Source organism: Ruegeria sp. HKCCD7181 (assembly GCF_057221055.1).
This window is the reverse complement of the sequence record NZ_JBWVBC010000002.1, coordinates 338,080-446,625: the sequence shown is the minus strand read 5'-3', so window position 1 is coordinate 446,625 and position 108,546 is coordinate 338,080. Positions and strand designations below refer to the sequence as shown.

Genomic DNA, 108,546 nt, shown 5'->3' with positions numbered 1-108,546 from the left:
CTGATACTTCGCGGCGCGGCGTTCAATGTCGCGCCACATATAGGCAGATTTCACAGGCTTACCGGCAAAGGGGATGTTTTTCTGAGCAGACATGATGGTTCGCACATTGAACGGCTTCCAATGAACTGTGGCGTTATGCTCGTCGCACCATTCATCCAATCGCATGATGGTCAAAAAGCTGTATGTGCTTCCTACAGAAAACCAAAAATCGATTTCTGGCATGGGCTGACCCTCCGTCTGGCCGGGTGCATTGCCCGACACAGGATAGCCGATTTTTGTCGATCTGGCGACTGGTCAGCAGTTTTTTGGTATTGGCAAAAGTAAAACCCCGCCACTTGGGCGGGGTTTCAATCTCAGTGTGCGGGGCTTAGTGCGCGTGGCCCTTGTCCCAGTCTTCCTGCTTGGGCAGCTGCTCGAACGTATGTTCAGGCGGCGGCGAGGGCAGGGTCCATTCCAGCGTATCCGCGTATTCATTCCAGTAGTTGTTCTGGGTGATACGTGCACCACGGAACAGGGCGTAGAACACGATGCCGAAAAACAGCAGGAACGAGGCGAACGAGATAAACGCGCCAATCGACGAGACGTAGTTCCACAGGGCGAATGCCTCAGGGTAGTCGATATAGCGGCGCGGCATGCCCTGACGGCCCAGGAAGTGCTGCGGGAAGAAGGTCAAGTTGGCGCCGATGAAGAACAGCCAGAAGTGAACTTTACCCCAGAATTCCGAGTACTGACGACCAGTCATCTTGCCGAAGTAGAAGTAAACTCCGGCAAAGATCGCGAACACAGCACCCAAGCTCATCACATAGTGGAAGTGTGCAACAACGTAGTAGGTGTCGTGATAGGCACGGTCCACACCAGCCTGCGACAGCACAACGCCGGTCACACCGCCAACGGTGAACAGGAACAGGAAGCCAAATGCGAACAGCATCGGTGTCTTGAACTCGATCGAGCCGCCCCACATGGTCGCGATCCACGAAAAGACCTTAACCCCGGTCGGCACCGCGATGACCATCGTGGCCAGCATGAAGTAAGCCTGCTGGCGCAGCGACATGCCCACGGTGTACATGTGGTGCGCCCACACGACGAAGCCCAGAACACCAATCGCGATGATCGCCCAGACCATCGGCAGGTAACCGAAGATCGGCTTGCGTGAGAAGGTCGCGATCACGTGGCTGATGATGCCGAACCCGGGCAGGATCACGATGTACACTTCCGGGTGGCCGAAGAACCACAGGATGTGCTGATACAGGATCGGATCGCCGCCACCGGCCGGATCAAAGAAGGTGAACCCAAAGTTACGGTCCATCAGCAACATGGTGATCGCGCCCGCCAGAACCGGCAGCGACAGCAGAATCAGCCATGAGGTGACGAATATCGACCAGCTGAACAGTGGCACCTTGAACAGGGTCATGCCCGGGGCGCGCATGTTCAGGAAGGTGGTGATCATGTTGATCGCGCCGAGGATCGAGGAGGCGCCTGATACGTGCACGGCAAAGATCGCAAGGTCCATGGACATGCCGCCTTCGGTCGTCGACAGCGGCGGGTACAGAACCCAGCCGACGCCCGAGCCGAGCTGGTCGTTACCGCCGGGGCTCAGCAGCGAAGCCACGCCCAGCGAAGTACCGGCGACATACAGCCAGAAGGACAGGTTGTTCATCCGCGGGAACGCCATATCCGGCGCACCGATCTGCAACGGCATGAAATAGTTACCAAATCCGCCAAATAGCGCTGGAATGACAACAAAGAACATCATCAGAACACCGTGATAGGTGATCATGACGTTCCACAGGTGTCCGTTTGGCGTGCATGGATCGGCCATGAAGCCTTCGAGGCACATGTACTGAACACCGGGGTGCATCAGCTCGAGCCGCATGTAGACGGTCATCAGAACCGAGATCAGACCGGCGATCGCCGAAACGACCAGGTAAAGAATCCCGATGTCCTTGTGGTTGGTCGACATGAACCAGCGGGTAAAGAATCCGCGATTGTCTTCATGCTCGTGACCATGAATGGCTGCGTCTGCCATTTAGGTGCCTCCTGTTGCAACTGCACCGCGCTGTCGGACCTCTCCAACGCGCGGGATTCCTGATGTTTTTAGATTGCGAGGGGGCGACCTTCAATGGCCGAGTTTGATCTGGATCAAGATTAATTGTCGCGGGGCAGGGGGTGCCCAGCGGGAAATCGATCTCAGATGCCGCTTATCTGGGTATTGCCCGCGATAAATCAAGAGATGCGTCGGCATACAATTTCAACCTTGACCCACAGGGGGTAGGGCCGCAGAAGAAAGGGTAATCTCAGGACCGGAGAGCCAAAATGACAGCCTATGATCCCGAAAACATCTTTGCCAAGATTTTGCGTGGGGAAATCCCGGCATCGCGCGTCTATGAAGATGATGAGACACTGGCCTTCATGGATATCATGCCGCGTTCAGACGGGCATCTGTTGGTCATTCCCAAGACGCCGTGCCGAAATATACTGGATGCCTCACCTGCGCAGCTGACCGCTGCAATGGCAACTGTCCAGAAACTTGCCGGAGCCGCCAAGGAAGCTTTTGACGCCGACGGTGTCACCATCCAACAGTTCAACGAAGAAGCTGGTGGGCAGGAGGTCTTTCACCTGCATTTCCACGTATTGCCCCGCTTTGACGGTGTTGCATTGCGCCCACCCGGCAAAATGGGTGATTTCGATCTGATTGCCGAACATGCAGAGAAAGTTCGAGCTGCTTTGACCTGATGCTACAATGCACTGGTTCAGACCTTTTGCACACGTCGTGGTTTCAAAACGGTTTTAACACGGCACAGACGTGATCGCGTTGCTCGTCGCATGATGCGTGGAAACTCGTTTTCAAGACGCCTTGACCTACTGATGAGGTCTGCCAATCAGCCGGCTGTCGTTCTGCAATGCCATGGGCGCAATTCAAGTCAGATCCTTGCGGGCCTTCCAACGTCGGCAATGCCTCGATATCGGGTGGCTCGTCAGATTTCTTACCCCGGACATGCAGGAACGCGAACCAGCCCTGACGGCCCATTTGGTCATTGCGGGTGAGTATTGGTCACGTGCAGGGGACGTTCAGGCCGGCGTCAGCCAGATTGCGCGATCAGTTTACAATTGGTCATACAACGCTGGAGTTGGAATGCGTGGATCGGGCCTGCGTTGGTCCCGCGCGTTTCGGACATCTGGAAAGTCAAAGGTCCTAAAAAGAGAATTGCCGTTCCGATATGGGGTCGGAACGGCAGACTCGTAACCAAACACTGAACGGATTTCCCGGGCATGGCCCGCGATTACCGGTTAACACACCACTCACTCTTGAACGGTCATTACATACTACGTGGTCCGCAGCCCTTTGTATTGGGGGGAAGTGAAGAAACCCTGAATTTTAAGCGAATTTAGGTTAACGCTGGGGAAGCTTAGCTGGAATTCAGAAACAGATCGTCAACTTTTAGAAGATTGTCGTATCCGGTGGTGTTAGTCAGCGATTCGCGCTGACGTTTCTGCAAGGCTGGGCACCGGGCCTGTCTGGCTAAAAATGTCTAGGAACGTCTTTTGCAGGGCTACATCGACATCAGCCATGGTGACCGGCAGTCCCAGATCGACCAGCGAGGTGACGCCATGTTCCTGAATGCCGCAAGGGACGATTCCGGTGAAGTGATCCAGTTCCGGTTCGACATTGATCGAAATCCCGTGAAAGCTGATCCATTTTCGCAGCCGGATACCAATTGCGGCGATCTTGTCTTCGGCGGTCTGCCCCGTCACCGTCAGCGGCTTGTCGTTGCGCTGGACCCAGACGCCAACACGGCCGTCGCGGATTTCACCGGTAACGTTGAATTCTGCCAGTGCCGCGATCACCCAATTTTCCAGTTGTTTGACAAAGCGGCGAACGTCATGCCCCCGTCTGCCCACATCCAGCATCACGTAAACTACGCGCTGCCCTGGTCCGTGATAGGTGTATTGCCCACCACGTTTGCTTTCATAAACGGGAAAACGATCAGGGTCGGTCAGGTCCTCTCGCTTGGCCGAAGTTCCAGCCGTATACAGCGGCGGGTGTTCCAGTAGCCAGATACACTCATCCGCGTCGCCCGCAGCAATGGCGGCCACGCGGGCCTCCATAAAAGCGATGGCTTCGTTGTAATCGGTTAGCCCGTCGGTCGTCTTCCATTCCATGTGATGTCCTTAGACCGTCTGTGAGGTGGGGGAAAGACCTCAGGCAGCCTCGGTCAGGCAGCGTTGCAGAACCTGAGCATAGGTGTCCGTGCCCTGTGCGCCGGTCAGCAGGTATTTGCCGCCAAATACCATCGAGGGAACGCCGGAAACACCCCGGCTGGTCCAGAACTGCTGTTTTTCTCTCACCGATCCCACATGGGCGCCTGAATCCAATGCCGTACGAGCGGCCTCAGGATCCAGCTCGGCGGCCATGACCGCATCAATGAGGACCTCAATATCCGAAACGTCACGCTGCCGGGTGAAGTAGGCATCAAACAGCGCCAGTTTGAGCGGATGCTGCCGCCCCTGACTTTCAGCCCAATCCAAGAGCTGATGCGCCGCGAAAGTGTTGTAGATTCGACTTTCGTCGTTGAAATTGAACGCAAAGCCAAGTTCAGCCCCCAAGGCAGTCAGGCGATCGCGTGCCTGCTGGCTCTGCTCCGGGGTCGAGCCGTATTTCTCGACAATATGTTCGCGCAGGTTCTGGCCTTCAGGCCCCATGTTCGGGTTCAGTTCGAACGGATGCCACCGTAACCGCGCAAGCACGTTTTCCTGTTGCAGGGCCAGATCAAGTTGACGAAATCCGACAACGCACCAGGGGCAGACAACATCCGAGACAACGTCGATCTGAACAACGGGACGGGGATCTGCGGTTGTCATAGGAGGCTCCCGACACTGGCCTGAGGGTTTCATCAAGGTTAAAGATATGAGCCGCCGAAGTGAAATCAATCCGCCCTTGTTTTTGCCTCTTCACATCCTGCGTCTGTCCGTCTATATGCGCGTCTACCAAGTCATTGGCAGTGCGGTCGTGGCGGAATTGGTAGACGCGCAGCGTTGAGGTCGCTGTGGGGTAACACCCGTGGAAGTTCGAGTCTTCTCGACCGCACCAGAAACAACATCCAAGTAATTGATTTTGTTGGCAATCGATTTCATCAAGAATTCTGGTCCCCCATTTGGTCCCCCATCGGGTCAATGATTTTGCGGACCTCGGACATCCTGACAAACGACATGCTGCCGTGTTTCAGGATCGTGATTTTGCCTTCTTTGGCCCAATTGTAGATCGTGGCGCGAGAGACGCCGACTACAGACTTGGAATCGGCTGGGCGGAAATATTCTGTGTTTGTCGTCATCCGTCCTTCTCCTCCTGCTCTACAAGAGCGGCTAGGATGCGGCGTTTGTGTTCTTCGTTGGCAGCAAATTGGGCTTCAGAAGGGTCGCCAAATTCACCTTCAAGTTCTCGCGCGTATATCGTGCAGTCGTCATCCTCGTGCACATGGAATTCAGCAAATATCCGTCCTGCTGAACTGTCCTCGTCGTAGCTGATCGTATAGTACCCAAAGGGCGATACTGCCTTGCAAATTGTGCCGTGCTCATTGATCCATCGCCACACCAACGGCTTCACCTCCCGCGCCGCTTCCAGCTTGGCTTGGAGGGCATCGCGTTCGGCCTTTAAACACATGATCCGATCACGGGCCGCCGTACAAATGATCTCGTGGTTCAGTTGATCTCGCATCAACATTCGAACAGCCCCGGCAATCTCGTAATCGCTGGCCTGTGGCTTACTGATTGGGTATTCACCGCCGTTCCATTTGTAGGTGCGCTTGCGGTTTTCACGCGTCAGGGCGGTCTCTGGTGCTTTTGTATCCGTCATGGCGTGGCTGTCCTTTCCGCTTTACCCCAATGCTTGTGAAAATACGGCACACGGCGAAGGCACTTAGCGCACCATTTCTGCGGCCACGGGTGGTCCCGGATGTGGTGAAATCTCACGTCCTCGGGTCCCATCTCACCCCTCCTTGTCTGATAGGGCGCGGAGGGCGGCGGATATGTCGTCAAACTTGACCCAATTTCCGTCCAGATTTGGCGACATGCCGTCTCCGACTAGCGAGTATGTGACAAGCTCGCCCTGCAAGCCCTCACCGTGTTCTTCCCATTTCGCTAACAGTTCCCGCGCCGCCTCCTGCACCGCGTCAGGCTGGTCGCCGGGGGCTGGGGGTAGGGGCATCCCCGGATTGCATGTCGGACAGTTGGCAGCCATTTCCGCAGTCATATGGAGGCAATTCGACACCGGTGCGGACGTGTCTTGCTCGCAAAATTCTGGATATATGCCAAGTTTTACGGCGACTGATCGAATAGCGCACTTTGCCCCGTGGGCCCCTTCAACTGTTTGCAAAGCCCATTCATCGACTCGCAGATACTCGTCCCACAGAGACTTGGCCGTTTCGTGCTTCCATCCGGCCACAGGCGCGGGGGTGAGGGATAGAACGGCGTCGGCTAGACTGTAGTCTAAGTCGTCAACCCACCACTCATCTTGACAGTTGTTTGAGTGACGTCGTTTGGCAATGGCTTCCGCAATATCTTCCCGGCTTGCAGATGCGGGGCGGGTGTTGGCGATGCGATCAAGTTCTACCTTTGCAGCGTTAAAGGCCGCGCGTGATTTATTGGAATGCTTCTCGCCTGCGCTGATCATTGAATACATCAGGTCCAAGGCGGTTTTTGTTTTCGGCGTGTCCGTCATGACTTACCTATTGTGCGTGTGTTTCTAAGATGGTGTTCAACTCGTCTCTGAGCTGTTCAGCTTCCGCCAAGGACATTGAAAAAGACGAGCGCCAAGGCGTGCCGCGTCTGTGGGACACATAGGCATCTGTTCCGACTACAACTGCGCTGTCATCCTTGCGGAACGTCGCGTGTGCGTTTGTTTTCTCTCTTTCCCTTGGTGCCATCCGCCTTGCTCCTGTTGCCCCCGGTGTGTTCACGCAGGCCCTTGCGTACCGGGGGTGGTTGATATGAGCCGGGGTGTTCATCCCGCCCCTTGGTCAATGTTCTGGTGGTGGACGGTGAAGGGGATGCAGCAGGACAGGCGGGTCATGTGTCACTCTCCGCCAGTGCGCAGAGGAAATCACAGACAGGTGCAATAGGGTTTAGCGTTGGCCAATCCTCTGGAATTTCGTCAATAAAAATACGCTCGTTGTTGATCCTGGTCAGCCGCGCGCCAAGAGAGCGGGAAAGCTCCGTGGTACGCTTGAAACGGTCGGGGAAATGCTTGCGAAACAGAGCCCAATAGTCTGGGCTAGTGGCCTTGCCGCACCCTGTTTGAAGGCAGTTCGCGCACGGGAAGCCCATGCCATAGGAGCGGGGTAGCGTGAGGCCATCACGCTCAACTATCGCCAACGTCCCCGCCTTCGTAACACCTGCTTCGATCAGAGGTGCCGAGACATTGAGTTCGAAGAACGTTGTTCTCAGGTTTTCGAAGCGCTGTAACTCGCGGCTGTCCGCTGTGTACCCGAACACATGCAAATCGTCCGGACGCTGAAACTCGATACGCGGAGCAATCTTCATCTCTCCGGTACACGTTGCCCCGTTCGGCCCAGCGATGAACCGGCGGCGTGTCCAAACATCCCACACGCTTTGGTACTCAGAGGACCGTAAAATAGTGATTTCTCGGTTCAATCGGCGCTGCACATCCCGCTCAAACCGATAGTTATCCTCATCCTCGTTGTTCGTTTCGCAGCGGACAATCAGAGCGTCTGGATGCTGGCGAAGGGCAAGTTTGGCCGCGACATAGCTTGCCGCACCTGTTGACCACCAAATGAGAACGCGCCCCGTCATCCTTCCCCTCCCAGAGCAGCGGGGAAGCCGTTGTGTTCGCGGCCATCCAGAAGGCGACCGGCGGCTTTCTTGCCGACGCGGTACAGGTGTGCATGCTCCAAAATCCGAGATGGAAAACGGGCGTATAAATCGTCTGCGTGATAGCCGTCTGGAAGGTTCTCAGCTTGACTGAGTGGCAGCCACTCGCCCCATTGCTTGAATAAGAACGCAGTTCCTGCCGCCTCGCACTGGTCCCGTAGGCTGCGAGCCCAATCAGGATGCATGGGGCGGGCGTTCGGGCCGCTCTCGCCGCCGCAGATGATCCAGTCGATGCCGGGTCCAGATTGCCCCATGCCTTTGGCTGGGTTGAACTTGTGAGATCCGGTCCAATAGGACTCGCGACCACAATCAGGGCATGTAGACAGGTATTTCCCAGCGAAATAGCCACGACAACCGGAACACTGCCAAGTGATCCGCAGCCAGCGGGACACTTCTACTGACCCCAACATCGGCTCCACGCTCAGCCCCACCCACGGAATGCCCAGCTTGGCTTTCAGGTCCAGCAGCTTGGGAATGTCCCGGTCTGCCTCGTCCTGATTGACGACGGTGATCATCAGGCCGACATGCGCGGGCCAGCCACCGTTGACCCATGCCGCTGGAACCATCTGAAACACGTTGCCGATGCGCTTGGTCAGTAGGATGGCGTTGATTTCGTCGGCTCGGTCGACCTCGGTCAACAACTCGCGTCGCCACTCGGGGTCTGCCATCTTGTCGAACACATCGCAGAGCGAAGAAAAGAACACGCTGGGCTTGCGGCCATGCTCTTCCAGAAAGGCGAAGCTTTCCCGCCGGATCTTGCGCAACTTGGCCGGTGCCCCCTTGACCTTCCGGCGTGGCGCACCTGGTCCCCAATGCTGACCACCCGAGAAACGGGCGTCTCTGGCTTCGGCATAGCAGTTGTCGCAACCGGGTCCGACCTTCTGGCAGCCTTCCCACCAGTTCAGGGTATAGTCGGCCCACTCGATCTTGGTTTGCTGGGTCATGCCCTGTCCCCAAGGAGCGCGTTGATGCGATCGATTTCACGCTCAATAAGAGCTTTCGGGGTGGCGTTTTCATCGGCCTTTGATCGCAGCTTGTAGGGCACCGACATTATTAGCTTGGGATGTTGGTACTCCTTCAAGCCGTCCAGCACGTCGCGCGCGGCCATCAGCTCGGCCTGACATTTAGTCAGTAGCGCATTAGCACTGTCGATGACGTCCGCGACCTTCTTGCATTCAGCGAAATGCTCTTTGACAGTGTTTTTGCTCATATCCGTCTCTCCTCGTTCCCCCCTCCCGTCACTCACTCAGCAACGGGAAGGGGCGCCCGGCACCATGCAGGGCGTTCAGTCCTCGTCTCGCAGAACGACACCACCGCCGACCTTGCGCTTGAATTTGGAATTGCGACCGCCGGGGAGCGGGCATTTTGACTGGTGCAGACCGAAGTGCTTCGCGCGCTTGCGAGCCTCGACTGACTTCTGCCCAACGTCCCTACATGTCTTCACTTTGTGGCAGCGGTGGCGCAGAGCTCTGATATTGGTCTCGCGGTTTTCTCCGCCCAACGTCAGGGCTTCGGTGTGATCGAACTCAATCGCTTCGCCAGACGCGCCAAGTTTCACCCCGCAACCGCAACCGCAAATTCCCTGCTGCGCCAGAATGATCCGCGCCTTGACCCTTTTTGGTATCTGGGTTTCCGGCGTTGCGCCTATCCATTCAGGAACTGAGCGCCCGGTCATTCCGTCACCCCGACAATCCCGCGGCAGAAGTCGAGAACATCGGCCTTCGACTTGTCGAACTGCTCCTTCCCCATGGCCTTTAAGCTCTGGCTGTGGGGGGTGATGCAGTGAACGATCGCGCCATCGATTTTGATGATCGCGTACCCGTGGGCCATCTTCGCCATGTACCCGATGCTGCGTAGTTTTCGGGTGGCTTCTTCCGCCGAATTGAAGGCGTAGGTTTCAACGTCACAGTGCCCTGTTTTGATTAGAGCGTGTTTACGGAACGCATCTGACGATCTGGCAAAAGGAACGTTGTCCAAGCTTTCTGGGATGCTGTCCCAGAGTTCCTTGATGGTAGCCATGAATCCACGCAGGGCGCTTTTATCGCGCATATCCGCGCGAAGAGCCTCTTCCAGGGTCGTGACGTAGCCGGCGGGATAGAACCGCTCACCGTAGATCTCGAGCGGGCGCGGCCGGGTATTGAGCAGGTGCACGGACATCAGGTTGCCTCCGCCTTGGCGGCATCCTCCGCTCGGATCGAGCAGAGGTCAGCCTTGATGGTGGAAACCTTCACATAGAGCCGTGTCGCGATTTCCTCGTGGCTTAACCCCCGGGCCTTCAATTGACGAACGGCAGCTTGCCTGCGAGCTACGGTGGGCGATTTACCCTTGTTCACGCCGTAGTTGGGCTTTTGGCCTACACCGGTAAATTGACCCATGCGCCTGTTGCAGGCGGAGGCGTCGGCTTTCATCCGTTCCAACGGTGTCATCAGGCAGCCTCCAAACGTTCCAGAAGCCGGGCAGTCATCTCATCAGCCTTTGCGAGGAAGGTGGTTACCGCCGCTTTGATCTCCTCGCACTTCTCGGCATCGCGCGGGATCCGCTGCACAAAAAGCCGCATAGGTTCGGGTACAAATGGGCAGAAGGACGCGAAGTCAGCCCATTCCCGATCAGTGCACTCCAATCCCCACTGCATCTGCAGCAAGTAGTCTTTCTGGATAGTGGTGCCGGCTAACGTTCCGATATGTGTATGGGGAGCCGGGCATTTCAGTTCAAAGTAACCATCAACCCCAATCAATCCGTCTGGGCTGCATCCAGCGTTCGCGAGTTTGGGGTGATTGATAAACCCGACCTGATCGACGTTGTTTCCACTCAGCAGAGTATAGTAAGCGCGCCCTTGGTCTTCATTGGCTTCGCCATTCCTCATAGCCAAGCCTGTGAAGGTCTCTTTGCGAGCGTCTGTGACGCGCTCGGCCACCACCTCCGCCAAATATTCCTGATATCCCTTGGTTGTCGGCTTCATCATCACAGTGGCGATTTTTGACCCTGTGACCTTGCCCATACGGGCGGCGAACCATTCCTCAGATCGCTGTTCCATTAGAGTTCAACGCCCCGCTTCTTTGCTGTGATGCGAAGGTTGGAGACAACCGCGCCGTAGCGATTGCTGGGTAGTTCAGTTAGGAGGTTCACATTCTCAGCGGTTAGTACGACCGACTCGTCCAGATCGGGGATCTTATCGATCATGTCGCGCAGCTCGATGTACTGCTCCTCCGTAATGGGTTCACCCGATCCAGAGGCGTTGCCATCGTCGTCCTCGGTGGCAATGTCGAAGATCATGCAGAACAGATACCGGCGCGCGTAGCTGACGGTTGAGCCAAAGGCATGAATGCCAGTCTTGTTTACCGAACCCTGAATGCCCTTGGCATCAAGCGGAAGGTCTGCCTTGCCGGATTCCGTATGTCCGGCGTCGTGGCGAACAATCCAGCGGATACCCACATGGTCAGGCTTCTCGCTTTCCTCTGGGTAGGTCGAGAACGACAGGCCGTACTTACCGGCAATCGGCTTGCAGTCGGCGTAGATAGCCGAGAGGTCCGCGTAATTGCTCTTGGTCTGCTTGTTCTCGCGATTGCGCGCGACTGGCTTCATCTCAGCCTGCGCAGCGGCCATAGCTTCGGCATACGCGCGGCGCTGGCTCTCTGCGTCCAATTGCTGTTTCATTTCCAGCATGCGCTCGAGCTTGTCCAGGTCAGCTTCCGGGTCACGCATGATGCGCTCAATCATCGAGATATAAGGGTCAGCTGATACCAGGTGGTTCTCAACGTCGTGCGCAGCCATTGGGGCGGGGTTTTCCATCTTGGCAAGTTCGCTCATTGCAATCGCCTCCTTTCAGGGTTGCGTGGGGAATTGGCCGACCCCGGCGGGGGATTGGGATAGGGTGTGACACCCGCCGGGGTATGCTCCGCCCGGTACGGACACAGGCGAAATCATGAACAGGTAAAGAAAGATTGCGGCGAAGAATCCGAGGTCAGCGGTCATAGCGAAACCCCCGTCATCCACTCAAAGAACGCCGAATAGAGCAGGTCAGCCGCCAGTAGGGCGAACAGGCAGGTTCCAGCAGCGATCAGCATCAGCCAGACGGACGGGAGAGCGCCGTAGCGGTCTTCGCGCATCTGTGGAGCATTCAGGCGTTCGAAAGCCTGAGAAATGGTGTGGGGGACTTCCACCCCCTGTGAGCCGAGCAAACGACCCTCTACGCTTTCGGCGCTGGTAGTGCCGGCACACCGCGCAAACCGATCGTCACCGGTTGCTGTGTCCCACGTGCACCCTTCGCTATGGGTGTCTTTTCCAGATTGCCGGACTGGCACATGGGTTCCCGGCGCTCTCGCTAACCGGGCTCCGCCACCTAACGTGGGGATCTCTGTGTTCGATGGAGGGCCTTCCACCCTCTGGGGCCGGGGAGTGGCCTCTGGCGCGCACTGGATACCTTCAACACTGGTAACTGCGCCGAATTGGTCCCGACAGGAACGGACCTTAGTTCCGTGAGCAGGAGTGGCCTTGGTTGGTCCTGCCGGGTTGTGCGCCTGCTCGACAGGAGTCGGCGCGGGATTATTGGAGGAGGCAATGCGGGTCATTGGTCTGCTCCTGCGCAAAGCTTGGTCTGCGCCATCAAAAGAAGAACGAAGAGTGTGAAGCAGGAGCCAGAAAGCGCCCCGAAGATGAACAGGCCCATCGGATCACTCCGCCGCCAGAACGTTGTCAGAAGCGTCTTCCTGCTCAGACAGGGCATCCAACTGGCGATTGATAAAACCGATGCTCTTGGAGGCGAGACTTACTTCCTCGTCCCAAGTGGACAGGCGTGTCTCCAACCACATGCCGTAAGCATAGTCCCAGCGCTTGTTCGCGCGGCCCAACTGCTCAAGAAGTTCGGCCTTCTGATCTGCTGTCTTGCTGATATTCATGTCCGGTCCCTCTCGTGTCACAAGAAGGAATATAGTACATAAAAAATGTACACACAAGGCAGAAAGTACAAAATTTATGTACCCTTTAAGCTTACCGATGTAAGCAGGAATAGAATCAGCGCTTACTTATCCTTGGAAAATTCCAGTAAAACTGGCGGGCAAAGGTGGGTGCAAGATTAGATAGCAGGGCAGGCGCGTTTAGATCAGAAATTTGAACAATATCTTGCGTGTAGGGAAAACACCTTTTGACTACTTCAGATTTTCTGGCAGTCTTATGTTCATAGATTTAGAAGATCGCATTGGAGAGAAGTATGGAAAATTACCCGCCTGTCTACATGTCTGTGGACGATGACTCTTTCATTAAGACTTATGGTCTCGAACCAAGCGCTCCAAAAGAAGTCAGTGTCGATATGAGCGTGGAGGACAACGATGTGCTCCGCATGGAGCTGCCCGAACTTAAATCTACACCCAGACTAGGGGCTGCAAGTAAAATCACGGGTATTCGAATTAGCCTGCGAAGCGAAACTGTTTTTGTCGACGCGATCTACTCAGACATAATGATGAACCTGACACGGGATTACTGCTGCGGCTCCGGGTGCTGCTGTACCGCGCACCGATGTCTTTGCGATCGACGTTAATCTAATTTTGGCGATTGAATCTGTCGTCATTTGAGGTGGGCACACAAACTGCCTCATTTGACGGCGTTGCTACCCTACATTTCGCGCGCTGCGTTGTAGAACCTCGACTTCATAGAAAACCCCGCCGGGACAGGGGCAGCAAGAATAGCTGTCCTTGCAAACTCAATTGTCAGGTAGAGTGACCGCGAACGCTAAGCGGGGGCGACATGAGTTTAGAAGACGAGATCCTCAAAGCACTGGACAACATTAGCCCGGAGGCCAAGGCGTGGTCCAGCAATAGGTATATGGCGGCGCTGATTTCCGCAGCAGACGGCCTGCAGGGACAGGAGCTGCGAGGCTACATAGAGATCCTGGTCCAGCTTTCCTACGATGAGGGGGCAGGGGCCGGTTAGCTCTTTTCTTTGCTGCAATCCTCGTGGCTGGGATCGACGTGCGAGCAAAAGTAGTCGTCAACGAGTTCGCCGATGTAGGGGGTATTCAGCAAATAAAGAAGTTCAAATGTTGCGATGAAGCTCAAGGTTAAGATCAGTGACTTTGCAAACCTGGGTAGCAGGCGTATTCCGATAATCAAAAAAGCTAGTGGCACAATCATCAAAAAAATCAGAACGACGTATATGAACACTCCAAGGCGTTCTAATTTTGTCCAAGCCTCGATATTCGAGCCGGGAGGCCCAATCCACATCAGTAGTGCTGGAGCGAAACAAACCGCTAGCGAAAAAGTATATGGTGTCGCAAGAAAAGCGTACCTGATCAACTTGGTGGATTTGGACATTTGGTTACGCAACCCAGGCAAATCACGTCGGAACTGCGATACGAAACCCACTACGGCGGGAATGCTGAAGCTTACTGTGAACAAAATGGCATTGACCGCACCAGGTGAGAGGTCTGGAACGAAGGGGATTTTCCCGATTATAGATCCTACCCAAGTGGCAAATTCGTTCCACCTCAGAACGAGGATGTGAAACCCCCTCAAGAACTGGATACGGGAAAGATCGACAAAGTTGGGAACTAGTGCGGTTAGGGTCATGGCAGCGATCACGCCACGTGCCCACCAAAAGGCACTCCACCACTTCCCAGCATATTCGCCTGAAATATCCATCAAACAACCCGAGCCAAATCAATGTGTTGGTCAAGTATGTCAGCCATCTTGGCGTAGGCAATATAAAATTGGACGGACTGGGCCGCGTAAAGAAAAACCCCGCCGGAGCGGGGTGAGGAAATGTAATACAAAAAACCAGACTTTATCTGTTGTCTTCCGTCCATTCACTAATTTCCAACCCTCCCAAAGTATGAAACTCTTCACCGTTAATAGACATTTGCAATTCCAAGTACCCTTCTGCCTCAATTTTTAGTAGAGCCGGGGGCAGGTAGAGGTTGGTTGGAAACTTTGTTCCATTAACTATTAGTTCGCCAGAAGTCCTTGGCATGTCCCCCTCGAGTGGACCCTTGTATCTGATATCTACAGCATAAGTTCCAATTGGAAGACCTTCGATTTTTACCCAGGCTGAGAGCCAAACCTCTGAAGGAATAGGGGTAGTGAGAGTTTCAGAGTAAACTCCGATCAGAAGTATCTTCCCGTTGTTCTCTTGCCGAATGTCATCACAGAGTACGGTATTGAAGCGCAACTCTTTGTCTGCAGTGGTCATGTTAAGCTGGCGCCTTAATAGAAAAATGTGAGGGTGAGCTTGAGTAGTTTCCAACCACTGTTTTTTCCACAACATTCAATTGGGTGGAGTGTAATTCGGAGGGCGTTTTGTTTCCCAGGTGCTCATCCGCATCCTTGATAATCAATTCTGGTATGACGCCAATAGCCCAGCAAATCTCAGCCAAGGTTCTTTCAGTGAGGTTGTTTCTACCGCTCAATGCCCTCGAAATTACTGACTTATTTACACCTATTTTGTCTGCAATTTGTTGTTGGGTAACGCCATGCTTTTTTTTGGCGCGAATTGCTGCAGCAACAAGAGCACGGTGATTTTTCCCCATGAAAATGGCGGCAGCTTCATCTTTAGGTTCAAGTTCAAAATCAAATTCCAGTGACATGTCGTAGGTCTCCGAATACCGTCTTGGGTTCGTCCAAATCGAGCAGATCGCGAAAGTTAATGCATGTTTCCACGTGTTCGTCGTACAACTCGGGGTTTGCTTCCAACTCTGCTTTGATGCCAGCAGTAACTAGAATGAAAATGCATGGTTTCCAGAACCAACCGTAAAGCCGCAGATCGGGTGTCCGAATAACCCAAATCCCTTCTTCTTCAGGATCCATGATGTGGGGCTCGAGCTCATCTTCAAGATCATCACCACTAACATAAGCATGTACGATACCCATTGCTTGTTCTCGGGGGGACCGAGCCTTGCCAAAAAAATCGTCGGAAACTGCATGTGGCAGGTTAGCCTTGAACCAAACAATCACCTCTTTTGAGGCATACATGGTCCTTTCCGGTACTTCATGAGGCCTAAGTCCCCCTCTCATTTTAACTAACTCGCCATTTGAGGCTAGTTCAATTGCTGTTGCCATTTATGTCAACTCAAATATTACTTCAAGGGTTAAAGCATGGTAATCGTACGCACGGTGGCAACACGATTTCTTGAACCTACACACCGCTTAGGATTCGGCAATCGTGTATCGAAAATGCGTTAGAGCTTCACCAGCGCCCTAACAGTTAAGCATACATATTCTATAATATGCACACGTTTGTAGACTTAACCCGGGTCGAGAGGGGTACGACTGTCAAGCCCAAAGTGGGCGTCATTGATTCGCGCTCGAGGAAGTTTTGATTGGCAGTTTGTCCAATAAAATCCTGAATTGTATGATAAAATAATGTGATAATCGTAATAGATTATGATTCTGCACAGTATAATGTGTAGCCAACTTGTTTTTCCTTGACCGGTCAAAGACAGAAGCCCACCGTTCTAGAAACTGGATAATTCCGTCGAGGAAACAAAGCCCCAAATGCTAGTAAACCACAACATCTGGTGTGCCAGGTGGCGAGATAGTCGTGCCTGCGGATCCAACTCACCATATCTCGCGGCTGGATGTTCTGCGAATGTTCCGGTAGGGCATAAGTGCAACGTGAGAGTCGAAAAGCTCGGATCTGTCCTTGAGCGCCTGTCACAGTCCCCTTTCCGCGCGAGCGGGTTTTTACTGCTGAATTTTCAAGAGTAGGGGGATTGTATGGAGAGGTTTGCCAATTTTCGTAGTGCTGTCGTTTTTGCCGTTGGTAACAAGCTCTCAAAGCTAGGCTTTGATCTTAACTGGGTGTTTGATCCCCTTCATTGCTTGCGGTCTCGAGATTTGCAAACAAACGATCCTGGACATCCTGAGGCAGTTGAACAAACTCGCCAACGATCAGAAAATTAAAATCAATCCGGTGCTCGCGATGCAAGAATAGCATCATATCCCGGCTAGGGAAGGATCTGGCTTTTTCGGCATTACTGATGGCCGCTTTGCCTTTCCCTATTGCACTGCCAAATTGCTCCAGGCTTAGGCCAATGGCTTGTCTGGCGGCTCGCAGGCGTATCCCAGCGGCCTCCATCGACGAATCCCGAGTTCGGGCAAGTCGTTCTTTTTCCTCAAAAGTCATTCTTAATTTCTATCTGAGGTACATAAAATGTGAACGTATCCGTTTTGTTTGGCTTGAAGGTACATAATATATGTACTACGTTCGGCGCCATGATGACGGTTGAGCAAATTTGTGACGAGGTGGGGCGGAAGCCTCTCGCTGACTCTCTAAACGTAACGAAGGCAGCGATTACGAATGCTATCGCTGCCGGAAAGTTTTCTCCTCGGTGGTATCGGGTAGTTTCGGACTTGTGCTCCGAGAAGGGTATTGAATGCCCGGACGAACTTTTTGGGTTCATCCAATCGGAAAAAGCCCCAACGGAGGCCGCCGAATGACGACGGCCCCCCGGAAAATTCATTCGTACTCAAAATACCACTCACTGACATGCGCTGAGAATGCGCCGTGTTCGCGGTGTGGCCAAGGAAAAGGCATTTCCCATGGGTGACTTGCGTCGACGTATTGCGTCTCAGATGGCCGCACTGATCAAAGGCCCGTCATTTGGGTGCAATGCCTCAGCTGCGGCTGCGATTTTTGCCGCCACCGGCCAATCGGTCAGCGAGGGAACCCTGACCAAGAGAAAGCAGGGCATGTGCGGCTGGCCGATCGATGAGGTTGCCGCGCTGGAAGACGCTTCCGGGATTTACGGCGTAACAAAACTGCTGAACCGGCGCATTGAAGCGGATGACGACACACCTGACGGTTCCATGCTCCAGTACGCAGGCGCGATTAGTAAAGAAACCGGTGAGGCTGTGAACGCCATTCTGGCCGCGCAGCAATCCGACTGCGACGAAGATCAGGCGCAGGCACTCGTTGAAATAGACGAGGCTATCGAAGCCCTGAAACGAGCCCGGTCGCGTCTGGGGGAGTTTTCATGACTTTACCAGCTACAAGCCTTTCGAAGAGGAGCAATAGCTTCTTCCAGCCCGGATGTTTTGAACTCAACCGTGGTTTTGGACTCGTTGAATGGGGTAAAGCGCATCAAGACTCGATCCGATCCGATCAGTTTCTTAACAAAGGGGATCGAGCTTCCGCCGCGCCAAAGCCCCAAGGCTCTGTTGTCTGTACTGGCTTCAAAATTTCGATCTCCGGACGGCTGGTCATCAATCCGATAGTCGACAATTCCATACCCACCGTGACCCGATGTCAGATGGCAATCGGTAGCAAGGTAAATGGAGGTCGTGTTCTCCATGCATCGTATCATCAGAGTTGCTTTTTGTGGCGTACCGAACCGACCGCACTGAGCTGGTTCGTTGGAATCTATAGATACGAACACGTCAGTTGTATCTTTAAAGTCGGACGTGTCCTTTCTTACGCGCCAGTCGCCCTCATTGGGCTGGCTAATATCGGTTTTAGGCGTGCGTCCCGATGCCTTGTCATAGCAGGCAAGCCGGTCGAGGTCGTTGTCGATCGTTGCGCATTCTCCGAGTGCGAAAGCGGAATTACAGGAAATGGTAAGCGCCAAAGTTGCGGCAGAAATCATCGTCTTCATAAGAACTTCCTTGGTCTCTATTCGGCAGGAATAGTCAATCTCGCCCGAATCTACTTGGATACAATCAAGAGAATTGTGGCCATTCAATGGTGCAATTTGAGGCTGCGACATCCCGCCCGCGCCGGGGTCTGCGCGGACACCCCCTGTCAACTGCTCGGCCTTCGGGCCGGGCCTTTCTGGGGGAGGGGTGATGGGCAAGCGACCTAAAATCCTGAACCAAGAGTTTTTCCGCCTCGGCCATGTGATCGTCCGCACAACGGACCACCGTGAGAATGGTCAAACCTTCGCTCTCTATCCAGACATAGACGGCGGGGAGAAAAAGCCTTTGTTCACCGGCCACATAGAGAAGGGCATGGGAACACAGCTGCGGCGGCTGGCGCATCACTTTGACGAGCTTGAGGCGAGTTTGCCAAGGGAAGCCGATGACCATCCGCCAATGGTGAACGTCGAGCATCGGGGGGTGATTGGGTGAGTCACAAGGCCACATACTGGCTGGCAACCATTGACCCAAAAGCAATCACAGCGGGTTCCTTTCGGGTGCTGTTTCACTTGTGCGATCACCACAATGACGAGCGCAACCCCGAGAAAGCCTGCTTCCCTTCTCAAGAGACACTGAGGGAGAAGACTGGGCTGTCGAATGGTGGTCTGAACAAGTGTCTCGATGCCCTTCAGGAGGCCGGTTTACTGGCTCGGAAGAGGTCAAATATTCCCGGAACCAGGAAACCAAGAACATACTACATTTTGGGGTGCGATCAGTGGCCAGATACAAAACAAACTCCACTTAGTGGAGACAGTACAAACTCCACCCCAGTGGAGACAGAGAAGGAACTAACTCCACTTTTGAGCGGAACTAACTCCACTTTTTGCCCGAACAAACTCCACCCCAGTGGAGACGAACCGGTAAAGGAACCGGTAAAGGAACTACCCCCCAACCCCCCAAGGGGGGCGAGGAGGGGTTTTTCGAAATCTGGTTTCTCAGCTTCCCAACAATCCCTGAAACGCATCCAGGCCCGATTGGCGGCTCAAACCGAAGAGGTGGACCAATGAAATTCGAAGAGCGCAGAGAAACCGCCCTTGTCGAAATCAGCAAGTTCCTTGAGCGGTACACTCCGCCTCGCGGCATGACGCAGGACGCGCAAGACGCCGCAATGCTGTCGATTGCCGAGGCGATGGCCAGACGGTTGCCAGTCACTGGTAAGGATGAGTTCTACGCAAATCTGGAAAAGGTGATGGAGAAAGTTGCCGACACCCACAGCAGCTATGCTTGGCCTCCTCAGGGTGTGTTTGTTGATAGCGTTCCGGCGGGGTCAGGAAGCAACCGCGCGCCGCTGCAAGCTTTTAAGTCGGATGAAGTCGAGTTGGCAGCACGCAAAATGGAGGCGGGATACGGCGTTTCTGAGAGGGTGGTTTGGGGTGACTTGGGAACCCGCGCTGTCAATGCAAACCTCGTTTCTCGGGAAACCCTTGATCGGTACCGTCAGGCCAGCGTCAGGCAATGGCAAGCTGCCTATGGGGATGATGCTTCGCACTTGATGGGAGAGCGTCTTGGATCGGTAGTCTTACCTTACCTGCCAGCGACGGAGGCAGCAGAATGATCGAGCCAATCACAGCCCAAGAAATGATCACCGGATTCACCGATATGCTGCATCGCCTTGGAGGTTTCAGGGGCCGGACATCGAAACGCATCATATCTAACATTTGCTTCGAGCAGGGATGTTCGGTCTCAGATGTATTGGGGTCAATCCGCACTCGGCCAGTCGTGTGGATCAGGCAGGATTGCATGCTGGAAATCTACGAGAAAACAGAACTCTCCCTGCCTCAGATCGGGCGTTTGTTTGATCGGGATCACACCACAGTTCTTTGGGGTATCAAGCGGGCGAAAGAGCGCCGTGAAGCGCAACGGGCAGGGGGCAGGCAGTGACAAACACCTACGCGATCAACACCACGCGAAATCAAGAATTCGCCGTAGAGCAAGATTTGCTGGACATGGGGTTGCAGCCTTGGGTTCCCCGTTTTCTTGCCAGCAAGTACGTCAAGGAAAAGCGCGAGACGGTTTGGTTCGACAAGGCGTATGTTCCCAAGCTTCTATTCTGCGTAGTTCCTGCGATCTATTGGAGAGATGTGGTTGAGTTGAAGCATGTCATTGGCAAGCCTCTGGAGTTCTCTCGCCGCGACATCGAGGGCGTGCCGGCGCACCGCAACAAAGCCACCGGGGATTGGGTGGCAGAGGTCTCTGGGTTTAAACAGTTCAAAGCCGGGGTGGAGGCCGAGTACGCCGATCGCGAACGTCTCAAGGCCAACAGCGAATATGAGTGCCAATACCAGTCGGGGCAGGCGCTGATCATGCTGTCCGGCGCTTTCGAAGGCTTCCAAGCGGTCTTCAAGGATACAATCAAGCGCGCCCACGACGACTACCACAAGCTACGTGTTTCGGTGGAGATGTTTGGCCGTCAGTCAGTAGTTGAGGTCGATCCGGACAAGGTAGGTGTTGTCGGGTGAAACAATATGTGGTACCCGGTACGAGATTGTGGATCCTCGGATTTCGGATCTGAGCATGATCTCAAGGGCATCGCCCGACAAGCGGAGATAGAGGCGATAGGTCGAAGGCTCTGCTGCGGCGGGGTTTAATGTGTTCCGATAAAATTTGGCAATCCGACTGCGGGATTTCGCTGGCTCATATGCCTAAAACCTACTCAGGCTCAATGAAGTCCACGTTTAGGAAGTACTGAGCTCGGTACGCGAACATTGACGCGCTGACTCTACTACCTTGGCCGAGTTCTTCAACGCTTCCCATTGCGTGAATTCCCACGGCAGCCCCACTTTCCGCTCTCCATAGCATCCCGCTGTCCCCATAATGCGTTCCGTCGCCGAGAACATCGATGATCAAGTCGATGTAGCGATCGTCAAATATCCCTTCGACCTTTCGAACGACGCCTTCGACTGTACCGCGATGGCTCTCGCCGGTTACAGCCTCACCGTCAAAAACGCGCTGTCTTACATTTAGTACGTCACCTTCCAAGGCTCTTGATCGATAGGGCTCTTCATCGATTGTAAAAAGGCCAAAATCAGCAAAACCAAAATCGCCGGCACCGCCGTGGCCGGGGCCTTGGAAGCAATAAGCAGACGACCCAACCATGATCTGATCACCTGTATCATGGCTGTACAGCGAGATCGTGTCCTTCGTATTCTCGTCTGCATCTGGTCCTGTGAGGCAATGAGCGCAGCTTACTCCAAACGCTTGTCCGTTTTTTCTGGCGAATGTTGTAACGGACCCTACTTGAGTACGGTCGTGGCATGAGTACGGTGGACTGAGTTGCTGCTCTTTCCACCCTGAGTGAATTACCACGTCGGTAGGGACTGAAGTTTGTCCAGTAAAGAGGTGGGACGGTATCTTTTCTAGATCGGACAGTTGGTTCTCTGGAACCTTACTCCTAACGTATATGACGACAGCGCGTTCTCCAGTAACAGCTCCATCTTTTTCCCTTTGCCCCAACGCCGTGCCTACGACGTTGGGAAGCATCATTAAGTCCGCATGGCACTTTTTTCGTGCCCTACGCAGGTTTCTTAGGGAAAGTTCTTTTGCCATTGATACGGCTAGTTTATTTTTACGCGACGCAGCTGTGTTCCCGTCGGAGTGCTTATTATCTCATACAGGGCAATTACAGGTGGTTGGACTGGGGTAACTTTGGGACGGCTTGCTTTGAGTTCGCCGATCACGCTAGCAAGATCACCGCTGAGTGACCGAATTGTACTCCATGCCTCTACTGCCTCTGGAGAGAGCTTTGCTTCACCTTCTTTCTGGGATTCTTTGAATACTTCGTCCAGCATAGTTGAGAGCTGTTTTTGTTGTCCCTCCAGGCTTTTGATAACTGGGCCGAGTTTTTCCTCTGTGTTCACCGTCTTCAATTGTTTCGAGTTTGAATCCAGTGAACGTGAAATTCTCATCAATTGGTCCTGCTTGTACTGCGTGATGATCTCGTGCTCAGGATCGTCGCTAACAACTTTTGTGATTTGTTGGGCGATAGCACTCAGGTCTTCCGAAGCCTTTGTATATTCGACTTTCAGCGATTGCCTAGCCAATTGATCACGCTCTTCACGCCTGAATTCTGCGTCGGCCAATTGCAACGGCAGACCTCCCAACGAGGATATTAATTCTGTGATTTTTGGATCTGTATGCTGTCCAAGGCTCGTAAGAACCCCATCCTCAAATTTAAGATCGAGCTTGGATGATCCGACGCCTGGAATTGCTTTCGCGTAGAGAGGGTTATTAAGATCTGGCAAATACACCACTTCAATCTCGATCGGTGCCGTTTTTGCGCCCGTTCGTTTGACTAGAACATACGGCTTGGGGCTATAGAACTTGATACCAGTTTCCGGACCTTCGAGCTCTGGATCAGAATATACCGCCACTCGACCACAACCTGTTGATGCTAGAAGCGCCGCTAAAAGGCAAATTACCGACCTCATCATTTCTTTCCCTATGTTGCCAGATCAATTTTTTTTGGGGGTAAGTCTCTCCCATGGAAAGATCTAACACGTTATGCGGTAGTACCCGCATTGGCACATTCATGTAGTTGGAGTGTGTGGCTAATTGGCCAATGATCTTTGGCTAATAGCAAAAACCTGACGGAAACGAGCGGGCAAACGGACGGAAAACTGGCGGCGCTCAATCCATTCCAAAGCCAAATCCTCCGGATAACTTCCCCCCTCGGGCTGTAGCTGGCTTTGGGCAGAGACGGGGGCACCAGTGGCAGCAGGTGTCTCCGTCTCAATATTCGACACCTCAGAGAAGAACGGTGCGTTCAACTATCCGATGAAATCAACAATGGTACTTGGTTGTATGCGCAGACAACATCGTTCAGCGCATCGTTGATCTTTCGTTGAGATTTGTACTTTGTCGCAATCAGCAAGTTGGGGCCGTTTGCGTTTGCCACAAAGACGTGGCTGACTCTTACCAGATTGTCGGACGTCAAGATGAAAGAGCCATCGAACTGACGTTTTCCTGACTGAAATCGCATCATGTTTGCATTGTTCTTTCGATCTAGAACCTGCTCGATGTTGATAGGGTGGCCGGATGCGATGCGAAACCGTTTTTCTGCTCTCCTACTTGATCTGTCTCGGGTCTCGTCGGTGAACGTAGCAACGATAGCGGCATCCGAGTCACCTGGAATGTGCAATGTAAACTGATGTGCCGACGGATCCATTATTGAGACAATTAGATTTGGCCAGGACTTTGCCGATATTTCACAGGCGTTTGTTGCAGTTGCCGTTGTTGCCGCAGCCGACACACAGACGAAGCAAGCCACGAGCTTCGATTTCAAATACGATTTTTGCATAAGTATTCCTGAACGCCTGAATCAAGTAATGGAGTAATGCTCTAATCTCGACCACAACTCCTGCGCGAAATCAAGGGAGCCGAAATTGAATGCCGCTCAAACCGTTCAAATACCAATCCAATCCAGGAATAGGTTGGGAACAAAATCGGGAGAAATCCATGACGCTCACGGCGAAACAGGAGGCTTTCGCCTTAGCGTATTTCGAGATCGGGAACGCAGCTGAGGCATATCGCAGGGCGTACGATGCCTCCGAAAACGCGCGGGATTCCTGGATTTACGTCGAGGCCTGCCAGCTTCTCGACAACCCTAAGATTGCCCTAAGGCTCGGAGAACTCAGAGCACAGGCTGAAAAGCTCTCGCTGTTCAATGTTCAGAAGGCAGCGGACGAGTATGAGGAGGCCCGTCAACTTGCTATCAAAGAGGGCAACCCAAGTGCTGCCGTAAGCGCCGTGACGGGCAAGGTTAAGCTATTCGGTTTGGAGCCACCAACGAAATCCAGACTAGAGCACGTCGGCAAGAACGGTGGCCCAATCCAAACAGAAGAGGTGAGCGCGCGTGACAAAGTCGCTGGCAAGCTCGCTCGCCTTGCAGCCGGAGCAAGAACGGCAGGCGATACTGGCGAGCCTGAGTGACGACGAACTTGAAGAGTTGCTCTGGGACTGGCGGTTCTGGGCAAGGCCAAACCAGATAGCCCCAGAAGGCGACTGGCTCACTTGGGTCATCAACGCCGGCCGCGGCTATGGTAAAACGAAGGCAGGGGCCGAATGGGTTCGCGAGCAGGTCGAGGCAGGCAAGCACCGCATTGCTCTGATCGGTGAGACATACAAAGACCTTGTGGAAGTCATGTGCTTCGGTGACAGCGGCCTAGCTTCGGTCTTTCCGCCTCATCAGAGGCCCAGAATTGTCGCCAACCCGAACGTGCAAGTCACGTTTCATACGGGTGCGGTTGCCCTTGGTTACAACGCCACCCAGCCTGACCAGCTACGAGGTCCCCAGTTTGACGCCGCTTGGTGTGATGAGTTGGCGAAATGGCGCTATGCGCGCGAAACGTGGGACATGCTTCAGTTCGGTCTGCGCCTTGGTGAACAACCTCGTGCGCTGATTACAACGACGCCTCGTCCTATTCCCGTACTCAAGGAGATCATTGAGGACAAGACAACCATCGTAACGTCCGGTTCAACCTTCGATAACGCTAGTAACTTGGCAGCATCGTTCTTGCAAAAGATAAGGGTCCGATACGAAGGCACCAGACTGGGTCGACAGGAGCTGAACGCCGAGATGCTGGACGACTTGCCGGGGGCTCTGTGGACCCGGGCCATGTTCGATAAGCAGCGGCGGAACGATGCCCCAGACCTTCAGCGCATTGTTGTTGCAGTTGACCCCAGCGGCACAGGTGGCAGCGATGATGATGGAGACAGCATCGGGATTGTTGTTGCTGGTCTCGGCATAGATGGCCGCGGCTATGTACTGGCAGATCGAACCTGCAAACTGAGCCCCGATGGATGGGGCCGCAGGGCGGTTCAGGCCTATCACGAATTCAATGCCGATCGGATCGTTGCAGAGCGCAACTTCGGCGGGGCCATGGTCGAACATGTGATCCGCACCGTCGACAAGATGGTCAGCTACAAGGAAGTCGTTGCCAGCCGCGGCAAGGTTGCAAGGGCAGAGCCAGTTGCAGCGCTCTACGAGCAAGGCCGTGTTTCTCATGTCGGAGCGCATCCAGAACTCGAGGACCAGTGCTGTCTAATCGGTCCTGATGGCTACATCGGCGAAGGTTCGCCAGACAGAGCCGACGCACTTGTCTGGACACTGACCGAGTTGATGTTGGGTGAGGGAACCTACAACCTAGGAGCACTTCTCTGATGGGAACTGTCATTAACATCCGAGATGGCTTGCGCAATCTCATGGCCAATCTGGGAACCTCGCGCGACAAGGCCTCGGGCAGCGAGTATTTCATCGACGAGTTGTCACTGGAGCAGGTTCGCAATGCCTACCGTTCATCCTGGTTAGCCAAGAAGATCGTTAATATTCCCGCTGATGATGCCACACGCAAATGGCGGTCATGGTCTGCGGAAAAGGAGCAAATTTTCGCACTGGAAACCGAAGAAAAGCGGCTGGGCCTGCAAATTAAGGTGCGCACTGCCATCCGATCTGCTCGCCTGTACGGTGGTTCAGCTATCTTGATCGGCACTGGTGAAGAGGATTTGGAACAACCCCTTTCGCCGGAAGCGGTGAAAAAAGGTGGGCTCAAATACCTGACGGTGCTGGACCGTCGCGATCTGGTCCCTGGTCAGATCGACTATGCTGTGGCGTCGGATGATTTCGGGCTACCCGAAGAGTACACCCTGACTACAAATGGCGGTCAAAACTATCGCATTCATCCTTCCAGGCTCGTGATCTTTTTGGGGGCTGAGCGACCGGACAGTGGCGCCGCACGTCATGAGCCTTGGGCCGACTCAGTATTGCAGGCGACCTTGGATGCACTGCATCAAGCTGACGGGACCAGCGCAAACATCGCTTCTCTCGTATTCGAGGCCAAAGTCGATACAATCGGCATCCCGGATCTGAGCCAAAAACTCAGTAGAGCCCAGGATGAAGCTGCGGTTTTGGAGCGGTTGCGCCTTGCAGAAACCGCCAAGAGCATCAACGGCACTCTGCTGCATGACAGCCAGGAAATTATTGGCCAGAAAACCCCCAGCTTTAACCAGTTACCCAATATCATGGATCGGTTTTTTCAGAACGTGTCCGGTGCGGCTGACATCCCGGTCACCCGCCTGTTTGGCATGTCGCCTGGTGGCCTAAATTCCACAGGCGAAGGTGATCTGAAAAACTACTATGACCATATTCAGTCGCTACAGGAACTGGATGTGGCGCCGTGCATGGGACTGCTGGATGAAGCGCTGATCCGCAGTGCTCTTGGTGGTCGACCAGATGAGGTACATTACAACTGGCGTCCGCTTTGGCAGATGTCTGAAAAAGAGCGTTCAGAAGTCGGCAATAAGACGGCACAGACCTTCAAAACGGTCTACGACATGGACGTCTTGCCGCCTGAGGTTCTGGGCAAAGCCGTCGTGAATGCCCTGACTGAGACAGGCGTTGCGCCCGGGCTCGAGTCGGAGGTTGAGGAATTTTATGCCGGATCTGACCGGGTCAACGAAGACGATCCGACAGACGCTGACCTGAACGACGCCATGCCGCGCACGTTGTACGTTCATCGCAAGGTCAAAAACGCTTTTGAGATCGTCGAATGGGCAAAAGCACAGGGCTTCGAAACTACGCTGCCCGGAGACGATCTGCACGTGACCATCGCGTTCAGCCGCCGTGCTGTAGATTGGATGGCAATGGGAGAGACCTGGCAATCCGAGATCGAAATACCGGAAGGCGGCGCCCGCCTAATGGAGCGGTTCGGTGATGCCTGTGTCTTGCTCTTCACTTCCTCCGAATTGTCTTGGCGACACGAGGAGATCAAACGGCGTGGTGCGACCTGGGATCACCCGCAATACCAACCGCACATCACGATTAGTTATGCACCCGATGCCCCTGATTTGGACGACATTGAGCCTTACACAGGTAAAATCGTCTTGGGTCCGGAAATCTTCCGGGAAGTGAAGGAAGACTGGTTGGAAGGGCTCGAGGAGGCCTGAGTAGGGCTAAGAGGACCAACAGACATGTTCAGATTTTCCGACGCGGTCACTGTCAGTGGCACGCGTAAGACCAATGACGGTTATTTGATTGCCGACGCCTTTGCTGTTCGCACCGGCATTCAAGTCTATCGAGGCGAAGAGGTGGGGTTGGCAGATCGCGACACGGTTCGTGTCTACCGTCCTGAGGACGAAGTGCGCGACCCGGCCAACGTCACGACATTCAGCCATGCGCCTATCACTCTTGGTCATCCGGAGAAGGTCACTGCGGACAACTGGAAGGACTTAGCGAGAGGTGAAGTCAGCACGGAAGCCACGTGGGACGGAAACAAGATCAAGCTGCCGTTGATCATCAAGGACGCAGAGGCTGTGGCTGCCGTAGAAGGCGGAATGCGCGAACTCTCCGCGGGATATACCTGCCAGATCGAGTTTGTGGACGGCGTGACCCCCGAGGGCGAGCCGTACGACGCGATTCAGCGCGACATACGAGTAAATCATCTCGCCATTGTGCCTAACGGCCGAGCGGGAGCTGAATGCCGTATCGGTGACGGTGCGGATAAATGGGGCGCGGCCCCAATCACCCCGAGCAGTAAAAAGGAGAACAAAATGTCCGATGCTCTCAAAACGGTGGTGCTGGGCGATGAGGCCGCGCAAGTCGCGGTCGCCGACGCTGCCAAGGTCGAAGATTTTAAGGCCAAAAAGGCCAAGGAGATTGCGGATCTCAAGTCGACCCACAAAGCCGACATCGAAGCAAAAGACGAAGAAATCGGCACTCTGAAGGCCGATCTGAAGAAAGCGCAAGACGCTGCCATGACACCGGAAAAACTCCGGGATGCAGCCAAGGCGCGTGCCGCGCTTGAAACTACTGCAAAGGCTGTAGCTGATGGCATCGACCTCAATCTGGGTGATGCAGATCTGCGCAAAGCAATTGTTGCGGCCAAGCTTGGCGATGATGCAGTCAAGGATGCCTCAGACGCTGAAATCACAGGCATGTATCGGGTCATTGCAGCGGACAGCGCCGGCGGTGGCCGAAGCGACCCCCTGAAACAGCCCATCCAGAAACGCACCGCCGATGGCGGCGCCGATCCCTGGGCAAAATTCAACAAGAAGGAGGCCTGATCCATGGCACCTATCACGATGGGCAAGCTTGCCGCCGAGTTTGTTGCCTCAGAAGCAAACAACTACCGCAGCCGCGACCAGGTCACAGTTGACGCCACTGGTGGCGCTCTGGAGCCCGGCACAATTCTTGGCAAGGTGACCGCAAGCGGGAAGTTTGTTCGCCATGCCGCCGGCGCTTCCGATGGCAGCGAGAACGAAGCCGGGATCCTGATGTTTGGTATTGGTACGGTCGAGGAAGAACGCACGATCATCGCGCGGGATGCAGAGGTTAGCCAAGCAGATCTCACCTACGAAATCGGTGCTGATGCCGCCCAGATCGCAGCGTCCAACGCTGCTCTGGCCGCGCTTGGCATCATTGTCCGCTGAAAGGAGGCCTGAGCAATGGCTACTATGGATGTATTTAACAACTCTGCCTTCTCGACCACATCGCTTACCGGCATGGTCAACAAGGTGGATTTCGTTCCTTCGCTGCTGGGCAGCCTGGGTATCTTCGATCCCATGCCCGTCCGGACCCGCAACGTGTTTGTGGACCGCCGCGATGGTCAGCAGGTTCTGATCGGAACTTCGGCTGATGGCGCGCCGCCTGAAGAACTGAAGAACGATGACCGTGACGCGGTTCCGCTTCGCACCACGCGTCTGGCAAAGAGCTTCACGCTCTACGCCCACGAGGTGGACGGTATTCGCGCGCACGGCTCTGAAACCGAGCTTGAATCGGTTCAGGCTGAGTACCGGACACGCACTGAACGCCTGATGGGCGACATGGACCTGACCCATGAAAACCATCGTCTTGGCGCGCTGCAGGGCATTGTTCTGGACGCGGATGGCTCCACGGTGATTTATGACTACTTCACCGAGTTTGCTGAAGCACAGGCCGCGGCGGTTTCGTTCGAACTCGATGTGGCGTCTACGGACGTGAACGGGATATGCAAAGGCATTGTCCGCGCAATGTCCCGTGCTGCCCGTGGGTCGTTTGTGCCTGGCACACAGGTGCACGCTCTGGCAGGCGATGCGTTCTACGACGCTCTGATCAGCCACGCGAATGTCGAGAAGTTCTACATGAACTGGCTTGCCGCTCAGCAACTGCGTGAGACCAACGCTTTCGAGGCCTTCCGCTTCGGCAACATCACGTTCCACAACTACCGGGGAACAGATGACAACTCGACTGTCGCGATTGCCGACGATGAGTGCAAGTTCTTCCCGGTTGGGGCGCGTGACGTGTTCAAAGTGGCTTATGCGCCGCTGGAGTCCATGGACTTCGTCAACACACCCGGCCGCGACCGGTACATGATGAATGTCGTGGATCGTGATCGTAACATGTGGACCAAAGGCGAGATTTACAGCTACCCCCTGTATATGTGCCAACAGCCCCGTGTTTTGCGTCGCGCGACGTTGACCTGACCTGGATAGCGGCGGGCTGGGCTCGCCGCATATTCACATTCGTGGAGAAAAGGCATGAAACTAAACACTGTGAAAATCACCAATCCGGGCACCAAGTCGGTCGCAGTTCGCGCTTATGGTGGACTGGAAGGCATTGCACCCAAGCGATCACGCGTTTGCAAACTGACCGATGAATCTGTGGCTGCGGCAGAGAAAGCTGGACTGGCGCTCAAGTCTGTCAAGGCTGACACTCCCTTGGGTTACATTGAGGATGCCGCTGAACCGAAAGCCAAGGCGTCTGAGAAACAGGCGAGCTAATGTACGGTTCGATTACTGGTTGGCGCGCATACGCGCTTGCGAGAGGCGACAATGCGCCAACCAGCGCAACGGACGCTGATGCAACAGCGGCATTGACCCGCGCGTCCGACTACATTCAATTCAACTACGTCCAGCACTTTGCTGCTGGATACAATGGCACGTTTCCCACTGTTGAAGGCGCCGCATACGAGGCTGCCAATCTTGAACTGGCAACGCCTGGGTTCTTCAATACCACCTTCACGCCAGACCAACAGAAGGTTCTGACAGAAGTGAAGGGCATCAAGTGGACGCCCGTTGGTGACGCTTCCGGTTCGGACGCAGCACGTCCGGTGTCAACGCTGGTGCATGCCATGCTAGAGCCGTACATGCTTGAAGGCATCACAAGGATTGCGACGGTATGAGCGTAGATTACCTTGCCATTGCCGCCGAGGTCGAAGCCGCTCTGACGGAGGTTGGTATAGCCTCCGTTCTGGTGCGCTGCGGCGATTGGTATGAATCTGAGCATTCACCGACGTTCGGTCCCGAGACCCGACACAACGTGACAGTGATGATCGACGAATTCACGCTGATGGAGCAGGCGCCGAGCCATGTTGAGATTGGCGACAAGAAAGTGATCATGAGCGCTGACGGGCTGGCAATCACACCAGGCACCGAAGACTGGCTCGAGATCAACGGCGAAGAATACGACATCGAAAACGTGGATTCCTTGGAACCAGGTGGTGTTTCGGTATTGTATGAAATTCAGGCGCGCAGGCGCATTGACGAGGGGTAGGGATGGCCAGAGACACCCGCCGCGCATTTCTTGAACTGCTGAAGCAGTTGGAGCCACAGGTTCAGAATGCTTTCATGGAGGCGTTCGATGATATCCGTTCGCCCGCGCGTCTGACGGCGTTGGAGGCGGCCATCGAGCGCGGGGATGCGCAAGGTGTCTTTGATGCGCTGAACCTACGGGATGAGTTCTTTGCGCCGCTGGATCGTCAAATCGAGAACGCATTTTACCAGGGAGGCGTCTATCAACTGTCGGGTTTGCCAAAAAAGCCCTCGACCGTTGGCGGGCCGCTTGTGGTCCGGTTCAGCCAGAGGAACCCTCGGGCGGAGAGCTGGGTACGCCTGAGAACAACAACACTGATCCGGGAAATCACAGAGGACCAGAGGGTCGGGATAGCCCGAGTGATCGAGCAAGGATTGGCAACAGGCCGAAATCCCCGTGGCATAGGCGTTGATCTGGTCGGACGGGTTAGCCGCGGCTCAAACAGGCGCACAGGCGGCCTGATCGGGCTGACATCGCACCAGATGGGCTATGTGGAAAGAGCGGCAGCCGAGTTACGCGATCCGGATCTGATGCTCGCTTACTTCATACGACAGCGCAGGGATCAGCGGTTTGACCGTACCGTCGCAAAGGCTCTGCGCGAAGGGCGTCCGGTAGCTGAGGCAGATATCCGAAAGATCACGGGTCGTTACTCCGACATCCTCTTGGCGTACCGGGGCGAAACCATTGCCCGGACAGAGACAATACAGGCGCTCAACGCTGGGCGAGACGAAGCGATCGAGCAGTTGATCGAAAGCGGTGAGGTGCCCCGTCAGGCGGTCAAGCACAAGTGGTCAGCCACTCTGGACGGTCGCACAAGGGACATTCACCGATCAATGCACGGGCAAGAAGTTATCCAGGGCCAACCCTTCACCAGCCCGACCGGGGCGCAGTTGCTGTTCCCGGGAGATACGTCACTCGGGGCAGGCGGCGGCGATGTGATCAATTGCCGTTGTTATGCGCAAGTTTCGGTGGACTGGTTGTCTCTGGCAATCTGATGGCAGGCACATTCACGGCGCAGATCAGGAACTGGTCCGAGAAAGCCAAGCGCAACATCGAACTGGTGGTCAAACAGTCCGTGCAGGACGTGTTCGAGATATCGCAGAGACCTGTCGCACAGGGCGGCAACATGCCCGTCGACACCGGGTTCCTGCGCAACAGCTTTGTTGCCACGCTGAACGGTTCAACAGCGCTGACCGGAGCCGACGCCTATGTTCTGGCACTTGCGGGGTTCGAGATTGGCGACGTGATCTTTGGTGGTTGGACCGCAGGATACGCCATCCATGTCGAATTTGGCGCGCAGGGCAGGGCACCACGGTTCTACATGCGCGGGGCTGCCCAGCAATGGCAGTCCATCGTCAACGCAAACGCAGCAAAGCTGAGGAATTGATATGACCGTTACAGCAGCCCAGAAAGCGGCCTTGGATTACATCGAGAGCCTGTCGGGGCGCCCTCAGACGATCTTTCCGAACCTGTCGGACAAAGGGAAAGTGCCACGCTGGGAGGTATTCGAGGGTCCAATATCTCAGTCGGTCAACACCCTGAAAGGCCAGGTGCAGGCTGATTTATTGCTACAGATCGATGTGGTGACCAAGGGTGGCAAAGGCAGCAAAGATCAGCGAGACCAGGTCCAAAAAGTGCTGGATGCTTTCCCTCTTCTGCGGAACTTCGGAACTTGCCAGGTCATTCTTCCTCCGTCCGTCGGTGGATACCGCAAGGATAAGTCGGGCAGCTATCGGGCGTCCGTTACGGTGTCATATCGGGTGCTGCGGGTCTGAGGAGGGATGACGTCAAAAGTGTACAGTTACGCGATATGTAAATGCACACTTTTCTACGCGGCCTCTAGTGGCTCGGAAGGGCCTATCCTTCGCGTTCGCCAACTCCGGGATGACAGACACCGTAGAGACTATGAAATCGCTGGATCTTATAGCGACCAAGCCATCCGTAGCTTGAGACAAGCCCCTTAACGAAGCGAATGTTGATCGCCTTTGCATCGTCCAGGAGTTCCCGCACTTGGTCAGAAGAGTCCATAAAGAGCGCATCACAGGCAAGTTTCAGGTCGACTTGTTCATAGGGAACGTTGGTTTCCCCCCGCCGACCGAAGGTAAAGGTTAGCTCGCCGTTGTCTGCCTTGTGGTACTGAATAGGCGACCAGCCTGCTAGTGGGCCGGGATAGCTCCAGTCGAAAATCAACTGGTCATCGAACACGCGGCAGGCACCATTCTGAACTTGAACTGAGTAAATATCCGACAACGTGCTGTCTTCAGTCTGAAAAAAACGAAAACCGACCCGGTAAATATCATCGCGTGTGACCCCTTCCGGGGGTGCCGGCAGTTTTGTCAGCACGGAGCCGCATAAAGAACGAAGCAGCGTTCCGTTTATCTGAATTTGAGTCTGGTCCGAGCCTCGAACCCGTTCGGGGTTCACTGTTACATCCAGCGCGCTTTCGCCTAACATGCTGGACCATTGTGGATTTATGCTCAGCCACGTGAGGTTGCCGCTGGTGTATCTCGGACCGACCTGAACATCAGCGTGTCTGTCCAGAAAAAAATGCTTGGCCAATACAGCCAAGATGGCCACCGCACCGCAGATAAGGGCGAGCTTGACGCGGGAGTTCTTTTTGGGTGGGTCTTTGGGAATATCTTCGAACGGCGACAAATTCTGAGTTCCATAATTCTTGGTTGGAAGAAAGCGATGAGAAGGAACCAATATGCTGATGCGCTGGTCGATGCTATTTGAGATGTTCGGCGAGATCTTGGTCTGTCATTGGGTAATCTTGTTCGGGCGCAAGGTGCGGATGGAGCACGGAGCCTGCGTGTATATGTGGCGGGGCAAGGAGTACTCGATCTAAGTCATCCCTTACTTACAAGTCAGTCGCCAGAAGAGGGCTTGCGGGTGGGTTTGCTGGGGAGTTCGGGAGTAGGGTTTTTGGTGTCGCCGCCGGAAAACTTCTTGTGGACGGGCTTAATTGCTTCAGACGTTGCCCTGTCTTTGACGAAGTTTGGCGCAAATTGCCTTAGACCCTCGGCGATCTCATCAACGGTGAATGGGCTGCCCTCTTCCTTTTCAGAGGTTTTTAATTCGTTCGCCACTTTCTCTAGGAGATCCGCCGTTTCTTTCCCGTCGAGTTTTCCGTGTTCGCTAAATACTTCCGCGAACTCATCTACAGCAGGACCTGTTTCATCCATCAGGGTGCGGATTATGCGGGCGATAAGGTGAGCCGGATCAACTTTAGGTGCGGGGTACTTATCTTCGAGCGCTGAGACGATTTCAGCAGAAACACTTCTTCGGTTCTCATGCGCAGCATCTTCGATGCGCTGCTTTAGGGAAGCCGGAATCATAAATTTGTATTGAACGCGTTCTTCTTGAGCCATGGTTTCTATCTGGACAAAAAATGTACTTGACGCAATGGGGACATTAAATGTACCTATGGTACATAACTTGTACCAAGGAGGTCAAATGAAAGGAAAACAGTTCAAATTGGTTCTTCCGGATGATGTGAAGGAATGGCTTGCCTCGCAGGCGGAGAAGAACCTTCGCAGCCAAAGTAACGAGGTCATTCTCGCGCTTCGAGAGAAGATGGAGGCCGAAGGTGGGGGAACCGCCAGAGGAAACGAGACATGAGACCTGAGAAAAGCGAAGGGCCACGCAGTTTGGCGACCCGTGACCCTTCTAATGAAATCTCTCTAGGAAAGAGGACTTTCGAAATGAATGTACTACCAAAAGTAGTGAAAAACAACCACCACGACTGTGGACTTGTCACGAACGACTTGAAGACGACTTCGCGCTTGATTGCTGAGAAGTTCGAGAAGCAGCACGGCCACGTGATGCGCGATATCCGTAAGCTGATCGAGCAAAATCCGGAGTGGGGTGTCTCCAATTTTGGAGAGACCCCGTATATTGACCAACAGAACGGTCAAACCTACCAGATGTTCGAAATGACACGCGACGGGTATTCGATGCTGGTCATGGGGTTTACCGGCAATAAGGCGATGGAATGGAAGATCAAGTTCCTCAATGCCTTCAACGTCATGGAAGAACAGATAAAGGCCTCTGGTGGCTTCTCTGTACCGCAGACATTCGGAGAGGCTCTGCAATTGGCTGCTGATCAGCACAGGCAGATCGAAACCATGCAGGCCGATGTGATTGCTCTTGATAGGATTGCGAATGCTGATGGAAGCCTGACCATCACCGAAGTAGCAAAGAACCTGGGGATTCGCCCCAAGGACGCTTTCACCTGGCTCGGTCAGAACGGCTGGATCTACAAGAGACCGGGCGGTTCGGCATGGCTTGGCTATCAGAGCAAATGCAACGTTGGCCTGTTGGAGCATAAGACCACCACGGTCTTGCGTCCGGATGGTTCGGAGAAAGTGACCGAACAGGTGCGCGTGACCGCCAAGGGTCTAACCCGTCTGGCAAAGCTGATCCCCGGTGTGGCGCGGGAGGTCATGGCATGAAACGGAGAGATGTACTTACCGCCGTCGCTCTGATCCCGGCATCAGCTGCAACAGCATTCGTGGCTCCGGTCAAAGAGCCACGAATGCCCGATCTACCGGACCAGTGGTGGAAGAAAACGACCACCCAGATCGATCCGCATGTCGATTGGTTGGAGCGCTGGAAGAATGAGGTTGCAAAGGATGAAGCCATCTGGGCGCGGGATGATCTGACCGACCGGCAGAAAGAAGACCTTGCCTTCGAAATTTCTGATGAGCGCATTCGTCTCGTTGAGTTAGCGGCTCAAACACCTGCGCAGACAAAGGAAAGCGCAGCCGCGCTGGCGACCATGCTGGATTATGAGTTCGGTACCAATTCAGACGGCCTGGATGAGCGCCTGACTCGCAACCTCGTGATGAGCCTCAAAGCAATGGCACGGGCAGGGGGGGCTAATGGCCGAGCACGGCCTTTTGTCTCGATCTCGAAGACGCAAACGATTGGTTCAGATATCTGGCTGATGCGTAAGGCAAAAGAGACGGCCCTTCGGGGCTGTCTCGTTCTACTGAGAGCCTGGGAGCCCGAGAGTTCTGAACACTTCTGCGCAAGCTGGGGTAGTTAACGCTCTAAATTCATCATCCTCGTACTCGCGATAACATGCGGAAACCAGTGCGCTAGAGTAATCTCTTGCTCTCTGTATTTGTAGGAGCCTGGCATCTTCCTTGGCCTGTGCCTGTTCCATAATCAGTTCTTCTGATTTGAATGCTCGATCTATGAAGAAGAACTCCGCGCCATAGGCAGCTTGTAGGCATCTGACGCCTCTGGCTTGGTTTTCAGCGCCAAGGTGAAAGTTACGACGACTAATGAGCTCTTCTGCCATTAGAGCAACGCTATCGTCATCGTTCGCTTCCAAGGATTCGACGCACTGCCTTACCAGTTCAGCGTGACTGATATCCGAATACTGGCCTGAGAGAGCAGGGCTTGAGAGGCAAACAGTGATGCAGATGGCGGCAACACTTCTATGCAAGATCAGATTCATAAAAAACTTCCTCAAATTTATGAAACCAGACTGATCACTTGTGGGCTGAAAATTCAACCCGCAGGCGAAACCGCCCATATCCCGGCCCTTGGGCAAGGCCGTGAACGAGCGCTTTGAAGCGCCCAAGCCCTTAGAAGGAGCCCAACCATGGCAACTGGCGACACATATGTCGAACTTGGAACGAAGCTGAAGATCGCACCCGGTAAGCCAGCGACCGAAGACCAGGCTGGCTATGCTGCTCTGTCCTGGACAGAAATCGAAGGCGTGATCAGCCTTCCGGAGCGCGGTGATACTATCAGCGATGTCAGCGAACCAACATTGAAGGATGGTCGCGTTGAGCATTTCAATGGGTCCAAAGACGGCGGCGTACTGACGATACCTATCAAGTACATCGAGGGCGATGCAGGGCAGGCGGCCTTGGTTGCGGCGGCGGGCACCAACTCGACGTACAGCCTCCAAGAGGTCGATGCCGATGGCACACAGGCGCACTTCTACTACGGTCGTGTTCAGTCGGTGATGCGCCGCGAAGCTACCCCGAACAGCTTCAAAGGATATTCATCCAACATCGCCGTGAATTCTGGCCGATTTACCGGAACCGAGGAAACCTGATGGATCTGAGCAAATATGACGTTCGATCGGCGGCAGAAGAAGGCGCTGACCTTCATTTGAAACACCCGGCAACAGGTGAGAAGCTGTTTGCAAAGGACGGGAAAACGCCGTTCACAATTCGTGTATTAGGGCGAGATGCACCTATTATCCAAGAAGCGGTCAAAAACGCAAACGAGCGGCGAGCCAAGGGCGACATTGATGAGCAAGAAGCTACTCGCATGGTTCTGGCATCTGCCGTGGTTGGATGGCATGAGGAAATGGAACTTGACGGTAAGCGACTGCCATACAACAGCAAAAACGTCATGACCCTGATCTCTGATCCGCGCTCTGACTGGATTGCGGAACAAGTCACGCCTTTTTCGCTGAGCCGCCGGAATTACGTGCAGAACATGAAGAGCGTCTGACGCTCTGGGCTAAGACCTTTGGGTTCTGGCATGCCAGACCTGGTAAGGAAAAGCGCACCCGGTGGCAGATACTTTCCGCCAATAACAAAACCGAGCCGCAGCTACCCCCGACAGAGGCAGTAGAATACCTTATTTTCGCTTTCGTTGAGGCTGGGATGGTGCAGGGCACTGGGTACGGACCCATTGCCCTCACCTGGCAAGAAATTCACGCGTATTCCCGTGCAACCAAGGCCATCACCGGCCCGTGGGAATGCAGAATGATCCGCAAAATGTCTTTATCTTATCTCGATGGTCAACACATCGGGGGCGATGAGTTTGGCATTCCACCATGGAGCCCCTGAAATGGACCTAGCCCGTCTGGGAATTGAAATAGATAGCAGTGACGCTCCCAGGACAGCCAAGGATCTGGATGGCGTCACTGCTTCCGGTGCTCGGGCAGAAAAGCAAAGCAATAAACTCGGCGCTTCAACAAAAGTTGCCAACGATACAGCTCGGCGCGGTCGCACGGATTGGAGGAATATTGGCCTGCAATTCAACCAAGTTTCCCAACAAACAGCAGCTACTGGCAATTTCATGCAAGCGTTGAGCATCCAATTACCGGATATTTTGCTTGGGTTTGGAGGCATTGGCATTGCGGCTGGTATCGCGGCACCAGCTATCGCAAATCTTGCGGCTTCATTCGTGGGAGCCAAATATGACGCTGAGCAGCTTGCAGAAATTCTCGATGACCTGAGTGGCGGCGTTCAGGCCTTTAAACGCGCAGCCCTGGATGGCGCTGATTTAGCCGACCACCTGGCTGAGGAATTTGGAGATGTCACCGCTGAGACGATAGAACTTGCAGAGCGCATCCAACAGCTTCGCATGGCCGAGATTCTTATCGACGCTGCCAATGCAACGGATCAGCTTTCGTCGAAGTTTGACACTCTTCTGAGTTCTGAATTGGCGAACCTTGAGCGGTTTTTCAACGAATTCGAATATACTGGCGAGCAGAGTGCCGCTGCTGCCAAGAAATTCGCTGACCAGTTGGAAAATATGCGAATAGCAGAAGGTCCCAAAGAACAGCTTGATGCAGTTCGGGGATTGTCGGACCAACTTCTGGAAGCTGCCGGAAGCGCGGACGAAATGACTAAAGAACAGCGGGACTATTACTCGCTTTTATTGCAAACTGAGAAGCGCTTAAGTTTGGTAGTTAGTTTGACCAGTGATGTTGCTGGAGAAACCGGAAGGGCGGCCGATGAAGCAGAGAAGCTTTCCAATAACCTCTTAGAAGCATTGAGCGCAAAGAACCGCCTGGACTCTGACTATGATCCCGGATCGCAGGGTGTCGAAGGTGGTAGGGGGCGCGTTATTCCAGGCACTACTGACGGAATGTTGGCGGGCCTGGGCGGCGAATTCATCGACCCTGACGCCAATCGCCGCAGTAGACGTGGTTCCGGTCGCTCCGGTGCAGAAAAAGAGCGCTTGCGTATGCTGCAGGAGGCCAAGAGCCTTTACGATGAAACACGCACTGAACTCGAAAGGTACAACATTGAGGTCGAGGCTCTGAATGACCTCCACGATTCCGGCGCTATCTCGACTGAAACGTTCAACCGCGCCATGGTCGATGCCAAAAAGAAGTATGAAGACGCTGCACGGTCAGCGAGCGACTTCTCTCTGGTCAACGAAGGGTTAGCCGACGGGCTGTCAGACATCATTTTCGAAAGTGAGTCGCTTTCGGATGTTCTGAGTGACCTTGCTAAGAGCTTGGCACGAGCAGCGCTTGAAGCGGCTGCGCTGGCTGCTTTCAACAGTCTGTTTGGGGCTATTTTGCCGGGGTTCACGCCAACTGGAACGGCAAAAGTACAAGTCCCGTCGGCCTACGGTGGTGGGTTCACTGGAAATGGCCCGCGCGTTGGCGGAATCGACGGAAAAGGTGGCTTTCCCGCGATCCTCCATCCAAATGAAACGATCATCGATCACACACAGGGGCAGAGCGTAGCCAATCGTTCTTTCAGTATTGTCATAAACAACGCGCCAGAGGGCAATCATCAGGTTCGCCAGTCGCCAGATGGCTTGGCGCTGGAAATAACGCTCGAGCGTAAGGTGGTAGATGTGATGGCCGGTCCACGTGGCGAGCGTGTCATGCGCGACAAATACGGCGTCAAGCCAACCGCCAGGGGAGGATAACTATGCCAACCTGGCCAACCTCGCTTTCTTTTTCGCCGCTTGTACCTAGTTATCAAGGACAGCCAACGGATGCCGTCTTGCGCACATCGATGGACGCAGGTCCGGATAAAACCCGCCGACGTTTCACGGCTGTACCAAAGAATATGAGATTCACATTGCCACTAATGACGGTGGCAGAGTTCGACCTGTTCGTAACATTCTTTGAAACGGATTTGGAGCATGGGGCGCTGTCTTTCACAGCCGATCATCCTCTGACCGGGATCCAAGGCAACTACCGGTTCACTGCGCCATACCAGGAAAGCCTGAAAGGGCAGGGTGTATCGGTTCAGGTTGAAGTGGAACTTCTGCCATGAGGTCCAATCTGACCACCCAAATGCTGACCGCCATGCACGCGCAAGAAACCGGCGAAGTGGTTTTGCCTCTGGTGACGTTGTCTCAGACCGGTTGGGCCTCGCCTATCCGCATTGTGCCCAACACGGTTGCGATCACGCATCTGGGCAATGACTTTCTGCCGCTGGCATTTGAAATCTCGTTGCCGGATGAAGAGGCCGAAGGCGTGCCAATCATCAACTGGCAGGCAGACAATGTGGATCGCAGTCTGGTTGCGGCGTTGCGAACTGTTCAGGGCGTGGTGCAGGCGTCAATTGTCTGGGTGCTAGCCTCTGATCCGGACACGGTTCAGATCGGGCCGCTGGATGCCGAAATGCGAGCCAGCCAATACAATGCGCAAACGATCCGGGGGACGATGGGAATTGAACCCATTCTGGACGCCCAATTCGGGTCAATGGTCATGAACCCCAAGAACACACCAGCCCTGTTCTAATGCACTGGTCCGATGCCTGGGTTGGCCTGCCTTACCAAGAGTTGGGGCGGGGACCGGACAGCTATGACTGTCTTGGGTTCTTCATGGCGCTTCAACGGCAGAGATACGGGCGCGTGCTGCAATACCCGATCTGTTCAATGAGCGAGGCCGCGCGATCCGGACTTGCTGCACAGGTGCGCCCGCAATGGCGACCGGTCGAGGTGGCGCACGAAGGCTGTGCCGTTCTGTGGAAAGTGCGCGGATTTTCAGTGCATGTCGGCTTCGCTCTGGACGCGCGGCGCATGCTGCATGTCTCGGGTGAAGTGGGGGAAAGCGTGATTGAGGATTTCACCGCTATGGGCTGGGGCGGAAGATTGGAGGGTATCTATGAATTCCGCGGCTGATTGTTTTGAGGTCGCGGCTTTCGACCATCCGTTTGTTGGCCGTCCGAAAACGTCGGAGGTCCATCAAGGCGCAACGATTGCCGAGATTGTCGCCGCGCAGGGCATAGAAAGTCATCTGTTGCCGACTGTTCAGGTTGTGTTGAGTCGTGGTGTCAATTCTTCCGTGGTTCCGCTGGACCAGTGGGCGCGCGTTCGTCCGAAAGCGGGTTGCCATGTTTTGATCGGGCCGCGTGTACATGGGCCTTTGGTGGGGGCGCTGGCGAGCTTGGCGCTTGCACCTGCTGCGGGGTATGTGGCCAGTACCGTGTTTGGCCTGTCAGGGCTGGCCTATGCCGGGGTTTATGCGGCTATAACTATCGTGGGATCGCTGCTGATCTCGGCGCTGATACCTCCGCCCAGCACGCCGGAGCGGGCGCAGGACAACCCCAACTACACGATTACCGGTTCGTCCAACGCGGAAAACCCTTATGGCGTCTATCCAACCGTTCTGGGGCGTCACCATATGTATCCGCCCAAAACCGCCAAAGGTTTCACCTCGGGCGAGGGCGACACGATCTACTACCATGGGCGCTATACATTCGGTTACGGGCCGGTTGCGTTGGAAAGCCTGCGCATCGGCACCACGCCCATCACCGAGTTTCAGGATGTAGAGCTGGAATTCCTGAATGTGAACCGCGCCGAAACCTTGGCAAAAATGCCTGAACTAGCATCTAAGGTCAGAGGTTGGCGGTATGGCTCGCAGGCTATGCAGCTATACCCCGATGATGTGGCCGAGGATGTCTATTCGGTACTGTTGAACCCGCGCGAAAACGTCGTTCGTCAGACGCAAGATCGGGCGATTTCGGCCACTGTCGATGTTACCTTTCAGGGGTTGATCTACATCGACAATAAAGGTCGGCGGCATGAATTTGGTGTGACGGTCGGCTTTCGGTATCGAAAGGTGGGCGCAACGAATTGGGTCAACATCGGGCACCGCAGGTACTACGGCAAAACCGATTCCACAAAAAGGTTCACTCAGAACATCACGTTCCCTGAAATGGGAACATATGAGATAGAGGTCACCCGGATTTCAGGCGACTCGCAGTGGTGGCGCGGCATCGTCAAGGAAGACGTGTATTTGACCGCTATACGCACGGTGCAGACGGGCAAGGTGCCCAGTCATCCGGATATCTCGGAAGTGGCTGTGCGTATTCGGGCAACCGAGCAGCTGAATGGACCGCTGGATAGCCTGAACGGTATCGTCCAGCAAATGGCGTCGGTCTGGACGGGAAGTGGCTGGACGGCGCTTCAACCTGTCAGGCATCCTGCGTGGGTCTATGCGCGTGCCCTGACCGGGCCGATGCTGGCCAATGCCGTTGCCCCGGCGCGGTTGCAGCCGGACGATCTGTTGGCGTGGGCAACGCAAGAGCCGCACTGGACCTGTGATGCAGTTATTGACCAAGCGACGACCTGCGCCGAAGTTCTGGACCTGATCTGTGCGGCCGGTCGGGCGCGGCGCACTCTGCGCGATCTGAAGTATTCCATTATCCGCGATGGTGGTGCGGGTCCGGTCGTGCAGCAATTCAGTCCACGCAACAGCTATGGTTTTGAAGCGTCGATCACCTTTCCGAAGGAAATCCATGGCTTCCGCATGCGGTTCATTTCAGAGGCGCTGGACTGGCAGCAAGACGAGCTGATTGTGTATGCCGATGGGTATCACGTGGGCAATGCCACCGAACTCGAAACGATGGACCTGCGCGGGGTTGTTCTGACCAAGGGTGAAAAGTCAGGCGGCAACGTTTGGCGTCTGGGTCGGTATCATCTGGCGCAGGCTAAGCTGCGACCGGAAGAATTTTCATGGTTCAGCGATCTTGACCACCTGCGCGTGCAGATGGGCGACAAGGTGCGACTGGTCCATGATGTCCCGATGATTGGCGTCGGGTCGGGCCGCATCAAGGCGATGACAGGAAGCGGCGTTCTGCTCGCTCTGACGCTGGATGAAGATATTTCGGTTGTCCCCGGAACGTATCGAATGATCATTCGGCGCGCGGATGGGTCCGAGTTGACTATTTCGGCGCAGCCGCCCAGCGGGGCTGGCGGGCAGTGGCTGGTTTCCGGAACACCTGACAGCGAAGGTGTGGCGGTTGGTGATCTGGTGTTGGTTGAGGAAACACAAGAAAGCCTTGAGGTGCTTGTCAGTTCGGTTCGCCACAAAGGCGATATGCAGGCGCAATTGACGGGTGTTCCAGCAGCGCCGGAAGTTCTGTTGGCTGATCAGGGGGCAATCCCTGACTATGTGCCCAATATCAGCAAGGTTGCCCCGCGTGAGAAATCTGCGCCCCCACCTCCGCAGCTCGTGGCCGAAGACTTCGAGTTTCAGGGCGATCCGGTACGCGCGACATGGGTTGGCGAAGTAGAGGCGCAGGATCAATTTGCCACGGCCAGTTTTGTTGCGGTGCTGACGGAAGTCTATTCTGGTGCGCGATTGGCGCGGGTGGAAACAGGCAATCCCAAGATTGAACTGCCCGTCCCAGATTTTGGTGAATACAAGGTTGAAGTGTATTCCAAGCGCTCAGGCGGGGAACTGTCTTCGCCGCTGGTGTTGGCGGTCACCTATGACACGTCATATGAAACTCCTGCGGATGTCGAAGGTTTCAAGATTCGCGTGCTTGGCGATCAGGCGTTTCTGGGTTGGGATATCGGCGCATCCAACGTTGCCTATTATCATGTTCGCCATTCACCTGATCCAACTGCTTCTTGGAATGAGGCGCTGGACGTTGAAACGGTGATCACTGGCAATTCGACAGTCGTGCCTGCGCTGGCTGGTGCGTACTTCATCAAAGCCGTTTCGGTGTTCGGTTTCTCGTCCACAAGCGCGATGATGGTGACGTCGAATACCCTGAACTTGGCGCATTTCAACGTTGTCCAGGCGGTTGCGGCTGAACCCGGTTTTGCTGGCACTTACGACCCGGCAATTACCCTTTGGCCGAACGGCCTGACGATGTATTCGGACTCTTCGGTTTACGACTGGCCCGACATCTTCGCAGTGGAGAATATCTTTACTGAAGGCGGCGTGCCCGAAGAAGCGTTCTATGAGTTTGGGCAAATCGTTGATCTGGGCGGGGTGTACACGTCCAGGGTATCAGGTGCGCTTCAGGGCTATGGCGACCTGACGATTGACTCAATCTTCAACTGGCCTGACCTGTTCGCTGTTTCGGATATCTTCGGCGGTATTGACGATCTGTGGCGTCTGACGTTGCAAATCGCGACGACAAATGACGATCCAAACGGATCGCCCACATGGTCCGGTTGGTCAGATTTGGTGATCGGGGATTATCAGGCGCGGGCTTATCGCTTCCGGGTGCGGTTTGCCACAGATGATCCGATGATCGCGGTCGTGCTGACTTCGGCCTCTGTCACCGTTGACATGCCGGATCGGGATGTAACCGGTGATGATATCGCATGTCCGGCAGGCGGTGTTCAGGTGGATTTCAATCCGCCCTTTATGGCAAAACCTGTTGTTCTGGCAAACGGGCAAAGCCTGCCGACCGGGGCTGTCACGCTTCAGACCAATGTGACCCAAAGCGGGTTTCATATCGCCTTTGAGGATTCCTTGGGAAATCCAATTGCGGCCACCTTCGACTATCACGCGGCAGGATATGGCCGCGATGTTTCCACACCTTAAGGAGTAGTTTATGGCGCGTTTAGATTCGCTGCCCATTGCAGCGCCATTCAGCGGCGCCAACTTGGCGCAGTATGTCAATGAACTGGTGGCGGCTGTTGTTTCTGGCCACCACGATGTGAACCTGCCGCAAGGCGCTGAAAAGGGTTTGATCCGGGCAAAGGACGATGGGTCGGGCGGCATTCAGATCACGCTCTATGACGGAACACTAGAGCATGAAATTGGCATATGGACAGCGGCGGCGGGTCTGAAGCTGACAGCTGCTCGGGGCGTGGCCATTGACGTGACCGCACCCGTCGGAATTTTGGCTTATGATGTGCCTGCCGGGGCTCGGGGATTTCGGCTTAAATTTGACACGTTCTTGCCTGTTATTGATGCCGCCACACTCAAGATACAGGTCGGCCAGAACGGTGCGAGCGGGGCCTTCATTACCAGCTCTGCTTATAGGTTTGTGGGCGTCAACTTCAATTCTTCAAGCACCAATAATTACGAGAATACCAGCACGTCCAGCATCCCGGTTTCCGGGGTGTCGTCCAATGCTGCCCCTGAACATAGAAAAGGGTACGGCGTATTGGAGGCTCAGGGTTTTAACAGCCCCGATGTGGCTCCCAACTTCATTGTGCACAGGTACTTCTACGATGAAGCGCTGCCCAACAGTGTGGGTAGCTCACTGTGGGCAAGAATGAACGGCGCATCTTTTGTGAACTGCAACGCTATCCGATTGTTCTGCGACACCGGCAACATCGCTGAACTCAAAGGAAACCTTGAGTGGGAGTATTAATATGGAAGCCCTTGTGAACGGCAAGTTGGTGACTTTGGACGCGCAGCAGGAACAGGAAATCCAAGACTTGTGGAATGAGAGCGCTGCGAATTCGTTGACGCTGAAACGAGCGGATGCGTCGTTGAGTCGTCGCGATTTCTGCAAAGGTCTAAAGGATGCCGGTATACTGCCGCCAGCAGAAGCCGCAGCAGCTGCACGGGGAGAGTGGCCCGCCACGTTTGCTTCCTTTACCAGCGGTATGACCGACGATCAGAAGGCCGACATAGAGATAGAATGGTCAGCGGCGACAACGATCCGATACAGCCACCAGACAATTCTAGATTTGGCGCTGATCGTAGCGGGTGGGGATCAGGCCCAAGCCACTGCTGTTCTTGATCAACTTTATGGAATTTCGTGATGATAAAATCACCGCCTTGGTGGGCGCATGCGGGGAATGTGAAGCGTTCCTGTGAAGACCTTGAGGCGGTCACAGATCCACATGAATACGAAACGGTTCTTGTGAATGCCAAGGCGCAAGCAATTGCTCTGGCCAGCAGCCTCGGGGTCACGGTAACGCCATGACCACCGCCATCATCGATCACGCGGATACTCTACTTGAGTTAGCGTCTGTCCCGTCGCGGCTCCTGAACGTACTGACCGGCGGCTCGGCTGACCTGACTTTTTCTGCTCGGTCCTACAAAGTTGACCTTTGGACGGTACCGGTCATCAACGCGATTTTCTTCTGGCAGGACAACCATTGCCAATGGGCATGAGAGAGAGAACTGGAGCGCTCGCGGGCCAACGTGGCGTGGGCTGAAAGGGTGAGGCGAAATGACAATGATTGAGAACAGCGAGCGCGGCATCACGATCACAAAGGGGCTTGCGTGGACTATAGTGAGCGGGTTGGTCGCGGCTGGTATTTGGCTGGGAATTCAGACCGCCACAGCAACAAGTGGCATCGCTCAGATACAAGACGGCTCTGACCGCAAGGAGGACAAGATCGAGAAGGTCGAAGCCCGGGTTCGCAGCCTCGAAATGGGTTCATCAGAGCGTAAGGCAGCCTTTGGGCACGTGACATCTGAGTTGAACGAAGTGCAGCAGCAGGTGCGCGAAAACAACCGCCTTCTGCGACAATTGCTGCAGCGTTCCCAGGCTGACTTCAACCGGTAACTGACACCCCAAAACTGAACCCAATCGCCCCGCCTGCGGGGTCTTTCACGTTGGAGATACAGCATGAAAACCGCATTTGATCTCGCAAAGAACGACCTTGGAACGTGGGAGTGGGGCAATGGCCACAACCCGAAGGTCCTGCAGTATTTCGAAGATGTGGGGCACAGATGGGTAAAAGACGATGAAACAGCGTGGTGCGCCGCTTTTGTTGGTTCAAAGCTGAAGCGGGCAGGGCTGCCCCATACCGGAAAGCTAAATGCGCGCTCCTATCTCGACTGGGGTAACCCGGTGGCTATGGAAGATGCGCGCCCTGGCGACGTTGTGGTTTTCTCTCGGGGCAATCCAAACGGTTGGCAGGGCCATGTCGCGTTCTTTGACAGGCAGACCAAAGACCACATTCACGTCCTTGGTGGCAACCAGCGGAATCAAGTGAACGTGACGGCTTATCCGAAATCTCGATTGCTGGGGATACGTCGCCTTCCGGACGTCCAACCTGTTCCAGAGCCTGAGTCCAAGAGCCTGGCGGCATTCTTCCAATCCATCTTTTCCGCTCTCTTCAAAAGGAGAACCTGACATGGGCCTGACAATCCGAATGGCACTTTACGCGATCTTTGCCGCGATGGCTGGCGAAGGTCTCATCTTGTTCGACGCAGAGGCTGGCACGATCACCATCAAGATTGATGATCTGGTCCTCTTTGGGTCCGGCGTTGTCGGCTACTTGGGGACTTTCGCAGTCGGTCGTTGGGCCAAGGCGCGTGGTGGCGCCACCTAATGCCTGCCTTCCTCGCAGCACTGCCTTTGCGCCGTCTCGCGCTTTGGGGTGGGGTTCTGGCTGCATTCGTCGCTCTGGTTCTCTGGCTGCGTCACGACGCGGTTGAAGATGAGCGCGCCAAGGCCAGCGAGCGGCGCATCGAGCACATCCTGAAAGCAAGGGAGAGACGTAATGAAGCCCGTGATCTTGGTGACGACGCTTTGCGCGATGAACTTCTTGACTTCGTGCGACCAGGTCCGAGGTAACGACGCGTTGTTCAAGGACGTGGCGCGCAAACCACCGCTGACAGAACACACCGTCAACTGGCTGGTCGACAACGACCGCTCGTTTGCCGAGTGGACTCTGGAAATGGCTCAGGCCTGCAAAGATCACGGGTGCCCGCAATGAGGGGTATTTTTACGCTTCTGTTGCTTCTCGGCGGCCCGGCTTTTGGGCAGATCTGCGCATTGCGGGATGAAGTGACCGCAAAATTGCAGAATGAGTATTCCGAAGAACTGCGATTCGGTGGCCTGCAAAAGACATGTGGTGCGCAAATGGTCATGGAGGTCTGGGCCTCGAAGGAAACCGGCACCTACACCGTCCTTGTCACGCACCCGAACGGGATCAGCTGCATCGTGGCTTCAGGCACTGACTTTTTCGAGGCCGCCGAGCGGACAGAGCCAGTAGGTGACCCTCTCTGAATTCCCCCGCGTCGGGGTGCGGCGCATTTCCACATAAAACGGAGCAGACAAATGGCTGCAAACCCTTGGTTCATGTACGACCAGGCTGCCCTAGCGCATGCAAACGGCAATATCGATTTCGACACCGACTCGTTCCGCATGGTTCTGGTCAGCGCGGTCTATACGCCCAATCAGGCTACAGACGACGCTTGGTCCGATATCTCGGCAAACGAAGTTGCTAACGGCAATGGCTATGCCACGCATGGCAAATCCCTGATCATGGCCACCAGCAACCCTTCGGCGCGTGTGACACAAATCGACTGTGATGACCAATCGTGGGCCGCTTCCACCATCACGGCCGCTTACGCCATCGTCGTCAAAGATGGCGATGCAAACGGCGCGCTGGCCGCGGGCGACATCCCGGTCTTCTGCTGTGAACTGGAAGACGGTGGGACCGTGTCGACCACCAACGGCACGTTGGCTGTGAACATCAACGCCAATGGCATTTATCGCATGACGCTCGCCGCAGCCGCCTAAGGCAGTGGCGTGACAAGACAGATGCAAGGGGGCGTGATCGATGCAGATTGACCTTCGCGCCCTCTTGCACGGCCATCGTTTGAGCATCCGGTCGTGAAATGACCATCACGCTTGAACAGGCCCTGCCAGTCGTAGCCGCCCGCACCAAGCGGCAAGAGATGGTGGACGCCCATTTCAACGGCGACCCAGAGGCGGCATTCACTGGCTTCACGGCAGCCGAGATCGCGGGGTTCACGACCCAGACCGCAACCAGCATGTCGGACTTGATGTCGAAGATTTCCGCTCTGGGAATCAACGATGAGGTCAAGATTGAACTGGCGTGGAACGGGACCAGCTCGACAGGCTCGACGGGTAATGGACCCGCGTCCGGATCACTGACGGCAAACGGCTCCGTTGATTGGGGATACAACCGGCCCGGTCAGAAGGTGTACATCACGCCTGCCAATGGGTTCTCGCCCATTTGTCAGGGCACGCAGGACACCGACAACGTCACCTTCATGGGCTTGAGCCGTCTGCATATCGACGGAGTGACGTTCCAGGATACGGAAGTGAAGATCGATCGGTCTGCCAGCTATCCCGCGCTGACGATGACGGCAGTGACAATCTGCACTTTCAACGGCTCCGGCCCTCAAGGTGGGTATGCGCTGAGGTCACTATCAGCCCGTCTCCTGCACGTTGCCGGAAACAAGTTCGACGGCTGTTCAGGCAACATCAACCAGCGCTGGAACTATGCCCGGATTTGGAACAACGAGTTCGTCAATTCCGAAGACAACGACATTGTCGGCAACCGGCAATACGACCAAAGCTATATGTCCGGCTGGAAAAGCAGCACATGGATCGCGGGCAACACCCTGCACAACGTCAGCGGCAACAATCCCGGTTCGGGAAACCACTGCGACTTCTTCCAGTTTGGACACCTGAATGATGGTCATGATGGATATTCGCAGCTCATCGAATTCAATGTGGTTCACTTCAACCGCCCAGCCGACGCCTACAAGTCCCAGGGTGTCGCCGCGTTTAGCTACGATGGTGACGGGGAATGGCTGGTTCACAACAACATCATTCTTGTCGCCGGATACTGGGGTATCCTAATCAGGGATGGGAACGACAACGCCGACAAGTTCATCATCAAGAACACTGTCAGCCGCACGGGGCACGGCGGAGACCAGAACACCTACCAGGCTGTTATCGGCGCAAAGGTATCGACTGGTTCTGGTTCTCTTCTCATCGAGGATAATTACTTTGCCATCGGGCACCTTCCGACTGGTGTATCGGAGTCCAGCAATACAAACAGCGGCACCATTGCCGACGATAACGTCGATTGTGATGCGCGCTCATCGGCACCGGCCGCAGACGCCCCCGAGACACTGTTCAAGGGGACGAACTGGAGCACGAACGGCTCTGGCTGGAACACCTTTGACACGGGCGAAACCGGGCTTGGCCTTGTCGCCGCAAAGCAAGCCATTGTGGACTTCTTCGAGCCCGAGGCAGGGTGGGGTGTAGACGCAGGGCCTGAAGACCCGGCGCAGTGGCCGACGGATTACCAGAACTTTTCCGGTGGAACGGGCGATGCAACAGCCGCACCAGCGGTTGCCAGCATTTCCGGACAGGGATTTGCCCCAACGATAACAGCGGATGCGAGCGGAGGAGGCGGCGGCGTGGCAACTCCAACACGTGTGGGCGGTGAGAAGATCCTAACCGGGATCGATGCCAACGAAGCGACGGTTCAATACAACGTTCAGGACACGGCTAACCTTATAGTTGCCCGGATTGCATTCGAAACCAACGGATCAATTCCGGCCGTCTTTGACGAAATTTCCTTTGGCGGCACGGCCATGGCTCAGCAGGCAGCGGCCAGCAACTCGCGGACGCAATCTGTCACCGCGTATCTCAAACCGACCGCGACAGGCTTGCAAACATTTGTGTTCAGGCTGGCAAACAGCGAGACCTTCCGGGGAATATCCGTCGAGCTGGAAGAGTATTCCACACCGGACAACACAACGCCTGTGGAGGCGGAACAGCCCAGCACCGGCGGGAATGGGTCCACATCGGCATCCGTTTCGGTGACGACACTGACCGATGAAGCCCTTGTACTTGGGGTAATGGCCTATCAGGGCGGCGATATCAGCAATGTTGTCGCAACATCCGGGACGCTTGACTTTCCAGCGCGATCATCAGGCGCCAGTGGGTTTCAGGATGTTTCCGCGGTGTTCATGTCAGATGTGCAGGCCACCGCAGGCGCAACAACGCTGGCCTTCGATTTTTCCCCATCCGGACGTTACACGTTTTCGGGCATCGCCCTGAAGCCTGGCGCAGCGGCCAGCGCGGACGCAACCGTCAATCCGGGTGCCGGGTCTGCCTCGGGGCTCGGGTTCGCCCCGGTGGTTGCCATCGATCACGCCGCCTTACCGGGTTCTGGTAGTGTGGCGGGTCAGGGGCTTGCTCCTACGATCACAGCGGCCGCCAACGCAACCGCAGCGCCGGGAACTGGTTCTGCAGCGTTGCAGGGCTCCATACCTACGGTTTCGGCTTCCGTGGCCACGAACCCCGCAAATGGTGCTGTAAACGGGCAGGGCAGCGCACCAGACGTCACAGCAAACGTGAACGCGGACCCAGCAACAGGATCACTCAGCGCGACCGGTTTCGCTCCGCAGGTATCAACCGATGCGAACGCGACGGCTCAACCGCAAACGGGTTCGGCATCCGCTGTTGGGTTTGCGCCGGCTGTCACGGGTGGATCGAGCGCAACGGCTCAACCAGGTGCTGGTGCGGCAACAGGGCAGGGCGCAGCACCTCAGGTCACCGCCAACGCCAACGCAGCCCCGGACACTGGTACAGGCACCGCACAGGGCTTTGCGCCAGACGTTTCCGCTGCAAACGGTGTGATTGCCTTTCCCGGCACAGGCTCGGCCAGCTCAACAGGGTTCGCACCTGATGTATCCGCAGGGGTGTCGGTTGCCATTTCTATCCCGGCGGGCAGCGCAGGCGCGCAAGGCGCAATTCCATCGATCGCCGCGTCTTGCGTCGTGTTGGTTCCTGCGGGCAGCGCCACGGCGGCTGGTTTTGCGCCATCGATCTCCCTGCTCGGTGCTGATTTCAGCACCCCGGCCGAGCGGACAATTTCCATCCCGGCAGAAGACAGAACACTAAGGATTGCACTATGAATAAACTGATCAAAGATCCGGTCGCCGTGCTGGACTACAAGTTCGACTGGTCGGATTGGCTGGCCACGAATGGCGACACACTCACGGATCATGAGATCACTTCCGGGCTGACAGTTGTGTCAGAGTCCCGAACAGCAACCGAAGTCATCGCATGGGTGTCTGGCGGGGTTGTTGGTGAAGAGTACGAAATTGATTGCCGGATCACGACCGCAGCGGGACGTCAGGACAGCCGTAAGATCATATTGCTTTGCATGGATCGGTAACCTGAATGGACGCTAGGTCAGACTTCGATAGGTTCTTCCGGTGGGTTCTTATCCTCGGTGTTATCTATTTGGTCTCGTATGCCGCCGGATGGTTCATCGGGGCTTTCCTCGGTCTCGGGTACTGGCTCATTTTTCTTTAGCCATTCGATTACTTCATAAACCGGATGATCTCCGCTAAGTTTCTCTATTAGATCGAGGACGCCATTCACGCCGTTTATGGTACCAAGTGTCAGTCCTCCGGCAACTGCTAGAAATCTAAAGTTGAGGACTTTTGCTAGCCAAGAAACGGCTTCCTTCGGGTTCTCTGTTTGATACGCTGCCTCAGCAAGTTCTTTGACTTTTGGGTCAATCTCTTCGGCCACCCGTAGAACGCTATCCTGGCCCTTCTTTTCGACGGTGCGTTCAAATCTTCTCGCCTGTTGTCTCGTAACGGGAATGTCAGCCAGTTGTTCCAACGAACGTCGCTGGAAAACGGCAAATGCCATTGTGGCCCTAGAACTATTCCCAGGAATCCTCTGGATCACACCGCTATGTGAGATCGTGTTTTGAGTTTCGGCGATGCCACCGCATTTCGGGCAGGATTCTGAATTGCCCTCCATGAGTAGTTCCGATCCGGTTGGAGGGTTAACGTGGGCGATGCCGACCATGACAGATTTGAAGACGTGTCCGCAATCGTGGCAATAAGCTATGGTCATAATCGGCTCTAAGGTACTTTCAGAAAATGGCTTTAGAATCGGTAGGATGCTCGCAATCTTGGCGGCCCTTCAGTTCGGAGTCCATCCATTTGCCAGATCACACTTCCCGGCGCCGGGGTACAGGCGCGTTTTCTCAATATGAAAGGGCCGCGATAGCCGAATATTGTTGCATCCCAAACATTCCGACCTTTTACTCAGCCCGGCCCGTGTGGTCGGGCTTTTTTCGTTTGATGGCTTCCAGATCATTGGGTCCGCGATCAGGTCATCAAGGCGACCGGATCAGGCACACGAAGGCCAAAATAGGAAGAGGCTAAAATTGACCGAAGAAACACGTGAACAGATCGAGCAAAGGATTACGGACGCTAGGTTGGCGCATCAAAAGAGGACTGAATTCCTTGATTTTGCCAATCAATCCGCTCTTGACCTAACCTCACATGCAATAAAGGCGTTTCTTCTCATAAACGGCGGTGCGGCAGTCGCAATGCTGGGGTTTGTCGCAACAGTTTCGGGAAACAGGGCGGCGATGCAGTTGGACGTACCAGAGATTGTACAAGCATTGGTCTGGTTTGCATGGGGCGTTGGCTCGGCCGCTCTGTGCGCAGGGCTGGCGTATTGCGTGATGTATATTCAGGCGATCGAGGCCAGCAAGGCTCAATACATATGGGAGCATCCATATGTCGTCGACAAGCCCTCTGCAAAGTGGTGGCTATTCTTGCACAGCTTTATCCATGTGGTCGCAGTAGCGGCAGCGGTCGGCTCTCTCGTTTGCTTTGCTTTGGGAGTTAGGAACGTGGCGAGTGCCATCCTGACAGTTGTGTAGATAACCAGTAGGAGTTTGATGTGACGAGACCTATAGATCCGAAGGACGCGCCGAAAGATGGGTCGCTAGTTCTTTTCTACGTGATCGACGGCGATAGAGAAAACATGGTGCCAGCTAGATTTGATGCTGAACTATCAGAGTGGACTACAAAGGACGGTCGTAACTTTGATGTGGGAACAGCTAACGCTGCGCAAGTCATCGAAGACGGTTCACAATAAGGAGTAAGACAGCAGTGGTTTGGGGTTTCGTGCTTGGAGTGATTGTCGCTTGGGCAGTTGATCCGTCAGACCATGTTAAGAGCATTTGCAGGGCGCTGTTTACGGCGCTCCTCCTGCTCACCGTACTTGATATGGCGTTGATGCGAGGAACCTTTATTTTCGGTCCGGCCACTAATATTTTGTTTTTTGGAGATCTAGACGGCACTTTTTGGAGGTGTGAAGATTGGCAGACAGAGCCCGAAGGGCACTACTGCGCTGATTAACAATAAGGAGTTCAATATGTTTGTTATTGCTGTGATTTTGAAAGATGACCAAGTGATCAAGCGAGTTCAGCTACCTGTATCGGGTGACGGAATTGACATCTCGTCTCTGCAAGATGAGATGAACCGCATTCGAAGAGAAGGTGTGGAAGTTTTTGACCGAATCTCTGCAACGTTCATTTCGTCGTTGGAGTGAAGTTGTCATGAGCTAAAGCGATGGTTCAACCTATTGCAGATTGAAGGATTTTACTAATGGGTTTTTTTGAACTTGCTGCGCGATGGAGGTTTGTATTTTTGGCTCTGACCATAGCGGCAATCGTGCTGCTCCTTTCTTTGTCATTTCTTCGTGGAGAGCAAATTGTTGCCCCATCAGGGCCGCCTTCGACAATTGAGATCATCACAGAGATTTCTGCAGCTCTTTTGCCTTTGCTGAGCGCTGCCCTTTCCGTGTTGGGTTTTGTATCCCAGTTCTACTTTAATAGACGAGCGGACAGGCGAGAGGAGAGAAAGCTTCAGATTGAAGAGGCTAAGTCGACTTTTAAATCAGTAGACGACGAATAGGAGGGACGGATGTCTGCTCTGCGGACTAAGCAGACCTTCACCCCAAACTCGATTTCCGGTTGCTGGGGCTCAAATGAGTTTGATCTAGGCTGGAAGCTTGAATACTCTCTTAAACCTCTTATCCGCATCCAAGTCCTCAACTTTCTTTGCGACATTCCGCCATTCTGACCATTCTTTACCAGCTGAATGATATTTTACCGCGATAGTTCGAAAATTCGCGTAAGCAGCAAGGTATCGCTTGTTTCTCTTGGAGAGCTCTGGCTCTAACTCCATGAACTCTTTAGCTGTTTCGTATTGGCTCAGGGCTTTTTCTAAGTCTCCAGAAAACAATTCGATGTCTGCGAGCAATAAGTTGAAGCCGACTGATTGGGGTGCGCGCGCAATCAATTGATTAACGATTACTTTCGCTTGGACGAAGTCACCTTTCCGAGCGAGTTCTTGCGCCCTGAACACTCTAAAACTGTTGAATAGTTTCATTCAGATTAGGTCTCACTGTTTCTCGACGTAGTTTAGCATCCAGCCTCGCTCCAATCAAAGCGGTTACACTTTGGGCTCGTAGCGGACATTCGAAGTTAACAATAAGGAGGTACGGATGTCTGCTCTGCGGACATAGCCGCCGTTCGAGGCGCTGAACTTATTGCGATGAGCAAACTAAGTCTGTTCGAATAACCACTCGGTCGCCCCAGTAAGTTATTTTGGGGGTTAGACAGATGTGCAACTCGAACCAGCAGTCCTCCAAACCTATCTCAGGCATCGCCCATGCGAATCCGGAGAACTTAAACTCGGGACCGTTCTGTTCTTTCACTTCGACAGGCCAAGACTCTGTTTTTTCACCATAAATCACATCAACGGAGTTTTGTCTTAATTGCTTCGCTGTTAGTGTGTAGTTGCCATTGGGGAAATCAAACTTCAAAGTATGATTTCCAATCTCAGCGATGTCATCATCGTCAAAACGGTGCCATTTCTTCATGTCGTGACTATGTTGAAGTGAGGTGCAATCAGCAAGCTCAATCCAGTACGAACTGGTTGAGTAAATTGGGCTCAGACCGGTCATCTGACGGTTTCAGTAGGTCATCAGGTCGGTTCAGACGGCATCAAGGTCGGCCTAGCGGACGAAGTCGCCTTTCGCAGTAGTGCGGTACGCCAAGAGAAAAGCAACGCTATAGTTTGCAGCGCATCGCAGCTCGCACTTCGCCGACAAAAAAGAAGTATGTCTGTTCAAAATGAAGCGAATAAGTCAAAATTTCTTCCGGTTTTCGAATCGCTGAACGCAAAACTCTACTGGCTTCTTTACTCGTCCTTCCATTTTCGAAAGAAATGATCTGAGCGTTTGGAAACAGATTGATTGCGTCGACAATGCCACTTTCTGTTACAATTGGTTGCGATCCAGATACGTTTATGACCTCACCATCAAAATCTAATTCTACGCATGACTCGTGGTTTGTTTTTATTATTGATGTGATCGGCGCTGAATATACTTGTCCAGGGTATTCCAATCCTACCAAAAGTTCATTGCCCGGTTCCAGATCATCAACAGCGCAGAGGCTGCCATCCGCACGAACCACCTTAGTTCCCGAAGCTAGACATTCATATCCCTGACCCGGGAGCGGAAACCAACTTTCTAAATCAAGTTCACATAGCCTTTGAGCGCGCGTCTGTGTGCTGGTACGGACGGTAAATGCTCGCTTGGCGCCACCTTTGGTGCACTCGAAATGATAATTCGAGTCTCCATTGATTCCGGTCATGTCCTTTTTCTGGAAAGCGCAAGGCATAGAAATCCTCCGAACTAAGCTGTAATAAGTTAACATTTACTTGTTTCAGATAAAGTGTTTCGGCGGTTCGGTCCACTAGTCTTATTAGAGTGATGCCGAGACAGTTAACACAACCAAAACAGAGCGCTAGGTTTGGGCTCAAAGCGGATAATTGAAGTTCAACAAAAAGGAGCCTTGTCGCGCGCACCTGACTGACCCTTATCGCGGCATGACCAACTGGCCCAACCGAATCCCCTTCGATCTCCACAAAGAACTAGAATCCCGCCCGGTGACGGACTGGGAAGCAGCTTTACGCGTCTGGGCTAAAGCCCACGGGCTGAAACTCAAGATCCAATGGTATCCGCAGCTACAACGGACAGTAGCCGATCTGCATTCACGTAGGTACACCGCCAAACCGCAAGACCATTGGGCGGCAATAAAGGAATGGCTGGAGCGCAAGGATGTACCGGCACCGGACAATCTCCCACGGTGGCCGGAGCAGGAATCAATGCATCGGCATTAAGGCTAAAAATCAGTTGTTTGTGCCGCGAAGTGGAACCACTTTGGCGTTTACGCCCGTCACAAAGTCCGCCCACTTCTGCATGGCAATCCGGCGCAGGTCGAGCAAGTCCGAACGCGCATAAGCGCGCTCCGTTTTCCCACCGATTTTGTGGTTCAGAATGGTTTCGGAGACTTCCCAAGAACAAGCCTCTGTCTCTTGAACCCATGTTTTGAAGCTGGCTCGGAATCCATGTGGGGTTCCGCCCGCTTTCATTTCTCGCAGACACTTTTCTACAGCGGCGTCAGTGATAGGTTTCTTCCCTGTTTTGCCTGGGAACAAGAAGTGCTGACCAAGTTCTTGAGCACTGACGATGAAATCGGCCGCCTGGATGGGTAGGGGGACGCGAAAGTCCGTCACTTTCCCCTCGAGACCTTTGATACGTTCACTCGGCACGGTCCATACATCCCCATCGAACTCTGGCAGTGCGGCCTGCTTCGCTGCATCGATCCGGACAAGGGTCAGAATAATCCATTGATTGCACCGGCCTGCCGTGGTGCCTCCGAGGGTATTATACAGCGCAGGGATATCTCGCCAGTGCACCGAAGGCATGGGTGTGGTTTCATGGTTCACTACACCCAGCATCTCTTGGGCCGCGTCCACCGTCTCTGTGTCTGTTGGGAAACCCATCAGGCGCGCAGACCTGAGAACGATTCGGATGCGTTGGATCGTCTTCTCGGCAGTTGGATGCTTGTCGCGCCATATCGGGCGAAGAGCGTCAACGATATCCCATTTACTCACCTTAGACCCGGCTTTCTTGCCGAATGCAGGGATTGCGTAAAGATCGATCGGACTCCGCCATCGCCCACGCGTCCCTTGACCGCGCAGGCTTTCTTTGCGCGCCTCGAACACTAGGTCGACAAGTTCAGCGAATGTCGGGTCATCCCGGTCTCGTTCCGCCACTTCTGCGGCCTGTTGTTGACGCCGGGTTTCAATAGGGTCGTTGCCAGCTGCAAGAACGGCGGCCCATTGGTCTCTTATCTTGCGAGCCTCGGACAAGGATACAACAGGCCACTGTCCCAACCCCATCTCCCTGCGCTTACCAAGGTGCGAATACCGATAGATCCACTTGCCGGACCCGTCTTTCTTTCTGAGGATCAGCCCCGCTCCGTCCTGTAGCTTTCCGTCGCCTGCATTCTTGATTTGGACTTGCGTGAGCGCGTTCTTCATCCTGGTCCCCCATCTGGTCCCCCACTTGGTCGCTTGCTGTCGATGATTGTCGTTAGACAGTATTAGACAGCCGACTCATAGGTTATTGGGAAAAAGAACGAATTTTTTAGCGTTGGTCAACGCTCATGGTCAGAAGTTTGGGGCGTCTCGACCGCACCAATATCCTGAAATTGTTGGAATCCCTCTTTTCTCAGCTAAGGCGCGCGCCTTTTGGGTCGAAGCGATACGTGCGGTCCGGGGTATATCCAAAGCGAATGGGTTGGCCTGTATTCACCTGATGCTGACCGAACAGCCGCGCCGTAATTTGATGGTCTTGCATCATCGCGACAACATTGGTGTCACCGCCCAGGTGTTCGACATGAGTGACATTCGCGGTGATGGGACCTTCATCTGACAAAAACAGATCCTCGGGGCGGATTCCCATTGTTGTGTCCGCTCCATCGCCCAGTAGGCTGGCAGGGAAGAAATTCATTGATGGCGCGCCAAGGAATCCGGCGACGAACTGATTGGCGGGGTTGTTGTAAAGTTCCATCGGGCTGCCGACTTGCTCGACGTGGCCGTCGCGCAAAACGACGATCTTGTCTGCCAGTGTCATTGCTTCGGTCTGGTCATGCGTTACGTAAATCATCGAGGCATCGAGTTGCTGGTGCAAATTGGCGATCTCGAGCCGGGTGTTCATGCGCAATGCCGCGTCGAGATTGGACAGCGGTTCGTCAAAGAGAAACAGCTTGGGTTCGCGCACGATGGCGCGACCGATTGCGACGCGCTGACGCTGGCCGCCGGACAGCTCGGACGGGTAGCGGTCGATGTAGGGTTCAAGGTTCAGCATCTTGCTGGCCTTGGTGACCCGTTCTTCGATCACCTGTTTGCTCTGACCTTCCTGCTTGAGCGCAAGTGACATATTCTTGCGCACGTTCAAATGGGGATAGAGCGCGTAGCTTTGGAACACCATCGCAATCCCGCGCTTGGAGGGCGGGGTGAGGTTCATTAGCTCGCCGCCAATACGCACCTCACCCGAGGTGACATCCTCGAGCCCGGCAATGACGCGGAGCAGGGTGGACTTGCCGCAGCCCGAAGGGCCTACAAAGACCACGAACTCTCCTTCATCCACTTCGATGTTAATGTCTTTGAGAACCTCAACGGTGCCAAAGGATTTACTCACGTTATGAAGGGTCAGGGCAGTCATAAGGTCGTCTCTTTCAGCGAAATGGGCTGGCCGGTACGGATACTCTCATCAGCGGCCAGACATATGGCAAGGGATTGGACGGCGTCATTCATGTGACGGGTCAGGTCGATATCTTCGGCAATGGCGCGCAGCATATAGGCCTGCTCGGCATCGCAGAGGTCTTGATGGCCGGGCTCGTCGGGCATGTCGATCAGCCGATCGCCATCAGGGCGGTGGACAAGGATGCCGCCGACCTTGGTGTGGCCATCGATATCCGCCGATGCGCCTTTGTTGCCGTCAGTGATAGAAACCGACCCGTTGGGTGATACGATATCTTTCACGAAGAACGCTGTTTCGGACATCATCGGGCCCCAGCCAGCCTCATACCAGCCGACTGATCCGTCCTCGAAAACAACCTGAAACTGGCCGTAATTATACATGTCCGAGGCAATCTCGTCGCTCAGGCGCAGGCCCATGCCGTGGACGCGCACCGGATCGGAATCGGTGATCTGGCACATCACGTCGACATAGTGGACGCCGCAATCGACGATGGGTGAGGTGGTCTGCATCAGCGCTTTGTGAGTCTCCCATTCGGCGCCGCTGCTTTGCTGGTTCAGGTTCAGACGGAAGACATAGGGGCCACCCAGATCGCGTGCCTCGGCTATCAGACGCATCCATGAGGGGTGGTGGCGCAGAATGTACCCGATAACCAATTTCCGGTTGGCCTCTTTGGCTTTTGCCGCGACGCGCTGGGCGTCTGCGACGGTGGTCGCCAGTGGCTTTTCCACGAAGACATGAGCGCCGGCCTCCATCGCCGCGCATGCATAGTCTGCATGGCTGTCGGAATAGGTTGCGACAACCACCAGATCGGGTTGAGTTTCAAGGCCTTCCTCAAAGGTCTTGAAGTATGGGTAAGCTTGTAGTTCGGGCGGCAAATCGATGACAGACCGATTGATCAGCCCGACGATCTCTGCATCCGGATTTCTGTGTAAAGCCAGCGCGTGGCTTAACCCCATGTTGCCGAGGCCTGCAATGATGACTCGGGTCATTTGACGGCTCCTGATGTGATGCCTCGGATCAGTTGACGCGAGAAGATGACATAAAGAACCAGCACCGGAAGGATCGCCATGCTGAGCGCCGACAGAACCGCGTTCCAGTCGGTAACGAACTGACCGATGAAAACCTGGCTGCCCAGCGTAAGTGTCTTGGTTTCCTCAGACGGGGCCAGTATCAGCGGGAACCACAGGTCGTTCCACATCGGGATCATGTTGAACACAGCCACTGTCGCCATGGCAGGGCGAACCAACGGCAGAACCAGACGAAAGAAGATCGTGTATTCAGACAAGCCGTCCACACGTCCGGCATTTTTCAGGTCGTCGGATACCTGGCGCATGAACTCCGACAGGATGAATACCGCCAACGGCAGACCTTGTGCCGTGTAAACGAGGATCAGAGCCCACAGCGTGTTGACCAACCCTGTCGCCACCATCAGCTCAAGAATGGCGACGGTGCCGATGCGGATCGGGATCATGATGCCAAGCGCCAGGTACAGCCCCATCAAGGTATTGCCCTTGAACCGATATTCGCTGAGGGCAAAGGCGGCCATTGCGCCGAACAACAGGATGAAGGTCAGCGACACGACGGTGACGATCAGCGAGTTCTGGAAATAGAGGAAGAAATCTCCCTGCTTCATAACGGTTTGGTATCCGATCAGAGAAAAGCTCTCGGCATCGGGCAGGGCGAGCGGTTCGCGAAAGATGGCGCGACGGGTCTTGAAACTGTTGATGATGATGACGAAGACCGGGAACAAAGCGATCAGCGTGTAGATGATCAGCGCCCCGTGCATCGCAGCGGTGTTTAGCGGGTTTGTACGAGCTTGGTTCATTTGCCGATCCTCACAATTGATACCGGCGCATCCGGGTCTGGATGCCGAACAGGTAGATACAAACACCCACGAGGATGATAGCGAACATGGCGCCGGCGATGGCCGAGCCCATATGCGGGTCGCCCAGTTGCAACTGGAAGCCAAAGAAGGTGCGGTACATGAATGTGCCTAGAATATCGGTCGAGAAATCTGGCCCCGCCAGCGCACCTTGCGACACATAGATCAGGTCGAACGCGTTGAAGTTACCTACGAAAGTCAGGATCGAGATGATGCCGATCGAAGGCAGGATCAGAGGCAGTTTGATTTTCCAGAAGGCCGAAGTTCCGGTGATGCCGTCGATTTCTCCGGCCTCAAGGATTTCTTCGGGGATCGATAAAAGGGCGGCATAGATCAGCATCATCGGGATGCCGACGAATTGCCAGACCGAGACCAGCGCCAGCGTGGTCAGCGCGTATTCTTCCTTGCCCAGCCACGGCGCAAACAGAGATTTCAAACCAACCGCGTCCAGCATCGAAGGCGCGATGCCCCAAAGAGGTGAAAGGATCAGTTTCCAGGCAAAGCCCACAATCACAAAGCTAAGGATCGTCGGGATAAATATTGCAGACCTATAAAGTGCTGCAAACCGCAGGCGAGGGTGCGACAGGATCGCGGCCAGAGCGACGCCGATGGGGTTCTGAACCAGCATGTGAACGAGAAAGAACCAGAAGTTGTTGCCCAGAGCATTCCAGAATTGCTCGGACCAGATCGGGTCGAAGAACAGCGTGCGGAAATTCTGCAGCCCGACATAGATGCGGGTCTGATCAATCTCTGTGAACAGTGCAAGGCGCAGGGTGTTAAAAAGGGGGAAGATCATCACCGCCGTGTAAACCAGCACAGCGGGTGCCAGGAATACGGCGATATGCCATCTGATGCGGCGGGTCTGCATGGGAAACTCCGGGGAAAGGTGCCGGACGCGACGCGGGCGCGCGTCCGGGAATTGTACAGTCAGATCTTACTGATGCGGCGCGTACCAGCTGGCCAGACCGTCCTGAAGCTGCTGACCCAGTGCTTCGGGTGTTTCGGCGCCCTTGATTGCGGCAACGGATGCGCCCCAGGTCTCGTTTTCCAGGTTCGGCGTGCCGCGTGACAGGATTTGGTAGGTCGACCGGATCGTGCTTTCACATTCATCACGCCAACCGACGATTTCCTTGGCCAGCGGATCTTCCAATTCGACCGGAGTGCTGGAGAGCGGGAAGAAGCCGGGCAGGGCGTTGCCAAAGATGCTGGCGAATTCCGGGCTTGCGACCCATGCCAGGAAAGTACGTGCGGCTTCCTGGTTTTCGCTGGCGGCATTCATGCCAATGCCAATATCGGTGTGGTCCGAAATGTAGCAGGTATCGCCAGCATTCTGAACCGGCGGCTTGAAAGCGCCCATTTCAAAATCGGCCTGCGTGTTGAAGCCTGATATTTCCCAGCTGCCCGCCGGATAAACTGCGGCGCGACCCAGCGTGAACAGGTTCTGGCTGTCTGGATAGGTTTGTGCCTCGTACCCGTCGCCCAGATAGGGCCCCCATTTAGCTAGCGTTGCATAAGGCGCAACCCACTGGGGATCGGTCAGTTTCTGTTCGCCCTTGATCAGCGCCAGACGGCCTTCCTCGCCCTTCCAGTAGTTCGGCCCGATGTTGTTATATCCCATGGTGGCGGCTTCCCACTGGTCGTTGGTGCCCATGGCCATCGGGATATAGGTGCCGTCTTCCTTGATCTTTTCCAGTGCAGCAAAGAACTCGGCCTCAGTAGTCGGGACTTCGATACCCAGCTCGTTGAACGCGTCCTTGTTGTAGATGAACCCGTGGATCACCGATGCCATAGGCACGCAGAAACTGGCCGAGGCATCATCGGTTTGCCACGCGGATTTGGCGACGTCCGAGAAATTGTTCATGGCGTCCAGATCGGACAGGTCGGTCAGGTGGCCCGCTTCATACAGTGCAAGCGAGGCGTCGAAGGGACGGCAGGTGATCAGATCGCCCGCCGATCCGGCCTCGAGCTTGGAGTTCAGTACGGCGTTGTATTCGGCCGGGGCCGAGGGGGAAAAGACCACCTTAATGCCGGGATGCTCGGCTTCGAAGGCCGGAATGATCTTGTCCTGCCACAGAGCCAGATCATCATTGCGCCAGCTTTCGATGGTCAGGGTGGCGTCTTGGGCATAGGCGCCACTGGCAACGAGCGCGGTGCTCAGCAAGGCCAGACTTAGAACTTTGCGTGTCATTTGGTTTCTCCCAGGTTGATAGTTTCAATGTTTTTATTCAGTCGTTCCAATGCGGGGCGAAGGTGGTTGTTGGACTCTCGCAGCAGTGTTTGTGCAGTTTCAAGCGACCCGGCGCCCGCAGCCAGCAGGGCGGCGCATTTGAGGTTGCCGTCGGCCTCGGCCAGCGCCGTTTCCGCGCGTTCGGGCGTGGAATCCGTCAGCCGACACACGATCCCGGTTGCGCGGGCTCGCAATTTGTCGTTGTCGGCGCGCAGGTTGATCATCATGCCGTCCTGAATATGACCCAGTTCCACTGCCATCAGTGTCGAGAGCATGTTCAGCGCAATTTTTTGCGCAGTCCCCGCACCCATGCGGGTCGAGCCGGAAATGAGTTCGGGCGGTGTCGACAACAGGACCGCGTGATCTGCCAGTTGCAGCAACTGCGATTCTGAATTGTTGGCAATCCCGATCACGGTCGCCCCCATGTTTCGAGCGATCTTGGCGGCAGCTATCGTATAAGGTGTTGTCCCGCTGGCCGAGACGGCAATCATTGTGTCCTTACGGGACAGGTCGGCCAGTTCCATCTCCAGTGTGTCCGAGGTATCTTCGGCATCGCCGGGCATCTCTGACCCTGTGGGCAGGCCACCAGCCATGTGAATGCGAATTTGGTTCGCCTGAATAGAGAATGTTCCGCCCAACTCCAGCGCGTCCGACGCTGCCATAAGGCCCGAAGATCCCGCTGCAAGGTAATGCAAAACACCGCCGGATCGAATTGTGCTGGCCATGGCCTGCGCGCCTGCGCAAATCTGATCGATCACGCCCAGCGGGGCTTTGGATGCCTCGGCCTGTGATTGCCCCAGCAGTGCGGCGACATCATGCAGAGGCCGGGCGTCCAGTCCGATGGCGTCCTGATGCAACTGTTCCGTCACTGGCGTGATCACGTGATTCTCCCTCCCTAGGCTTCTGGCATCATACCTTTTAGATACCATTAGTCTACCATTTTGTTTACGTCACAAAATTTTCACCTATTTTGCCCTATTTTTTGCATTTGGTCATATTTAGGTCTTCTAAAATGATCAAAGGTATTATAAAGGTACTTGTATGACTAAAGCCTCAGATACCATGTACCTCGCCGTCGATGGCGGCGGCACGCGGTGCCGCATCGCTCTGTTCGATGGCGCTGTGATCCGGCAGATCGAGGTGGGTGCGGCAAACGTTTCTACTGATTTCGACGCAGCATGTGCGGAATTGAAGCGCGGGCTGGGTATGCTGGCCGAGCATGTCGGGACTACCGTCGCCATACTTGCCCAAGCGCCGGCGTATCTGGGGTTGGCTGGAATAACCGGCGATGCGCTGGCCGATCAACTGGCTGCAGCGTTGCCGTTTCAAAGGGTTCGTATTGCCGATGACAGGGCGTCGGCCTTGCGCGGGGCCTTGGGGCCTGAAAGCGGTTTTGTTGCTCATTGCGGGACCGGTTCGTTCATTGCGGCCCAACGTGCTGGCGAAATGCACTTCGCCGGTGGGTGGGGGCCGGTTCTGGGGGATCAGGCGTCGGCCCAATGGGTTGGGCGGCTGGCATTGTCCAATACGTTAGAGTGTACGGACGGGCTGACTGAGCAGTCCGAAATGGCGGACAGGCTGTTAAAGCAGTTCGATGGAGCTGCAGGTGTTGTCCGGGCAGCCGCCGACATGTCCCCAACGGAGTTCGGCGCATTGGCGCCGACCGTCACGGAATTCGCCGCCAAGAGAGATCCAATAGCGGTGATGATCATGCAAGAAGCCGCCGAATACCTTTCAGATCGGATATCCAAAATGGGGTGGGTGCCTGGTATGCCAGTGTGTCTGACGGGGGGTATTGGCCCTCAATACGCGCCATATCTGCCGGTAGACATGCAATCCGACCTCGTTGAACCGCTTGGTGATCCAATGGCCGGTGCGCTGGCGCTGGCGCGCGCATTTCAAGAGGAGATTGAAAATGAGCGTTGCTGATTTTCTGCGCCCTGAAGGCTGGCTGGGCCGGACCGCCGGTCCTCGTTATGTGCAACTGCGCCAGCGCCTCGAGCAGGGGATCGAGGACGGTATTCTGCCCCCCAACAGCTCACTGCCGCCCGAACGCGAAATTGCCGAACTGACTGACCTGTCCCGCGTTACCGTGCGAAAGGCCATTCAAGAGCTGGTTCGCAAGGGCGCGATCGAACAACGTCAGGGGTCCGGTTCTTTTGTGCGCGAACCCGTGTCGCGCGTCGAGCAATCGCTGTCACACCTGACATCCTTTACCGAAGACATGGAAAGGCGCGGGCTCAAGACCACATCCACATGGCTGGAGCGCGGGATTTTCCTGCCGTCGCCCGAAGAAATGATGGCTCTTGGCTTGTCGGCTGGTGAGCAGGTCGCCCGCATTCACCGGCTGCGCGAGGCGGGTGGTCGCCCAATGGCGCTGGAACGCGCAGCCCTGCCTCTCGACATATTGCCCAATCCGACCGAGGTTTCGGGGTCGCTTTACGCAGTGCTGGAGCAATTGGGCCATCGCCCGGTTCGAGCAATACAGAAGATTTCAGCTATTAACCTTGAAGCGACGGAAGCCGAGCTTCTGGACTGCGCAGAAGGTACCGCGGGGCTGCGAATCCAGCGCACCTCATATCTCGAAAGCGGACGGGTCGCGGAACTGACCCGATCAATCTATCACGGCGAAGCCTACGATTTCGTAGCCGAACTGCGCCTGTCAAACTGAAAGGCCCGGACCATGTCCAGCGAAACCACTCAGATGCGCAAGGAAATAAATGAAATTCCCTGTGCTGTGGACCGATTACTTACCCACGACGCGGGTGCCATAGCAAAAGCTGCCGAGGAAATCCGGGCGCGCGATCCACGTTTTCTGATTTCGGTCGCGCGTGGTTCGTCAGATCACGCCTGCAGCTATCTGAAATACGTGTCCGAGTTGCTGTTGGGCTTGCCGATGGCGTCGGTCGGACCTTCGGTGAAATCCATCTATGGCGTCGACATGCGCTGTGAAGGCGCCTTGTGCATCGCGGTTTCGCAATCCGGGCAGAGTCCAGACATCGTTCAACTTACGAAGTCGCTGACAGATGGGGGCGCGTATTCCGTTGCCATCACAAACGACACCAGTTCCGCTTTGGCCGAGGCTGCGTGCTCTGCATTGTCGATCCATGCGGGACCGGAGCTGAGCGTTGCGGCGACCAAGACCTTTGTGACTTCACTAGTGACAGGTCTTTGGCTGCTGGCAGAAATCAAACGCGACGAGGCTCTGTTAGCCTCGATCCGCAGTCTGCCCACGGCCCTTGAAGGGGCCATCACTTGTGATTGGAGCGCGGTGGTCGATGCTGTCGATGGTCAGTCTCTGTTTACATTGGGGCGCGGAACCTCTTGGGCTATTTCCAATGAGGCGGCTCTCAAATTCAAGGAAACCTGCCAGATCCACGCCGAGAGCTATTCCTCGGCCGAAGTTCTGCATGGCCCGGTCTCAATTGTCGATCAGGGTTTTCCGGTGCTTGCTTTCTCTTCAGGCGATGCCGCCGAAGCCAATATTGCCGAGGTCGCCGATGCGCTGGCGGCCAAAGGGGCGCAAGTATTTGCGACCACTGATAGGGTGGCACAGGCGACACCTTTGCCGCATATACGCACATCGCATTGGATGACCGATCCGGTCACGTCCATTGCGTCCTTTTATGGTATGGTTGAAACCGTTGCCACGCGGCGCGGGATAAATCCGGACACACCGCGCCATCTGAAGAAAGTGACAGAAACAGTATGAGCGCCCAGCCGATAACCTTTGCGGGCGGGCCGATATTCGACGGCAAATCCGTACGTACCGGCCACGCAGCGCGGTTTGCAGAAGGAGTGCTGCAGGCGCTGATCCCCGAGGCAGAGATTGCATTGGGCGAAAATGTTGAAGACCTGACAGGCGATATCCTAAGCCCCGGATATGTCGATCTGCAGGTAAACGGCGGCGGCGGCGTCATGTTCAATGACGACCCTTCGGTCGCAACACTGGCGCGTATCTCATCGGCCCATCGCTCGCTGGGTGCGACCTCGATCCTGCCGACGCTGATTACGGATACGGCTGAAAAGACCTTTTCGGCGATTGACGCTGCAATTGAAGCCGTCAATACAGAAGCGCAAGGCATCGCTGGTTTGCATCTGGAAGGCCCGCACCTGTCGGAACGTCGCAAGGGGGCCCATGATGCAGCGTTGATACGGCCCATGGAGGAGGCCGATCTTGCCCGGATTTTGATGGCGGCGCAGGTTTTGCCAGCGCTCATGGTGACACTGGCCCCTGAAAACGCCACCGTCGATCAGGTGGAAGCAATGGCGAAGGCCGGTGTGATCGTGTCACTGGGCCACACGGATGCGCCCTTTGACACCTGCATGGCTTATGCTCGGGCCGGCGCGCGCTGTGCCACCCATCTGTTCAACGCCATGAGCCAACTGGGCAGCCGCGAGCCGGGATTGGTCGGGGCAGCATTGTCCAGCGGTCAGATGTCTGCGGGGATGATCGCGGATGCCGTCCATGTTCACCCTGAAACGATGCGTTCAGCTTGGGTGGCTAAACGTGGCCCGGGCAGGATATTTCTGGTGAGTGACGCCATGGCAGTGGCTGGAACGACCCAAAGCGAGTTCCGGCTCGAAGGTCGCCTGATCCGGCGCGAAAACGGTAGGTTGACGTTGCAGGACGGGACCTTGGCAGGGGCGGATCTCGATCTGACAACAGCTGTTAGAATTCTCGTGGCCGAGGTCGGCGTTTCGCTTCCTCAGGCCCTTGGTGCTGCCACCAGCGTTCCGGCCGAGTTCATTCAGAACAGCAAAAAAGGCCAGCTGCACAGATTGTCTGACGCGATCAGGATCGCGCCGGACCTGTCAGGGGCAACTCCTGCCATTTCTTTCTGAACGTTTGTTCGGATGTAGCCTTGCATCAGTCCCAGACGGGTTACGCGCTGGGCGCATTTCCCCGCTCGCCGCGACTATTCGGGTTGTGTAAGAAGGAAACTGAGTAAGTTTCCGGAATGCCATAGATGTCTCAGACCATTACCGTATTCACAACGATGAAGAATGAAGGCCCGTACATGTTGGAATGGGTGGCCTATCATCGCATGTTGGGCGTCGATCATTTTGTAATTTTTACGAATGATTGTGAAGACGGCACAGACGACATCGCGCGCAGGCTTGAGGAAATGGGATGGGCATCTCATGTCGACAACAAGGTGGCTGAGGGCGGCAACCCGCAACACCAAATGCTGCGGCGTGCACGGCGGCACCCAAAAGTGCAACAAGCGGTCTGGCTGATGTGTCTGGATGTGGATGAATTCTGGAATATCCGTTGTGGAGATAACAATTTCGCCGCTTTAATCGAAGCGGTTGAGGAAAAAGCAGCACAACCTGTGGACGCGATTTCCTTTGCCTGGAAGCTTTTTGGAAGTTCCGGGAATATAAGCTTGGAAGACAAGCCCGTAACACAGCTTTTCTCGATGTCCGATCTGGAGTTTCCACACCATTCCGGGCGGGCTTATGGGCTGAAAACCCTCTTCCGAAACAACGGCAAGTTCACGCGTTACGGTCCACACCGCCCTAAAGGCATGGAAGAGGGCAAGGAACACGAAGTTGCCTGGTCGGATGCCGGTGGGAACTTGTTTCCCGCCGCCGACATTGGTTGGCGCGCATGGCGCGGGTTCGACCATTCATTTGGCCGGCTGCATCATTATTCGGTACGATCATTGGACGGGTTCCTGATCAAGCGCGACCGCGGGCGGACCAATCACATCAAGGTGGATCAGGGCCAATCCTATTGGCGGGATATGAACGCCAACAAGGAAGAAGACCGCTCGATTCAGCCTGTGGCCGAGCGGGCCATCCCACTTTTGGCCGAGTTGAAGGCTGATCCCGATCTGGGGCGGCTGCACGCACAAGCCTGTGACTGGCACCGCAGCAAAGCCTCGGAAATCAAAATGCGGCCGGACTGGGTCGAATTCCGCTCCTGGTTGGCGGATAATCTTGTTTGAAACCCATGGTAGATGACCTTTCCAAAGATCAGCTCCAGCCCGAGCATCCCGACCGAAGGACGGGATATGAGCGTATCCTGACCGATCCGGCGCCGCCCTGGTTTGTCGAATTGTACCCGGGCGGCAGCGGATCCGGTTTCCTGCAAAAGCTGGACCGGCACGCGATCCTTTATCATCAACGCGACACGTCCCGGCTGGTGGTCAGCTTTGACAATATTGCCAACGTTAACGATCTGTCATTTGCCCGGGAACCATGGGGGTGGAAGTTCTTTCGCGATATAGGTTGGTCGCATCTTGGCGTTATTGCGCGAACCAAGGCCTGGTATCGCGACCCAGAAATCATCACTTATCTTCAGGCCAAGGCGACCGAGGGCTTTTTTGAACAGTTCGATCAGGTCGTGTTTGCCGGCGCGTCGATGGGTGGGTTTGGTGCGCTTGTGTTTTCTGCGATCGCACCGGGATCGATTGTGATCGCCTTCAATCCGCAAACCACCCTGGATGAGCGGTTGGTTCCCTGGGAAACCCGATATCGGTTTGGTCGTGTACAGGATTGGGATTTACCGCTGAGTGATGGGGCTGAAACACTAGGTTCCGCACGCAGGGCTTATGTTTTCTATGACCCGTTTTTTGATCTGGACCGGCGACATGCGGCTCGCTTGCAGGGATCAAACACGACTCTGTTAAAAACCTGGTCTTCGAACCATTTCGCGGCGCCTATGTTGCGGAAGCTCAACCTGTTGAAGCCTGTCATGCTTGGGGCAATGGACGGCACCTTGGAGCCGCCGGAATTCTACCGGATGATGCGGGCCCGGCGCACGCTGCCGATGTATATGCGCGGTGTTGAAGCGTACGGCAGCGAACGCCATCCAAAGCTGGTCAGCAAAGCACGCAAGAGGTTCCAGTCACTGCGCCGTCAATTGGCGGCAGAAACCGCCCGGAAGTCGCAATGACGTCGGAAACGGGCTTTTTTATAGGCCAGCGCAAGGACAGAATGGGCGCGCGGCTTCTTATGATGCTGACCTGCATTCGGCTAGCCGAGGACTTCAGTGCGGACTATCGGGTGAACTGGTTCCCACAGGGGGCGGATGCACCGGAACTTGACCACCCGCAGGAGTTGTTTTCGAAAGACTGGATGGACGGGCACTTTCTTGACCAGAAAGAGTTCGATTCACTCAGCAAAAACGCCTTGCCAGTTTGGGCTTTTCAAAGTGACCCGTCCCCTGAACGGCTTAAGGCGCACTTGGCATCGGGCCGCTCGGTATTGGTCGAGGAAGGGTTCGAGGTTCTGGCCTTTCCCTGGGAAGATATCGAAGCCATCCGCCCACGTTATCGGCAATTCATTCATCGGATCGGATTCACTGATCAGATACGCGCTATCATGGAGCGGGCCGATGACAAACTCTCAGGACAGGGCGTATCGGCCTATCACATCCGGCGCGGTGACATTCTGAACGGGTTGCCCTGGAAGCACACGACATGGCCAGCCAAGATTGAACCAGAGGAACTTTACGAAGCACATCTGGAAAAGACCAAGGGGCAGGCTGCAATCATGTTTTCGGATCAGCCGGAGCTGATCGCTCGATTTCAGCAACGCTTTCCAGAACTGATGCAAATGGCGGATATAGCTGACCTCTCCAGTCTTACACGTGCGCAGCGCGATTTTCTGGAACTCTACACGATGTCTCGGGCCGATCAGGTGATCGCGCCGTTTATCTCGGCCTTTTCGATGGCTGCCGCGCGGGTCTCCGGCCAACAGAGAAAGGTTTTCCGCGACGTCCTGTCCGAAGACGAACTGCAGATTGCCAATGCCCGCGTGATTGCGCGCGCAGCAAAAGGGCCGGGCGCATTTCTGAATACCTCTGAAGCTGCGCATGTCTATTCCAAGGCGGTGCAATACCTCATTGCGCAGGACTTGTGCCAAGAGGCCTACGAACTTGCCCAACCCATTCTTGATGCAGGTGCGGACAATGCGTTTCTACCACTGCTTCAGGCATTGAACTGTTTTTATCTGGGCCAGTGGCAGGAAAGTGAGGCTCTGGCGCGTCAGGGTCTTGAGAACCAACACCTCTGGCCCGAAGACCACGCGGTTCTAAGTGCATTGCGCGGGGCCATTCTGGGGGCTCAGAAAAAGCGTTGGGGGGCGAGCCTTCAGTTCGGAAAAGCGTTCTGGGCCAAACCCCTGCGGCCCGATGTTGTCGTGCTGGGTTCGCGAATGCTGTATCGTGATCAGCTGGCTTTCCGTTTGTTTCCTCCTGTGGACTGGGCGTTGCAGCGCAGCCTGCGCCAACGCCGATTTCCACCGTTCAACAATTTGTATCTGGTGCAGCAGAAAGTGCTCGCTCGACAGCCCTGCAATTTTGACATGATCCTGATGGATTGGTCAGAACTGGCGCTGGATCAACGGGCAAGACGTTTGTTGGGCGATGGTCCGCGCCTGGCTACTTTGCAGGCCGGTCTGGACAACGTCTCGGATATTGCTTCTGAAGACCCTCAATTTAGAAGCTTCGCATCGGTTCTGCAGATGCGGATGGGTCAACTGTCTCCGGCAAAGGCCATAGACAGCGCTCGGCAAGTTGTGGCTGAACGCCCGGAAAATGCGCTGTATTACAAACGGCTGGCCGAGTTGTACGAAACCGAGGGAGATGCGGGGCGTGCGCGCCGCACCATGGCCGAGGCGCTGGCCTGTGACCCGGAAAACCCTTTTCTCGTATTTGCTATGGGGCGTCTGCTGGAAAGGCTCGGTGCGTCTGAGCAGGGGGAGAATCAGATTTTGCAGGCTGCGGATATGGACGAGGGAACGGCTGCAATTCAGGGTCTGGCCGGGCAGATACTTTTGCGGCGCGGCAAAAAGGGAAAAGCGCGTCCTTACCTTCGAAAAGCCAGTGAACTGTGCCCGACGTTCAAACGCTTTGCCAATCAACTGAAAAGGGCTGGGAATTGACGTTTATTACCGGATTAAGAACGATCCTGAAGCGGTGATAGTCGTTGGTTTGTCCGGTCAGTGTGTTTAATCTTCAACAAAAATCAGGCAAGGCGCGCAGGCGCAACAGGGAATGAGGCAATCTGAAATGGCAGAACAGGATCCGCGATTTGTCAGCGTAACGCCGATGAAAAACGAAGGACCCTTTGTGCTTGAGTGGGTGGCGCACAATCAGGCAATCGGCATTGATCAGATAGTGGTCATGACAAATGACTGCACGGACGGCACCGATGCTCTGCTTCAAAGGTTGCATGAACGTGGGATCGTGACCCATGTGGATAACAATTCCCACCGTCGGACCAGCCCTCAGAAACGAGCCTACAAAACATTTCTTGCGATGGAAGTGGCGCGTCCGCAGGACTGGGTCATCGTCATCGATGCTGACGAGCTTATCAACGTAAAGACGGGGGACAATACGTTGAAAGCCCTGACCGATGCCATTCCCGACGCGCGAACGATTTCGATGACTTGGCGGCTGTTCGGCAATTCGGGCGTCGTCAAATACGAAGACCGGTTTCTGACCGACCAGTTCACACGGGCTGCGCGGGAGAATACCAGAAAACCGCATCAGGCCTGGGGTATCAAGACGATGTTTCAACGCGGTTTGTGGGACACTTTGGGCGTGCATCGCCCCAAATTTTCGACCGTGGAAACCATGTCGGAATGTCACTGGTACAACGGGTCGGGGCAACCCATGCCGGATCGGTACTTCACTGGCAGCTGGCGGTCAGCTCGGGATTCCGTCGGCTACGAGTTTGTACAGTTGAACCATTATGCGCTGAAGTCCTGCGAAAGCTACTTGGTCAAAAAGGTGCGCGGCCGCGCGCACCATACCGGGGGTGATCTGGGCCTGGAATATTGGAACATCATGAACCAGAATGCCGTGACCGATCGTTCCATTGATGCCGTGGCCAGGCGCAAACGAGAACTTTTTGATGCGCTGCTTTCTGATTCCGAGACGGCGCGCCTGCATCACGCGGCTTGCAATTCGCATCAACAACAGATCACAGAGCTGTTGAGTGAGCCCGATATTCAGGACCTGATGGAACAAATGGCCAGCGCCACGGACCCAGCGGCGTGAGAAATGGCAGCGTAATCTTAGATCGCGCCACGCAGATTGACGCGCCGGCATCGAATAGGCGCAATGCCCAAGAAACACCCATAGACAAAACGCGAACGAGGAATTGAGCCAGATGCCAGACAACTACAAAATAGGCATGCTTTGGGTGGAAGGCCCGCTGAGTTTTCTCGAACAATTGTGCATCGTTTCCTTTTTGCACGCAGGCCAAGGTGTCAGGCTCTACGTTTACAATAATGTCTCCAACATCCCGGACGGTGTCGAAGTTCGAGATGCGCGCGAGGTTCTGCCGGATGAAGACTTTGTCATACACGGCCGAACCGGAAGCCCTGCTCCCCATGCAGACAAGTTCCGATATCGTATGCTTGCGCAAGAACCCGATCTGATTTGGGCAGATACGGACGCATATTGTATTAGACCTTTTGTACCCACGGATGGCCACTACTATGGCTGGATTACGGCTTCTGAAGTCGCGAACGGTATAATGAAGCTGCCGCCAGACAGCCCAACCTTGCAAGACCTCATTCGGTACACGGAAGACCCTTATGCGATCCCGCCCTGGGTCGCCCCACGCCATAAGAAAGCGCTGATTGAGGCGAAGGAAAGCGGCAACGCGAAACATGTCGGTGAAATGCCCTGGGGTGTGTGGGGACCTTCTGCCCTGACCTGGCTCTTAAAGCGTCATGGTGAAGACAAGAACGCTATGCAGTCACATATTCTGTATCCCATTCCCTACGAAAATCGCAGGGTCATGGCGCGCGCAGGTGGAAACTTTCAACAGTTCATTCAACCTGACACAGTTTCCATCCACTTTTATGGACGTCGGATGCGCCCTTTCTTGCGGAACCGTTTTGACAGTATTCCTCCTGCGGACAGTCTGATCGGGCAGCTAGTTGAGAAACACGGTATCGACCCGGCCGCAGCTCCGATCTAAACGATTCTACCCGATGTGGGGCTGGATGATGAAGTTGGCGCCTATCGGTCCGGGATTGACACGGATCAAGCCGAATACGCGACATTGTAGGCCGGATCACTCAACCTGGATCTCTTGCCGCAATCGGCCTGTGGTTTTGTCGAAGATCAATATCCGGTTGTCATCAGTCACAACGGCGTACCAGTTGTTTCCAATGGTCACCGCTTGAGCTTTGGCACCGTCGGGCAACTCGATCTGCTCAGGTAGGGTGGGTGTGCGGTCCGATAAGCGGATGACAATCAATGCGAATGTCACTAGAACCCCGCCAATCATCACCGCGGTCAGAAGCATGACCATGCGACGCAACAAGCGAAGCTGTGGCGTCTCCTGCGGCTCCAGAGGTTCGGAAGGGTCTGTCATGGGCACTCGCCTGATTGAGTTTCATATTGCGGCTGCACCGCCGCCTCGTCTTGATAAGGCGCTTTCACGGGATGTGCCAGATGGCGAGGCCCTGTCGCGAACGCGGCTGGCCCGCCTGATTGGCGAAGGTGCCGTCCGCGTGGACGGTATCGTGGCGGCGGACCCGAAGGCGAAAGTAGCCGAAGGCGCGCATATTGAGATTTCCGTGACCGAGGCCGAAGACAGCCATATCGGACCTGAAGATATTCCGCTGCAAGTTGTCTACGAAGACGCGGACCTGATTGTGGTGAACAAACCGGCAGGCATGGTTGTGCACCCGGCGCCCGGATCCCCAAGTGGGACTCTGGTAAATGCGCTGTTACATCATTGCGGCGATGGTCTGTCAGGCGTGGGTGGGGTGAAACGGCCCGGCATCGTGCATCGCATCGACAAGGACACCAGCGGCTTGCTTGTCGTAGCCAAGTCTGACGCGGCCCATCAGGGGTTGGCAGCGCAGTTTGAAGCGCACACTGTCGAACGATACTATCGCGCGATTTGTTACGGCATTCCGGATGCAAATGATCCGCGCCTGCGCGGGATCAAGGGCGTCAGTTTCGAACCCGGCAACATCATGCGCCTGACAACACAACTGGCGCGGCACAAGACTGACCGGCAGAAACAAGCCGTTCTGTTCCACGGTGGGCGCCACGCCGTGACGCGTGCTCGGGTCGTCGACACTTACGGAACGCCCGGCACGTTGGCGTTGATAGAATGTTGGCTGGAAACGGGCCGGACACATCAGATTCGTGTGCACATGGCCCATGCCGGGCATGGGCTGGTCGGTGATCCCGTCTATGGTGGCAAACGGAAACTGGCCGCGCGCGCATTCAGCCCCGAGACCGCCGAAGCTGTCAGGGAATTTCCACGGCAAGCCTTGCATGCGGCGGTGTTAGGGTTTGAGCACCCAGTTACCGGCAACATGTTACGGTTTGAGGCCCCGCTTCCGGATGACATGGAAACCCTACTGAACCAGTTGCGTGCGCCGTTGACATAATGTGCAAAGGCCTGTGAAGAAGGCAGTTTTAGCTTTTCTTAATCAATGCTTAATTCCAGACTGTTAACAAATCCTCTTGAATGTATCGGGTCTGGTACCCATATCCCATGTTAAGGACTTAAACATTTGTCCAAGGGGCAGAAATAAATGGCAAATTACACAAATCTTCCAGCGCCCACGCCTGAAGGTGGGCTGAACCGCTATATGCAGGAGATTCGCAAGTTTCCCCTGCTGGAGCCGGAAGAAGAATATATGCTGGCCAAACGCTGGGTCGAAGAACAGGACACCGAGGCTGCGCATAAGATGGTTACATCCCATCTACGGCTGGCGGCCAAGATCGCTATGGGCTATCGCGGCTATGGTCTGCCGCAGGCTGAAGTGATTTCCGAAGCCAACGTGGGCCTGATGCAGGCGGTTAAGAAATTCGACCCCGAAAAAGGTTTCCGGCTGGCGACCTACGCGATGTGGTGGATCCGCGCTTCGATCCAGGAATACGTCCTGCGTTCGTGGTCGATGGTCAAGCTTGGCACGACCTCGGCTCAGAAAAAGTTGTTCTTTAACCTGCGCAAGGCCAAGGCACGCATCGGTGCGCTGGAAGAAGGCGACATGCGTCCGGAAAACGTCAAGAAGATCGCAGAAGATCTAGGCGTAACGGAAGATGAAGTGATCAGCATGAACCGTCGGATGTCTGGCGGAGATGCTTCGCTGAATGCGACCGTCGGGTCCGAAGGCGAAGGAACCATGCAATGGCAGGACTGGCTCGAAGATGAAGATGCGGATCAGGCCGGTGATTACGAAGCACGGGATGAGCTGGAAGCCCGCCGGGAATTGTTGGCGGCTGCTCTGGATGTGTTGAATGATCGCGAGAAGGACATCCTGACCCAGCGCCGTCTGATGGATCAACCGGTCACATTGGAAGAGCTGAGCACGCAGTATAATGTCAGCCGTGAACGCATTCGTCAGATCGAGGTTCGGGCATTCGAGAAACTGCAGAAAAAGATGCGAGAGCTTGCCCGTGACAAAGGCATGCTGGGCAAAGTCTGAGCCACTACAAGAATTTTGAAGAAAGCCGGGCCAATCTCGATTGGGCCGGCTTTTTCGTGCAGACACGGGGCGACTTAAGTCATGACAGAATGGTCCTGCGTTGTTAGAAGAACGGGGTCACGTTTGCGCTAACGCTAGCGGCAGCTCAGATTTCGGGAGGGGGGATTATGCAGAAACCGGTTCATTGGGGTGTTCTTGGTGCCTCGAAATTCGCGCGCCAATTCATGACACCTGCGATTCATGCAGCAAATGGCGCGCGGTTTGCCGGGTTGGCCACCTCTGATCCGGCCAAGGCAGAGCCTTTCCTCAGCTTCTGTCCCGAAATGATTGTCCATGACAGCTATGATGCCCTTTTGTCGGACCCTGCGATCGAGGCTGTCTACATCCCATTGCCCAATCACCTGCACGTCGAATGGAGCCTGAAGGCGCTAGAGGCGGGCAAGCATGTGCTTTGCGAAAAGCCTATGACAATGCGGGCCGAGGAGTTTGATCAGCTGATCGCCAAACGGGATCAGACCGGATTGCTGGCGGCCGAGGCATACATGATCGTGCATCACCCTCAATGGCAGTTGGCGCGTAAACTGATTTCCGACGGCGCAATCGGACGGCTGGCGCATGTCACCGGTGCCTTCAGCTTCGACAACCGTACCGAGGTGCAGAACATCCGAAACCGTGCCGAAACCGGAGGGGGCGGGTTGCGGGACATCGGTGTTTACGTGATCGGAGGCGCGCGATTTGCCTCTGGGCAAGAACCAGAAGCCGTGCAATCCGCGATCCGCTGGGAAAACGGCATCGACAGCTTTACCGAAATCCGTGCTCAATTCCCGGATTTTACCTACTCCGCTTATGTCTCGATCCGCATGCACCCGCACCAAGAGATGGTGTTCCACGGTGAAAAGGGCGTTATTCGTCTGACTGCCCCGTTCAACGCGCGCGTATTCGGGGAGGCGCGCGTGGAATTGCATCGCCCCGGGCTCGAGGTGCAGGTCACGCGGTTCCCGGGCGACGATCACTATAAACTGCAGGTCGAAGCATTTTGCCAAACAGTTCGAAACGGCGATGATTACATCTGCCCGCTGGAATTTTCACGGGGTACTCAAGTGGTGATTGACAAGGTCTTCGACGGAGCCGTTGCACTGTAATCCGATTACTTGCCAACACGACCCTGGCGCGTCTAACCTGTTCCTCACCCAATCAGGAGGGGACTTATGGCCGGTGGCTGGGCACGCGACGGCGCGGTGAGCGAACAGATCGAGGCTTCCATTACGGATGAACTTGCGCGGATGCAGGCGCAGAAACGCCCTGTGGGCGAAAGCCTGACCCATTGCGCCGAATGCGAGGAACCTATCCCCGAGAAACGTCGACTGGCCTTGCCGGGCGTCAAGCTGTGCCTTGACTGTCAGCAAGACCGGGACGGTGCGTTCAAGGCGCGGGGCGGTGTCAATCGCCGCGGATCAAAGGACAGTCAGCTGAAATAGGCAGTGTCAGGAGCGCGCAGTGCAAGATGGTTCAACCAAAGCTCAATCGTGGTTGCAAAACGGTCTGCTGCTTGGGTTTCTGGCCGCTTTTCTGTGGGGTACGCACAGCGTTATCGTCCGGTACCTGACAAGTGATCTGGGTGGGTTGCAGATTGCCGTAACCCGGTTGTTCATTGCGGCGCTGGCAATCTACGCGATGTTGCGTGTTATGGGGGCGCGGGCCTCGATCCGTTTCGATGACTGGAATTTTCGCCTGGCCGTTTTTGCCACGGTCGTGAACTACATCCTGTTTCACATCGGCCTTGAGCATACGGGTGCGGCCAATGCGATGGTGCTGGAAAACACCGCCCCGTTCTTTGTGTTGGTGTTTTTGTATTTCTTTGCCGACACGCCCATTGGGCGTACAGAATTTGTCGCGACGGCGTTGGCGATATTAGGTGTGTTTTTAACGGTCTATCAGGATTTTCAGGGCGGCGGAGAACCCTTGCTGGGTGATCTGATGGAAATCGGCGCGGGGTTCAGCTGGGCCGTGTTTCTGATTGCCAGCAGCCGCGCAATGCGATCCTCGCAGTCGACCGCAGAACGACTGAATTTCCTGTTCGGAATCTTTCTGTGTTCGGGCGTTCTTTTGGTGCCGTTGGCATTGTTTTCGCTGCAGATTCCCAGCGCCAACGATGTGGTGTTCCTGATCCTGCTTGGATTTTTTCCGACCGCATTAGCGTATTACCTCTGGTATGAGGCGGCGGCGCGGGTTTCGACACTCACGGCAACGTTGTTGTTTGCCTCGTCGGTCGTGTTTACTTTTGTCAATTCGGCGGTGTTTCTGGGCGCAGCCATTACACCGATGGCGATACTGGGGGCCGTATTGATCGTGGCGGCCATTTTCCTGACTTCCATGAAAAAGACCGAAGACTGAAGGGGCAGGCCGCAAAGACCTGCCCGTTATCGTGTCAGCCTTCCATCGCTTCCAGCTCGTCAATAAAGCCGGAAATCATCGACAGGCCCTTATCCCAAAATTTCGGATCGCTGGCGTCCAGGCCAAACGGGGCCAGCAGTTCGGAATGGTGTTTCGACCCTCCGGCGCGCAGCATTTCAAAGTACTTGTCCTCGAAACCTTCGGCACCACTCTCGTAAACGGAATAGAGGGCGTTCACCAATCCATCACCGAATGCGTAGGCGTAGACGTAGAACGGCGAGTGCACGAAGTGGGGGATATAGGCCCAGAAAGTCTCGTACCCGTCCATGTATTCGAATGCCGGGCCAAGGCTTTCGGCCTGAACGCTCATCCACAAGGCGTTGATGTCATCGGGGGTCAGCTCACCCTCACGCCGGGCTGCGTGCAGTTTGCATTCGAAATCGTAGAAAGCGATCTGACGCACGACCGTGTTGATCATGTCCTCGACCTTGCCGGCCAGCAGAATTTTGCGCTGTTCCGGTGTCTCGGCCTGGTCCAACATTTTACGGAAGGTCAGCATTTCGCCGAACACGGATGCGGTCTCGGCCAGTGTCAGGGGCGTCGATGACAGCATCTCACCCTGATCGGCGGCCAACACTTGATGCACGCCGTGGCCCAGCTCATGCGCCAGGGTCATCACGTCGCGCGGCTTGCCCAGATAGTTGAGCATTACATAGGGATGAACCTCGGTCACCGTGGGGTGGGCAAACGCGCCGGGGGCTTTGCCGGGTTTCACGGCAGCATCGATCCAGCCTTTGGAAAAGAAGGGCGTCGCGATTTCACCCATGCGTGGATCGAAGGCGTTGTAGGCGTCCATCACCGTTTTCTGGGCCTCGGCCCAGTTGACGATCCGAGTGTCTTCCATTGGAAGGGGCGCATTGCGATCCCAAACCTGCATGACATCCAGACCCAGCCATTTGCGTTTCAATTCATAATACCGATGGCTGAGCTTGGGATAAGCAGCGACAACCGCCTCGCGCAGGGCTTCAACCACTTCGGGCTCGACATCGTTCGACAAGTGGCGCCCCGTTTGCGCAGTTGGCATGTTGCGCCAGCGGTCGACGATTTCCTTTTCCTTTGCTTGCGTGTTGTGCACGCGGGCAAAGGTTTTGATGTTGTCCTGAAATACTGACGCGAGTTCCCGGGCGGCCGCCTCGCGCTTTGCGCGGACCTGCTCGGTCAGCAGGTTCAGAGTGCCTTCGATGTTCAGTTCCTCACCATCCACGGTGAATGTCAGCCCGGCGATGGTTTCGTCAAATAGACGTTCCCACGCATCGCCAACCACGCCCAGATCGTGCAGAAATTTCTCCAGCTCGTCAGACAGCTGGTAGGGTTTCATAGCGCGGATGCGGCGGAAGACTGGCTCGAACCGGGCCAGCGCAGGATTGGCGTCAAAATGCGCTTGTAGAACGTCGTCTTCAATGCGGTTGATCTCGAGTGTGAAGAAGACCAGTGGCGTAGTGAAGACAGTGATTTTTTCCTGCATGTCCGACAGAAATTTCGCGCGATCTGCATCGGTGGTGAGCTGATAATAGCGCAGCCCGGCAAAAGACATGATGCGGCCTGCAATGGTATTGATCTTTTCATTGCGGTGCACACACGTCAGCAAGCTTTCGGCGTCCAGTTCGGCCAGTTTGCCTTCGTAATCTGCTGCGAACGAGGCGCATTCCTTTTCCAGCCAATCCAGATCCTGGGTTAGTTCCTGCGCATCTTCGGAGGAATAGAGGTCGGTCAGGTCCCACTCTGGCAAGTCGCCCAAGTTTTCGGCGCCGCCGATTGCGTTTGCGTCACGGACGGGAAAGGGTAGGTCGCGCATGGAACACCTCGAATTGAATTGTTTGCCAACATTTAGGTGTGCGGCGCTAGGATCACAAGCCGACTGATGCGTCCGTGACCCCGCGGATCATTCGCCTGAAAACACCGGCTCGCACGGCCGATCCGAACGGGCTGCGAGGAAATGTGCGGCAAGCTGATCGAAGACAGGACCGCGTACATTGAGTGCTTCCATCAACACCTCATGCTCGCCATCCGGGATTTCCACCAGAGTGCCGCGCGGCCAGTTTGCCATCCGCGCACGGATCGCTTTTCGATCCACGATTTGCTCGTGACCGCCCAGGAAGGTGAGGCAAGGTATATCGGGCGCCGGCTGATCCATAAGCCACGCGCATTCATCCAGCGCTTCACGTAGCCAGATGGTCGACGGTGCGCCCAGAGCAAGTTCTGGATGCGCAGTCAGTTGATCCTGCATCATTTTGTACATCGAGGGGTCGCGCGTCAGCATATTGCCTTCGAAAGGTTGTGAGGCGACGTAGCTTGCAAATGACGTCGTGGGTGGCTTCTTTTCTCCCAGCCCGAACCTCGGTCCCCAATATGCGGTCAGGCGACTAAGGGGCTTCATGAGTGGTGTGAAAAAGATACCCCACATCGGACCCGTAAAGGCGCAGGCCGCAAAACTGTTGGTTTCCAAGGCAGCCCTCAGCCCGATTGCGCCACCCATCGAATGCCCAAGGACATACCACGGTTTCGGTAAATCCAGCCTTGCGGCCAAATCCAAGGTCGCACGAACATCATGCTGATAGTCCGTGAACTTCTCGACATGTCCCACGCGCGGGTCGTCCAGCAACCGGTCGGCCAGACCCTGACCGCGCCAGTCCACAGCGAGCACTGCAAAGTCGCGATTCACAAATTCGGCTGCGCTATCGCCATATTTTTCTATGTATTCCGTCCGGCCTGGAAACAGCATAACCGTTCCAAGCGCGTCGCGATCCGGGAGCCAGTGCCCTACACGGATACGAATGCCATCCGAGGTTTTCAGCCAATGCGCCGTACCACCGTCGGGTCCGCCGGCCACATCTTCAAAGAAAGGGGCCGGCGATAACTCCATCAGGCCAGCACCGAGGCAAGTTTCATGGCAATTCCCATATCTCCATCCACGCTCAGCTTGCCGGACATGAACGCGCCTGTGGGGTTCATCTCGCCGCTGAGGATCTGTTCGAATGTGTCGGCATCCGCGCTTAGGGTGACATCCGCATCCTCGTCGCTGACCCGCGCGCCGTCTGCATCCAGAACGATAGCCCCCAGATCGGCGATAGAAAACTTGGCCGAAGCGTCAAAAGCGCCGCCCGCCAGTTTTTCGTTCAGCGCGGCCGCCGCTTTTTCAAGAATTTCGCTCATGGTCTTCCTCGTTTTGTTTGTGCGCCGTGAATGGACATCCCCGGTCGCAACGCTACACTGAACGTTGTTATGAGCATTGCAAGTACCAAACTCAAACGTATCGTGGCGGCAACGACTCTCCTAGTCACGATTTCCACCAGTTGCATTGCGCAACAAGGTGACTCTCGGGATGAGGCTGCGCTTTTGCAGCAGCTGGCGCAGGCTACGCCGGAACAAGCTGTCGGCATTGATCGCCAGTTGCAGGCATTGTGGTCGCAGTCAGGTTCGGCATCGGCGGACCTTTTGCTCGAACGTGGACGGGAAGCCCTGGATGATGGTGACATCAGCGCAGCTATCGAACACTTGACCGCGCTGACAGACCATGCGCCCGATTTTGCCGAAGGCTGGCATGTCAGGGCGTCCGCTTTTTTTGGCATTGATCGGTTTGGCATGGCGGCGGCGGATCTGGAACATGCCCTGACACTGAACCCGAATAATTACGAGGCTATCTACGGGTTAGGCCTTATTTTTGAGATCGTGGGCAGACCTCAGCAGGCCTTTGAGGCCTATTCCCGTGCGCTGGCTATACATCCCCATCACGAAGAAGTAACCAATGCCCTGAATCGGCTGAAGCCTCAGATTGAAGGCAAGGCACTTTAAGGTCCGGGGCAGGGGGCAAAGGTGAACGGGTCATCCCGAATCGTGGCCGTTCTCGGTCCGACAAACACAGGTAAAACCCATTATGCGATTGAACGCATGTTGGGTTACCGAACTGGTGTGATCGGCCTGCCGCTGCGGCTGCTGGCGCGTGAGATTTACGATAAGATTGTTGCGATCCGCGGTCCATCCGTCGTGGCGCTGGTCACGGGTGAAGAACGGATCGTACCGCCGCGTGCCCAGTATTGGGTTTGCACAGTCGAGGCGATGCCCGAGGCAATGGGTACGGATTTCGTGGCAATCGATGAAATCCAGCTGTGCGCCGACCCCGAGCGCGGCCATGTGTTCACGGATCGACTGCTGCGCGCTCGCGGTACCCACGAGACACTGTTTCTGGGTGCCGACACCATGCGAGGTCCTATAGCGGCGCTGGTACCCGAAGCACAATTCGTTCGACGGGAGCGGATGTCGCAACTGGTTTATTCCGGGTCAAAGAAGATAAGCCGTATGCCTGCACGCAGCGCAATCGTCGGCTTTTCGGTTGAGAACGTCTATGCGATCGCCGAATTGCTGCGCCGTCAAAAAGGTGGGGCAGCTGTGGTTATGGGGGCGCTCAGCCCGCGCACGCGAAACGCACAGGTAGACTTATACCAGAATGGTGAAGTCGATTACCTGGTCGCTACGGACGCTATCGGCATGGGACTTAATCTTGACGTGAACCACGTGGCGTTCTCGTCTCTGAGTAAATTCGACGGACGGCGGATGCGTCCTCTGGCGCCAAATGAGCTGGCGCAGATTGCAGGCCGGGCCGGACGTGGCATGTCCGATGGTACCTTTGGTGTCACCGGAGAAGCCCCGCCACTGGACGAGGGTGTCGCTCAGGCCATCATGGACAGCCGGTTTACGCCGATTAAAAAGCTGAACTGGCGGAATGCTGCTTTGCGGTTCGGGTCAATCGATGCGCTGATCGATTCCCTTGAGGTCGGCCCAAACGACGAACATTTGATGAAAGCGCGGCCTGCCGACGATCTGAATGTACTGAAATCGCTTTCGCAAGTGGCTGAGATTGCGGCACGTGCAAGCGACGGGCAATCTATACGTTTGCTATGGGATGTGTGCCGTATCCCCGATTTTCGCGGCATCAGCCATGCCGAACACGCCAGTTTGCTTGAAGTGATCTATGAACATCTGCATGAGCGCAGCGCGATCCCCGATGACTTCCTGGCACGTCAGATTCGGCGCATCGACCGAACTGATGGCGATATTGACGCATTGTCCAAAAGGTTGGCATATATTCGCACTTGGACATATGTTGCGCAACGAAACGGCTGGGTGCGTGACGAATCGCATTGGCGCGCCGAAACGCGCGCTGTAGAAGACAGGTTGTCGGACGCTCTTCACGAACGTTTGACTCAGAGATTTGTGGACCGGCGCACATCCGTATTGCTGCGCCGGCTCAAACAGAAGGAGGCCCTTTTGGCCGAAGTAAATGACAAGGGTGAAGTGACCGTCGAAGGAGAATTCGTCGGTCGTCTGGAAGGGTTCCGGTTTACCCCGGACAAAAGCGCGCAGGGAACCGAAGCGAAAGCTCTGAAATCGGCGTCCTTGCAAGCACTCGCGCCGCAATTCCATCTGCGTGCCGATCGCTTCTACAATGCGCCCGATACCGAAATTGATTTTACCGATCAGGGCGGCCTGATGTGGGGCGAATATGCCGTCGGCAAACTGGTTGCCGGGGCAGAGCCTCTCAAGCCGATGGTAGAGGTGTTTGTGGATGAAGCTGCCGGCCCGGACGTGGAACAGAAGGTTCAGCGTCGCCTGCAACACTTCATTGACCGAAAGGTTGCCGCGCTGTTTGAGCCGCTGCTGAACCTGTCACGGGATGAGGAACTGTCAGGACTGGCCAAGGGTTTTGCCTTCCGCATGGTCGAGGCGCTGGGCGTATTGCCTCGTGCCGGGGTCGCGCAAGAGGTCAAGGATCTGGATCAGGACGCACGCGGTGCGCTGCGCAAGCACGGCATCCGGTTCGGTCAGTTCACCATCTTCATGCCGCTGTTGCTGAAACCTGCGCCGACGCGCCTGCGTCTGGTGCTTTGGGCGCTGGCTGGTGGCTTGCAGGAGTTCCCGGACGCGCCGCCTCCGGGCCTGGTTACTGTCCCCGTCGCCAAGGGTGCACCCGAAGGCTACGATACAATGTGTGGTTACCGCGATGCCGGCGAACGTTCGATCCGTATCGACATGCTCGAACGTTTGGCTGACATGCTGCGTGCCGAAGACAGCCGTGGCGGGTTTGAAGCCAAGCCAGATATGCTGTCCATCACTGGTATGACCCTCGAGCAGTTTGCTGACCTCATGCAAGGATTAGGTTACAAGGCCGAGAGAAGCGAGCGTGAGAAAGTCAAACCGGTCGCGGTTGAAACGGTCGAGGCGCCTGAACAAGCGGTAGCAGAGGCGACGGAACACTCTGACGCCGAAGAAACCGCGGTACCGGAAGTCGCGTCCGAAAAAGCCGCGACACCCGCCGAGGAGCCAGCCGAGGCCACCGAAAGCACCGAGGCGGCAGCCGAGGCACCGGCGTCCGAAACAGCTTCGGACGAGCCCGAAGTCGAAGTGTTCTACACCTTTACCTGGGGTCGTCAGCGCCCTGCCAACCGTGGACCGCGCCGCGAACAGCGGCAGGGGCAAGGCAAAGGTAAGCCGCGCGGCAAACCTCAGGATGGGCGCGGCAAGCCGCAGGCCAAGAAGGGGGGCAAGCCACAGGGTGCCAAGTCCTTCTCGTCACGGCCTCCGAAGAAGGAAAAGGCGATCGATCCAGACAATCCGTTTGCAGCAGCGCTGATGGGTTTGAAGGACGGTAACTAATCCACGATGGCTGAGGCTCAGGCCAAGCTGCGGATCGACAAATGGCTGTGGCAGGCCCGGTTCTTCAAGACCCGTAGCCTGGCCGCCAAGCAGGTCAGCGGCGGTCATGTGCGCGTCAACGGAAACAGAATCCAGAAACCGGCGATGGCGGTCGGCCCTGGCGATGTTCTGACGTTCTCTCAGGGGCGCGTCGTACGCGTCGTGCGCATCGAAGCCTTGGGCGAACGGCGAGGGCCGGCGCCCGAGGCGCAAACGCTCTACACTGACATGACGGAAAAGCAGGACGCGCCGCCTCGAAATCCGGGTTTCGAAGGAAAAGGTCGCCCGACCAAGAAAGAACGGCGTGCGCTTGATCTTTCTCGCACCCCAAAGGAGTGATCTTCTCTTGAAGACACAGGCAGACTGAATTAGCTAGTCGCCCAAGCCGTAAACAGGAATTGACCCATGACCTATGTTGTCACCGAAAACTGCATCGCCTGCAAATATACCGACTGTGTCGAGGTTTGCCCGGTGGACTGTTTCTATGAGGGCGAGAACACACTGGTCATCCATCCCGACGAGTGCATCGACTGCGGCGTTTGCGAGCCTGAATGCCCCGCAGATGCAATCCGCCCCGATACCGAGCCGGGAATGGAGGAATGGGTCGAATTCAATCGGAAATACTCTGAGCAGTGGCCGGTGATCGTCACCAAAAAAGAACCTTTGCCCGACGCAGAGGAACGCGACGGAGAAGAAGGCAAGATGGAGAAGTATTTCTCCGAAGCCCCCGGCGAGGGCGGCTAAGCGATTCGCCGTCAAAATAGCAAGCTGGCAGGCAAGCTGGGATGCGCAAGCACTTGATAATGCTGCGTTTCAAGCGCTCGTTGGTCTGATGACCTTTTGGGTGTCGCAATTTTGTGATATACTTACTACCTGAATGATGACTGAGACTGGGATGTGCTCCGTAAGTATGCTCACTTTGGAGTTTTAAATTTGTGACAGAAAGCCAAGTGACGGCGCCTTGGACGGCACCGCCTTCGGCTGTTTTTTGTCTGGATCACAGTCTGCAACCAAGGATGAATGTGAATGTCGAAGTCGAAAAAGCTTGAGTTCCGCCCGAACGATTATGTTGTCTACCCTGCGCATGGCGTGGGTCAGATCATCTCGATCGAAGAGCAGGAAGTCGCGGGATTTTCGCTTGAATTGTTCGTCATCTCTTTTGAGAAAGACAAAATGACGTTGCGGGTGCCGACCAACAAGGCAACCGAATCCGGTCTGCGGTCTCTTAGCTCGCCAGACGTGATTAGCCAGGCAATGAAAACGCTCAAAGGCAAGGCCAAGGTCAAGCGGGCCATGTGGTCGCGTCGGGCGCAGGAATATGAACAGAAGATCAATTCAGGCGACTTGATTTCCATTGCCGAAGTGGTTCGCGACCTGCACCGCACAGACGATCAACGCGAGCAGAGCTATTCCGAACGTCAGCTGTATGAGGCCGCGCTGGAACGTCTGACTCGCGAAGTCGCCGCGGTCTCGGGTGCTGATGAGATATCGGCGGCCAAGCAAGTGGATGAGGTTTTGACCTCGCGCGCTGCCTGATTTCCGAGAATACAGATATGCGCCGCCCCGATCAGGGGCGGCTTTTTTGTGCACGATTGCTTGGTCTGACGCCTCTTTGCGGTTAATTTTCCTGTCAGAGTAATGGTGTACGGTGTCCAAATGAAAACAGCGGTCAAAGCGCTCTATATCGGCAAGAGCCCTGTTTCAGTCTGGTTTCGATACATTCTGATCCTGTTTGACGCAGTTTCGATAATTTTTTTCGTGTCCACTGCAGCCATTCCGCACGGGCCGGGACTAACGGTCGCCAGTTGGGGCGTCGGTTTTATCATTCTGCTGGATTTCCTAGCGCGCCTTTGGATTGCCAAGGATCGCTGGAAACTACTTAGAAAGGTATACACGCTTGCTGATCTCGTCGTGATCATCTCTCTTATTCTCGATCCGTTCCTGACCGGAAATCTGGCTTTTCTGAGGATATTGCGAGCCCTACGTCTGATCCACTCGTACCATCTGTTGCGGGATCTGCGCCGGGACAGCAGCTTTTTCCGAACACACGAGGATGCGGTGATCGCCGCCATCAACCTGATGGTCTTTGTCTTCGCCACTTCGACGGCGGTTCTTGTGTTCTTCATTCCAGATAACAGCCAAACGCCTTACATAGACGCGCTGTATTTCACGATGGCAACGCTGACAACGACCGGGTTTGGCGACGTCACATTGGCGACCCCAGCTGGCAAGATGTTTTCTGTGTTTATAATGGTGGTTGGCGTTGCGTTGTTTGTCCGTTTGGCGCAGGCAATTTTTATGCCGCAAAAGGTACGTCACAAATGCCCGAGCTGCGGACTTTACCGTCACGACCCGGACGCGGTGCATTGTAAGCATTGCGGCGGGACCTTGCGGATCGAAACCGGTGGTGTGGTTTAGACCATTGTGGTCAGCGCCAGAAGAAAGGCGATTTCGGACAAGGATTGCGTTGCCCCGAGAATGTCGCCCGTCTGGCCTCTGATTTTGACCTTGGCGAGCAAGGCGACGGATATTGCCGCAGCGGCAGCGCAAAGGGCCGGAAACCATGTGAGCCCGCCCAGGAGCAAGATGCTCAGAACGAGGGCCAGCGCGAAACTGGTGAAAACGGCACCAACCTGCGGAGCACCGACCGAATGGCTCAACCCTGATTGGCGGGCATTCGGCAAAGCGCACATGACGGCAGGCATAAAAGATCGCGAAAAGAGGCAGGCGGCGAGAATGCCAGCGAATATCCCGTTGCTTAGCAGAGCGGAGACAGCTGTAATCCGCAATAGTTGCGCAAGGGTCAAGGCCAGAACACCATAGGTTCCAATATGGCTGTCCTTCATGATCTCCAACCGACGTTCGGCGGTGAAGCCACCCCAAAGCCCGTCAACGGTGTCGGCCAGACCATCCTCATGCATGGCCCCCGTGGTTGCGATCAGTACGGCGACGACCAGTGTGGCAACGGCCAATTCTGGCAAGCCCGCTGTCATGCCGACCCAGCCCGCGCCGCAAGCCAGCGCGCCGACGACTAGTCCCGCGACGGGGAAAGCCCACGCCGCCCGGGCTTGTCTTGCAAATACTCTTTCGGGCAGCCGAGGAATCGGTAAGCGGGTCAGTAAGACCAGTGCCAAGGGTATATCCCACCGTGAAAATGGGGCCGTGTCGTTTTTATGCACTCCCAGGCCTTTCCGGGTCTTGTTGCTTTCCCAACATTGGTTAAACACGCAGGACCACTCTGATGCAACGAGGCTTTGAATGCTGCCCGAACTCGAAGATCTGAACAGTTTCCGAAATGCCTTAACCGGCGCGCCTGACACCAATCAGGCTGCACGACAGGCAGCGGAAGAGCGAAATGGCCAGTTGACCAAACCCCCAGGCGCTTTGGGGCGTCTCGAGGATTTGGCGATCTGGTACGCGGGCTGGCGCGGGGATGCGCAGCCGAAAATCGCCGCGCCGCAAGTTATTGTGTTCGCTGGTAATCACGGGGTGACCGCTCAGGGTGTTTCGGCATTTCCACCTGAGGTCACCGTGCAGATGGTGATGAACTTTCAGCACGGCGGGGCGGCGATTAACCAACTCGCCAAAGCCGCGGGCGCAAAAATGGATGTACACGCGCTGGATCTGGATCAACCTACCGCGGATTTCACCCAAGCTCCGGCGATGAGCGAGGGCGAACTGGTTGCGGCTCTGCGCACTGGTTGGCAGGCCGTTGATCCGCAGGCCGATCTGTTGGTGGTTGGTGAGATGGGGATTGGCAATACAACCCCAGCGGCCGCAATTGCTTGCGCTCTGTTTGGCGGTGACGCGGCGGATTGGACCGGACGGGGAACTGGTGTTGATGATGCTGGTCTGGCCAACAAGACCCGCGTAGTGGCCGAGGGTGTAGCCCGGCACGGGCAAACGGACGACGGTCTGGATATCCTGCGCTGCCTGGGCGGGCGCGAGATTGCGGCAATGGCGGGCGCCATAGCGGCAGCGCGTGTTTTGCGTATACCTGTCATTCTGGATGGCTTTATCTGTTCGGCGGCAGCTGCCTGTCTGGCGCGTGTCTCAGCGACCGCATTGGATCACACGATTGCTGGCCATCAAAGCGCGGAGGGTGCTCACGGCGCGCTGCTGGCAAAGCTGGGAAAAGAACCCTTGCTGAGCCTTGGCCTGCGATTAGGTGAAGGGTCCGGCGGGGCTTTGGCGATCAATATTCTGAAAAGCGCAGTGGCCTGCCATTCCGGTATGGCGACATTTGCCGAAGCTGGTGTCTCGGACGGCTGATCAATGGGCCTGACCGGGGCTGAGCCGCCGGTCAGGCTGATTTCTTGGCGTGTTCTTCCGCCATTTCCAGAAGAGCGGTTTCCAGATCCTTCTCCAGCTTTTGGGCCCGTTCGATGTACTTCTTGTTTTCTGCGGTTGGCATTCCCGGAATCCACAGTTCAGCCAGTTCACGCACCGACATCCGGTCGTGATGATAGAATGTCTGCTCAGCCTGCGCAGCCTCGTATTCGCTCAGCCCAATGTTCTCCAGCACATAGCGGCCGGCCCGAAGCGAGCCGTCGAACATTTCCCGCACGATGTCGTCGGCCCCTGCCTGATACAGCTCGTAAACATGGTTGCGGTCTTTGGCGCGAGCGATGATGTGCAAATCCGGCCGTTGACGTCGTGCATAGCCAACGAGACGGGTCACTTGTTTGTGGTCATCCATTGCGGCGACCAGAACGGCGGCCTTTTCTATCCCGGCAGCCCGCAAAAGCTCGGGGCGGGTGGGATCACCCAGAAAACCTTTGACGCCGAACCGACGCATCAGCTGAATTGTCTCGATATCGTGGTCCAGAACGATGGTTTTGAAGCCACTGGCTTGCACCAGCCGGTTCACGATCTGTCCGAACCTGCCAATGCCTGCGATGATGACGGGGCCTTTCTCGTCGATTTCATCCGGCTCGACTTTTGGACTGCTATCGCCAATGCGGCGGCTGAGCAGATCAAAGAAGATGAACAGCAGCGGAGTAATCAGCATTGTCAGCGCGATGATCATCAACAGTTTTTGCGACAGGTCCGGGGGGATTACGTTCTGCTGCGTGGAAAAGGCCAACAGGACAAAGCCAAATTCACCCGCCTGCGCCAAGCCAAGAGTGAATAGCCAGTGATCGCGCCCACGCAGCTTGAACGCTCGTCCGACAATGTAAAGGATGACGCCCTTTGCCAGAATGACCAGCAAAGCCAAGCCAATCAGATCCAACGGATCAGCGAAGAAATAGCCGATATCTATGCCAGCGCCGACCGTAATGAAGAACAGGCCGAGCAAAAGGCCCTTAAACGGCTCCAGATCGCTTTCCATCTCATGCCTGAATTCCGAACTTGCCAGAACAACCCCGGCCAGAAATGCGCCAAGGGCAGGGGACAAGCCAACCAGAGTCATAAGGAAGGAAATCCCGACAACGATCATCAATGCCAGCGCCGTATACATCTCGCGCAGGTGGGCGGCGTGGATGAAACGGAACAGGGGGCGGGTCAGGTATACCCCCGCCAGCACCACGAAAGCGACAGCACCAATTGTAACCAGAGTGACAGCCCAGCCGGGCAACCCTTCGACCAGCGACAGCGTTTGGTGATAGTCGGCGTCGTGCGGCAAATCGGTGCCGCGGTCAATCGAGCCATCGCTCTGAAAGTGAACGACTTCTGGCAATGCCAGCAAGGGCAGGAACGCCAGTATCGGGATCACGGCAATGTCCTGAGTCAGCAGTACCGAAAATGTTGCCCGGCCGCCATTTGTCTGCATTAAGCCCTTTTCGGACAAAGTCTGAAGCACGATCGCTGTCGACGACAACGAGAGTGTCAGTCCCACGGCAAGAGCAACCGACCAAGGGTGGTTCGCGTAAAATGCCACGGCTGCGATGGCTGCAGTGGACAATCCAACCTGCAAACCGCCCAGTCCCAGCAGTTTGTCGCGCATATCCCATAGGGCGCGGGGCTCCAACTCGAGACCGATCAGGAACAGCATCATGACGACGCCGAATTCCGCGACATGCTGGAGGCTTTCCGTCTCGGCCCCAACCAGTCCAAGGATTGGGCCGATCGCGATTCCGGCCGCTAGGTAGCCCAGCACTGAACCCAATCCCAAACGCGCCGACAAGGGCACGGCAATCACCGCCGCAGCCAGGTAAATCGAGGCCTGGTATAGGAATTCGTTCATTTTTGTCCTTCCTGTGTGCCTATGTCGGCAGTGGCGCGTCGCGTTTCAGTTGATCCATAACGATCTGGCTTTGAATCCTCGCAACTGCAGGATGCGGTAGGATCACCTCGTGAAGCAAGCTGTTGAGCGCGGATAGGTTGTCGCAATAGACATGCAGCAGATAGTCTGCCTCACCCGTCATCGTCCAGGCGCTGCTGATCTCGGGGCGGGCGTTGACCATACGGGCGAAACTGGCGGATTGCTCGGGCCCGTGCGTGCCCAGATGAACCTGAATGAAACCCTGCACATGCAGACCCAGCTTTAGCGGGTCCAGCCGGGCGGTGTAGCCGGTAATGTATCCTTCGGCCTCCAGCCTTTGACGCCGACGACCAGCCTGGCTGGCCGACAAGTTCAACATCTCGCCCAGTTGATGCGCCGTCAGATGTGCGTCCTTTTGCAAAGCTGACAGCAGGCGTGTGTCTGTCGAATCCAGCATATGCGGGGAATCTCCGAATTCTGCCAATACCGCGCGAGTTTTGCGCGTTTGAATCAAGTTTACACAAAAACAACGCGCAGAAACAGCGCCGATTAATGCGTATTTTTGAATCAGCAAAGAAATTCCTGTTTTCTGAGGAGACGCGCCATGGGTCCATTCCCGCACAACGCCCCGAAATCCGTAATCAGCGAAGAAAATCCAGCCGGAACCGACGGGTTCGAATTCGTGGAATTCGCCCATCCCGAACCGCAGGAACTGCGCGACCTGTTCGCACGTATGGGGTTCGAGTATGTCGGTTATCATCGCGACACACCCTCGGTCGAGCTGTGGCAGCAGGGCGACGTCACCTATATTCTGAACGCTGACCCTGACAGCTTTGCCGCGAAGTTTGTGGCCGAACATGGCCCCTGCGCGCCTTCGATGGGCTGGCGCGTTGCGGATGCGAAGAAGGCATATGAGCATGCCGTCTCGAAAGGGGCCGAGCCTTACGATGCCGCCGACAAAACCATGGATGTACCGGCGATCAAGGGTATCGGCGGTTCCCTGATCTACTTCATCGACCAGTATCACGATACGTCGCCTTACAATCAGGAGTTCGAGTGGCTCAAGCAGTCCAAGCCGGGTGGTGAGGGGTTCTATTACCTCGATCACCTGACCCACAATGTTTTCAAGGGCAACATGGACAAGTGGTTCAAGTTCTACGGTGACTTGTTCAACTTCAAGGAAATCCGCTTCTTCGACATTCAGGGCAAGTTCACCGGTCTCTTCAGCCGCGCGTTAACCTCGCCCTGTGGTCGCATCCGCATTCCAATCAACGAAGACCGCGGAGAAACCGGTCAAATCGTATCTTACCTGAAGAAGTATAACGGTGAAGGTATCCAGCACATCGCTGTCGGCAGCGACGACATCTATGCCTCGACCGATGCGATTGCCGAGAATGGTCTGAAATTCATGCCCGGACCAAACGAGGCTTATTACGACCTGTCTTACGAACGTGTGTCCGGACATGACGAACCGAAGGATCGAATGATGAAACATGGCATTCTGATTGACGGTGAAGGAGTTCTGGACGGCGGCGAGACAAAGATCCTTCTGCAGATATTCTCGAAAACGGTGATCGGCCCGATCTTCTTTGAGTTCATTCAGCGCAAGGGCGATGACGGTTTTGGCGAGGGCAACTTCAAAGCTCTGTTCGAATCCATCGAGCGCGAGCAAATCGAGTCGGGCGAAATCTCGGCGGCCTAACTTTTGGCTTCAAATACGGAGCCCGGCGCGCGCAGTACGACCCAGGTCCAATGGACCTTGGCGCGCCGGTTTTCTCTTTGCACCGAGTTCCTATGCGACAATTGCGCGACGCGAAGGTCAAGTTGTCGCGCTGCTTCAAGTAGAACGACCACGGAAACGGCAAACCCCGGACGCGTCGATTGGCACGGACCATGGCGTATTGAAAGTATCAGTTTTCCATTGATTTTGAGCGCTTTGGACAACGTTCCTAGAGCGACTTTCTGATCGTCAGGCGGAAGGTGATGAAAGACCCCTGTCGCCAGGATGGCATCGTATTGTGCACCTTTTGAACACGTTGCCGGCAAGCCGGGCAGCCGGTCATCAAACCATTTGATTTTGCAATGCGCGTACCTTTGCCGACCCGCCTCACGAAAGGCCGCCACTGGTTCCACCGCTGTGACCTCGCACCCGCGATCAGACAACCAAGCCGCGTTGGTACCGGGGCCGGCCCCGACGTCCAGCACTGTACCGCCTGTCTTGGGAAGATGAGGTGCCACTGGCGACAAAACCAACTCCGGCTTCACCTGCTCATAGGCCGTGACGAGTTCAGGCGCTGCCCGTTCGTAACCTGCGATGATCTGCTCGGCGTAGCCCTGATTGTCAGCCACGCGGCAATTTCAGCGTAACGTTTTTTCCGCGCTTTTGGTAACGCAGTTCGCTGTCTCCGATGGCGATCACGTTACCACCGTCAATCCTGTCCCCGACCTTAAGTTTTTTGTACCGGCCGCTGGGCAGGCGCACCAGCGCGCGTCGATTGGCGGGCGTGCCGTACACGCCGATCAGGTTGAGTTTTCGCAGGTTGATGGCGTTGTCGATCGTGGCCTGACGGGCGACTGACGCCGTTGACGGAATTTTTGGCGCAACCGATTTCGGTTGGAATGATCCCGCTTCATCACCATTCGAAACTACGTTGGCCGTTGATCCGAGGGGCGCGCTACCCGAACTGGGGTTTTGAGTGGCCCGGGCGGCAAGGCTTGCCGGTCTGGTCTTGGGGCGTGGCACACGTACAACGGCTAGCGCCGTTGGAGTGAAGTCAACCACTGGCTGTTCTTCAATAAATTTCGGGCGCAATTTCGGACGAACCGTCGCCAATTCCTCAAGAGACCGCCCGCCAAGCTGGCTCCGCTCGAACAGATCCACCAGGTTTTCAGGGCGAGGTCGGGGGCGGAAGCCTGCGAGTCTGGTATCGGTATCCTCGATCTCGGGTTCACTCTCGGACCGTACCGGAGGTTCAGGCGGCGCTTTGGGTGGTGTACCCTCAAAAACCAGAATTCCGTCTGGGTTTAGTGTACCTTCCGGGCTGGGTGTCACTAGCCCGCGATCATCCAGATTGAGTGGCTGGCCCGTCTGACCAGGCAAGGACACCGTTTCGAAAGGGGCGTCACTGTCCGGATTGTCCAGCGGGGGCAGGGCGACCGAATCCTGAGACAGGTCTGACCGGTCGATTGACGCGAGGTAGATCTCATCCTCGTCCAAAAGAACAGGCGGTTGCAATGCGTTTGGAGGTTTCGGCGCGGTCCCTGTGAAATCGCGAAAAACGATCTCGGAACCAGCCTCGGGTGCGACGTCTTCCATCAGCTCCGGTTCGACGGTCAGCGCCTCAAGGATCGCTGCGTCAGTGGGATTTAGAGCCTTGTCTTCCTCTGATGACGGTTCAGGGTCGGCTTCGGTTGCGATTTCTTCGACCTGTTCCGGTTCAACTTCCAGAGCTTCAAGGATCGCTGAGTCTGCGGGGGAAAGGGTCGCTTCCTCATCCGTCGAAGGGGCTGGGTCGGTCGCAGGTTCAGGGAGACTGGCGACCTGTGGCAGGGACGGCTCTTCGACCACAGGTACTTGCGCGGCCTGTTCGGTCGGCTGTTCACTTTCTGGAGTCGATCGCATCAACGACCAAGCTCCAGCGACCATACCAAGAACGACCGACGCCGCTATGACAGGAATTACAACTCGCTTCAGATCGAAGGTTCTCGCGTCGAACCCTGCGCCAGTGGGTTTAGCAACCGTGACCTGAGGCCGAAAGACCTCGGGTTCCGCTGAACCGGCAATCGGGTGGATAGGAACCGAGGATGCCTCGGGTTCAGCTGCATCTGGCGCGGCGTCGACCTGGGTTTTCGCCTTCGCCGGGGGTGAAGTTTCGCTCTCCGCCGGCAGGGGGTTTAGGTCAATGGACGGGCCGGTCAAGGCGTCCCCACCGGTCGTGCTGATAGTGAATGCCCCGGGGATAAACCCGTGATCTGCCGCAAATTCGCGCGCCTCGTCCAGTGTCTGCAGGGCGACGGCTAAAACCTTTGTGACCGGTCCTTCTGTGATCGTGACGTGGGAAAGCTCGGCCAGGGTATAGGGCGTGGCAGCTTCCAAAGCGTCGCGAACCTTTTGGTCCAGCACTTCAGGACTCAGCCCCTCCGAGTCGACCGTCAATACCCGCACTTGATCTTGTGGGATGATCAACTTGCAGTTCAAATCGTTTTCAATTGCGAATCCCTGATCGCGCAGGGCTCGAATCCGATCATTCAGATCGGGAGCATCCAGCGGCGTAGATCCGATGCTATACCAGTCGCCATCGGACCGGTGGTGCAAGGAAATCCCGTTTTCGGAAAAAGACAGCGCAAAGGCAGGTTTCATAATCCGGTGGAACCACATTTGTCAGTTTCAATGCAAACACCTTGGCATCCGCCCGGTGAGATTAGAGCAGGAACCCGCCGAGGGAAAGGAAAAGGCAAGCTGCCCCCTTGTCTGGCAAAGCCATGCCGCCCCATGTATTGAGTCAGAAAAAAGGAGAGAGCACCTTGAAGACACTTGCTTTTCTGGCCGCGATGACCGCAGCGATCGCGGCGTTGCCCGCCCATGCGGAAGAACGTCGCATCACTGTTAGCGGATCGGGGTCAGCCCTGTCAGCCCCTGACATGGCGACTATCACGCTTGGGGTGACGAACCAGGACAAACAGGCGTCAAACGCGATGCAGGCGACGTCAGATGCGGTCACGCAGATTCTGAGCCGTCTGAACGAGATGGGGCTTGAGGCACGCGACGTTCAGACTCGTGATCTGTCGCTGTCCCCCGTCTGGTCCGGTCGACACAGTTCGGATGGCGCGGCGCCCGAGATCACAGGTTTTGTGGCCTCGAACAGGGTATTCGTCCGCGTACGTGACTTGGATAATCTGGGGCAGATCATGGATGCTGTCATCCGCGACGGTGCCAATGACTTCGGCGGCCTGAGTTTCTCGGTGCAGGACTCCAAACCGCTTGAAGCCAAGGCCCGCGCAGATGCTGTTGCGGATGCTCGTGCCAAAGCCGAGCAACTGGCCCAGGCTGCCGGGGTCACTCTGGGAGAGGTCGTTTCGATCAATGATCAGGGAGGCGGTCCTCGCCCCGGTATCCAGATGCGCGAGATGGCGATGGCCGACGCGGGAAGCGTTCCCGTGGCAGGCGGCGAAATTTCCGTATCGGTCAATATCTCGATGGTGTTCGAAATATCCGAGTGACCCTTAAGACCCGGCGCGGGCCTTCAGCGATTGAATCTGTTGGCCTGCACTATCAAAATTCTCTGGCGCAAGCCACGCTTCGAATGCTGTGCGAATGCGCGGCCATTCCCGATCGATGATCGAATACCAGGCCGTGTCCCGGTTGCGCCCCTTGTAGTGGGTGGCTTGCCGGAAGACACCTTCGAAGGTAAAGCCCAACCGTTCGGCAGTGCGACACGAGGGCGCGTTCAGTGCGTCGCATTTCCATTCGTACCGGCGATAGCCCAATTCGTCGAAGACGCGGCGCATCATCAAATACATGGTTTCGGTTGATTGAGGTTTGCGCTGCAACAGGGGCGAAAAATGGATGTGGCCGACTTCAATCGCCCCCGCCGACGGTGTAACCCGAAGGTATGAGGCCATCCCCACCGGTGTTTCATCGGCATCCAGAACCGTATGGAACATAGGGTCGGCGTCAATGCAATTGCCGTGCACCCACTCGACGAAATCGCTTTCTCTGTCAAACGGGCCATAGGGCAGGTAGGTCCAGTTGCGCCCATCCGCATCTTTGGCAAACGCCCGGTACAAGCCGGGCGCATGCCGGTTCACATCCAGTGGCACGACTGAACAGAAACGTCCCTGCATCGGCGTATAGGGCGGTGTCGGACGTGGAAAGACGTCCGGCACCGGCAAGCCGATGGGTTGTCCAAGATCGTTGGTATCGTGCCCGGAAACCATGCTTCAGGCACTGGCCTTGGACAGGGCCTGATCCAGATCGGCGATCAGATCGTCCGCGTCCTCGATCCCGATGGACAAGCGCACCACGTTGGGGCCAGCACCCGCGGCCTCTTGCTGTTCCGGAGTCAGCTGTCGGTGCGTCGTCGAGGCCGAGTGGATGATCAGCGAGCGGGCGTCACCCAGATTCGCGACATGGCTGAAAATCTCCAGCGCATTGACCAGCTTGATGCAGGCGTCATAGCCACCCTTTACGGCAAAGGTGAACAGCGCGCCTGCTCCCTTTGGATAGTTCTTTTTCACCCGGTCACTATAGGGCGACGAAGGCAGGCCCGCATAGGTGACGTATTCGACGCGGTCATCAGCTTCGAGCCATGCGGCGATTTTCTGAGCGTTCTCCACGTGGCGTTCCATACGCAGGCTAAGCGTTTCGATCCCCAGCAGTGTGTAATGCGCGGCCTGTGGGTTCATCGTCATGCCCAGATCGCGCAGACCAATGGCAATGCCGTGGAAAGTGAAGGCCAGCGGGCCAAAGGTCTCGTGGAATTTCAACCCATGATAGGCCGGTTCCGGTTCGCTGAGTGACGGGAACTTGTCATTTGCCGACCAGTCGAATTTGCCCGAATCCACGATACAGCCGCCGGTAACTGTACCATTGCCGGTCAGGTATTTGGTAGTCGAATGCACGACCAGAGTCGCGCCGTGCTCGATCGGGCGGCAGAGGTAGGGCGTGGCCGAAGTGTTGTCGACAATAAGCGGAATGCCTGCCTCATCCGACACGTCTGCTAGAGCGCGGATATCGGTTACATAACCACCGGGGTTGGCGATGGATTCGCAGAACACTGCGCGGGTATTTTCGTCGATGGCATCCTTCACCGCGTCAAGATCATCGGTGTCCACGAATTTCGCAGACCAGCCGAACCGTTTGATGGTCTGGCTGAACTGCGTGACCGTGCCGCCATAAAGGCGCGTCGAGGCCACCACGTTACAGCCCGGACCCATCAGCGGGAATAGCGCCATGATCTGTGCTGCGTGGCCGGACGAACAGCAAACCGCACCAACGCCGCCTTCCAGCGTCGCCACGCGCTCTTGCAGCACTGCCACGGTTGGGTTGGTCAAACGGGAATAGATGAACCCGACTTCTTGCAGGTTGAACAGGGCAGCTGCGTGGTCGGCATCGCGGAACACATAAGCCGTAGTCTGGTAGATTGGCGTCTGGCGAGCCCCGGTTGCCGGATCAGGGCGGGCTCCGGCGTGAATTTGCAGCGTATCAAAACCGTAAGTAGGGCCGTCTGACATCTTGGAAATCTCCTGTTGGAATGTGAGTTGCTGAATCTCTAGGCTATTGATCGCTAGCGCACAATGTTGTGATTACCGCTGCCACAGGCCCTTGGACTTGATGGTCTTGCGGATAACCTGTTCGCGCTGAGGCAGGTTGGTCTGGTCGAACATTGCGCGGATCTTGGCGCCCTTACCCTGAATGACCAGCTTTTTGATCGGGTCATAGGTTTTCAGGACCTTCTTGATCTTGTTCGGCGTAGAAACGGCTTCCAGCACCTCGATCACATGATCACTTTCACGCGCATAGAGCAGAGGGAACAGGCGATAATGGCAGCTGACCGATCCGTCCAATAACCCGTCGGGCAACACGTTGCGCCCGCCGCCAAAGGAGTGAATGACCAGAGGCAGCACAGCTTGATCCAGCCAAGGGTCCAGATTTTGCCCTGTCAATTCGGGGATTGCCTCGTCCCGGACGATGCGGGCGAAATCCAGAAAACGTTCGCCGAACAGACGCGGGCATTTGAAAAAGAAATAGCCCGCGTTGAAATACAAGTAGCGCCGCCAGTAACCCTGCGGCTGCGACGTGTCTTTCGAACTTTCGAAATCCAGCCCGAACCGGTCATACATTGCGCGCCAGATCCCTTCATAGCCTGGCCCGTAAAGGGTGGGCTTAGGCCATGTCCCCTCAACCTTCAGTGATGCGCCGGGACGTTCGAAATCAAACGGCACATCCATCAGTTCCCCGGTGATCAGCGTGTCACTGTCGAAGAGAACGAACGGCTCATCCTCGGGCAGGGCTAATAAGGCTTCGATCTTGTTGCCTTGCGGATAGCTGTCGCCAAAGACCTTAGACTCGAACGGGACGATTTCGACGTCCAGATGATCCAGAGCTTTCAGGACGTCTTCGTTCCGAATGCTGGGGTCTTGTCGCCAAAGAGGGCCAGCCTGCGGAACCGCGACCATCAGGCGCCCTGAAAACTGTGGTGAGGAGTGGCGCAGCGAAGCGGCAAACAGCACGGCCTCGAATTGCAGACGATTGTTCTGCCCGATGACGGCAACGTTGAACTTCGGGGGCTTCGCCTGCATGCACGTGCTTTCTTTTTGAGTATGTGGGTCGGGGCACTGCTGATCCGGGATTACAGTAATGGGCATGGGTCGTCAAAACCCGATCCGGGCTGAAGTTTGAAAATTCTGAACGACAAGCCATGTAAACAGGTGTGCAAGGTCAGGAGAGCACTTATGCGGGTCAATGCAGATTTTACCAAACGGGTGGCCGTTCACTTCAATGACACCGAATGGGTCGCATCCCCTGCGGCCGGGGTTGAGCGCAAGATGCTGGACAGGATCGGAGCCGAGGTTGCCCGGGCTACCACTATTGTACGCTTTGCCCCCGGCAGTGCCTTTGACGCCCACACGCACGACGGCGGAGAGGAATACCTGGTTCTCGACGGCGTCTTTCAGGACGAAACCGGCGATTTCCCGGTCGGCAGCTATGTGCGTAACCCGCCGACTTCGTCGCACACTCCTTCGGCCAGCAAGGGCGCGACGATTCTAGTAAAACTGCATCAGTTTGATCCCGCTGACCGGACCGAAGTGCGCCGTTCAATCGACGGTGAAAGCAATGTGAACCTGTTTCAAGACGCGCATGAGCGCGTTCAAGTTCAGGAATGGGCCGCTGGTGAAACCGTCGAACTGGACGCAGCCGAAGGAATGGAGGTCTTTGTGATCGAAGGCGGCTTTGTCGAAAAAGGCGAAGAATTTGCGATCTGGGATTGGTTGCGCCTGCCTCCGGGAACGCAGTCCGAAGCGACCGCTGGGGCAGGCGGTGCCCGCGTCTGGATCAAATCCGGGCATCTTAAAGGGATGCTCTGATCCAGGAATTGCACTTTTACAGTGCGTTTCTATGGAAATCCGGGCTGATTTGCCTGGATTTTTCATTTTTTGACCATTTGGCAAATTTTACCAATTGATAAAAAATCAGAATGTGGCAAGCTGGGGGCCATAACAAACATATCTACAGGGAGTAGAGTGATGGCACAGGGCCAGATGGCACCCGGGATCGTCTCCGGGCGGCTTTCCAGCGATGAGCTGACCTCGAATTTCACCGATCTGCATCCGCCTTTGGCGCCGCATGAGGCCGCCGTGGCCGCAGACCGCTGTTATTTCTGCTACGACGCGCCATGCGTGACGGCCTGTCCGACGGACATCGATATTCCATTGTTCATTCGTCAGATTCAGGCCGGGCAACCTCAGGCAGCGGGTCGCACGATCTTGGAGCAGAATATTCTGGGCGGTATGTGTGCCCGCGTCTGCCCGACGGAAACCCTTTGCGAAGAGGCTTGCGTGAGAGAGGCCGCCGAGGGCAAGCCGGTTGAGATCGGGCGATTGCAACGCTACTCGACTGACACTGTCATGGCGTCTGGCGATCATCCGTTCGAACGCGCGGCGTCCACCGGCAAGACAGTTGCCGTGATCGGGGCGGGGCCGGCTGGTCTGGCCTGTGCTCACCGTTTGGCAATGCTGGGGCACGACGTGGTGATTCATGAAACCAAGCCTAAGGCGGGCGGTCTCAACGAATACGGAATCGCGGCCTACAAATCGACCAACGATTTCGCACAGGCCGAGGTGGACTGGCTTTTGAAAATCGGCGGCATTGTGATCGAGACTGGCTCGGTGCTCGGCGAGAGCATCTCACTGGACGGTCTGCTTGAAAATTATGACGCCGTGTTCCTGTCCATCGGGCTGGCAGGGGTCAACGCGCTAAAGGCGCAGGGCGCAGAAAAAGATGGGGTACGCCACGCGGTCAATTTCATCTCGGATGTGCGGCAGGCCAGCGATCTGTCTGAATTGCCCGTAGGACGAAACGTGGTTGTGATTGGTGGCGGCATGACCGCAGTGGACGCGGCTGTAAAATCCAAACTGCTGGGCGCTGAACATGTGACCATTGCCTATCGCCGCGACCGCGACGCTATGGGCGCCAGCCGGTATGAACAGGATCTGGCCGCCTCACATGGTGTTCGCATCATGTGCAACGTGCAGCCCGTCGCGGTTCACGGAAACGGAGCATCGGCAGAGATTGAATTGGAATATACCGCCAGCCAAGATGGCAAGTTGACCGGAACCGGTGAAACGATCCGTGTACCGGCGGACCAGGTTCTCAAGGCCATCGGTCAGACACTGGAAGGGGCGCCGGAAGGGTTGGCTCTGGACGGCAACAAGATCGCAGTCGATGACGCTGGTAGAACATCGATGGCCGGTGTCTGGGCCGGAGGTGACTGTGCTGCAGGTGGGGAAGACCTCACCGTGACGGCTGTGGCCGAGGGCCGGGATGCGGCGATGGACATCCACGCAACGCTCGTTTCGTGATAGGATGGGGCATTCACCCCATCCAATTCGCAGCTGAGGTATTCTCATGTCCCAGATCGAACAAGCTGTTGCTCAACACTACACAACCGGTGCCCTGACCGAGCGCGTTCGCGCGGCGTTAGAGGCAAGTGGCGTCGATCCCGATGCTGCGACGGTCGCGGACCTCAAGGCAGGGGACGAGTTCCATACTGGTGGCGTTCAGGCGACTGATAACCTGTTTGCGCAGTTATCGCCGACCCACGCAACTCGTGTACTGGATGTCGGATGCGGTATCGGTGGGACGTCGCGCTATATCGTGGATCGTTATGACTCGACGGTGACCGGGGTCGATCTGACGCCGGAATTCATCGAAACTGCGACCGAGCTAAGCGATCTTGTCGGGCATTCGGATAAAGTTAACTTTCTCGTCGGCAGTGCCTTGGACATGCCAGTGCCTGACGCGGGCTTTGACCTTGCGATCATGCTGCATGTCGGCATGAACATCGAAGACAAGGCAGGGCTGTTTGCCGAAGTCTCCCGGACGCTTGCTACGGGCGGGACATTTGCTCTGTTCGATGTAATGGGTGGCGCGGTGGCCGAGCCGCTGGAATTCCCTCTGCCGTGGTCGACCGTGGCCGGAACATCTTTTGTAGATACGCCAGATGTTTACCGGGATGCAGCTACAGCCGCGGGTCTGCAACTTGTGGCAGAGGCCGACCGCTCGGAATTTGCCGTTGAGTTTTTTGAGGACGCCTTCGCGCGCATCGCCGAAAGCGGTCCGGCCCCGTTGGGCATCCACCTGATGATGGGCGAGACGGCGCCCGAGAAGTTCCAAAACTACGTCACAAACCTAAAGGCCGGGCGGATCCGCCCGACTGAAATGATATTCAAGAAAACCGGCTGAGCCGGGAAGGGAGAAGCCATGGCCGATCTGACGACAAACTTTCTGGGCATCTCAAGCCCAAACCCCTATTGGCTGGCCTCCGCGCCGCCGACGGACAAGGAATACAACGTACGCCGCGCCTTCGAGGCCGGATGGGGTGGCGTTGTATGGAAAACGCTAGGAGCCGAAGGGCCGCCGGTCGTGAACGTCAACGGGCCACGCTATGGTGCGATTTATGGTGCGGATCGTCGTCTGTTGGGGCTGAACAATATCGAATTGATCACGGACCGTCCGCTTGAGGTGAACCTTGAGGAAATGGCACGGGTCAAGGCGGATTACCCGGATCGTGCACTGATCGCCTCGATCATGGTGCCGTGTGAAGAAGAGGCGTGGAAAGCCATCCTGCCACGCGTGGCGGAAACCGGAGCGGACGGGATCGAGTTGAATTTCGGCTGCCCGCACGGGATGAGCGAGCGCGGTATGGGCGCGGCCGTTGGGCAAGTTCCGGAATATATCGAGATGGTCACGCGCTGGTGCAAGAAATACTACGACCGCCCGGTCATCGTGAAATTGACGCCAAACATCACAGATGTCCGCAAACCGGCAGCAGCTGCCAAGAACGGCGGTGCAGACGCGGTGTCGCTGATCAATACGATTAACTCGATCACCAGTGTCGATCTGGACACGTTCAGCCCCGAACCTTCAATTGATGGTAAGGGCAGCCACGGAGGCTATTGCGGGCCAGCCGTCAAGCCGATTGCCCTGTCGATGGTGTCCGAAATCGCGCGGGCCGAGGAAACACACGGTTTGCCCATTTCTGGTATTGGCGGTGTGACCACCTGGCGCGATGCAGCTGAGTTCATCTCCTTGGGTTGTGGTAACGTGCAGGTCTGCACTGCGGCAATGACTTATGGGTTCAAGATAATCGACGAACTGACGGCGGGTCTGTCCGAGTGGATGGATGAAAAGGGCTATTCCAACGTGTCCGAGATAGTCGGGCGTGCCGTACCAAATGTGACGGATTGGCAGTACTTGAACCTGAACTACGTGGCCAAGGCCAAAATCGATCAGGATCAATGCATCAAATGCGGCCGGTGCTACGCTGCATGTGAAGACACGAGCCACCAGGCGATTTCTGTTTCGCCGGATCGCGTGTTCGAGGTGAAAGACGAAGAATGCGTGGCCTGCAACCTCTGCGTCGATGTCTGCCCGGTCGAAGGGTGTATTTCGATGGAGCCGATGGCCGCGGGCGAGGTTGATCCGCGCACGGGTGAGGTGGTGCAGCCGGACTACGCCAACTGGACCACCCATCCGAACAACCCGATGGCCAGGGCGGCGGAATAGTCATATTCCGCAATGGCTTATGACACGAAGTGAACGAGGGCTGCACTGCAGCCCTTTTTCATGGCGTCAGAAGTTTTCGATACACCGTGTCTATAAATGGTTCGGCGCCTTCGAATGGATCTTCGTCACCAAGGATCGCCCGAACCTGGACATCAAAATCCGCATAATGCTGCGTCAGTGCCCAGATTGAGAAGATCAGGTGATAGGGATGAACCCACGCGATCTGTCCCTGATCCATCCAGTGCGTGAGAACCTTGGTTTTCTCATCGACCAACGATTTCAGATCATTTGACAATGCGTCGTGAATGCGCGGTGCGCCTTGAACCAGTTCATTTGCGAACAGACGGCTTTCGCGCGGCAACTCCCGGCTCATCTGAAGCTTGCGATGGATGTAGGACAGGATTTCCTCTAGGGGATCGCCGCTCTCGTCCAGATCATGCAACGGGGCCAGCCACGTCTCCAACAACCCAGAGAGCAGCGCGGTGTGGATCGCCTCTTTCGACGGAAAATAATACAGCAGATTCGGTTTGCTCAGCCCTGCTTCTGCCGCGATCTGATCTACAGTCGCCCCACGAAAACCATGCGCTGAAAACACATTCAAAGCAGCTTCGAGAATCGCTGCGCGGTTCTTTTTCTGAATTCTCGTCGGTGCACGGTCTTTGGGCATGTTTCCCTGTCGTCTCTTTTTCCGCCAAGCGAGCACCAAATATGCCGAATTTTGCGGCGGTGCCATGCAATTTCTTGACTGATGTCGAACCCGTGATAGCGTGAGTTTGACCAGATGGTCAAATCAAGACACCAAAAGCGAGCCAAATCGCAAGCAACAGGGATAAGACTATGGCAGCTCCAGCTCAGAATCTCAGGATAAATGGCGACAGGCTTTGGGACAGCCTGATGGAGATGGCAAAGATTGGCCCCGGCGTCGCAGGCGGGAATAACCGGCAGACGCTGACGGATGAAGATGGAGAAGGGCGTGCGTTGTTCCAGAAATGGTGCGAGGACGCAGGTTGTACTATGGGCCTCGATCAGATGGGCAACATGTTCGCACGGCGCGAAGGGACCGACCCAGAGGCACTTCCGGTCTATGTTGGATCGCATCTCGACACACAGCCCACCGGCGGGAAGTACGATGGTGTATTGGGTGTGCTGGGCGGATTGGAGATCATCCGAACCCTCAACGACCTCGGCATCAAGACGAGGCACCCGATTGTGGCGACGAACTGGACCAACGAAGAAGGCACGCGCTATGCCCCGGCTATGCTGTCCTCGGGCGTTTTTGCCGGTATCCATGCTCAAGACTGGGCATATGATCGCGAGGATGCCGAGGGCAAGAAATTCGGGGACGAACTGAATCGCATCGGTTGGCGCGGCGACGAGGAGGTCGGCGCGCGCAAGATGCACGCTTTCTTTGAGTTGCACATCGAACAGGGGCCAATTCTTGAGGCCGAAGGAAAGGACATCGGCGTCGTTACACATGGTCAGGGCCTGAGCTGGACGCAGGTCACAATTACCGGAAAGGACGCCCACACGGGTTCAACCCCGATGCCCATGCGCAAGAACGCTGGCTTGGCGATGGCGCGCGTACTGGAAAAGGTCGACGAGATCGCCTGGTCCCATGCGCCCCACGCGGTCGGAGCGGCCGGACATATCGACGTCTATCCGAACTCGCGCAACGTGATACCGGGGAAGGCCGTGTTTACTGTCGATTTCCGATCACCAGATTTGAACGTGATCACGGACATGGAAAACCGCCTGCGTGTCGCCGCCGAGGATATCGTTCAAGAGATGGGGTTGGAGATCGAATTCGAGAAAGTCGGCGGCTTTGATCCGGTGAAATTCGACGAAAGTTGCGTGGCAGCGGTGCGGGATGCTGCCGAGCGGTTGGGTTATTCGCACACCAATATCATCTCAGGCGCCGGTCATGACGCTTGCTGGATCAACCGCGTGGCACCCACTGCGATGGTTATGTGCCCCTGCGTCGATGGTCTAAGCCACAATGAAGCCGAGGAAATCAGCAAAGATTGGGCCGCAGCCGGCGCCGACGTTCTGTTTCACGCCGTCGTTGAGACAGCAGAAATAGTAGAATAGAGGCGCCGCGAGTACAGCGTTGCCCCGTCAGAAATTGAACAAGACAGAGGCGCAAAGCGCCCGCAGGGAGAATAGCATGTCAACTGTGATCAAAAACGGAACCGTTGTTACCGCCGACCTGACTTACAAATCGGACGTGAAGGTCGAAGGCGGCAAAATTATTGAAATCGGGCCAAACCTGAAAGGCGACAAAGAGCTTGATGCTACCGGGTGTTACGTCATGCCGGGCGGCATTGACCCCCATACACACCTGGAAATGCCGTTCATGGGGACCTATTCCAGCGATGACTTCGAAAGCGGCACGCGGGCGGCGCTAGCTGGCGGTACCACGATGGTGGTCGATTTCGCTCTGCCCAATCCCGGCGAAAGCCTGCTGGACGCGCTCAAGCGCTGGGACAACAAATCGACCCGTGCGAATTGCGATTATTCCTTCCATATGGCTGTTACATGGTGGGGCGAACAGGTCTTTGACGACATCAAGACAGTGATCGAACAGCGTGGCATCAATACCTTCAAGCACTTCATGGCTTATAAGGGCGCGCTGATGGTGAATGATGACGAACTCTATGCGTCTTTCCAGCGCCTTGCCGAGCTGGGCGGGATCGCCTTGGTGCATGCCGAAAATGGCGATGTTGTTGCAGAACTCAGCGCCAAACTGTTGGCTGAAGGAAACACCGGACCCGAGGCGCATGCCTATTCTCGCCCGCCACAGGTTGAAGGTGAGGCCACCAACCGCGCCATCATGATTGCCGATATGGCCGGCGTGCCGTTGTATGTGGTGCACACATCCTGCGAAGAGGCCCACGAGGCCATCCGCCGGGCCAAAATGCTGGGCAAGCGGGTGTGGGGCGAACCGCTGATCCAGCATCTGACGCTGGATGAAAGCGAGTACTTCCATCATGATTGGGACCACGCCGCCCGCCGGGTCATGAGTCCGCCATTCCGCAACAAGCAGCACCAGGACAGCCTGTGGGCAGGTCTGCAATCCGGTTCTCTGAGCGTTGTGGCCACCGATCACTGCGCCTTTACGACCGATCAGAAACGGAGTGGCGTGGGTGACTTTACCAAAATTCCGAATGGGACAGGCGGGCTTGAAGACCGGATGCCAATGCTATGGACGCACGGTGTGGGAACGGGTCGCCTGACGCCGAACGAATTTGTTGCTGTTACTTCAACAAATATCGCTAAGATATTGAACTGCTATCCGAAAAAGGGAGCTGTCCTTGTGGGGGCGGATGCCGACCTGGTTGTTTGGGACCCTGAGAAATCCAAAACGATCAGCGCTGACACGCAGCAATCTTCGATCGATTACAACGTGTTCGAAGGCAAAAAGGTCAAAGGCTTGCCGCGCTTTACCCTGACCCGCGGGCAGGTTGCCGTGCATGACGGTGAGATCCGCACGCAGGAGGGCCACGGAGATTTTGTCGCGCGCGAACCTAACAGCCATGTCAACAAAGCCCTGAGCACCTGGAAAGAGCTGACCGCTCCGCGGCCGGTGGAACGGTCAGGCATCCCGGCAACGGGCGTTTGATCTGCAGGGGCCGCTCGACCGGCGGCCCAAACACCACTCTTTTCAAGGCAATGGAATGAATACTGAAAGCACAACGCAGCCCGTTATTGAGGCAAGGC

The 108,546-nt window shown here is 55.7% G+C and carries 128 protein-coding genes and 1 tRNA gene (2 of these 129 cut by a window edge); 77 read left to right on the top strand and 52 right to left on the bottom strand.

The genetic code is table 11. The features are described 5' to 3' along the window. Together AC2TCY_RS05720 and ctaD are read right to left on the bottom strand one after the other, a co-directional pair. Nucleotides 1–222, bottom strand: partial view of a DsbA family protein gene (locus tag AC2TCY_RS05720; protein ID WP_480846094.1) — the beginning only. The gene continues 378 nt to the left of window position 1, outside the view; 222 of the gene's 600 nt are visible here — the first part of the coding sequence; its start codon is at nt 220–222; its stop codon lies beyond the left edge, outside the window. 145 nt (nt 223–367) lie between these two features. Beyond that, on the bottom strand, nt 368–2,026 hold the full coding sequence (ctaD, locus tag AC2TCY_RS05715; protein ID WP_480846093.1) for a cytochrome c oxidase subunit I: 1,659 nt from the start codon (nt 2,024–2,026) through the stop codon (nt 368–370). 287 nt (nt 2,027–2,313) lie between these two features. Between ctaD and AC2TCY_RS05710 the strand changes: the two genes are divergently transcribed. Next, nucleotides 2,314–2,733 carry an HIT family protein gene (locus AC2TCY_RS05710; RefSeq protein WP_480846091.1) on the top strand — a complete coding sequence of 140 codons (420 nt, stop codon included), beginning with the start codon at nt 2,314–2,316 and terminating at the stop codon, nt 2,731–2,733. Between the two features lie 732 nt (nt 2,734–3,465). Here AC2TCY_RS05710 and lipB read toward each other — a convergent pair. Further along, nucleotides 3,466–4,161 (bottom strand): lipoyl(octanoyl) transferase LipB, encoded by a 696-nt coding sequence (gene lipB, locus AC2TCY_RS05705; protein WP_480846089.1) that lies wholly within the window; start codon nt 4,159–4,161, stop codon nt 3,466–3,468. A 39-nt stretch (nt 4,162–4,200) separates the two neighbouring features. Beyond that, nucleotides 4,201–4,860 carry a DsbA family oxidoreductase gene (locus AC2TCY_RS05700; protein WP_480846088.1) on the bottom strand — a complete coding sequence of 220 codons (660 nt, stop codon included), beginning with the start codon at nt 4,858–4,860 and terminating at the stop codon, nt 4,201–4,203. Between the two features lie 46 nt (nt 4,861–4,906). Between AC2TCY_RS05700 and AC2TCY_RS05695 the strand changes: the two genes are divergently transcribed. After that, the gene (locus AC2TCY_RS05695) at nt 4,907–5,038 is read left to right on the top strand and encodes a hypothetical protein (protein WP_480846087.1); all 132 of its coding nucleotides are present in this window, start codon (nt 4,907–4,909) and stop codon (nt 5,036–5,038) included. Then, nucleotides 5,003–5,089, top strand: a tRNA-Leu gene (locus tag AC2TCY_RS05690). Before AC2TCY_RS05695 ends, AC2TCY_RS05690 begins: the two co-directional genes overlap by 36 nt. A 43-nt stretch (nt 5,090–5,132) precedes the next feature. On the opposite strand, the gene AC2TCY_RS05685 is transcribed toward AC2TCY_RS05690, so the two are convergent. The 13 genes from AC2TCY_RS05685 to AC2TCY_RS05625 all read right to left on the bottom strand — a co-directional run bounded on the left by AC2TCY_RS05685 (nt 5,133) and on the right by AC2TCY_RS05625 (nt 12,779). Next, on the bottom strand, nt 5,133–5,330 hold the full coding sequence (locus AC2TCY_RS05685) for a helix-turn-helix domain-containing protein (RefSeq protein ID WP_480846086.1): 198 nt from the start codon (nt 5,328–5,330) through the stop codon (nt 5,133–5,135). Further along, nucleotides 5,327–5,851: a hypothetical protein gene (locus AC2TCY_RS05680; protein ID WP_480846085.1), complete on the bottom strand. Its 525-nt coding sequence runs from the start codon at nt 5,849–5,851 to the stop codon at nt 5,327–5,329. The genes AC2TCY_RS05685 and AC2TCY_RS05680 overlap by 4 nt, the downstream gene beginning before the upstream one ends. Nucleotides 5,852–5,983: 132 nt before the next feature. Then, nucleotides 5,984–6,715, bottom strand: a complete 732-nt coding sequence (locus AC2TCY_RS05675; RefSeq protein ID WP_480846083.1) for a hypothetical protein — start codon at nt 6,713–6,715, stop codon at nt 5,984–5,986. A 347-nt stretch (nt 6,716–7,062) separates the two neighbouring features. Further along, the gene (locus AC2TCY_RS05670; RefSeq protein WP_480846081.1) at nt 7,063–7,806 is read right to left on the bottom strand and encodes a hypothetical protein; all 744 of its coding nucleotides are present in this window, start codon (nt 7,804–7,806) and stop codon (nt 7,063–7,065) included. Continuing rightward, nucleotides 7,803–8,828: a DUF5131 family protein gene (locus AC2TCY_RS05665; RefSeq protein ID WP_480846079.1), complete on the bottom strand. Its 1,026-nt coding sequence runs from the start codon at nt 8,826–8,828 to the stop codon at nt 7,803–7,805. The genes AC2TCY_RS05670 and AC2TCY_RS05665 overlap by 4 nt, the downstream gene beginning before the upstream one ends. Next, nucleotides 8,825–9,094, bottom strand: a complete 270-nt coding sequence (locus tag AC2TCY_RS05660; RefSeq protein WP_480846078.1) for a hypothetical protein — start codon at nt 9,092–9,094, stop codon at nt 8,825–8,827. The genes AC2TCY_RS05665 and AC2TCY_RS05660 overlap by 4 nt, the downstream gene beginning before the upstream one ends. A 75-nt stretch (nt 9,095–9,169) precedes the next feature. Further along, complete coding sequence (locus AC2TCY_RS05655; RefSeq protein ID WP_480846076.1) at nt 9,170–9,559, bottom strand: HNH endonuclease; 390 nt, start codon at nt 9,557–9,559, stop codon at nt 9,170–9,172. Then, the gene (locus AC2TCY_RS05650; protein WP_480846074.1) at nt 9,556–10,041 is read right to left on the bottom strand and encodes a hypothetical protein; all 486 of its coding nucleotides are present in this window, start codon (nt 10,039–10,041) and stop codon (nt 9,556–9,558) included. The genes AC2TCY_RS05655 and AC2TCY_RS05650 overlap by 4 nt, the downstream gene beginning before the upstream one ends. Beyond that, nucleotides 10,041–10,310: a hypothetical protein gene (locus tag AC2TCY_RS05645; RefSeq protein WP_480846073.1), complete on the bottom strand. Its 270-nt coding sequence runs from the start codon at nt 10,308–10,310 to the stop codon at nt 10,041–10,043. The genes AC2TCY_RS05650 and AC2TCY_RS05645 overlap by 1 nt, the downstream gene beginning before the upstream one ends. Further along, nucleotides 10,310–10,918: a lambda exonuclease family protein gene (locus AC2TCY_RS05640; RefSeq protein WP_480846071.1), complete on the bottom strand. Its 609-nt coding sequence runs from the start codon at nt 10,916–10,918 to the stop codon at nt 10,310–10,312. Before AC2TCY_RS05640 ends, AC2TCY_RS05645 begins: the two co-directional genes overlap by 1 nt. Further along, a complete protein-coding gene (locus tag AC2TCY_RS05635; RefSeq protein ID WP_480846070.1) occupies nt 10,918–11,691 on the bottom strand; it encodes an ERF family protein in 774 nt (257 codons plus the stop codon). Before AC2TCY_RS05635 ends, AC2TCY_RS05640 begins: the two co-directional genes overlap by 1 nt. Before the next feature lie 161 nt (nt 11,692–11,852). After that, nucleotides 11,853–12,452, bottom strand: a complete 600-nt coding sequence (locus AC2TCY_RS05630; protein ID WP_480846068.1) for a hypothetical protein — start codon at nt 12,450–12,452, stop codon at nt 11,853–11,855. A gap of 102 nt (nt 12,453–12,554) precedes the next feature. Continuing rightward, nucleotides 12,555–12,779, bottom strand: coding sequence for a hypothetical protein (locus AC2TCY_RS05625; RefSeq protein ID WP_480846067.1), 225 nt, complete (start codon nt 12,777–12,779; stop codon nt 12,555–12,557). Between the two features lie 844 nt (nt 12,780–13,623). Between AC2TCY_RS05625 and AC2TCY_RS05620 the strand changes: the two genes are divergently transcribed. Then, the gene (locus AC2TCY_RS05620; protein WP_480846066.1) at nt 13,624–13,809 is read left to right on the top strand and encodes a hypothetical protein; all 186 of its coding nucleotides are present in this window, start codon (nt 13,624–13,626) and stop codon (nt 13,807–13,809) included. On the opposite strand, the gene AC2TCY_RS05615 is transcribed toward AC2TCY_RS05620, so the two are convergent. The 5 genes from AC2TCY_RS05615 to AC2TCY_RS05595 all read right to left on the bottom strand — a co-directional run bounded on the left by AC2TCY_RS05615 (nt 13,806) and on the right by AC2TCY_RS05595 (nt 16,995). Further along, the gene (locus AC2TCY_RS05615; protein WP_480846065.1) at nt 13,806–14,516 is read right to left on the bottom strand and encodes a hypothetical protein; all 711 of its coding nucleotides are present in this window, start codon (nt 14,514–14,516) and stop codon (nt 13,806–13,808) included. The two genes, AC2TCY_RS05620 and AC2TCY_RS05615, sit on opposite strands and share 4 nt — an antisense overlap. Before the next feature lie 142 nt (nt 14,517–14,658). Further along, nucleotides 14,659–15,063 carry a hypothetical protein gene (locus tag AC2TCY_RS05610; RefSeq protein WP_480846064.1) on the bottom strand — a complete coding sequence of 135 codons (405 nt, stop codon included), beginning with the start codon at nt 15,061–15,063 and terminating at the stop codon, nt 14,659–14,661. 1 nt (nt 15,064) lies between these two features. Continuing rightward, entirely contained in the window at nt 15,065–15,457 is a 393-nt protein-coding gene (locus AC2TCY_RS05605; RefSeq protein ID WP_480846062.1) for a helix-turn-helix domain-containing protein, read from the bottom strand. Then, nucleotides 15,441–15,929: a hypothetical protein gene (locus AC2TCY_RS05600; RefSeq protein WP_480846061.1), complete on the bottom strand. Its 489-nt coding sequence runs from the start codon at nt 15,927–15,929 to the stop codon at nt 15,441–15,443. The genes AC2TCY_RS05605 and AC2TCY_RS05600 overlap by 17 nt, the downstream gene beginning before the upstream one ends. A gap of 733 nt (nt 15,930–16,662) precedes the next feature. After that, nucleotides 16,663–16,995, bottom strand: a complete 333-nt coding sequence (locus tag AC2TCY_RS05595; protein WP_480846059.1) for a helix-turn-helix domain-containing protein — start codon at nt 16,993–16,995, stop codon at nt 16,663–16,665. 374 nt (nt 16,996–17,369) lie between these two features. Between AC2TCY_RS05595 and AC2TCY_RS05590 the strand changes: the two genes are divergently transcribed. Next, a complete protein-coding gene (locus tag AC2TCY_RS05590; RefSeq protein WP_480846058.1) occupies nt 17,370–17,849 on the top strand; it encodes a hypothetical protein in 480 nt (159 codons plus the stop codon). 2 nt (nt 17,850–17,851) lie between these two features. Here the strand turns inward: AC2TCY_RS05590 and AC2TCY_RS05585 are convergent, their stop codons facing one another. Beyond that, nucleotides 17,852–18,463 (bottom strand): type VI secretion system-associated protein TagO, encoded by a 612-nt coding sequence (locus tag AC2TCY_RS05585; RefSeq protein ID WP_480846057.1) that lies wholly within the window; start codon nt 18,461–18,463, stop codon nt 17,852–17,854. Between the two features lie 190 nt (nt 18,464–18,653). Between AC2TCY_RS05585 and AC2TCY_RS05580 the strand changes: the two genes are divergently transcribed. Genes AC2TCY_RS05580 through AC2TCY_RS05560 form a run of 5 tightly spaced genes read left to right on the top strand, consistent with a single transcriptional unit; the run spans nt 18,654 to nt 20,962 of the window. Beyond that, nucleotides 18,654–18,935: a hypothetical protein gene (locus tag AC2TCY_RS05580; RefSeq protein ID WP_480846056.1), complete on the top strand. Its 282-nt coding sequence runs from the start codon at nt 18,654–18,656 to the stop codon at nt 18,933–18,935. Further along, nucleotides 18,932–19,510, top strand: coding sequence for a helix-turn-helix domain-containing protein (locus tag AC2TCY_RS05575; RefSeq protein WP_480846055.1), 579 nt, complete (start codon nt 18,932–18,934; stop codon nt 19,508–19,510). The genes AC2TCY_RS05580 and AC2TCY_RS05575 overlap by 4 nt, the downstream gene beginning before the upstream one ends. Beyond that, the gene (locus AC2TCY_RS05570) at nt 19,507–20,058 is read left to right on the top strand and encodes a hypothetical protein (protein ID WP_480846054.1); all 552 of its coding nucleotides are present in this window, start codon (nt 19,507–19,509) and stop codon (nt 20,056–20,058) included. Before AC2TCY_RS05575 ends, AC2TCY_RS05570 begins: the two co-directional genes overlap by 4 nt. Then, nucleotides 20,055–20,384 (top strand): helix-turn-helix domain-containing protein, encoded by a 330-nt coding sequence (locus tag AC2TCY_RS05565; RefSeq protein ID WP_480846052.1) that lies wholly within the window; start codon nt 20,055–20,057, stop codon nt 20,382–20,384. Before AC2TCY_RS05570 ends, AC2TCY_RS05565 begins: the two co-directional genes overlap by 4 nt. Then, the gene (locus tag AC2TCY_RS05560; protein WP_480846051.1) at nt 20,381–20,962 is read left to right on the top strand and encodes a hypothetical protein; all 582 of its coding nucleotides are present in this window, start codon (nt 20,381–20,383) and stop codon (nt 20,960–20,962) included. Before AC2TCY_RS05565 ends, AC2TCY_RS05560 begins: the two co-directional genes overlap by 4 nt. 190 nt (nt 20,963–21,152) lie before the next feature. Here AC2TCY_RS05560 and AC2TCY_RS05555 read toward each other — a convergent pair whose 3' ends face one another. The 3 genes from AC2TCY_RS05555 to AC2TCY_RS05545 all read right to left on the bottom strand — a co-directional run bounded on the left by AC2TCY_RS05555 (nt 21,153) and on the right by AC2TCY_RS05545 (nt 23,799). After that, complete coding sequence (locus tag AC2TCY_RS05555; RefSeq protein ID WP_480846050.1) at nt 21,153–22,049, bottom strand: hypothetical protein; 897 nt, start codon at nt 22,047–22,049, stop codon at nt 21,153–21,155. An 8-nt stretch (nt 22,050–22,057) separates the two neighbouring features. Further along, entirely contained in the window at nt 22,058–22,930 is an 873-nt protein-coding gene (locus tag AC2TCY_RS05550; RefSeq protein WP_480846049.1) for a zinc ribbon domain-containing protein, read from the bottom strand. A 335-nt stretch (nt 22,931–23,265) separates the two neighbouring features. Beyond that, nucleotides 23,266–23,799 carry a hypothetical protein gene (locus AC2TCY_RS05545; RefSeq protein ID WP_480846047.1) on the bottom strand — a complete coding sequence of 178 codons (534 nt, stop codon included), beginning with the start codon at nt 23,797–23,799 and terminating at the stop codon, nt 23,266–23,268. An 89-nt stretch (nt 23,800–23,888) separates the two neighbouring features. On the opposite strand from AC2TCY_RS05545, the gene AC2TCY_RS05540 reads away from it, so the two are divergent. From AC2TCY_RS05540 to AC2TCY_RS05485, 12 genes are read left to right on the top strand one after another with little or no spacing between them, the layout of a single operon-like run. Further along, nucleotides 23,889–24,431 (top strand): terminase small subunit, encoded by a 543-nt coding sequence (locus tag AC2TCY_RS05540; RefSeq protein WP_480846046.1) that lies wholly within the window; start codon nt 23,889–23,891, stop codon nt 24,429–24,431. Next, complete coding sequence (locus AC2TCY_RS05535; RefSeq protein WP_480846045.1) at nt 24,355–25,662, top strand: DNA-packaging protein; 1,308 nt, start codon at nt 24,355–24,357, stop codon at nt 25,660–25,662. Before AC2TCY_RS05540 ends, AC2TCY_RS05535 begins: the two co-directional genes overlap by 77 nt. Beyond that, the gene (locus tag AC2TCY_RS05530) at nt 25,662–27,443 is read left to right on the top strand and encodes an anti-CBASS protein Acb1 family protein (RefSeq protein ID WP_480846044.1); all 1,782 of its coding nucleotides are present in this window, start codon (nt 25,662–25,664) and stop codon (nt 27,441–27,443) included. Before AC2TCY_RS05535 ends, AC2TCY_RS05530 begins: the two co-directional genes overlap by 1 nt. A gap of 24 nt (nt 27,444–27,467) precedes the next feature. Then, entirely contained in the window at nt 27,468–28,559 is a 1,092-nt protein-coding gene (locus AC2TCY_RS05525; RefSeq protein WP_480846043.1) for a DUF2213 domain-containing protein, read from the top strand. 3 nt (nt 28,560–28,562) lie between these two features. Beyond that, nucleotides 28,563–28,925, top strand: coding sequence for a head decoration protein (locus tag AC2TCY_RS05520; RefSeq protein ID WP_480846042.1), 363 nt, complete (start codon nt 28,563–28,565; stop codon nt 28,923–28,925). Between the two features lie 15 nt (nt 28,926–28,940). Continuing rightward, nucleotides 28,941–29,957: a major capsid protein gene (locus AC2TCY_RS05515; RefSeq protein WP_480846040.1), complete on the top strand. Its 1,017-nt coding sequence runs from the start codon at nt 28,941–28,943 to the stop codon at nt 29,955–29,957. Nucleotides 29,958–30,011: 54 nt separating this feature from the next. Then, on the top strand, nt 30,012–30,254 hold the full coding sequence (locus AC2TCY_RS05510) for a hypothetical protein (protein WP_480846038.1): 243 nt from the start codon (nt 30,012–30,014) through the stop codon (nt 30,252–30,254). Continuing rightward, the gene (locus AC2TCY_RS05505; protein ID WP_480846037.1) at nt 30,254–30,655 is read left to right on the top strand and encodes a hypothetical protein; all 402 of its coding nucleotides are present in this window, start codon (nt 30,254–30,256) and stop codon (nt 30,653–30,655) included. The genes AC2TCY_RS05510 and AC2TCY_RS05505 overlap by 1 nt, the downstream gene beginning before the upstream one ends. Next, the gene (locus AC2TCY_RS05500) at nt 30,652–31,026 is read left to right on the top strand and encodes a hypothetical protein (RefSeq protein ID WP_480846036.1); all 375 of its coding nucleotides are present in this window, start codon (nt 30,652–30,654) and stop codon (nt 31,024–31,026) included. The genes AC2TCY_RS05505 and AC2TCY_RS05500 overlap by 4 nt, the downstream gene beginning before the upstream one ends. A 2-nt stretch (nt 31,027–31,028) precedes the next feature. Next, the gene (locus AC2TCY_RS05495; RefSeq protein WP_480846035.1) at nt 31,029–32,060 is read left to right on the top strand and encodes a phage minor head protein; all 1,032 of its coding nucleotides are present in this window, start codon (nt 31,029–31,031) and stop codon (nt 32,058–32,060) included. Next, complete coding sequence (locus AC2TCY_RS05490; RefSeq protein WP_480846033.1) at nt 32,060–32,452, top strand: hypothetical protein; 393 nt, start codon at nt 32,060–32,062, stop codon at nt 32,450–32,452. The genes AC2TCY_RS05495 and AC2TCY_RS05490 overlap by 1 nt, the downstream gene beginning before the upstream one ends. Before the next feature lies 1 nt (nt 32,453). Further along, a complete protein-coding gene (locus AC2TCY_RS05485; protein WP_480846032.1) occupies nt 32,454–32,840 on the top strand; it encodes a hypothetical protein in 387 nt (128 codons plus the stop codon). A gap of 82 nt (nt 32,841–32,922) precedes the next feature. On the opposite strand, the gene AC2TCY_RS05480 is transcribed toward AC2TCY_RS05485, so the two are convergent. Further along, nucleotides 32,923–33,720, bottom strand: coding sequence for a hypothetical protein (locus tag AC2TCY_RS05480; RefSeq protein ID WP_480846031.1), 798 nt, complete (start codon nt 33,718–33,720; stop codon nt 32,923–32,925). Between the two features lie 212 nt (nt 33,721–33,932). Next, nucleotides 33,933–34,436, bottom strand: a complete 504-nt coding sequence (locus AC2TCY_RS05475) for a hypothetical protein (protein ID WP_480846029.1) — start codon at nt 34,434–34,436, stop codon at nt 33,933–33,935. An 85-nt stretch (nt 34,437–34,521) separates the two neighbouring features. Here AC2TCY_RS05475 and AC2TCY_RS05470 point away from each other — a divergent pair, with 85 nt between their 5' ends. From AC2TCY_RS05470 to AC2TCY_RS05365, 22 genes are all read left to right on the top strand, one after another. After that, entirely contained in the window at nt 34,522–34,686 is a 165-nt protein-coding gene (locus AC2TCY_RS05470; protein ID WP_480846027.1) for an Arc family DNA-binding protein, read from the top strand. Nucleotides 34,687–34,715: 29 nt separating this feature from the next. Then, nucleotides 34,716–35,519, top strand: a complete 804-nt coding sequence (locus AC2TCY_RS05465) for a Rha family transcriptional regulator (protein WP_480846026.1) — start codon at nt 34,716–34,718, stop codon at nt 35,517–35,519. Beyond that, a complete protein-coding gene (locus AC2TCY_RS05460) occupies nt 35,516–36,115 on the top strand; it encodes a hypothetical protein (protein ID WP_480846025.1) in 600 nt (199 codons plus the stop codon). Before AC2TCY_RS05465 ends, AC2TCY_RS05460 begins: the two co-directional genes overlap by 4 nt. A 564-nt stretch (nt 36,116–36,679) precedes the next feature. Then, nucleotides 36,680–37,141, top strand: a complete 462-nt coding sequence (locus tag AC2TCY_RS05455; RefSeq protein WP_480846023.1) for a hypothetical protein — start codon at nt 36,680–36,682, stop codon at nt 37,139–37,141. Beyond that, on the top strand, nt 37,141–37,545 hold the full coding sequence (locus AC2TCY_RS05450) for a hypothetical protein (protein WP_480846022.1): 405 nt from the start codon (nt 37,141–37,143) through the stop codon (nt 37,543–37,545). The genes AC2TCY_RS05455 and AC2TCY_RS05450 overlap by 1 nt, the downstream gene beginning before the upstream one ends. 309 nt (nt 37,546–37,854) lie before the next feature. Beyond that, entirely contained in the window at nt 37,855–39,711 is a 1,857-nt protein-coding gene (locus tag AC2TCY_RS05445; protein WP_480846021.1) for a hypothetical protein, read from the top strand. A gap of 155 nt (nt 39,712–39,866) precedes the next feature. Next, a complete protein-coding gene (locus AC2TCY_RS05440) occupies nt 39,867–40,064 on the top strand; it encodes a hypothetical protein (protein ID WP_480846020.1) in 198 nt (65 codons plus the stop codon). Next, a complete protein-coding gene (locus AC2TCY_RS05435) occupies nt 40,061–40,534 on the top strand; it encodes a DUF1833 family protein (protein ID WP_480846019.1) in 474 nt (157 codons plus the stop codon). Before AC2TCY_RS05440 ends, AC2TCY_RS05435 begins: the two co-directional genes overlap by 4 nt. Beyond that, a complete protein-coding gene (locus tag AC2TCY_RS05430; protein WP_480846018.1) occupies nt 40,534–40,917 on the top strand; it encodes an NlpC/P60 family protein in 384 nt (127 codons plus the stop codon). The genes AC2TCY_RS05435 and AC2TCY_RS05430 overlap by 1 nt, the downstream gene beginning before the upstream one ends. Further along, nucleotides 40,901–44,581, top strand: a complete 3,681-nt coding sequence (locus AC2TCY_RS05425) for a host specificity factor TipJ family phage tail protein (protein WP_480846017.1) — start codon at nt 40,901–40,903, stop codon at nt 44,579–44,581. Before AC2TCY_RS05430 ends, AC2TCY_RS05425 begins: the two co-directional genes overlap by 17 nt. Before the next feature lie 10 nt (nt 44,582–44,591). Further along, the gene (locus AC2TCY_RS05420; protein ID WP_480846015.1) at nt 44,592–45,359 is read left to right on the top strand and encodes a hypothetical protein; all 768 of its coding nucleotides are present in this window, start codon (nt 44,592–44,594) and stop codon (nt 45,357–45,359) included. Between the two features lies 1 nt (nt 45,360). Further along, entirely contained in the window at nt 45,361–45,756 is a 396-nt protein-coding gene (locus tag AC2TCY_RS05415; protein ID WP_480846014.1) for a hypothetical protein, read from the top strand. Then, nucleotides 45,756–45,920: a hypothetical protein gene (locus tag AC2TCY_RS05410; protein WP_480846013.1), complete on the top strand. Its 165-nt coding sequence runs from the start codon at nt 45,756–45,758 to the stop codon at nt 45,918–45,920. The genes AC2TCY_RS05415 and AC2TCY_RS05410 overlap by 1 nt, the downstream gene beginning before the upstream one ends. After that, nucleotides 45,917–46,111, top strand: a complete 195-nt coding sequence (locus tag AC2TCY_RS05405) for a hypothetical protein (protein ID WP_480846012.1) — start codon at nt 45,917–45,919, stop codon at nt 46,109–46,111. Before AC2TCY_RS05410 ends, AC2TCY_RS05405 begins: the two co-directional genes overlap by 4 nt. A 58-nt stretch (nt 46,112–46,169) precedes the next feature. Further along, the gene (locus tag AC2TCY_RS05400; RefSeq protein WP_480846010.1) at nt 46,170–46,508 is read left to right on the top strand and encodes a hypothetical protein; all 339 of its coding nucleotides are present in this window, start codon (nt 46,170–46,172) and stop codon (nt 46,506–46,508) included. 63 nt (nt 46,509–46,571) lie between these two features. Further along, nucleotides 46,572–47,081 (top strand): TIGR02594 family protein, encoded by a 510-nt coding sequence (locus AC2TCY_RS05395; protein WP_480846009.1) that lies wholly within the window; start codon nt 46,572–46,574, stop codon nt 47,079–47,081. Nucleotide 47,082: 1 nt separating this feature from the next. Beyond that, the gene (locus AC2TCY_RS05390) at nt 47,083–47,280 is read left to right on the top strand and encodes a hypothetical protein (protein WP_480846008.1); all 198 of its coding nucleotides are present in this window, start codon (nt 47,083–47,085) and stop codon (nt 47,278–47,280) included. A gap of 171 nt (nt 47,281–47,451) precedes the next feature. Further along, nucleotides 47,452–47,667: a hypothetical protein gene (locus AC2TCY_RS05385; protein WP_480846007.1), complete on the top strand. Its 216-nt coding sequence runs from the start codon at nt 47,452–47,454 to the stop codon at nt 47,665–47,667. After that, complete coding sequence (locus AC2TCY_RS05380) at nt 47,664–47,960, top strand: hypothetical protein (RefSeq protein ID WP_480846005.1); 297 nt, start codon at nt 47,664–47,666, stop codon at nt 47,958–47,960. The genes AC2TCY_RS05385 and AC2TCY_RS05380 overlap by 4 nt, the downstream gene beginning before the upstream one ends. A gap of 51 nt (nt 47,961–48,011) precedes the next feature. Further along, the gene (locus AC2TCY_RS05375; RefSeq protein ID WP_480846004.1) at nt 48,012–48,476 is read left to right on the top strand and encodes a hypothetical protein; all 465 of its coding nucleotides are present in this window, start codon (nt 48,012–48,014) and stop codon (nt 48,474–48,476) included. Between the two features lie 98 nt (nt 48,477–48,574). Beyond that, on the top strand, nt 48,575–51,640 hold the full coding sequence (locus AC2TCY_RS05370) for a hypothetical protein (RefSeq protein ID WP_480846003.1): 3,066 nt from the start codon (nt 48,575–48,577) through the stop codon (nt 51,638–51,640). Beyond that, nucleotides 51,637–51,903 carry a phage fiber-tail adaptor protein gene (locus tag AC2TCY_RS05365; RefSeq protein WP_480846002.1) on the top strand — a complete coding sequence of 89 codons (267 nt, stop codon included), beginning with the start codon at nt 51,637–51,639 and terminating at the stop codon, nt 51,901–51,903. The genes AC2TCY_RS05370 and AC2TCY_RS05365 overlap by 4 nt, the downstream gene beginning before the upstream one ends. A gap of 17 nt (nt 51,904–51,920) precedes the next feature. On the opposite strand, the gene AC2TCY_RS05360 is transcribed toward AC2TCY_RS05365, so the two are convergent. Then, complete coding sequence (locus tag AC2TCY_RS05360; RefSeq protein ID WP_480846001.1) at nt 51,921–52,598, bottom strand: hypothetical protein; 678 nt, start codon at nt 52,596–52,598, stop codon at nt 51,921–51,923. A gap of 316 nt (nt 52,599–52,914) precedes the next feature. Between AC2TCY_RS05360 and AC2TCY_RS05355 the strand changes: the two genes are divergently transcribed. From AC2TCY_RS05355 to AC2TCY_RS05345, 3 genes are all read left to right on the top strand, one after another. After that, nucleotides 52,915–53,418: a hypothetical protein gene (locus AC2TCY_RS05355; protein WP_480846000.1), complete on the top strand. Its 504-nt coding sequence runs from the start codon at nt 52,915–52,917 to the stop codon at nt 53,416–53,418. A gap of 497 nt (nt 53,419–53,915) precedes the next feature. Further along, nucleotides 53,916–54,092, top strand: coding sequence for a hypothetical protein (locus AC2TCY_RS05350; protein ID WP_480845999.1), 177 nt, complete (start codon nt 53,916–53,918; stop codon nt 54,090–54,092). Between the two features lie 56 nt (nt 54,093–54,148). Further along, on the top strand, nt 54,149–54,457 hold the full coding sequence (locus tag AC2TCY_RS05345; RefSeq protein ID WP_480845998.1) for a hypothetical protein: 309 nt from the start codon (nt 54,149–54,151) through the stop codon (nt 54,455–54,457). Between the two features lie 84 nt (nt 54,458–54,541). On the opposite strand, the gene AC2TCY_RS05340 is transcribed toward AC2TCY_RS05345, so the two are convergent. The 10 genes from AC2TCY_RS05340 to AC2TCY_RS05295 all read right to left on the bottom strand — a co-directional run bounded on the left by AC2TCY_RS05340 (nt 54,542) and on the right by AC2TCY_RS05295 (nt 64,152). After that, nucleotides 54,542–54,934, bottom strand: a complete 393-nt coding sequence (locus AC2TCY_RS05340; RefSeq protein ID WP_480845996.1) for a tetratricopeptide repeat protein — start codon at nt 54,932–54,934, stop codon at nt 54,542–54,544. A gap of 157 nt (nt 54,935–55,091) precedes the next feature. Beyond that, nucleotides 55,092–55,511, bottom strand: a complete 420-nt coding sequence (locus AC2TCY_RS05335; RefSeq protein WP_480845995.1) for a hypothetical protein — start codon at nt 55,509–55,511, stop codon at nt 55,092–55,094. 106 nt (nt 55,512–55,617) lie between these two features. After that, nucleotides 55,618–56,202 (bottom strand): hypothetical protein, encoded by a 585-nt coding sequence (locus AC2TCY_RS05330; protein WP_480845993.1) that lies wholly within the window; start codon nt 56,200–56,202, stop codon nt 55,618–55,620. Between the two features lie 538 nt (nt 56,203–56,740). Beyond that, the gene (locus AC2TCY_RS05325) at nt 56,741–57,937 is read right to left on the bottom strand and encodes a tyrosine-type recombinase/integrase (protein WP_480845992.1); all 1,197 of its coding nucleotides are present in this window, start codon (nt 57,935–57,937) and stop codon (nt 56,741–56,743) included. Between the two features lie 190 nt (nt 57,938–58,127). Next, nucleotides 58,128–59,123, bottom strand: coding sequence for an ABC transporter ATP-binding protein (locus tag AC2TCY_RS05320; protein ID WP_480845990.1), 996 nt, complete (start codon nt 59,121–59,123; stop codon nt 58,128–58,130). Continuing rightward, a complete protein-coding gene (locus tag AC2TCY_RS05315; protein ID WP_480845989.1) occupies nt 59,120–60,151 on the bottom strand; it encodes a Gfo/Idh/MocA family protein in 1,032 nt (343 codons plus the stop codon). The genes AC2TCY_RS05320 and AC2TCY_RS05315 overlap by 4 nt, the downstream gene beginning before the upstream one ends. Continuing rightward, entirely contained in the window at nt 60,148–60,987 is an 840-nt protein-coding gene (locus tag AC2TCY_RS05310) for a carbohydrate ABC transporter permease (RefSeq protein ID WP_480845988.1), read from the bottom strand. The genes AC2TCY_RS05315 and AC2TCY_RS05310 overlap by 4 nt, the downstream gene beginning before the upstream one ends. A 10-nt stretch (nt 60,988–60,997) precedes the next feature. Then, entirely contained in the window at nt 60,998–61,912 is a 915-nt protein-coding gene (locus AC2TCY_RS05305) for a carbohydrate ABC transporter permease (protein WP_480845987.1), read from the bottom strand. 66 nt (nt 61,913–61,978) lie between these two features. After that, nucleotides 61,979–63,232 carry an ABC transporter substrate-binding protein gene (locus AC2TCY_RS05300; protein WP_480845986.1) on the bottom strand — a complete coding sequence of 418 codons (1,254 nt, stop codon included), beginning with the start codon at nt 63,230–63,232 and terminating at the stop codon, nt 61,979–61,981. Beyond that, nucleotides 63,229–64,152, bottom strand: a complete 924-nt coding sequence (locus AC2TCY_RS05295; protein WP_480845985.1) for an N-acetylmuramic acid 6-phosphate etherase — start codon at nt 64,150–64,152, stop codon at nt 63,229–63,231. Before AC2TCY_RS05295 ends, AC2TCY_RS05300 begins: the two co-directional genes overlap by 4 nt. Before the next feature lie 160 nt (nt 64,153–64,312). Between AC2TCY_RS05295 and AC2TCY_RS05290 the strand changes: the two genes are divergently transcribed. The 9 genes from AC2TCY_RS05290 (at nt 64,313) to AC2TCY_RS05250 (ending at nt 74,217) form a co-directional block, all read left to right on the top strand. Next, nucleotides 64,313–65,200 (top strand): glucosamine kinase nucleotide-binding domain-containing protein, encoded by an 888-nt coding sequence (locus tag AC2TCY_RS05290; RefSeq protein ID WP_480845984.1) that lies wholly within the window; start codon nt 64,313–64,315, stop codon nt 65,198–65,200. Further along, on the top strand, nt 65,187–65,942 hold the full coding sequence (locus AC2TCY_RS05285) for a GntR family transcriptional regulator (RefSeq protein WP_480845983.1): 756 nt from the start codon (nt 65,187–65,189) through the stop codon (nt 65,940–65,942). The genes AC2TCY_RS05290 and AC2TCY_RS05285 overlap by 14 nt, the downstream gene beginning before the upstream one ends. Before the next feature lie 12 nt (nt 65,943–65,954). Beyond that, entirely contained in the window at nt 65,955–66,983 is a 1,029-nt protein-coding gene (locus tag AC2TCY_RS05280; RefSeq protein WP_480845981.1) for an SIS domain-containing protein, read from the top strand. Then, nucleotides 66,980–68,116 carry an N-acetylglucosamine-6-phosphate deacetylase gene (gene nagA, locus AC2TCY_RS05275; protein WP_480845980.1) on the top strand — a complete coding sequence of 379 codons (1,137 nt, stop codon included), beginning with the start codon at nt 66,980–66,982 and terminating at the stop codon, nt 68,114–68,116. The genes AC2TCY_RS05280 and nagA overlap by 4 nt, the downstream gene beginning before the upstream one ends. A gap of 125 nt (nt 68,117–68,241) precedes the next feature. Further along, nucleotides 68,242–69,225 (top strand): glycosyltransferase family 2 protein, encoded by a 984-nt coding sequence (locus AC2TCY_RS05270; protein ID WP_480845979.1) that lies wholly within the window; start codon nt 68,242–68,244, stop codon nt 69,223–69,225. Further along, entirely contained in the window at nt 69,222–70,175 is a 954-nt protein-coding gene (locus AC2TCY_RS05265; protein WP_480845977.1) for a hypothetical protein, read from the top strand. Before AC2TCY_RS05270 ends, AC2TCY_RS05265 begins: the two co-directional genes overlap by 4 nt. After that, nucleotides 70,172–72,166: a tetratricopeptide repeat protein gene (locus AC2TCY_RS05260; protein WP_480845976.1), complete on the top strand. Its 1,995-nt coding sequence runs from the start codon at nt 70,172–70,174 to the stop codon at nt 72,164–72,166. The genes AC2TCY_RS05265 and AC2TCY_RS05260 overlap by 4 nt, the downstream gene beginning before the upstream one ends. 127 nt (nt 72,167–72,293) lie before the next feature. Then, nucleotides 72,294–73,286, top strand: coding sequence for a glycosyltransferase family 2 protein (locus AC2TCY_RS05255; protein WP_480845975.1), 993 nt, complete (start codon nt 72,294–72,296; stop codon nt 73,284–73,286). A gap of 112 nt (nt 73,287–73,398) precedes the next feature. Continuing rightward, a complete protein-coding gene (locus AC2TCY_RS05250) occupies nt 73,399–74,217 on the top strand; it encodes a hypothetical protein (protein ID WP_480845974.1) in 819 nt (272 codons plus the stop codon). Nucleotides 74,218–74,313: 96 nt separating this feature from the next. Here AC2TCY_RS05250 and AC2TCY_RS05245 read toward each other — a convergent pair whose 3' ends face one another. Next, nucleotides 74,314–74,616, bottom strand: coding sequence for a DUF6476 family protein (locus AC2TCY_RS05245; RefSeq protein ID WP_480845972.1), 303 nt, complete (start codon nt 74,614–74,616; stop codon nt 74,314–74,316). Here AC2TCY_RS05245 and AC2TCY_RS05240 point away from each other — a divergent pair. The 5 genes from AC2TCY_RS05240 to AC2TCY_RS05220 all read left to right on the top strand — a co-directional run bounded on the left by AC2TCY_RS05240 (nt 74,615) and on the right by AC2TCY_RS05220 (nt 79,087). Beyond that, entirely contained in the window at nt 74,615–75,649 is a 1,035-nt protein-coding gene (locus AC2TCY_RS05240; RefSeq protein ID WP_480845971.1) for an RluA family pseudouridine synthase, read from the top strand. The two genes, AC2TCY_RS05245 and AC2TCY_RS05240, sit on opposite strands and share 2 nt — an antisense overlap. 147 nt (nt 75,650–75,796) lie before the next feature. Next, the gene (rpoH, locus tag AC2TCY_RS05235) at nt 75,797–76,693 is read left to right on the top strand and encodes an RNA polymerase sigma factor RpoH (protein ID WP_480845969.1); all 897 of its coding nucleotides are present in this window, start codon (nt 75,797–75,799) and stop codon (nt 76,691–76,693) included. A 167-nt stretch (nt 76,694–76,860) separates the two neighbouring features. Beyond that, nucleotides 76,861–77,835 (top strand): Gfo/Idh/MocA family protein, encoded by a 975-nt coding sequence (locus AC2TCY_RS05230; RefSeq protein WP_480845968.1) that lies wholly within the window; start codon nt 76,861–76,863, stop codon nt 77,833–77,835. A gap of 66 nt (nt 77,836–77,901) precedes the next feature. Next, entirely contained in the window at nt 77,902–78,171 is a 270-nt protein-coding gene (locus tag AC2TCY_RS05225) for a DksA/TraR family C4-type zinc finger protein (protein ID WP_480845967.1), read from the top strand. Nucleotides 78,172–78,190: 19 nt separating this feature from the next. After that, a complete protein-coding gene (locus AC2TCY_RS05220; RefSeq protein ID WP_480845966.1) occupies nt 78,191–79,087 on the top strand; it encodes a DMT family transporter in 897 nt (298 codons plus the stop codon). 34 nt (nt 79,088–79,121) lie between these two features. Here the strand turns inward: AC2TCY_RS05220 and AC2TCY_RS05215 are convergent, their stop codons facing one another. The 3 genes from AC2TCY_RS05215 to AC2TCY_RS05205 form a co-directional block, all read right to left on the bottom strand. Continuing rightward, nucleotides 79,122–80,942, bottom strand: coding sequence for a M3 family oligoendopeptidase (locus AC2TCY_RS05215; RefSeq protein WP_480845964.1), 1,821 nt, complete (start codon nt 80,940–80,942; stop codon nt 79,122–79,124). Between the two features lie 87 nt (nt 80,943–81,029). Continuing rightward, nucleotides 81,030–82,010, bottom strand: coding sequence for an alpha/beta fold hydrolase (locus AC2TCY_RS05210; RefSeq protein WP_480845963.1), 981 nt, complete (start codon nt 82,008–82,010; stop codon nt 81,030–81,032). After that, a complete protein-coding gene (locus AC2TCY_RS05205) occupies nt 82,010–82,300 on the bottom strand; it encodes an SCP2 sterol-binding domain-containing protein (protein ID WP_480845962.1) in 291 nt (96 codons plus the stop codon). The genes AC2TCY_RS05210 and AC2TCY_RS05205 overlap by 1 nt, the downstream gene beginning before the upstream one ends. A 69-nt stretch (nt 82,301–82,369) precedes the next feature. Between AC2TCY_RS05205 and AC2TCY_RS05200 the strand changes: the two genes are divergently transcribed. The 6 genes from AC2TCY_RS05200 (at nt 82,370) to AC2TCY_RS05175 (ending at nt 88,255) form a co-directional block, all read left to right on the top strand. After that, nucleotides 82,370–82,939, top strand: coding sequence for a tetratricopeptide repeat protein (locus AC2TCY_RS05200; RefSeq protein WP_480845961.1), 570 nt, complete (start codon nt 82,370–82,372; stop codon nt 82,937–82,939). Nucleotides 82,940–82,960: 21 nt separating this feature from the next. Further along, a complete protein-coding gene (locus tag AC2TCY_RS05195) occupies nt 82,961–85,798 on the top strand; it encodes a helicase-related protein (protein WP_480845959.1) in 2,838 nt (945 codons plus the stop codon). A 6-nt stretch (nt 85,799–85,804) separates the two neighbouring features. Further along, entirely contained in the window at nt 85,805–86,176 is a 372-nt protein-coding gene (locus AC2TCY_RS05190; protein WP_480845957.1) for an RNA-binding S4 domain-containing protein, read from the top strand. Between the two features lie 66 nt (nt 86,177–86,242). Continuing rightward, a complete protein-coding gene (gene fdxA, locus AC2TCY_RS05185) occupies nt 86,243–86,581 on the top strand; it encodes a ferredoxin FdxA (RefSeq protein WP_480845956.1) in 339 nt (112 codons plus the stop codon). Nucleotides 86,582–86,863: 282 nt separating this feature from the next. Further along, nucleotides 86,864–87,373, top strand: a complete 510-nt coding sequence (locus AC2TCY_RS05180; RefSeq protein WP_480845954.1) for a CarD family transcriptional regulator — start codon at nt 86,864–86,866, stop codon at nt 87,371–87,373. Between the two features lie 120 nt (nt 87,374–87,493). Further along, on the top strand, nt 87,494–88,255 hold the full coding sequence (locus AC2TCY_RS05175; protein WP_480845953.1) for an ion channel: 762 nt from the start codon (nt 87,494–87,496) through the stop codon (nt 88,253–88,255). On the opposite strand, the gene cobS is transcribed toward AC2TCY_RS05175, so the two are convergent. Continuing rightward, nucleotides 88,252–88,971, bottom strand: a complete 720-nt coding sequence (gene cobS, locus AC2TCY_RS05170) for an adenosylcobinamide-GDP ribazoletransferase (protein ID WP_480845952.1) — start codon at nt 88,969–88,971, stop codon at nt 88,252–88,254. The genes AC2TCY_RS05175 and cobS overlap by 4 nt on opposite strands. 124 nt (nt 88,972–89,095) lie before the next feature. Between cobS and cobT the strand changes: the two genes are divergently transcribed. Next, a complete protein-coding gene (gene cobT, locus AC2TCY_RS05165) occupies nt 89,096–90,109 on the top strand; it encodes a nicotinate-nucleotide--dimethylbenzimidazole phosphoribosyltransferase (RefSeq protein WP_480845951.1) in 1,014 nt (337 codons plus the stop codon). 31 nt (nt 90,110–90,140) lie between these two features. Here cobT and AC2TCY_RS05160 read toward each other — a convergent pair whose 3' ends face one another. Together AC2TCY_RS05160 and AC2TCY_RS05155 are read right to left on the bottom strand one after the other, a co-directional pair. Then, the gene (locus tag AC2TCY_RS05160) at nt 90,141–92,024 is read right to left on the bottom strand and encodes a cation:proton antiporter domain-containing protein (RefSeq protein WP_480845949.1); all 1,884 of its coding nucleotides are present in this window, start codon (nt 92,022–92,024) and stop codon (nt 90,141–90,143) included. A 19-nt stretch (nt 92,025–92,043) separates the two neighbouring features. Continuing rightward, on the bottom strand, nt 92,044–92,499 hold the full coding sequence (locus AC2TCY_RS05155) for an Lrp/AsnC family transcriptional regulator (protein ID WP_480845948.1): 456 nt from the start codon (nt 92,497–92,499) through the stop codon (nt 92,044–92,046). A gap of 147 nt (nt 92,500–92,646) precedes the next feature. On the opposite strand from AC2TCY_RS05155, the gene hppD reads away from it, so the two are divergent. Then, entirely contained in the window at nt 92,647–93,744 is a 1,098-nt protein-coding gene (hppD, locus tag AC2TCY_RS05150) for a 4-hydroxyphenylpyruvate dioxygenase (RefSeq protein ID WP_480845947.1), read from the top strand. On the opposite strand, the gene AC2TCY_RS05145 is transcribed toward hppD, so the two are convergent. Both AC2TCY_RS05145 and AC2TCY_RS05140 read right to left on the bottom strand, forming a co-directional pair. Next, on the bottom strand, nt 93,741–94,391 hold the full coding sequence (locus AC2TCY_RS05145) for a class I SAM-dependent methyltransferase (protein ID WP_480845945.1): 651 nt from the start codon (nt 94,389–94,391) through the stop codon (nt 93,741–93,743). The genes hppD and AC2TCY_RS05145 overlap by 4 nt on opposite strands. Then, nucleotides 94,384–96,402 carry a hypothetical protein gene (locus tag AC2TCY_RS05140; protein ID WP_480845944.1) on the bottom strand — a complete coding sequence of 673 codons (2,019 nt, stop codon included), beginning with the start codon at nt 96,400–96,402 and terminating at the stop codon, nt 94,384–94,386. The genes AC2TCY_RS05145 and AC2TCY_RS05140 overlap by 8 nt, the downstream gene beginning before the upstream one ends. Nucleotides 96,403–96,566: 164 nt before the next feature. Here AC2TCY_RS05140 and AC2TCY_RS05135 point away from each other — a divergent pair, with 164 nt between their 5' ends. After that, entirely contained in the window at nt 96,567–97,262 is a 696-nt protein-coding gene (locus AC2TCY_RS05135) for an SIMPL domain-containing protein (RefSeq protein WP_480845943.1), read from the top strand. 3 nt (nt 97,263–97,265) lie between these two features. Here AC2TCY_RS05135 and AC2TCY_RS05130 read toward each other — a convergent pair whose 3' ends face one another. From AC2TCY_RS05130 to AC2TCY_RS05120, 3 genes are all read right to left on the bottom strand, one after another. Beyond that, nucleotides 97,266–97,979, bottom strand: coding sequence for a GNAT family N-acetyltransferase (locus AC2TCY_RS05130; RefSeq protein WP_480845942.1), 714 nt, complete (start codon nt 97,977–97,979; stop codon nt 97,266–97,268). A gap of 3 nt (nt 97,980–97,982) precedes the next feature. Then, entirely contained in the window at nt 97,983–99,275 is a 1,293-nt protein-coding gene (locus AC2TCY_RS05125; protein ID WP_480845940.1) for an O-acetylhomoserine aminocarboxypropyltransferase/cysteine synthase family protein, read from the bottom strand. A 72-nt stretch (nt 99,276–99,347) separates the two neighbouring features. Continuing rightward, nucleotides 99,348–100,343: a hypothetical protein gene (locus AC2TCY_RS05120; protein WP_480845939.1), complete on the bottom strand. Its 996-nt coding sequence runs from the start codon at nt 100,341–100,343 to the stop codon at nt 99,348–99,350. Nucleotides 100,344–100,496: 153 nt separating this feature from the next. Here AC2TCY_RS05120 and AC2TCY_RS05115 point away from each other — a divergent pair, with 153 nt between their 5' ends. The 4 genes from AC2TCY_RS05115 (at nt 100,497) to preA (ending at nt 104,829) form a co-directional block, all read left to right on the top strand. Next, complete coding sequence (locus tag AC2TCY_RS05115) at nt 100,497–101,129, top strand: cupin domain-containing protein (RefSeq protein WP_480845938.1); 633 nt, start codon at nt 100,497–100,499, stop codon at nt 101,127–101,129. A gap of 159 nt (nt 101,130–101,288) precedes the next feature. Further along, complete coding sequence (locus AC2TCY_RS05110) at nt 101,289–102,623, top strand: NAD(P)-dependent oxidoreductase (RefSeq protein ID WP_480845936.1); 1,335 nt, start codon at nt 101,289–101,291, stop codon at nt 102,621–102,623. Nucleotides 102,624–102,669: 46 nt separating this feature from the next. Continuing rightward, nucleotides 102,670–103,506 carry a methyltransferase domain-containing protein gene (locus tag AC2TCY_RS05105; protein WP_480845934.1) on the top strand — a complete coding sequence of 279 codons (837 nt, stop codon included), beginning with the start codon at nt 102,670–102,672 and terminating at the stop codon, nt 103,504–103,506. Nucleotides 103,507–103,524: 18 nt separating this feature from the next. After that, a complete protein-coding gene (gene preA / locus AC2TCY_RS05100; RefSeq protein ID WP_480845933.1) occupies nt 103,525–104,829 on the top strand; it encodes an NAD-dependent dihydropyrimidine dehydrogenase subunit PreA in 1,305 nt (434 codons plus the stop codon). 58 nt (nt 104,830–104,887) lie between these two features. Here the strand turns inward: preA and AC2TCY_RS05095 are convergent, their stop codons facing one another. Further along, nucleotides 104,888–105,496, bottom strand: a complete 609-nt coding sequence (locus AC2TCY_RS05095) for a TetR family transcriptional regulator C-terminal domain-containing protein (protein WP_480845932.1) — start codon at nt 105,494–105,496, stop codon at nt 104,888–104,890. Nucleotides 105,497–105,666: 170 nt separating this feature from the next. On the opposite strand from AC2TCY_RS05095, the gene AC2TCY_RS05090 reads away from it, so the two are divergent. The 3 genes from AC2TCY_RS05090 to AC2TCY_RS05080 all read left to right on the top strand — a co-directional run. Further along, nucleotides 105,667–106,917 carry a Zn-dependent hydrolase gene (locus AC2TCY_RS05090; RefSeq protein WP_480845930.1) on the top strand — a complete coding sequence of 417 codons (1,251 nt, stop codon included), beginning with the start codon at nt 105,667–105,669 and terminating at the stop codon, nt 106,915–106,917. A 76-nt stretch (nt 106,918–106,993) separates the two neighbouring features. Next, nucleotides 106,994–108,448: a dihydropyrimidinase gene (gene hydA / locus AC2TCY_RS05085; RefSeq protein WP_480845929.1), complete on the top strand. Its 1,455-nt coding sequence runs from the start codon at nt 106,994–106,996 to the stop codon at nt 108,446–108,448. Nucleotides 108,449–108,503: 55 nt separating this feature from the next. Continuing rightward, nucleotides 108,504–108,546: the 5' portion of an ABC transporter ATP-binding protein gene (locus tag AC2TCY_RS05080; protein ID WP_480845928.1), read on the top strand. 755 nt of this gene lie beyond the right edge of the window; only the first 43 of its 798 coding nucleotides appear in the window; it begins with the start codon at nt 108,504–108,506; its stop codon lies beyond the right edge, outside the window.

Excerpts from the sequence above, each read along its gene's own strand:
- AC2TCY_RS05600 (WP_480846061.1), bottom strand. The coding sequence starts at position 15,929 with ATGGCAACAGCAATTGAACTAGCCTCAAATGGCGAGTTAGTTAAAATG.
- AC2TCY_RS05450 (WP_480846022.1), top strand. The coding sequence starts at position 37,141 with ATGGATCTGAGCAAATATGACGTTCGATCGGCGGCAGAAGAAGGCGCT.
- AC2TCY_RS05435 (WP_480846019.1), top strand. The coding sequence starts at position 40,061 with ATGAGGTCCAATCTGACCACCCAAATGCTGACCGCCATGCACGCGCAA.
- lipB (WP_480846089.1), bottom strand. The coding sequence starts at position 4,161 with ATGGAATGGAAGACGACCGACGGGCTAACCGATTACAACGAAGCCATC.
- AC2TCY_RS05645 (WP_480846073.1), bottom strand. The coding sequence starts at position 10,310 with ATGACACCGTTGGAACGGATGAAAGCCGACGCCTCCGCCTGCAACAGG.
- AC2TCY_RS05115 (WP_480845938.1), top strand. The coding sequence starts at position 100,497 with ATGCGGGTCAATGCAGATTTTACCAAACGGGTGGCCGTTCACTTCAAT.
- AC2TCY_RS05280 (WP_480845981.1), top strand. The coding sequence starts at position 65,955 with ATGTCCAGCGAAACCACTCAGATGCGCAAGGAAATAAATGAAATTCCC.
- AC2TCY_RS05310 (WP_480845988.1), bottom strand. The coding sequence starts at position 60,987 with ATGAACCAAGCTCGTACAAACCCGCTAAACACCGCTGCGATGCACGGG.
- AC2TCY_RS05410 (WP_480846013.1), top strand. The coding sequence starts at position 45,756 with ATGATAAAATCACCGCCTTGGTGGGCGCATGCGGGGAATGTGAAGCGT.
- AC2TCY_RS05315 (WP_480845989.1), bottom strand. The coding sequence starts at position 60,151 with ATGACCCGAGTCATCATTGCAGGCCTCGGCAACATGGGGTTAAGCCAC.
- AC2TCY_RS05270 (WP_480845979.1), top strand. The coding sequence starts at position 68,242 with ATGTCTCAGACCATTACCGTATTCACAACGATGAAGAATGAAGGCCCG.
- AC2TCY_RS05455 (WP_480846023.1), top strand. The coding sequence starts at position 36,680 with ATGGCAACTGGCGACACATATGTCGAACTTGGAACGAAGCTGAAGATC.
- AC2TCY_RS05090 (WP_480845930.1), top strand. The coding sequence starts at position 105,667 with ATGGCAGCTCCAGCTCAGAATCTCAGGATAAATGGCGACAGGCTTTGG.
- AC2TCY_RS05610 (WP_480846064.1), bottom strand. The coding sequence starts at position 15,063 with ATGACCACTGCAGACAAAGAGTTGCGCTTCAATACCGTACTCTGTGAT.
- AC2TCY_RS05230 (WP_480845968.1), top strand. The coding sequence starts at position 76,861 with ATGCAGAAACCGGTTCATTGGGGTGTTCTTGGTGCCTCGAAATTCGCG.
- cobT (WP_480845951.1), top strand. The coding sequence starts at position 89,096 with ATGCTGCCCGAACTCGAAGATCTGAACAGTTTCCGAAATGCCTTAACC.
- AC2TCY_RS05545 (WP_480846047.1), bottom strand. The coding sequence starts at position 23,799 with ATGCAAAAATCGTATTTGAAATCGAAGCTCGTGGCTTGCTTCGTCTGT.
- AC2TCY_RS05335 (WP_480845995.1), bottom strand. The coding sequence starts at position 55,511 with ATGACCGGTCTGAGCCCAATTTACTCAACCAGTTCGTACTGGATTGAG.
- AC2TCY_RS05125 (WP_480845940.1), bottom strand. The coding sequence starts at position 99,275 with ATGTCAGACGGCCCTACTTACGGTTTTGATACGCTGCAAATTCACGCC.
- AC2TCY_RS05140 (WP_480845944.1), bottom strand. The coding sequence starts at position 96,402 with ATGAAACCTGCCTTTGCGCTGTCTTTTTCCGAAAACGGGATTTCCTTG.
- AC2TCY_RS05445 (WP_480846021.1), top strand. The coding sequence starts at position 37,855 with ATGAGTTTGGCATTCCACCATGGAGCCCCTGAAATGGACCTAGCCCGT.
- AC2TCY_RS05210 (WP_480845963.1), bottom strand. The coding sequence starts at position 82,010 with ATGGAGTTATCGCCGGCCCCTTTCTTTGAAGATGTGGCCGGCGGACCC.
- AC2TCY_RS05515 (WP_480846040.1), top strand. The coding sequence starts at position 28,941 with ATGGCTACTATGGATGTATTTAACAACTCTGCCTTCTCGACCACATCG.
- AC2TCY_RS05425 (WP_480846017.1), top strand. The coding sequence starts at position 40,901 with ATGAATTCCGCGGCTGATTGTTTTGAGGTCGCGGCTTTCGACCATCCG.
- AC2TCY_RS05485 (WP_480846032.1), top strand. The coding sequence starts at position 32,454 with ATGACCGTTACAGCAGCCCAGAAAGCGGCCTTGGATTACATCGAGAGC.
- AC2TCY_RS05255 (WP_480845975.1), top strand. The coding sequence starts at position 72,294 with ATGGCAGAACAGGATCCGCGATTTGTCAGCGTAACGCCGATGAAAAAC.
- AC2TCY_RS05595 (WP_480846059.1), bottom strand. The coding sequence starts at position 16,995 with ATGACTTTTGAGGAAAAAGAACGACTTGCCCGAACTCGGGATTCGTCG.
- AC2TCY_RS05430 (WP_480846018.1), top strand. The coding sequence starts at position 40,534 with ATGCACTGGTCCGATGCCTGGGTTGGCCTGCCTTACCAAGAGTTGGGG.
- AC2TCY_RS05385 (WP_480846007.1), top strand. The coding sequence starts at position 47,452 with ATGAAGCCCGTGATCTTGGTGACGACGCTTTGCGCGATGAACTTCTTG.
- AC2TCY_RS05665 (WP_480846079.1), bottom strand. The coding sequence starts at position 8,828 with ATGACCCAGCAAACCAAGATCGAGTGGGCCGACTATACCCTGAACTGG.
- AC2TCY_RS05570 (WP_480846054.1), top strand. The coding sequence starts at position 19,507 with ATGAAATTCGAAGAGCGCAGAGAAACCGCCCTTGTCGAAATCAGCAAG.
- AC2TCY_RS05215 (WP_480845964.1), bottom strand. The coding sequence starts at position 80,942 with ATGCGCGACCTACCCTTTCCCGTCCGTGACGCAAACGCAATCGGCGGC.
- AC2TCY_RS05405 (WP_480846012.1), top strand. The coding sequence starts at position 45,917 with ATGACCACCGCCATCATCGATCACGCGGATACTCTACTTGAGTTAGCG.
- AC2TCY_RS05160 (WP_480845949.1), bottom strand. The coding sequence starts at position 92,024 with ATGAACGAATTCCTATACCAGGCCTCGATTTACCTGGCTGCGGCGGTG.
- AC2TCY_RS05180 (WP_480845954.1), top strand. The coding sequence starts at position 86,864 with ATGTCGAAGTCGAAAAAGCTTGAGTTCCGCCCGAACGATTATGTTGTC.
- AC2TCY_RS05240 (WP_480845971.1), top strand. The coding sequence starts at position 74,615 with ATGGGCACTCGCCTGATTGAGTTTCATATTGCGGCTGCACCGCCGCCT.
- AC2TCY_RS05685 (WP_480846086.1), bottom strand. The coding sequence starts at position 5,330 with ATGACGACAAACACAGAATATTTCCGCCCAGCCGATTCCAAGTCTGTA.
- AC2TCY_RS05105 (WP_480845934.1), top strand. The coding sequence starts at position 102,670 with ATGTCCCAGATCGAACAAGCTGTTGCTCAACACTACACAACCGGTGCC.
- AC2TCY_RS05530 (WP_480846044.1), top strand. The coding sequence starts at position 25,662 with ATGGGAACTGTCATTAACATCCGAGATGGCTTGCGCAATCTCATGGCC.
- rpoH (WP_480845969.1), top strand. The coding sequence starts at position 75,797 with ATGGCAAATTACACAAATCTTCCAGCGCCCACGCCTGAAGGTGGGCTG.
- AC2TCY_RS05630 (WP_480846068.1), bottom strand. The coding sequence starts at position 12,452 with ATGACCCGCATTGCCTCCTCCAATAATCCCGCGCCGACTCCTGTCGAG.
- AC2TCY_RS05260 (WP_480845976.1), top strand. The coding sequence starts at position 70,172 with ATGACGTCGGAAACGGGCTTTTTTATAGGCCAGCGCAAGGACAGAATG.
- AC2TCY_RS05290 (WP_480845984.1), top strand. The coding sequence starts at position 64,313 with ATGACTAAAGCCTCAGATACCATGTACCTCGCCGTCGATGGCGGCGGC.
- AC2TCY_RS05200 (WP_480845961.1), top strand. The coding sequence starts at position 82,370 with ATGAGCATTGCAAGTACCAAACTCAAACGTATCGTGGCGGCAACGACT.
- AC2TCY_RS05585 (WP_480846057.1), bottom strand. The coding sequence starts at position 18,463 with ATGAAGACGATGATTTCTGCCGCAACTTTGGCGCTTACCATTTCCTGT.
- AC2TCY_RS05320 (WP_480845990.1), bottom strand. The coding sequence starts at position 59,123 with ATGACTGCCCTGACCCTTCATAACGTGAGTAAATCCTTTGGCACCGTT.
- AC2TCY_RS05580 (WP_480846056.1), top strand. The coding sequence starts at position 18,654 with ATGGGCAAGCGACCTAAAATCCTGAACCAAGAGTTTTTCCGCCTCGGC.
- AC2TCY_RS05365 (WP_480846002.1), top strand. The coding sequence starts at position 51,637 with ATGAATAAACTGATCAAAGATCCGGTCGCCGTGCTGGACTACAAGTTC.
- AC2TCY_RS05130 (WP_480845942.1), bottom strand. The coding sequence starts at position 97,979 with ATGGTTTCCGGGCACGATACCAACGATCTTGGACAACCCATCGGCTTG.
- AC2TCY_RS05590 (WP_480846058.1), top strand. The coding sequence starts at position 17,370 with ATGCGCCGTGTTCGCGGTGTGGCCAAGGAAAAGGCATTTCCCATGGGT.
- AC2TCY_RS05305 (WP_480845987.1), bottom strand. The coding sequence starts at position 61,912 with ATGCAGACCCGCCGCATCAGATGGCATATCGCCGTATTCCTGGCACCC.
- AC2TCY_RS05120 (WP_480845939.1), bottom strand. The coding sequence starts at position 100,343 with ATGCAGGCGAAGCCCCCGAAGTTCAACGTTGCCGTCATCGGGCAGAAC.
- AC2TCY_RS05420 (WP_480846015.1), top strand. The coding sequence starts at position 44,592 with ATGGCGCGTTTAGATTCGCTGCCCATTGCAGCGCCATTCAGCGGCGCC.
- ctaD (WP_480846093.1), bottom strand. The coding sequence starts at position 2,026 with ATGGCAGACGCAGCCATTCATGGTCACGAGCATGAAGACAATCGCGGA.
- AC2TCY_RS05205 (WP_480845962.1), bottom strand. The coding sequence starts at position 82,300 with ATGAGCGAAATTCTTGAAAAAGCGGCGGCCGCGCTGAACGAAAAACTG.
- AC2TCY_RS05460 (WP_480846025.1), top strand. The coding sequence starts at position 35,516 with ATGAAACGGAGAGATGTACTTACCGCCGTCGCTCTGATCCCGGCATCA.
- AC2TCY_RS05395 (WP_480846009.1), top strand. The coding sequence starts at position 46,572 with ATGAAAACCGCATTTGATCTCGCAAAGAACGACCTTGGAACGTGGGAG.
- AC2TCY_RS05500 (WP_480846036.1), top strand. The coding sequence starts at position 30,652 with ATGAGCGTAGATTACCTTGCCATTGCCGCCGAGGTCGAAGCCGCTCTG.
- AC2TCY_RS05695 (WP_480846087.1), top strand. The coding sequence starts at position 4,907 with ATGAGCCGCCGAAGTGAAATCAATCCGCCCTTGTTTTTGCCTCTTCAC.
- AC2TCY_RS05650 (WP_480846074.1), bottom strand. The coding sequence starts at position 10,041 with ATGTCCGTGCACCTGCTCAATACCCGGCCGCGCCCGCTCGAGATCTAC.
- AC2TCY_RS05710 (WP_480846091.1), top strand. The coding sequence starts at position 2,314 with ATGACAGCCTATGATCCCGAAAACATCTTTGCCAAGATTTTGCGTGGG.
- AC2TCY_RS05565 (WP_480846052.1), top strand. The coding sequence starts at position 20,055 with ATGATCGAGCCAATCACAGCCCAAGAAATGATCACCGGATTCACCGAT.
- AC2TCY_RS05350 (WP_480845999.1), top strand. The coding sequence starts at position 53,916 with ATGTTTGTTATTGCTGTGATTTTGAAAGATGACCAAGTGATCAAGCGA.
- AC2TCY_RS05250 (WP_480845974.1), top strand. The coding sequence starts at position 73,399 with ATGCCAGACAACTACAAAATAGGCATGCTTTGGGTGGAAGGCCCGCTG.
- AC2TCY_RS05380 (WP_480846005.1), top strand. The coding sequence starts at position 47,664 with ATGAGGGGTATTTTTACGCTTCTGTTGCTTCTCGGCGGCCCGGCTTTT.
- AC2TCY_RS05550 (WP_480846049.1), bottom strand. The coding sequence starts at position 22,930 with ATGAGGTCGGTAATTTGCCTTTTAGCGGCGCTTCTAGCATCAACAGGT.
- AC2TCY_RS05510 (WP_480846038.1), top strand. The coding sequence starts at position 30,012 with ATGAAACTAAACACTGTGAAAATCACCAATCCGGGCACCAAGTCGGTC.
- AC2TCY_RS05495 (WP_480846035.1), top strand. The coding sequence starts at position 31,029 with ATGGCCAGAGACACCCGCCGCGCATTTCTTGAACTGCTGAAGCAGTTG.
- AC2TCY_RS05110 (WP_480845936.1), top strand. The coding sequence starts at position 101,289 with ATGGCACAGGGCCAGATGGCACCCGGGATCGTCTCCGGGCGGCTTTCC.
- AC2TCY_RS05175 (WP_480845953.1), top strand. The coding sequence starts at position 87,494 with ATGAAAACAGCGGTCAAAGCGCTCTATATCGGCAAGAGCCCTGTTTCA.
- AC2TCY_RS05520 (WP_480846042.1), top strand. The coding sequence starts at position 28,563 with ATGGCACCTATCACGATGGGCAAGCTTGCCGCCGAGTTTGTTGCCTCA.
- AC2TCY_RS05655 (WP_480846076.1), bottom strand. The coding sequence starts at position 9,559 with ATGACCGGGCGCTCAGTTCCTGAATGGATAGGCGCAACGCCGGAAACC.
- AC2TCY_RS05620 (WP_480846066.1), top strand. The coding sequence starts at position 13,624 with ATGAGTTTAGAAGACGAGATCCTCAAAGCACTGGACAACATTAGCCCG.
- AC2TCY_RS05095 (WP_480845932.1), bottom strand. The coding sequence starts at position 105,496 with ATGCCCAAAGACCGTGCACCGACGAGAATTCAGAAAAAGAACCGCGCA.
- AC2TCY_RS05375 (WP_480846004.1), top strand. The coding sequence starts at position 48,012 with ATGGCTGCAAACCCTTGGTTCATGTACGACCAGGCTGCCCTAGCGCAT.
- AC2TCY_RS05625 (WP_480846067.1), bottom strand. The coding sequence starts at position 12,779 with ATGAATATCAGCAAGACAGCAGATCAGAAGGCCGAACTTCTTGAGCAG.
- fdxA (WP_480845956.1), top strand. The coding sequence starts at position 86,243 with ATGACCTATGTTGTCACCGAAAACTGCATCGCCTGCAAATATACCGAC.
- AC2TCY_RS05615 (WP_480846065.1), bottom strand. The coding sequence starts at position 14,516 with ATGGATATTTCAGGCGAATATGCTGGGAAGTGGTGGAGTGCCTTTTGG.
- AC2TCY_RS05245 (WP_480845972.1), bottom strand. The coding sequence starts at position 74,616 with ATGACAGACCCTTCCGAACCTCTGGAGCCGCAGGAGACGCCACAGCTT.
- AC2TCY_RS05190 (WP_480845957.1), top strand. The coding sequence starts at position 85,805 with ATGGCTGAGGCTCAGGCCAAGCTGCGGATCGACAAATGGCTGTGGCAG.
- AC2TCY_RS05225 (WP_480845967.1), top strand. The coding sequence starts at position 77,902 with ATGGCCGGTGGCTGGGCACGCGACGGCGCGGTGAGCGAACAGATCGAG.
- AC2TCY_RS05525 (WP_480846043.1), top strand. The coding sequence starts at position 27,468 with ATGTTCAGATTTTCCGACGCGGTCACTGTCAGTGGCACGCGTAAGACC.
- AC2TCY_RS05390 (WP_480846008.1), top strand. The coding sequence starts at position 47,083 with ATGGGCCTGACAATCCGAATGGCACTTTACGCGATCTTTGCCGCGATG.
- AC2TCY_RS05505 (WP_480846037.1), top strand. The coding sequence starts at position 30,254 with ATGTACGGTTCGATTACTGGTTGGCGCGCATACGCGCTTGCGAGAGGC.
- AC2TCY_RS05325 (WP_480845992.1), bottom strand. The coding sequence starts at position 57,937 with ATGAAGAACGCGCTCACGCAAGTCCAAATCAAGAATGCAGGCGACGGA.
- AC2TCY_RS05285 (WP_480845983.1), top strand. The coding sequence starts at position 65,187 with ATGAGCGTTGCTGATTTTCTGCGCCCTGAAGGCTGGCTGGGCCGGACC.
- AC2TCY_RS05555 (WP_480846050.1), bottom strand. The coding sequence starts at position 22,049 with ATGGCAAAAGAACTTTCCCTAAGAAACCTGCGTAGGGCACGAAAAAAG.
- nagA (WP_480845980.1), top strand. The coding sequence starts at position 66,980 with ATGAGCGCCCAGCCGATAACCTTTGCGGGCGGGCCGATATTCGACGGC.
- AC2TCY_RS05340 (WP_480845996.1), bottom strand. The coding sequence starts at position 54,934 with ATGAAACTATTCAACAGTTTTAGAGTGTTCAGGGCGCAAGAACTCGCT.
- hydA (WP_480845929.1), top strand. The coding sequence starts at position 106,994 with ATGTCAACTGTGATCAAAAACGGAACCGTTGTTACCGCCGACCTGACT.
- preA (WP_480845933.1), top strand. The coding sequence starts at position 103,525 with ATGGCCGATCTGACGACAAACTTTCTGGGCATCTCAAGCCCAAACCCC.
- AC2TCY_RS05700 (WP_480846088.1), bottom strand. The coding sequence starts at position 4,860 with ATGACAACCGCAGATCCCCGTCCCGTTGTTCAGATCGACGTTGTCTCG.
- AC2TCY_RS05540 (WP_480846046.1), top strand. The coding sequence starts at position 23,889 with ATGCCGCTCAAACCGTTCAAATACCAATCCAATCCAGGAATAGGTTGG.
- AC2TCY_RS05470 (WP_480846027.1), top strand. The coding sequence starts at position 34,522 with ATGAAAGGAAAACAGTTCAAATTGGTTCTTCCGGATGATGTGAAGGAA.
- hppD (WP_480845947.1), top strand. The coding sequence starts at position 92,647 with ATGGGTCCATTCCCGCACAACGCCCCGAAATCCGTAATCAGCGAAGAA.
- AC2TCY_RS05680 (WP_480846085.1), bottom strand. The coding sequence starts at position 5,851 with ATGACGGATACAAAAGCACCAGAGACCGCCCTGACGCGTGAAAACCGC.
- AC2TCY_RS05370 (WP_480846003.1), top strand. The coding sequence starts at position 48,575 with ATGACCATCACGCTTGAACAGGCCCTGCCAGTCGTAGCCGCCCGCACC.
- AC2TCY_RS05670 (WP_480846081.1), bottom strand. The coding sequence starts at position 7,806 with ATGACGGGGCGCGTTCTCATTTGGTGGTCAACAGGTGCGGCAAGCTAT.
- AC2TCY_RS05675 (WP_480846083.1), bottom strand. The coding sequence starts at position 6,715 with ATGACGGACACGCCGAAAACAAAAACCGCCTTGGACCTGATGTATTCA.
- AC2TCY_RS05490 (WP_480846033.1), top strand. The coding sequence starts at position 32,060 with ATGGCAGGCACATTCACGGCGCAGATCAGGAACTGGTCCGAGAAAGCC.
- AC2TCY_RS05605 (WP_480846062.1), bottom strand. The coding sequence starts at position 15,457 with ATGTCACTGGAATTTGATTTTGAACTTGAACCTAAAGATGAAGCTGCC.
- AC2TCY_RS05415 (WP_480846014.1), top strand. The coding sequence starts at position 45,361 with ATGGAAGCCCTTGTGAACGGCAAGTTGGTGACTTTGGACGCGCAGCAG.
- AC2TCY_RS05300 (WP_480845986.1), bottom strand. The coding sequence starts at position 63,232 with ATGACACGCAAAGTTCTAAGTCTGGCCTTGCTGAGCACCGCGCTCGTT.
- AC2TCY_RS05640 (WP_480846071.1), bottom strand. The coding sequence starts at position 10,918 with ATGGAACAGCGATCTGAGGAATGGTTCGCCGCCCGTATGGGCAAGGTC.
- AC2TCY_RS05345 (WP_480845998.1), top strand. The coding sequence starts at position 54,149 with ATGGGTTTTTTTGAACTTGCTGCGCGATGGAGGTTTGTATTTTTGGCT.
- AC2TCY_RS05330 (WP_480845993.1), bottom strand. The coding sequence starts at position 56,202 with ATGACCGGAATCAATGGAGACTCGAATTATCATTTCGAGTGCACCAAA.
- AC2TCY_RS05475 (WP_480846029.1), bottom strand. The coding sequence starts at position 34,436 with ATGGCTCAAGAAGAACGCGTTCAATACAAATTTATGATTCCGGCTTCC.
- AC2TCY_RS05155 (WP_480845948.1), bottom strand. The coding sequence starts at position 92,499 with ATGCTGGATTCGACAGACACACGCCTGCTGTCAGCTTTGCAAAAGGAC.
- AC2TCY_RS05635 (WP_480846070.1), bottom strand. The coding sequence starts at position 11,691 with ATGAGCGAACTTGCCAAGATGGAAAACCCCGCCCCAATGGCTGCGCAC.
- AC2TCY_RS05400 (WP_480846010.1), top strand. The coding sequence starts at position 46,170 with ATGACAATGATTGAGAACAGCGAGCGCGGCATCACGATCACAAAGGGG.
- AC2TCY_RS05660 (WP_480846078.1), bottom strand. The coding sequence starts at position 9,094 with ATGAGCAAAAACACTGTCAAAGAGCATTTCGCTGAATGCAAGAAGGTC.
- AC2TCY_RS05360 (WP_480846001.1), bottom strand. The coding sequence starts at position 52,598 with ATGACCATAGCTTATTGCCACGATTGCGGACACGTCTTCAAATCTGTC.